The sequence below is a fragment of the Streptomyces sp. P3 genome (assembly GCF_003032475.1).
GTDB lineage: Bacteria > Actinomycetota > Actinomycetes > Streptomycetales > Streptomycetaceae > Streptomyces.
Genome location: NZ_CP028369.1, coordinates 1,831,871 through 1,947,213, shown reverse-complemented (window position 1 = coordinate 1,947,213; position 115,343 = coordinate 1,831,871). Strand labels below are relative to the sequence as shown.

Here is a 115,343-nt window from a genome sequence, read left to right as displayed (position 1 = left end):
CGCCGAACGCCGGGATCGCCCTGGACTTCACGGGCGTCGCGCCCACGCCGGACGAGCTGCGGGCGCTGGTCGGCGACCGCTGGAAGGCGCTGCCCCGGCTCACCCAGACCCTGGTCGCCCCCGGCGGACCCCGGACGGGCCTCGCCTGGTGGACCGGCCGGCATCGCTGGGCACGACGGGACGGCCACGACCTGGGCCGGCAGGTCGACGACGCTGACGGCACCCTGCGGGACGCCGTGCGGCTGTGGTTCCACACGCCGTTCCCCGCCGACCGGCCGCCGTGGAGCCTGCACCTGCTGCCGTTCTCCGCCGAGGGGGAGTTCTCCCTCCTCTTCCGGATGCATCACAGCCTGCTGGACGGCCGTTCGCTGACGACCCTGCTGCGGGCCCTGCTCGACGACGGCGGCCCGCTGGACGGCGCCGCCTCCCTGGCCGTGCCGGGGCCCCGGAGAAGGACGGTCCAGCCGGCCCGGACCGTGGGGGGCCCGCCGGGGCTGCTCACCGCGGGACGCGCGATCCCCCTGCCGCACCGGGGGGCGCGGGAACCGGCCTACACGGTCGTGCGGCTGCGCGCCGACCTGCTGCGGGCCGCGCGCGAGGCCGCGTCCGCCCGCACGGCGACCACCAACGAGGTGTTCCTGGCGGCGGTCTCGGGCGTTCTGCGCTCCTGCCTGTCCGCCGCGGAAACCGCCCCTCCCGTCTCCGGGACGGCCTCCGACGGTGACCGGGGCCGCAGCGGCGACCGGGGCCGGGGCCGGGGGAGGGAGAGGGGGCGGGAGCCGGGGCAGGTCTGGCTGTCGGTCCCGGTCGACGAACGCCCCGACGACTGCGGTGAGTTCCTCGGCAACGCGTTCGCCAACGTCCGCGTGCCGGCGCCGGTGACCCTGTCCGACCCCGCGGCCCGGCTGACCGCGTGCACCGGTCTGCTGACCCCGGTCACCCGGCCCCGGCGCACCTCCGAGAAGCTGGTCGAGGGCACGCTCGCGGCGGTGCCCGGGGCGACCATGGCCCTGGCCGGCGGGAAGATCTTCGCTCCCGCGTACGCACCGGCCGCCTGCTCCTACGTCCACCTGCGCGAACAGGGCCAGACGCTGGCCGGACGACCGTTGCGTCGCCTCACCGTCGTCCCCATGGTGCCGCCGGCCGGCACGGTCACCTTCGCGCTGGGCGGCTGCACCCAGGGTCACACGCTGAGCGTCGCCACCAACTCGGGCAGCCAGGACGCCGAACTGCTGGCGGAGGCCTTCCTCGACGAGCTCACCCTCCTCGCCGAACGAACCCCCTGAACGCCCGCCGGCCCCACACAGCCGGGCCCCGCAGCGAACGAAGCGGGACCTCAAGACTCACGACGCCGACAACGGGACCATATGTTCGGTCCCGCGCAGGCCGGCCACACGGCATCCGCCCTGACTCCGTCATCGCCGGCCGGCGACGTCCCACATCCGTACCCGGCCCTGGTGGTCGGCGGCGCTGCCGACCCGGCCGATGTCTCGCGGGCAGCGTGTCCGCCCAGAACCGCAACCCGCTGCCCTTCCACGACGACAACCAGCCGCTCTTCGACCACGACACCGAATGACCATGGCTCTTCTCTGGAAGTCGGACGATTCGGCCGGGCAGGGTGCCGATGCCCGTATGCCTCGTCCGAGACGGCTCGTCAGGAAGCCACGCCACGACAGGAATGCTGAGTCCGCGTCACGTCCGCCCGGCAGCGTTGAAGCCCCTGACGAGGTCCGTGCGGCGCCCGGGGTACGGACGGTAGCCGTATCGCCTTGTCGGCACACGGAACGAGGATGATCGCGGATCCTCTCCCCTGCCCTCGTGCCGCTCTGCGGGTAGCGGTGGCGTGGCCCGCCGCAGAGGGGGCCGCGGGGAACAGGGGCCTGGTTCCGCTTCCAGGATGCAGCCGGCCGGGGGCTGACCGCGTAGCCATGCCTTTGGTGAGAAAGTGTGCGGTTTCGTTCGAGTGATCGTCAATCACCGACGTTATTCCACAACATCATGTGCCACGGGTCTTGACTCCGGCGTGGAGGCCACCACAGACTCCGCCTGACCGCGCAGTCATACGGCTTCGTATGACCGCGCGGTCATACGAAGCCGTACGACTGCGACTCCACGGCGGAGCGCGGGACCCGACGCCGTGAAGATGGAGAGGTTATGCAAAGAGGAAAAGCAGCGAAGGCGCTGGGAACCTTCGCCGCGGCAGCCGCGATGCTGGTGATCCCCACGGCCGGTGCGCAGGCGTACAACCCGACGGGCGGGGTCATGTACCAGCTCGGGAACGAGCCCTGTCTGAAGGGCCGGGGGAACTGCGCGATCTATGTGAAGTCGGCGCAGCTGGAGAGCGGGCGTCTCGTCGCGTCGTTCGAGAAGGCCACGGTCGTGCCGGAGACGGGAAGCGCCGACGGCGAGACCCTGCCCGTCTACAAGAGCGACGACTACGGAACGTCGTGGCAGCCGCTGTCGGAGGTCGAGGCTCCGGCATACCTCTCCGACGACCCCAAGTACGCGAAGTACACGAGCAACTGGGGAGCGCCGTACCTCTACACGCTTCCGCAGGACGTCGGCGACCTGAAGAAGGGCACACTGCTCCTCGCGAGCGTCGTGACGGGCGACGACCACTACTACCTTGAGCACAAGGCGGCCGACCCGAACTGGACGCCGTCCAACGACGGCGACCGCAGTGACGTGGCGATGGCCCTGTACTCCAGCACCGACGACGGCGTGACATGGGACGTCCTCAACATCATCGCCATGGGCGGCTGGCAGGGCGGCAGCGCGGGCGCGGTCGGCACGAACATCGCCGCCGCGAACACGTACAAGCAGGTGGACCCCCTGTGGGAGCCGTACCTGATGGTCTACAAGGGCCAACTCGTCTGCTACTACTCGGACGAGAACGACTACACCGGCTTCGACCCGGTCACCGGTGCCCCCACGCTGGACGCCGCGAACGACACCGCCCCGGACTCCCACGGGCAGATCCTCGCCCACAAGACCTGGGACGGACGGAGCCCCCAGTGGAGCGACCCCGTCGTGGACGTGGCGGGCCTGACCCAGAGCATGGGCGGCGGCAAGACGGAGATCGGTGGCGGACGGCCGGGCATGACGAACGTCGTCCCGACCGCGGACGGCAAGTGGCTGCTCACCTTCGAGTACTGGGGCGGCGGAACCAACACCAGGTACGTGCTCGCTGACGACCCGCTGAAGTTCTACCTCGGCTCCCCCACGGGCACGGGCGTCACCTCACTGCCGGTCGACGCCGGTTCTCGTCGTCTCGCGACGAACGGCAGCCCGGTCCTCATCAGGCTTCCCGACGGACGCCTCGCCTACAACGCCGCCAGCAGTGGCAACGTCTGGATCAACGAGAGCGGACGCAGCGACGGCGTGTGGAAGGAGTACCAGACGACCTCACGGGCCGGCTACACCCGCAACCTCCAGTACGTCGAGGGCACCGGCCGCGTCTCCATCCTCAACCACCAGGGCACCTCCACGCTCCGCTACGCCGAGGTCGACTTCGGACGTTCCGAGGGGGCCTATTACCAGCTCGTGAACCGCAGGACCGGCCAGGTGATCGGTACCGGGAACAAGACCAACGACGCGAACATCGGCAACGGGGACGTGCCCGACGTCCGCCTGGAGGACGCCGGCTCGGCGGCGAACAAGGACACGCAGTACTGGCACCTGGTCACCAAGGCCGACGGCGCCCTGACGCTGCTGAACAAGTCGGGCGGCCGTGCCGCCGGCATCTGGACGGCGAACGCGACGGTCGGCCAGCGGATCGGCCAGTGGGCCGACGACACGCCCGCCGGACTGTGGAACCTCGTCAAGACAGCGGGCGGGTACTACAAGTTCCAGGCCGCGAAGAACACCAACGTGTACCTGACTGGTGCCTCCGCCGGGGCGCCGCTCACCCTGCAGAACGCGGTCGAGGACGGCTCGCAGGAATGGCGGCTCGTCCAGCAGGCCCCGGTCTCCGCTGACCTGGCGAAGGACAGGCGGTCCCAGCGTCTGCTCGCGGGGACGGTCGGACAGGGCAGCACCGTACGCCTGAACGCCGTCGCGTCGGATCCTGCCGGCACGGCCCTGCACGCGGACAAGACGGGCCACGCCTTCGCGTTCGCGGCCGACGGGAAGGCCACGGACCTCGGTCCGGTCCCCTTCGACGGGGCCCAGAAGGGCAGCGTGACCCTTCCGGAGAGCCTCGCGGCCGGGGAGGTGAAGATCGCCGTGGTCTTCGACGACACGCCGCTGATGTGGGACACGACCAGGATCCGGGCCGCCGCCACCGAGCGATGAGCTGAAGTCTGCTGGGCCAGGGTGAGGCGCCCGCTTGCCGGACCTCGGCCCTGGCCCGGCCGGATCACTTGGCGGACGAGGCTTTGCGTACGGTGATGCGACGCACCGTCCGGCAGCTTTCCTCGGGGAACAGGTCTGAGGGCTCTTCCTCTTCGATCTTGCAATCTTCGACTGCACGAGAGTGCGAAAAGCAGGCTGTTGCCCGGCATGCATCCGACCTGACCGAGCACAACATCCACGACGTCGTCTGATGGGAATGTCGGGTCGTAGGGACTCGTGCCGCGCCTTCCACGGGCTGCCAGGAGCGCAGTAACCGACCAGGAGGACGAGTTGCTGCTGATGGGCGATGACTGAGCCAAAGTCCCCGTAGGCCAACTCCGGGACGTCGCCAGGTGGACGGACGTGAGTGCGCCCTTCTCAAGACCATGATCAGACCCGGCAGGTCGGCAACGCCTGCGATCGACACACCCGGCGGGCGGGGATCAGTTATGAGCGTCGGACGTGGACTGCCACGCCTGCACACCCGCTCGGGACGCCTCCTTGGCCTGGCGCCACTTCATGGCCGCCTGCTGTGCCGGGGGCACGTCCATCTCGCGGATCAGGCGGCGGCCTGCCGCGAAGACGGCGGAGGCCGCGATGGCCATGCCGACGCAGGCCACCACGGCACCGGCCGTCGTGAGCACGGCACCGGTCTTCACAAGCCGAGTGTTGATCTCGATCGTCCGTTGGGACTGGTGGTGATGGTTCATGACTCCACCATCAGACCGACGGATGCACATCGCATCTCGGCCGACGGCTCAGTCGCTGGTGAGGGTCCCGAACACGCCGGGTGCCGAAGACACCGGGTGGTGGTACGTACAGCCGGTCAGGTCCGGCCAGGAGATGATCGTCGTCCGGGACTGCTCCACTGCGGTTCTGCACCTGTGGATACGGGATGTTCCTGACACACCGGCTTGCAGAAGCACACCCCTCCACGGGCATCGCACTCTCCATCCTCGCTGTGGGCGACGGGCGTGCCCGGGTCGAGGGAGGTATGGGCTGACCGACTTGAGCCGGTCTTCCTCGACGCCTGCGTGATCGTCCCCGGAGACATCACGTTGCCGTCACCGCCAGGACGTGATCCCCGATCGTCATGCGCCTCGAGAACTCGGGTGCGTTGAGCGTGCCGCAGACTGGCCCGGCATCAGTGCCGCAGACACCGCGCGGGCCACACGGCATCCGCCCTACGGCGGGTCAGCGGGTCAGCACTTCCAGGTCGCCCAGTAGAACTGGCCCTTCAGTTCGCCGTTGCTCTTGAGGTACACGGGGGTGTCGATGCGGACGCCCGTGCCGCCCCTGCCGGGGTAGTACCAGAAGTAGTGGCCGTTCTTGCGCTTGCCGTAGTGGACCTCCAGCCAGCCCTGGGAGTGGTGGACGTACGGGGCGAACCACCAGGCGCCCCGTTTGCCGGCCGGGATGATCGAGGTGTGGGTCTCCGTCGCGGTGCGGGTGCTGCCCACGGTCCAGGTCTCGGTCTGCGAGGAGCTCGCCTTCACCCCCTCGACGATCTTGTCCTCGAACCCGACGGACACCTCCACGGACGTCGACCGCTCGAAGGAGTACTGGGTGCTCGTGGCGTTGGTGTCGGTGCGGGTGAGGGTCAGGTCGCGGTTGCCGGCGCAGTTGTTGATCACGTTGGAGACCTGGCGCCGCTTGCCGAGGGCGGTCCAGGCGTTCACCTCGTGGTACCGGCACAGGTCGGTCTTGCCGTGGTTGCAGTCCCAGATCACGTCCGGCTTGTCGTCACCCCAGCCGGGGCTGGTGTTGGCGCCGGCGGTCCCCGCGGAGAGGGGGACGAGGAGAAGGGCGAGCGCGGGGGCGAGGACAGACAGTTTTCCGCGGCCGGGCTTCTTGAGCTTCATGGGCGGTTCTCCCGTCGAGCTGTGGGTCTGTGCAGCGACGGGACGATCGTCGAAGCCACGAAGTTGATCGGCGACCCTCTCCGCCACCGCGATCAACGCAGGTCCGGTCAGCCGTTGCACACGTTCCGGTACGGCACACCCGGCAGGTAGGTCTGCCACTGCGCCCGCGACAGGCCGCCCCCTCCTGCCCGCTGGCACACCGTCCCCACCGCTCGCGCCGGGTCGATCGGGTACCGCTGCAGCGGGACGTGCGGGCTGCCCGCGTACACCGTGCCGCCGTCGGAGCCGAAGGCGACGCTGTCGATCTCCTCGCCGGGCGTGGTCACGGGCGAGCCCAGCGGCTGCTGGGTGGCGATGTCCCACAGCTGGAGGCTGCCCGCCTCTCCGCCGACCGCCAGCGTCCTGCCGTCGGGGCTGACGGCGAGGGCGCTGACCGCCTCCGAGGTGTCGCCGAATACGCCGTCGCCGATGTCGTCCGGCAGCGCGGCGAAGACGCTGCGCAGGATGCCGGCGCGCTGCCGCAGCTTCCCGTCCCACAGCGCGACCCGGCCCGTCTGGTCCCCGGCGGCGAACAGCGAGCCGTCCGGGGTGAAGGCGAGGGCGCCGATCTCGTCGCCCTGCACCAGATCGCGCGCCAGGACCTTCCCGGCGGGCAGGGCCGCGACGCGGTTGTCACCGGCGAGGACGCGGCCGTCGGGACTGACGGCCAGGTGGTCGCTGGACAGGGAGGCGAGGACCGCCGTCCTGCGGTGGCGTGCGATGTCCCAGACCTCGTCGGCCGGGGGGCCGACGGCCTCCGTGCGGCCGGCGTAGAGGGTACTGGCGTCGGGGCCGAGGGCGATCGTGAGCAGGGCTTCCGTCGACGTCTTCGTGGCCAGGTCCAGGGTCGTGCGGGTGCGGCCCTCGGTGATGTCCCAGATCGTGAAGGGCTGCCGGGACGTCCAGCTGCCGGGCGCCGAGATGCCGTAGGCGAGTGTCCCGCCGTCGGGGGAGAACGCCAGCAGGGCTGTGGTGTCCTCCGGGGACACCGGGGAGGAGGGGTCGGTGGAGACGGGGAGCTGCGGGGAGGGCAGGGTGCGCAGCGGGCGGCCGTGCAGCGTGTCGCGCAGTTCCACGCGGTAGTGGTCGCCGATGCGACGCGCTGTGGCCAGGGTGCGGCCGTCGGGGCTGAGCAGCACCCGGTCCGCAGGCTGGTCCTGCCAGGCGGAGGTGACCGCGGCCGAGATGTCGAGGGAGTGGACGGTGCCGCCCTCCAGGTAGCGCAGCACGGGGTACTTGTCGTCCAGGGCCAGCCCGCCTTGCAGGTGCTGGTTGTGCAGGGAGTGCCGGAAGACCGGGGCCGCGGTGCCCGGCCGCCATACCCTGACTTCCTGCGCGTCCGCGGTTGCCAGGAGCCTTCCGTCCTTGCTGAGGGCGATGTACGTCACGCCGGTGTCCGCGAGGTCGGCGACCTGCTCGCCCGACCGGACGTCCCAGATCCGCACCCCGGTCGGGGTCTGCGCGGCGAGCCTCCCCCAGCCTTCGGCCGGGGGCTCCCCCCTCTCGCTTCGCTCGCCGTCGCCGAGCACGAGCAGTGACCGCTCCCGGCCGCAGGCGTCGGTGTCGCGTTCCCAGCGCCCGTGCAGGGTGCGTCCGCTGCTCACGTCGCGCACCTGCGGTGGCCCGTCCCCGACGGGGCAGAACGCGACCAGCCGGCCGTCCGTGCTCGGCGCCACCAGCGTCGGGCTCTCCGCCCGGGTGGTGAACCGCACCCGGCCGTCGGCCGCCGAGCGCATCTGCACCTCGGAGTCGTCGTCGCCGCTCGTGACGTAGCTGCTCGAGGAGAACCACACCCAGGACCCCGGCAGACGGCCGCCGCTCCAACGGCCGGCAGCGGTGTCCCACAGCCGCGACCCGTCGCCCGTGTCGACCGCCAGCAGTCGCCCGTCAGGACTCGCCCCGCTCACGGTGCCGCTCCCTTCCGGCAGCCTTCCCGAACCGGTCCGCCGATGCGATGCCACGTCCCAGGTCCGCCACTCGCGTCCCTGGGCGCTGAGCAGCGTACGTCCGGAGTCCACCAGACGGCGCGTGGGTCCGTCGCCCGTCGTCGGGTCACCGAAGGTGTCCTGTTCCGGCTGGGTGAGGGAGTCCAGCAGCGCGCCGCGGGTCTCCGGCAGACGGGCCGTGCGCCAGGCCGCGACGCCCAGCAGTTGCGCGGTGCGTGGGTCGGTCGTCCGCAGACCGTCGGCGACGGCGGCGATGCGGCGGGCCGTGTCCTCGGTGGAGCGGCGCTGGTTGTCCCGCCGCTGGGTCCAGGCGGCCAGGCCCGCGACGAGGGCCACCACGAGGACGGCCGACAGCACACCGGCCGCGGTGCGGGCCCGGCGCGTGGAGCGGGCGGCCGCCCGGCGTTCCGCGTCCCGCGCCGCGAACGCGGCGATCAGGAACTCCCGTTCCGTCGTGGTCATTGCCGGGTCCCGCTCGTGGTCCGGGAAGTGCTCCTCGGCGTGGTCGAGCCGGACGCCCCGGTAGAGGGCGCCGGGGTCGCGGTCGTGCTCCAGCCAGGTGCGGGCGGCCTCGGACAGGGCCCGGTGACGGCGGAGCCGTTCACGGTCTCGTTCGATCCACTCGTGCAGCCGGGGCCAGCAGGTGATCAGCGCTTCGTGGGCGAGGTGGATGCCCTCCTCGTCCGCGGTCAGCAGCCGCGCGCGGGCCAGCCGCTCCACGACCACGGGAACGTCCGCTTCGGCCCACTCGTCGAGCTCGGCGCGGGTGAGGGGGCGGCGGGTGTCGGGGGCGCCGCGGCCCGGCTCGATCATCCGCAGCAGCAGACGGCGGGCGGCGCGCCGCTGGGACAAGGTCAGCTGCGCGTACACGTTCTCGGCGCTCGCCGCGATCGCGCCGCGCACGCCGCCGGCCGCCTCGTACGCGGCCAGCGTCAGCATCCGGCCCTTGCGCCGGCGCCAGGTCTCCAGCAGGGCGTGCGAGAGCATCGGCAGGCCGCCGGGCTGGTCGAGGACCTCCTCGACGATCTTCGCGGTCAGTTCCCGCTCCACCAGGTGCCCGACCGCCTGCGCCGGTCTGACCACCGCCTCGCGCAGCTCGTCGGCGGTCATCGGGCCGACCAGGAGTCCGGCGCCGGACAGGGCGTCCGCCAGGTCGCGGTGCTCGGCGCAGCGGGCGTAGAAGTCGGCCCGTACGGCGATGAGGGCCTTCAGCCGGCGGTCCGGGTCGCGGGCGGCGAGCAGCAGGTCGAGGAAGCGGGCGCGCTCGGCGCGGTCCCGGCAGCGGGTGAAGACCTCCTCGAACTGGTCGACCACCACCCAGCTCTCCGGCTCGCCCTCGGCAGGCGTGAGCAGATGGCCGTATGTCTGCGCGGGCCGGTCCCCGGGGGTGAGCACCCGCAGCACCGCCGGCCGCCCCCGGGTCGCCATCTCGTCCCTGAGCCGTGGGATGAGACCCGCCCTGAGCAGGGACGACTTTCCGCTGCCCGAAGCCCCGAACAACACCGCGAACCTGTGATCGCATACCAGCCCGTTCAGGTCCTCGACCAGCTTGTCCCGGCCGAAGAAGAGCTTCCGGTCATCCGGCTCGAACCGGGCGAGACCCCGGTACGGCGGCGGCGTGTCCTCGTCCTCCTCGCGCGGCGTCCCCGCCGCCTCGGCCTCGGCCTCCGTCCAGCGGGTCTCCCATTCCCCTACGTCCGCCGCGCAGGCGCGCGCGTATCCCCTCACCACCGCGAGGGAAGGCAGCCGCTCGCCTGCCGCCGCCTGTGACAGCGTTGTCGCGGAGAAGCCCGCTCTCTCGGCCATGCTCCGGTACGACGGGTTGCCGGCCGCCTTGCGGAGCTCGCGCAGTTGACCGGCGAGACGTTGTACAGGACCGGCCTCGGGGTCCACAGGTCTTTCGGGTCGACCCACGACGCGTCTCCTTACCTACCGCCGACGGCCTTCATACGGGATTCGCACAAGCCGGAAACAGCGACAACCTACCGTCCTGACAAATACCGAGGAAGACCAGAATGTCGGCATTCAGCTGTGACAAAAGGCATGCTCGCGCCCATCGAGCCGACGTCCGCGTCAGCCTGGCCGAGGCGGCGTCGGGAGCGATGACCATACGAGTCACCCCGCAACGGGAAGGTCGACCGCAGGTGACGAATGGGTGACGTGGCACGGGTCACGGTCGCGCCGAGCGGAATTGATTCCTGTGACAAAAGGGGCGTGCCAATCAATCACCCGGTTGCGAACGTCGGTGACAGCCAGGCCGGTTTCCGGCTTCCGAGTACACGGAGAACAGCGCCATGCACCATGCCGACACCATCGAAGCAAGACCCGGGCAGCGCCCCCGGAGGATCACCGTCACCTCGATCGTCGCCGCCATCGTGCTGTCGGTCTTCGCCACACTGCTGGGTCCGCTGGGTACCCTGCAGACCGCGAGCGCGGCCGACGGCAACCCGACCTTCCGGGTCGGAACCGACGACTCCAGCGACTACACACGCTTCATCGACGCGATACGCGACCGCATCAGCGACGGCAGCAGCTCGGACGTGGTGAAAGCCCACGGCTACCGGGTGTACCACACGCCCACCACGGAGGACCCGAAGTCAACCAACGCGTACTTGCGGGTGGACATCCAGGCGTGGGGGAACGACCACTTCGTCCGCCTGAACCTGCGCCGCTCCAACCTGTACCTGCTCGGCTGGTGGGACAAGCACGACACGTACCACTACATGGGTACCCGCAACGGCCCGGGTGGGAAGCCCCATGAGGCTGAGTCCTCCCGCTGGGACAACGGCAAGTGGCGCAAGTCCAAGAAGCAGCAGCAGACCTCCTTCGGCGAGAACTACGTCGCCCTGGAGCGGATCACCGGGCGCCCCCGCACCAGCGTGGGGATCAGCCGGGGCACGATCAACGCGGCGGTCTGGGATCTGTACAACTCGGCGAGCGCCGGGGAGATGGCGTGGGGTGCCCTGGTGATGACCCAGTTCATCCCCGAGGCGGTCCGCATCCGGCCCCAGCGGGACGGGATCGCTCCCGTGATGGGCCACGCCGGCGGCACCTGGAACGTCACCCCCGCCTGTGTCGAGATCCAGAACAACTGGGGCACATTGAGCAAGCACTTCAACGACCTGAACCGGGAGGACCACAAGCGGCGGGACGGGAAGGCGACCAGGGACTCCCACCCGCTGGTGGGCTGGCTCACCGACGGCGAAAACCACTTGCAGAAGATCATCCTGGAGACCGCGTTCCTGTACGCGACGTACATCCTGAACACGTCCCTGGGCCGCTGACGCCCGACCTGCACGGGAGAACGTTGCCGTCGACGCCCGCCGGAGGACCCGGCGGGCGTCGATCCTGTCAGCGAAGAGCCGCCACGAGCCGCTCCGTGTCAGTGGTCATGGCAAGCATCCTGAATCGTTCGAGTAGCGCAATCACGGTCCTGGACAACATGGCGAGGACAAGGCCCGCAAAGCCGTGGCGCCTTTCGCCCGGCAGCGCGGCGCGAAGTATCCCGAGGCCGTCAAGAAGATCACCAACGGTGAGGACGAACTGCTGGCGCTCTTACCGCGCCGGCAGGTTCACCCGGTGCCTGCCTGCCCGTTGTGGGTGAAGAAAGCCGACGAGGCTGTGCGGGGCGTTGTCGTCGCGGCACAGCTTGTGGATGAGGGAAGCCTCGGCTGCAGCGGCGGCGCTGTGCGGGACTCCTCGTCGCGGACGGTCGGGCGGGCACCCGGCAGGTCAAGCCTGAAACGATGTTCCAGTGACGGCCTCGTCCGTGCCGGGCCCGCTCCGGGTTCGCTCCGGGTTCGGAGGTGGGTCACCAACCCAGCACACCGTGACGGTCGCGGAGGGTTCCGGTCGGTCCGTCCGCGCCGATGGTGGCGAGTTCGACGATGGCGTCGGTTCCCTCGGTCACGGTCTGCGGGCCGCTGTGCCCGTTGAAGTCGGTCGCGGTGTAGCCGGGGTCGGCCGCGTTCACCTTCACGTCCGGCCAGGACTTGGCGTACTGCGTGGTCAGCATGGTCACGGCGGCCTTCGACGCCGTGTAGAGCGGCGCGACGGCCCGGCCCTCGACGCGCCCGGTGTCATGGGTGGCCGCGAACGAGCCCATGCCGCTGGACACATTGACGATGACCGGGCTCGCGGACTTGCGCAGCAGCGGCAGGAACGCGTGCGTCACCCGGACGATCCCCACGACATTGACCTCGAAGACCGCGGACGCGTCGGCGGCGGTGAGCTGGTCGGCGGGCAGGTGCGGCCCGAAGACACCAGCGTTGTTGATCAGGACGTCGATGGCGCCCTCGTGGGCCGCGATGTCGGCGGCGGCCGCGGCCACCGACGCGTCGTCGGTCACGTCGATCTGTACGAAACGGGCACCGAGTGCGTCGGCGGCAGCCCGGCCCCGCTCCGGATCACGAGCACCGAGCAGGACGGTGTGGCCCGCCTCGATCAATCGGCGGGCGGTCTCGTAGCCGAGGGACTTGTTGGCACCGGTGATGAATGTAGTCGTCATGCATTCAGCCTCGGCCCGCGGCGCGAGGACAACCAGTGCCCTGGGCGACGGTAGGACAACCAGTACCAGGCACAGCAGCTGCCCCACGGACACAATGGCCGAGTGGACGAGAACCTGGGGACGGCACTGCACCGCTGGCGCGACCGGCTTTCCCCTGCGGACGTCGGACTGACCTCGCGGCCCGGACGACGCGCGGCGGGGCTGCGACGCGAGGAGCTGGCCGAGCTGGCAGGGCTGTCGGTCGACTATGTGGTGCGGCTGGAGCAGGGGCGCGCCACGAGCCCCTCGGCGCAGGTCGTCGCGAGCCTGACCAGGGCCCTGCAGCTGCAGCCCGCGGAGCGCGATCACGCCTACCGGCTGGCCGGCCTCCTCCCCCCGCAGGAGGGAACGGTCTCCACGCATGTTCCGGCCGGGGTCCAACGGATGGTGGCCCGCCTCGGGGAGTTCCCGGTCGGAGTCTTCAGCGCCGACTGGACGTTGCTGTCCTGGACCCCCGCATGGTCCGTACTGATCGGCGACCCCAGCGCACGCAAACACGACGAGCGCAATCTGGCACGGGCGGTCTTCGCCACAGGGCCCGGCCGGCTCGCTTCCTGGCCCGTGCTCCAGGACGACGACGCCTTGAAAATTGACCTCGTCGCCGACCTGCGCACAGCCCTCGTCGACTACCCCCGCGACCGTGGCCTGACCGGCCTTGTCGAGGAACTGCGTTCCACCAGCGCGGAGTTCGCCGGACTGTGGGACCAGGGCACGGTCGGCCCGCACGTCTCGGCCCGCAAGACCGTCGTACACCCCCAGGTGGGTGAGGTGATCTGCGACTGCGACGTGCTCACCGTCCCGGGCTGCGACATCCGCCTCGTCGTCTACACGGTGGCCGCGGGATCCGCCGACGCGGAGAAGCTGGAGTTCCTGCGGGTCACGGGCGGCGCCCGCGCCGACGGCCCCGCGCCCTCGGGACCCGGCCTGTTCTCCACACCGTGACGATCGGGCAGGCCGGATCTCGTCCAGCCCCGTAGAGGTTCTTCAGCTGGGCCCGCAGGGGGACGCCGGCGGTGTGGGTCAGCCCGCTCGCGCCCCGCTCTCAACGGTTCCGCGGCCACGACCGCCGCATCCACCTCGCCCGATCGCCCGATCGCCCGTCCGCCCCGTCGCCCTCCTCCGGATCCGCCGGACCCGCCCGTCCGGCGGATCCCGAGCTGTCGGGGCCGCCCGACGAGCCCGCGCCCAGCGACTCCGCCTCCCTCGCGGGCGGCCGACGGGGGAGGGCCGGGAGCGGCCCGGCCGACCGGCCGACCCCTCCGGCTCGCCGTCCTCCACGAGCCCGGTGGAGCCCGCTCGTACCAGAACGGCAACAGAGGAGGAGCCCGCCGATAGGTCGGACGAGGGGGTCGAGGTGGTACCCGAGACGGACGCCCCGGCCGCCGAGAGCTCGCCCGCGGGGCTGCCGACGGCCGCTCACCGGACCGGCACCGAGGCCCCTCTCGACCTCTCCGACCGGCGGATTCCCGTGCTCACGCTGGGCGTGGGGCTGGCTCTGGCGGGCCTCGGCATCGGCTTCCTCGTGGCGCGGATGCGACGGACCGGTCCCCCTTGAGTCGGACCTCCGGCGTCCCTCTCAGGACGCTTGTCCACGCGGACTTACTCGGTATACATACTCGGTATGTCCATTCGTCACGGGCTTCTCGCCCTCCTGGAACGCGGTCCGCGCTACGGCTCACAGCTCCGTACGGAGTTCGAGTCCCGCACCGGCTCGACCTGGCCGCTCAACGTCGGTCAGGTCTACACGACGCTCAGCCGGCTCGAACGCGACGGCATGGTCGTGCAGGACGGCGAGGACGAGGCCGGCCACACGCTCTACGCGATCACCGACAGCGGTCGCGTCGAACTGCGCAGCTGGTTCGAGAACCCCGTCGACCGCACCAGCCCGGCCCGTGACGAACTGGCCATCAAGCTGGCCATGGCCGTCGGGGCGCCCGGGGTCGACATCCGTGACGTCATCCAGTACCAGCGCCGGCACACCGTGAAAGCCATGCAGGACTACACCCGGCTGAAGGCGCAGGCCCTCACCGCCGTGGAGAAGAACGGGGCCCGGGAGCGGGACGACATCGCCTGGCTCCTCGTCCTGGAGCAGCTGATCTTCCAGACCGAGGCCGAGGCGCGCTGGCTCGACCACTGCGAGTCCCGGCTGATCCGTCTCTCGTCCACCGCCCCGGCGGCGGGGCCGGAGCCGGTCTCGCCGGGGGCGGTAGCGGGAGCGGCGGGGACGGGGGCGCGGGCGGGGGCCGGGGCAGGGGCAGGGGAGGCCGCACGCCACCGCCCGTGACGTCCGCCCTTCACGACCGACCCTGAGCACCCGAACGACCGGGCCCACAGGGCCGACCGGACCCACAGGGCCGACCCGGTCCACCCGACCCACACGAAGACTCCGAACCACCCGACCAGACCCATACCGTACGCACGGCGCTGCCAAGGACCGTCCGTCCGTCACACCGACGTCCGGCCGTTCGCCCGCGTACGCCCGAGGGGGAACCATGTCCACACAACAGCAGCAGCCCGTGCTGAGTCTGCGGAACCTGACCCGCGTCCACGGCTCCGGCGCCACCGAGGTGCACGCCCTGCGCGGCATCGACCTCGACGTCCAACCCGGTGAACTCGTCGCCGTCATGGGCCCGTCGGGCTCCGGCAAGTCCACCCTGCTCACCATCGCCGGCGGCCTCGACAACCCCACCTCCGGGCAGGTCTTCGTCGAGGGCACCGACATCACCGCCCTCGGCATCAAGGGGCTCGCCGCCCTGCGCCGCCGCAGCATCGGCTACGTCTTCCAGGACTACAACCTCATCCCGGCCCTCACCGCCGCCGAGAACGTGGCCCTGCCCCGCGAACTGGACGGCATATCGGCCCGCAAGGCCCGCACCGAGGCCCTCGCCGCCCTCGCCGAGATGGACCTCGGCCAACTCGCCGACCGGTTCCCCGACGAGATGTCCGGCGGCCAGCAGCAGCGCGTGGCCATCGCCCGCGCCCTCATCGGCGACCGCCGGCTCGTCCTCGCCGACGAGCCCACCGGCGCCCTCGACTCCGAGACCGGCGAGTCCGTGCTGGCCTTGCTGCGCTCCCGCTGCGACGCCGGAGCCGCCGGCATCATGGTCACCCACGAGCCGCGGTTCGCCGCCTGGGCCGACCGGGTCGTCTTCCTGCGGGACGGCGCCGTCGTCGACCAGACCATGCGCAGCGACGCCGACTCGCTCCTGACCGGCCGGGCGGCCCAGCGGTGACGACCTGGTTCCACTCCTGGCGGGCCGCGGTCCGCATCGCCCGCCGTGACGCCTGGCGCTCCAAGGGCCGCAGCTTCCTCGTCCTCGCCATGATCGCGCTGCCGATCCTGGGCGTGAGCGCCCTGGATCTGACCCTGCGCAGCGCCGAACTCACCCCCGCGCAGCGGATGGAGCGCACCCTGGGTGCCGCCGACGCTCGCTTCTCCGACACCCGAACGGCCGGCGTGGCCATCCTGCAGGACCCCGAGGGCGAGAGGCACACCCCGGCCGGGGACTACGACTCGCCGGGCAAGCCCTGGCCCGACGGCCCGACCGATGTCACCAAGACCATCCCGGCCGGTTCGACGGTGCTGACCGACAGCACGGGCAGCGCCAAGCTGACCACCAGGCACGGTCTGCTCCAGACCGAGGTCCGTGAGCTGGCCGCCGTCGATCCCGTCGCCCGGGGCATCATGCGGCTGCAGGAGGGCCGCTTCCCCGAGACGAAGGACGAGATCGCCGCGACCACCCGGTTCCTGGAGAGCAGCGGGCTGTCCGTCGGCTCCACCCTCACCGCCCGCGGCTTCGACCGCACCTATGTGATCAGCGGTTCGTAGGAGTTGCCCAGCGACCTCACGGCACAGCAGGTCAACGCCCTGCCGGGGGCCTTCCTCGCGCCGTACGCCAAGGCGGTCGAGAAGGCCGGACTGTCGAAGCCCGACATCTCCACCGCCTATCTGGTGAAGAAGGCCGGTGGTTTCACGTGGAACACGGTCCAGGCGATCAACGCCAAGGGTGTCCTGGTCACCTCGCGCGTCGTGGTCCTCGACCCGCCCGCCGACTCCGAGGTGCCGCTCTACCAGAAGGAAGGCTGGGCCACCTACGAGAGCAGCGGGGGCGCCGACGCCGCCGCGCTCGCCGCCGTGGGCACGGTCGTCGGCCTGGCGATGCTGGAGATCTGCCTGCTCGCCGGTCCCGCCTTCGCCGTCGGCGCCCGTCGTTCCCGCCGCCAGCTTGGCCTGGTCGGCGCCAACGGCGGTGCCCGCAGCCACATCCGGGCCATCGTGCTGAGCGGCGGCCTGGTCATCGGCGTCGCGGCGGCCCTGGTCGGCATCGTCCTCGCCCTGATCCTGACCTTCGCCCTCCGGCCGTTCCTCGAGGACTACATGGGGCAGCGGTTCGGCGGCTTCACCGTCAGGCCGCTGGAACTGCTCGCCATCGCCGCGCTCGCCGTTCTCACCGGCCTGCTCGCCGCGATCATCCCGGCCGTCACCGCCTCCCGGCAGACCGTTTTGGCCTCCCTCACCGGCCGTCGTGGCGTGCGCCGCAGCAACCGCGTGCTGCCGCTGATCGGCTTCGGCGCTGTCCTGCTCGGCGCGGCCATCGCCCTGTACGGCTCGGTCGTCTCCGACCAGTTCGTGCTGGTCGCGGGCGGCTCGGCCATCGCCGAGCTGGGTGTGGTCGCCATGACGCCCGCCCTGGTCGGCCTGTTCGGCCGGGCCAGCCGCTGGCTGCCGCTCTCGCCGCGCCTCGCCCTGCGGGACGCCGTCCGCAACCGGGGCCGTACGGCACCCGCTGTCGCCGCCGTCCTGGCCGCCGTCGCGGGCACCGTCGCCGTCTCGACGTACGCCGCGAGCCGCGACGCCCAGAGTCTGGCCGAGTACCGGGCCAGCCTGCCGTACGGGGCCGGCGCCGCGCTCGTCACCGAGGAGGGCGGCCGGGACGTCCCCGCGGTCCGCGACGCCGTGCAGCGGACGCTGCCCGTCGACGTCCGCGCCGACGTGTTCCGGATCGCCGTCGGCAAGCCCGGCTGCGCCCCGTACGGCGAGGGCGAGGGCTGTGGCCGCTTCGAGGTCGTCACCCCGCCGGCCAACGAGTGCCCGCTGTGGGTCAGCACCCCCGACGGCTCCGACCCGGCGGAGAAGTACACCAAGGAGCAGCGGCGCGCGCTCGCCAAGGACTGGCGCTGCCTCTCGCGCGACGGCAACGGCGTCTACGTCGAGGGCGGTCTCCTCGTCGCCGACGCCCCGCTCCTGAAGGTCCTCGGCATCGACGACCCGGGCGCGGCCAAGGCCCTCGCCGACGGAAAGCTCGTCAGCTTCCACAAGCCCCAGGTCGACAGGAACGGCGCCGTCGGCATCAAGCTGATCACCGACTCGAAGGCCGCCGACCGCGCCGTCGAGCAGAACAAGCCGGTCCCGGGCGAGCTGAAGTCCTTCCCGGCCTACCAGGTGCCCGGCTCGCCCGACTCCTACGGAGTGCAGAGCGTGCTCAGTCCCGCCGCCGCCAAGGCCGCCGGGCTGACCACTGTCCCCCTCGGCGCCTTCTTCAGCACCGACCGGATGCCGAGCACCGAGCAGCGGCAGAAGCTCGACGCCGAGATCGCCAAGCTCGGCAGCAACGTCGAGTTGACCGTGGAGCAGGGCTGGGTCGACGAGAACGGGCTCGTCCTGATCGCGCTGACCGTCTTCGCCGGCCTGGTCACCATCGGTGCGGCCGGCATCGCCACCGGTCTCGCCCAGGCCGACGCGGAGGCCGATCTCAAGACGCTCGCCGCGGTCGGAGCCCCGCCCCGGGTGCGCCGCATGCTCAGCGGCTTCCAGTGCGGTGTGGTCGCCGCGATGGGTGTGGTCCTCGGCTCGGCGGCCGGTGTCCTGCCCGCGGTCGGGCTGCGGCTCACCGAGGAGCGCGAGCAGATGCGCTTCTACCAGGAGGCTCTCGACAACGGCTGGGGCGGCGCCGGTGACGCCCCGCCGTACGTGCCGATCATCGTCCCCTGGGAGACGCTCGCCGCCCTCCTGGTGGCCGTGCCCCTCGGCGCCGCCCTGCTGGCCGCGCTGGTGACCCGCTCCCGCGGGGCGCTGGCCCGCCGCGCCGCGCACTGAGCCTCCGTTGCCCGACCTTGCAGTGCCCCTGGACGAGGGTGATTCACCCTCGTCCAGGGGCAGGAGGCAGTCCCCGTCCGACGGGATACCGCTCGAAGCCGGCCAGCGCACCGTGATGGGACTGCCACCATGATGCGGCGGCTCTACCCGGGCAGGGGGGTCGAGGAGTGCGAGGGCTCAGTTCTCTCGGACGGCGTGTACCTCCCGGAGGGGACGGTGTATGCGGCCTGGTGGCCGGGTGTGGAGGTCATCGGTGATCGGGGGATCATGATCGACCTTCCCTCACAGCTCCCGGAGCACCTCGTGGCGGCAAGCGCCAGCCGACGGCTCGTCCTGCACAACATGCACAGCGTCGTCGACTGGCTTGCATTCGCCGTGTGGGAAGACGGCCGGCTCGTCCGGTCCCTCAGCCTGTCCCCGGACGACGGCGTCATGGAGAACATCGGCGAACCCTTCCCATTCGAACTGCCCTACTGGGCCGGAGACCGCTCAGCCGACATCATCCCCTGGCAAGACGAAGGCGAAGAGCCCTATCCGCTGCCCTTCCACCCCTTGGAACTGGGAGAAGACGCACTGCGAGCGCTCTGCGGCTTCGTCCAAGAGGGCCGCCCAGAGGCGGACGACGTCGACGCGGACCACATCCGACTCCACGGCTTCTGGGTAAGCGATTCACACGGCTCTGATCCCGCGAAGCAGCAAGCCGAACTGCAAAGCGCTGGCGAAGCCATGGGACCGCCGCGCTTCTACAGCATTGGTCCTGACGGCCTGCTGGCCGAGAACGACGGCGTTTAGCTCGCGACCTCCTCGTCCCGAAGCAACTTGGGTGGGGGCTTTGCCTTGGGCTGGTTTGGCGCTCACCTGCGCTGATGGTCCGCTGACCTCCGTGCGCGGCCGCTGTTGTTCGTCGGCGTTGTCACGCAGTTAGACACGCACCTGGTGGGGTCCTTCACTCCTCCCCGGGTGGATGAGGCGATCGGCGCTCTCGGCGACGTCCACATCCCCGCGCGCGTCGACGGTGATCGGGGTGGCGCGCCCCTTGGTAAGCCTCAACCTCTCCACTCACCCGTCCGCAACCTCCCTGACAGAACAGCTAGCCGGTCGACGCGCAGGGTGGGAACTACTGAGTCGCAGTGCGACGTTGGTGGAGCTCGACATTACGCATGGAACCAGCCTGAGCGTGGGATCTTCACCTCACACGCTCGTTGCGTAGGGAACGTGTTGGGGGGAGCATGGGAGTAGGTTCTCGAATATGGCATTGGTACCAGTTCGCTTCCAGTAGTCCGCAAACAAGGGTTGACGAGAAGGAAACTCGCGAAGAAGATCTGAAAATTCGGCGACGCATTACGCTGGACCTTTCCATCCAGGATGCCTGCGATCGCGAGCGTCTAATTGAGGCAGTGCAATTGGCTGCCGTGGGGGTATTCCTGCCGGCGGGAATGCGTCAAAGGCATGACAGATTGTCGATGGTCGGCGCAGTCATTCTTGCTTTGAGTGGCGGTGTTGTTCTGTTGTGGATGCTCAATGGGGGGGAGATTTCAGGCTTTTCTGTGAATGGAAAGGCGTCGGAGGTCTTAGGCCTGTCGATACTCGCTCAAGTGGAATTGCTCATCACTTTGGTGGCGGCTGGTGGTTTATGGTCCGGTCGGCGCGTTGTCTTTTCAATCCTCCGGCAACGGCTCTATCCGAGTCCAGCCCCAGAGAGCGGCTTCGATCACCAACTGGTGGGCTGGGTAATCGCGATAGGCGTGACCGTCGTTGGTCTGCCCTGGGCTGCCCTGTCAGCCTCTTCTCGCTATGGGCGATGGCCAATCGGATGGCAGATTCTTCTGGGTGGAGGTTTCGTTCTGGGGTTAGCCTCACGCCGCCTAGGAGGCGCGCTGTGGCAAATTCTTGATCGTCATGCCCGGATCGAGTATGAGGAGCCGGTTGATCAGGTAGTTTGGCGCCTGCATTATCTTGCTTGGCTCTTGCGCGTGTACAGGCCCAACTTCCTTAAGCCCAGCGTTCTTAGGCAAGCTCGAGCCCGAATTGATGAAACCGCGCGCATTATTGAACTTAACCCCGTTCCTCTGCGTGTGGCGCATTGGAGGGAGCGGTCTCTTCGGAGGCATATTCGCCATGACCATGCGCGTGTTGCTGCCACTCTTCGTCAGCACAGCAAGAATGTTGCAACGATTCACACTCTTGAGCAGTATGATCGCGTATGCGCCGCGGTGTTGGCTGGTGCAATCTCGGCTGCATATGGCAATTGGGATGAGTTGCTTGAGGGTGCACCTGAGGTTTCGCTCGTATCTCGGACAGTACGCACCTTCCGGAGCGCTGTCCCCTCGTTGGCGCTTGCTGGTGCAGCGCTAGTGATTCCGGTATTGCCGGGAGTGGGTGCTTCCGCTGACGGGATTCGCGTGCTCCTATTGGCTACCGCAGTTCTCTCAGTACTACCTACCGGAGACGCCACCCGCGACATCATCAGAGGAACTCTAGAGAAAGCACTAAACAAAGATTCAGGGAGTGGTGTCGCGAAGCACAGCTGAGTGCTGTACGGGACTCGCGATCGTAGACGAGGAAGGTGCAATCCCGAGCTGCATCCCCGGCTCTGTTGGGGGCGGCCCGCGTACGACTCGGGACCTAGCCAACGGTCAGCTTCGTCGATGGCCAAGGAGAGACCTCCCAGCGCCAGCCGCGCATTGAGTACGACACTGCCGAGGGAGTAAGTGCCCGCTTTCCAACTGCGGTGGTGGGTTCGGGGGCCTCGGATGGAACCGCTCACCTGCGTTCATGAGGCGGCCGGTCGTGGGGGCGGCTACGGGTTACGGTCTCCCGTCTGAACGGCCGTGAACGGCGCTGAATGAGACGGAAACTGAGACGGAGGGGGTCGGGCTCGCTAGCATCGTCGCTGTTGAAGGGGGAGCCATGGCACTGGTCCGCAAGGGATCACGGCGGATCGTCGTCGACGGCACGGCCTACCGCTGGCGGCTGCGAGGCAGGCCGACGTACTTCCAGGGCTTGGCCTGGTCGTCGTGCACGTTCGCGGTCGAACATGCGGACACCCCGGGCAAGACGCTCGTGGTCACCACCGACCAGCCGCATCCGAGCAACTGGTTCGGACGCGAGGCCACGCCGGTGCTGCCGTCCGGCGTTGCCCAGGCCATTCAGCTTGCTCTCCGAGAGGGTTGGACTCCGACGGCTCCGGGCTCCCCGTTCCACCTCGACCAATCCGCCGGCTTCACGCCTTCGTCCTGAACGCCGTGCGTTAGCACGGCTACCCCTTGCAGCGCTGGCAGGCTGTGAGCCCTTGCTCCTTGGCCTGGTCCTCGGACATGGACTCTTGACCCATGTAGGTGTCCTGCTTCCCGTTCAACGACGGGCAGTCGGCGTCAGTGTGGTACTTGGTCCGGTGGTCCCCGATGCGTACGTGAACAGTACTCATGAGGCCTCCTGCGTTGTTTGACGATGTGTAAGCCGGACGCGGTAAGAAACACTCCATCTTGCCTGTGAGGTCCATCCCCGGGTGTTAACCCGTTTGGTCAGGGACGCCTGACCCGGGGTTTCGGGGTTGACAGCTGGTACTCGCCTGTCACTGTCGGTCATCGCCGAGTGACCTCGGGGGACGTCGGACGGCCCAGGGACGGCCCAGGGTTGATCATTACGGTCCGGTCCGATGGCGGATGGCAGCCACCTTTGATGCGGGCCGCCTGAATGTCAGCCGACGACAGTCAGCCACGACGGCGGGCGCGCCAACCGATCAGGCACGCGTATGTCTCGCCGCACCCCCACCGGTCTCAGCCACGCCGCCACGCCGCCGACCAGAGCAAGCCGCGCCGGCGGGAGCGTGGCGGTGAGACCTTGGGTGATGACTTCTTCGTCCCGAAGCAACTCGGGCGGGGGCCGGCCTGGCACTGGTGTGGCCCTCATCTGGCCTGATAGTCCGCAGACGTCCGTGCTCGTCCGTCGTTGTTCGTGGGCGTCGTCACGCAGCTAGACACTCAACTGGGCCAGGGCTGACGGCCCCGCGTGAGTGGTCAACTCGACTTGGTGGGCGAAGACATCCACGCGAGGGCGTCTGCTGTTCGGGTAGCCAGCGATCCGATGCGCCAAGAATCAGTGATGTCGGTCCAGTCGCTGAGGTAGGCGCTGGCCGCGCCGTGTTCTGCTACTTGGTCATAGAAGAGGGTGAACCTGTACACCCTGCCGTCTGCGGAGATGACTTGGCCGTCCTCGTGATCGGGCCCTTCTTGCAAGAGGTCGACGACGACCGTCCGGTTTGGATCGAGTCCCTGGCGATTCAAGAGTTCCCGCAACCGGCTCCATAGGTCGTAGTCGCTGGTCCGCAGCAGATCGGTGTATTGAACGACGATGCTTGACACCATGACCCCCATGATCGTTCCTCCACCTGATGTGGGGAACCAAACCGGCAACGGCGTGGAGGGATGCTGCCAGCGACCGACTGCGGTTCCACCGAAGCATGCGGAGGCAATCGACAGCCGCTTTAGGAGTTCGATCCATGGGCTGTGCGGGTTGCTTGGGTCCGTGCTTGCTGGACGAATCGGAGTCCCTCTGGTGCGCACGTGGTGGGGCAGCCACTGTTCGCGAAAGACGGAGTGGTCGGCGTAAGGGACGGCCAGGTCCAGCGAAGCGGACCGGACGCGGCCGCCCTGCCGGACCCGGGCAGGGACGGCGGAGACACGCTGCCGGAGCTGGCCTCTAGCTCACCTGTATGCGCCGTGCGAGGCTGACGGTGGGGGGATGACGACATGAGGCACATACCTTTCTTCCGCTGGGTTCTGACCGCCGGTTTCATGCTCTTCGCGTGTTCGGCGGGGCTATACGCGATCGAGTCGGATCCGGAGCTGCCCTCGACGCGCCAGATCGACTTGGCGGTGGTCGATGAGAAGGCTGACGGCACCTGCCGGGTCCAGTGGAGCGACCCGTACGAGAAGAAGACGCGGGAGGGGTCGTACCACTGCGATGCCGGCCGGAGCGACAGTCTCAAGGCGCCGAACTACCCGGACAGTCGGGGCTACGGCTGGGCGTCCGGGTTCATGTTCACGGAAGGGCCGAACCGGGGGGACCTGGACGATTTGGAAGCCTCCTCGGAGGAGGACTTCACCACCTCGGACACCCTCCTGCTGCTGGGGGTACTGCTCATCCTGATCGGGCTGGTCGGCGGCAATCTCCGCGCCCTCCCCCGGGTCCTCGGTGTGGAGGCGCGGCTCGTGCGTAGCGCGACCCGGCTGGCCGAGGCTGCCGGGTGGGCAGCCGAGGACTACGCGCGGGCCGTGGATGCGGTGCGGGACGCCGGGCGCCACGGGTCGCTCGACGCGGCACCTGACCTCGAACTGGTCCGCTCCCTTTGGGTTCTGCGGGAGGCCGGGCCGCAGGCACACAAGGCGGCGGCGGACGCCCGGGACCTCGCGAACCGGCTGCGCCCGCTGCTTAGGGAGGCGGCCCCCGCCGCCGGGCTGCGGAACAGACTCCAGGCCGGACCGGCCGCCCGCGCTGACGCCGAGGTGGCGGTCACCGAGCTGCGCCGGCTGGTGGCCGACGCCGAACGGCACGGTCTGTGGGAGCGGTTCGCGCAGGCATCGGTCGACCTGCTCCGGGGGCAGGACGCCGACCGGGCCGCCCTCGCATCCGGGACGGACTTCGAGCGGGACCCGGACGCCTACCGACGGCTCCTGGAGGGCCTCGCGCCTCTCGAGTCGGCGGCCCGGCCGGAGCCTCTCCGCCGCCGCCGTTACTGACCGGCCCACCCGCGTCCCTCGAACCCGCCCCAGGAACGGAAGGAGAACCGACCCGATGACCGATCGCTATCTGTCCGTCGACCAGGTCGCCGAGCTGCTCGGTACGCCGCCCGCTTTCCCCGGCGACTGATCGAGGAGCGGCGGATTCGGTACGTGAAGGTCGGCCGGCATGTCCGTATCCCCGAGAGCGCGGTCGCGGAGTTCATCCGGTCCCGCACGGTGGAGCCGCTGAGGCGTCCCCGCGCAAGGACCACGTCCTTCCCACCTTCGGGGAATCGGACCTCGACGAGATCACCGCGCCCCTCGTCCGTGAATGGCGCGCCGAACGCCTCCGCACGACCAAAGCCAAGACCACGACCGCAAAGGCCTACCGCCTCCTGAAAAGTGTCATGGAGACGGCCGTGGACGACGACCTGATCAAGCGCAACCCCTGCCGGATCAAGGGTGCCGGAAAGGAAAAGGCGGCGGAGCGTCGTATCGCCACCGTCGCCCAGGTCGACGCCCTTGCCGACCACATCGGCCTTCGCTGGCGACTCATGGTCTACCTCGGCGCATACGGTCCGTTGCGCCCCGAGGAGCTGGCCGGTCTCCGGCGCCGGGACATCGACGTCGAGGCACTGAAGATCAAGGTCCGGGTCGCCGAACCGGAACGCACGAACGGTCGCCGCGCCCCCGGTGAGACCAAGTCCGAAGCAGGCACACGTACCGTCCACCTCCCCGAGTTCCTCCGCACGGAGCTCCGCCTCCACATGGAGCTCTACGCGGGCAAGGGGCCCAACGGCCTGGTCTTCCTCGGAGAGAAGGGTGCGGCCTTCCGGCGGAGCACGTTCGGCCGGAAGTGGCGCAAGGCTCGTACAGTCGCCGACGTCCCTGAGGGCTTCCGCTTCTACGACCTTCGTCACACCGGACACACGCTCTCGACTCAGTCGGGTGCGACCCTCAAGGACACGATGGTCCGCGTCGGCCAGTCCTCCGAGAAAGCCGCGCTGATCTACCAGCACTCTGACGACGACCGGCAGCAGGAAGTTGCAGTCGGCCTCGATGCGACGGTCCGTAAGCCACGCCAGGAAGTGCAGGAAGCTGCGGCCGTGCCAGAACCCGCGACAGCCACCCTCGACGATCAACGTTTCTGGCACGAATCTGGCACGCGGTGAGTGATCGCAGCGCACAGCAAAAAGGCCCGGGTCATTGACCTGGGCCTTATTCATGGAGCGGGTGACGAGAATCGAACTCGCGCTCTCAGCTTGGGAAGCTGATGTTCTACCATTAAACTACACCCGCGCGTGATGCCGGTCTGAACCGGTGTCGGAACGCTCCGTCACTCTACCCCATGTCAGGCCCCGGGCGTCGAAGCCCCGGGGCCTGCCTGCGTCGGTGGGGAGGGATCGGTGTGTGGGCGGCCGGAGTTGGGGCGTACGGTGGTCGCGTTGAAGTGGGGTCGGGCGGGGTCGGAGTGCCGCCTGGAGGGTCGTCCCGTTCGTCCCGTAATGTGGCTTTCAGTGTCCGGCGAGCAGCAGCCGGACGCGGCTCTTGGGGAAGGGACTCATGGACTTGATGGAGCGCACCGTCGTCCGTTGTGCCGACGGGCACGTGTTCAGCACCGCTTCGTTCCCGATGCAGCAGGCCGAGCGGCTCGGTCCCGGACGGCTCGTCCGGTGTCCTCGGTGCGCCCGGTTGCGCAGCGCCGTGCCGGTGATGCTCGAGAAGCGGTAGCGGCGGGCGGGAAACGCGAAGCCCTGGCGCGCGGAGTCGTCCGATGGTGGTCGCTCCGCGCGCCTTGCGTATCCTCGGGACGTGCTTCTCTCAGACAAGGACATCCGGGCCGAGATCGACGCCGGGCGGGTACGGATCGATCCCTACGACGAATCCATGGTGCAGCCGTCGAGCATCGACGTGCGACTCGACCGTTACTTCCGGGTGTTCGAGAACCACCGCTACCCGCACATCGACCCGTCCGTGGAGCAGGCCGACCTGACCCGGCTCGTGGAGCCCGAGGGCGACGAGCCGTTCATCCTCCACCCCGGGGAGTTCGTTCTCGCCTCCACGTACGAGGTCGTCAGCCTTCCCGACGATCTCGCCTCGCGGCTCGAGGGCAAGAGTTCGCTCGGGCGGCTCGGGCTGGTCACCCACTCCACCGCCGGGTTCATCGATCCCGGCTTCTCCGGCCATGTGACGCTCGAGTTGTCCAATCTCGCGACCCTGCCGATCAAGCTGTGGCCCGGTATGAAGATCGGGCAGCTGTGCATGTTCCGGCTGAGTTCGCCGGCCGAGTTCCCCTACGGCAGCGACCGCTACGGGTCCAGGTACCAGGGCCAGCGCGGGCCGACGGCGTCCCGGTCGTTCCTGAACTTCCACCGGACCCAGGTGTGAGCGGCGACGCGGAGCCGGCGCGCGAGAACCTCACCTACGAGCAGTTCGGGACGGCCGTCCGGGAGCTCGCGCAGTCCATCGCGGACGACGGCTACGTCCCGGACGTCGTGCTGAGCATCGCCCGCGGCGGTGTCTTCGTCGCCGGCGGACTCGCCTACGCGCTCGACTGCAAGAATCTCCACCTGGTGAACGTCGAGTTCTACACCGGCGTCGGAACCACACTCGACATGCCCGTCATGCTCGCGCCCGTTCCCGACGTCATCGACTTCTCCGACAAGAAGGTCCTCATAACCGACGACGTCGCCGACACGGGGAAGACGCTGAAACTCGTCCGCGACTTCTGCCTGGACGCCGTCGCCGAGGTGCGCAGCGCCGTCGTCTACGAGAAGCCGCAGTCGCTCGTGAAGTGCGAGTACGTGTGGAAGCGAACGGACGACTGGATCAACTTCCCGTGGAGTGTGCTGCCTGTAGTCCGTAAGTCGGGGGAACCTGTCACCCCGTCCAAGGAAGCGCTCTGATCTCATAACGGCGATACGGTGCTGGCCCCCTCCGGCCTTTTCTGCGCGGCGCGTGCCCCCGCCCGGACACCGCCCCCTTCGCAGCCGGCCCTTCCGGACAGCACCACGGCTTTGGCCACAGACGGCCGCGCTCGTGCCACGTAGACCGCCGAGCAGATGCTGACCAATCACCGACTCGCTGCTCCGCGGCGGCGCGACCACGGCGGCGACGCCGGCGGCGGCGCGGCGGGGACGGCGGCGGGGACGGCCGGTTCGGCGCCCCCGGCGCGGGCTGAGGGTGGGGCGTCAGCGCAGTCGGCGGGCCCGCAGCACCAGGTCGTCGGTGTGGTGCGCGCCGGCGCCGCCCTCGGGCGCCGGCCGTGGCCGCTGTTCGTCCACCTCGACCCTCCAGTCGTCGTCGAGCAGAGCGGCGACCATCGAGGGCCAGACGTAGTCGGCCGGGTCGAAGCCGCCGTCGTGCGTCTGCCGGGTGTCCATTCCCGCGTGGTGGACGAGCAGCAGCACGCCACCGGGCGCGACGGCCGCGAGCAGCGCCCGCTCGGCTGCGGCGTCCGGGGTGCGCAGCAGGGCCGGGTACTGCGCGGAGACGAGGTCGAAGGAGGCCGGCGGGAGCGCCGCTCCGGTGAGTTCGGCGTGTACCCAGTGCACGGTGACACCGGCGTCCCGCGCGTGCCCCGCCGCCCGCTCCAGTGCCACGCCCGAGACCTCGAGCGCGGTCACGTCCCAGCCGCCGCGCGCGAGCCAGACGGCGTCCGCGCCCTCGCCGCAGCCGACGTCGAGCACCCGCCCGGGGGTCAGCCCGGCGACCTCGGCCACGAGGGCGCCGTTGGGCCGGCCGCTCCACAAGCGGTGCCGGTCGGCGTAGCGGCCGTCCCACTCCGCTCGCACCGCAGGGTCTCCGACGTATCCGTCGGGTCCGTCTGCGGCGGCCTGGGGGAGGTCGGGTGTGGGCGTCGTTTCTGCGATGTTGTCGGTCACGGGCCCACGGTCACTCATCGCGTCCCGGTCGCGCGACCTCTGTTGCCGTTCCGGCAAATCGGCGTCCGCGGGTGCCGGGAACAGCACCCGGTGCCGTCGACGGCCGTCGAACGGGGTTCGACGGCGCGCGGCGCACGGGTGCCGCCCCTCACTTCGGCGATCACCTCGCCCCTCACCTCGGCGGTCACCTCCGCGGTCACCTCGGCGGTGCGGATCGCCAGGCCGGGCCCTGGAACGGTCAGGCGACGGTGTTGAACCTGGTGCCCTCGCCCGCGTACAGGTCGGTCGTCAGCCGGCTGAACGGGGCTGTGGCCGAGCCGGTCGAGCGGTAGACGTACGTGCCGTTCGGGCCGTGGGCGATCAGGTCGGGGCGGCCGTCGCCGGTGACGTCGCCGGCGCCGACGAGGTGGGGGAAGGCCTTCCAGCCGGCACCGATCCGGACGCGGGAGGTGAATCCGCCCCTGCCGTTGCCCTGGTACATCCACAGGACGCCCGCGGTGTCGCGGGCCACGAGGTCGCCCGTCGGGGTGCCCGCGAGGTCGCCGACGGCGGTGATCCGGTCGTAGATCTGCCAGCCGCCGCCGAGCCGGACGCGGGGGGCGAGGGGGGCGGACGAGCTGCCGGTGCCCTTGTAGAGCCACAGGACGCCGGAGGCGTCGGCGGCGAGGAGGTCGGACCGGCCGTCCCCGGTGAGGTCGCCGCCCCCGGTGATCCTCTTGTACGTCTGCCAGCCGGCACCGACCTTGACGCGCGAGGTGAATCCGCCCCTGCCGTTGCCCTGGTACATCCACAGGACGCCCGCGGTGTCGCGGGCCACGAGGTCGCCCGTCGGGGTGCCCGCGAGGTCGCCCACGGCCACGATCTGGTTGTAGGCCTGCCAACCGCCGCCGACCCGCGTCCGCTTGGCCACGGTCACCCGGCCGTCCGGCGACCAGTCGAAGAGGTCGTCCCGCCACAGCACGCCCGAGGCGTCCCGCGCGAGGACGTCCGTGGAGCCGTTGTCGGTGAAGTCGTGCGGGTTGGATCGGCGCGAGACCTGGATGCTCCCCCGGGCGGTCGCCGGGGCGCCGACGCCGTCGGCCGGAGTGGCGGTGATCTGCCAGGTGTAGGCGCCGTTCGGGGCGCCGGCGCCCTCCAGGACGCCGTTCCAGACGAAGCCGAAGCGGCTGTCGGACACCGGCTGGGACAGGTGCTCGGTGAGCTTCCCGCCGGTGGCCGTGTGGGTGAGAGTGAGGTCCACGGTGGCGTTCGCGCGGGACAGGGTCCACTCCATGGGGACCGTGGCTCCCGGCTTCTCCAGGCTCACCGCCGTGGGCACCTTCGACGCGGTCACCTCGACGGCCTTGAGCCGGCCCGTGTCCGCCACGAGCGTGGCGGTGGGGAGGCCGCCGTCGCCCTCCCGGATGCGGAACAGCCCGTCGGCGTCTGCCGTGGCGCCGCGCACGAGCAGAGTGCCGTCCGGCGCGTGGGCCACGCTGGAGAAGTGCTTCAGCAGGGTGTACGGCGCGGCGGCGGAGTCGGTGATGCTCACGGCGTACAGCGGGCTCGGCGTCCCGTCGGCCGCCTTGCCGGGGACGCCGTAGAGCAGCGTGTCCCGGGTGATGCCGGCGATGACGGCGCCGCTCAGGGAGCTGTCCAGGGCGATTCTCCGGTGGCCGCGCGTCCCGTCCACGACGAGTTCGGTGGCCCCGGCCCGGTACTCGACCCAGGCCTCGTGGTCGGCGGTGCGGGCGCCGGTCGAGGCCTGGGTCCACGGGGCGGTGTTCTCCCGGCTGCCCGACTCGATCACCGCGTCGCCGCCGACGGCCGCGCGGGTCTTCCAGTACTCGGTCCGGAAGGTCGACGAACTGGGGAAGACCCGGTTGCTGCTCAGGACGATCATCACGTCGCCCGTGGAGGCGACGACCTTGAAGTCCATGCCGTAGGGGTTGGACGAGCGTTTCGTCTTCCGGGAGACCCCGTCGACCCGGGAGAGCTGCCACAGCTCCTGGTAGCCCCCGCTGCCGGTCGGAACCTTCACGAAGAGGTTGTCGCCGACCACACCGACGAGCTTCGCGCCGGGCGCGAACTCGGACGCCAGGTCGTAGGACGCGGACCAGGTGGCGCCTTCCCGCATGTCCCGCAGATGGACCGTGCCGCCGCCGTCGCCGGTCACGACGACGTCGGAGGCGCTGTCGTAACCCGTGGCGCCCGTGCCGATCGGCAGCACCGAGCCGTCGGCGTACCTGTGCCACTCCAGAACCCTGTCGCCGGATTCGTCCACCCGGGACGTGAGGTATCCGGTGTCACCGGTGCTGACGATGTCGGCGCCGAGGGGCAGGTTCGCCTCGTCGGCGGTGGTGCCGGCGGTGGCGGTGGCGGACCCGGTCGTCACGACGGGAGCGGCCACGGCCCCGGGCGCGACCAGCATGCCGGTGCCGGCCGTCACCGCGAGAACGGTGGCGACGCAGGCGCCGAGACGACGTCGAGTGGTGTGTACGGAAGCCAAGGAGGTCCTTTGTGACGAGTCGAGTGGTGCGCGCGTGTGCGCGTGCCACTCGATCGGACCTCCGGGACGGGACTGGGGTTGTACGAGTTGCTCCGTCTAGAACGTGCCCAGCTTCACGATCGACAGCAGCGCGATCAGTTGGATCGACGAGGCGCCCAGCGCCTTCGGCCACGGCAGGTCGTGGGAGCGGCTGACCATCATGGTCAGCAGGGCGCCGGCGGCCACCCACGTCACCCAGCCGAGCAGCTGGACGAACGACGCGTCGCCGCCGAAGAACATCGCGACGACCAGACGTGGTGCGTCCGTCAGGGACATGATCAGCATGGAGAGGCCGACGGTGGGCTGCCACGCGCCGTCGCCGCCGAGCTGACGGGCCAGCGTGTGGGTGACCACGCCCAGCACGAACGAGCTCAGCACCATCGCGACGGCCGTCGTCAGGACGATCGGGATGGCGTTGGAGAGCGTCGCGTTTATGGCGTCCGAGCGTGCGCCGTCGAAGCCGAAGACCGCGAGCAGGCCGTAGAGGAACGTGACGACGAGGGCGGGGCCCCACATCGTGTAGTCCCGCATCTGGAGGAAGGTCTGCTGGGGGGCGAGGACGACGCCCTTCAGCAGTGCCTTCCAGTGCAGGCGCGGACCGACCGGGCCGGCCGGCGCCGACCCGGCGTGGTAGGTGCCGCCCTGGTTGTACTGGTCGTACTGCTGGTGGTCGTCGATCGAGAAGGCCTGGGTGTGCCCCGGGTTGTTCGCGGCATACGGGTCGTGCGGGACGCCGCCGTGTCCGCCGGGGCCGCCCGGGGCGCCGTACGGCGCGTCGCCGCCGAAGTACTCCGGCTCGTCGCCGCCTCGGCCGCCGCCGTTCGCCTGTGGCCACTGGCCGCCGCCCGCGCCGCCGTACTGCGGGCGCTGCGGGTACGGCTGCTGGGCCGACGGGTAGCCGTAGGACGGCCCGGAGGAACCCGACGGCCCCGCGGGACCCGACGGTCCTGCGGGCCGCGACGGTCCCTGGGGCGCCTGCTGCCCGTACGGAGGGTGTTGCGGTCGCGTTTGCGGGGCCCGGTTGTCCCGGCCGCCGCGTCCGATCCTGAATCCAGCCACGTCTTCGAACGTACCTGGTCCCGCAGGGTGACGTGCCAACGCCGCCGTTCACGCACGGCTTTGCTGCCGACCTGTGACATCCCCTAAGGGGAGTAACGGGGCTGGATCGGGTGGTTCTTCGGGGAGTGTCACGGGTGTCGTAGGGGTGTGGAGTGCAGGGCGGAGGGGAACGGCGGCGCCCCCGTGTCCGGGTGGGACACGGGGGCGTCGGTACGGCCGTCCGGCTTGCTCACCGGCCGGTCCACGGCCGGTGCGCGGGTCACTTCACCGGCTGGGGCTCCGGCTCGCTCTCGGTCTCCGACTCGCCCGCCGGGGGCTCGTCGTCGACCGGCGTCTTGACCGACTCCAGGAGCAGCTGGGAGACGTCCACGACCTGGATGGACTCCTTGGCCTTGCCCTCGTTCTTCTTGCCGTTGACCGAGTCGGTCAGCATGACGAGGCAGAACGGGCAGGCGGTCGAGACGATGTCGGGGTTGAGGGAGAGGGCCTCGTCGACGCGCTCGTTGTTGATGCGCTTGCCGATCCGCTCCTCCATCCACATCCGCGCGCCGCCGGCGCCGCAGCAGAAGCCGCGCTCCTTGTGGCGGTGCATCTCCTCGTTGCGCAGGCCCGGGACGCTCGCGATGATCTCGCGCGGCGGGGTGTAGATCTTGTTGTGCCGGCCCAGGTAGCAGGGGTCGTGGTAGGTGATGATGCCCTCGACCGGGGTCACCGGGATCAGCTTGCCCTCGTCGACGAGGTGCTGGAGCAGCTGGGTGTGGTGGATGACCTCGTAGTCGCCGCCGAGCTGCGGGTACTCGTTGCCGATGGTGTTGAGGCAGTGCGGGCAGGTGGCGACGATCTTCTTCGCCGACTTCGGCTTCTTCGACTCGGGCGTCACGTTGCCCTCGTCGTCCGTCTCCTCGCCGAACGCCATGTTCAGCGCCATGACGTTCTCCATGCCGAGCTCCTGGAACAGGGGCTCGTTGCCGAGGCGGCGGGCGGAGTCACCGGTGCACTTCTCGTCGCCGCCCATGATCGCGAACTTGACGCCCGCGATGTGCAGCAGCTCGGCGAAGGCCTTCGTCGTCTTCTTGGCGCGGTCCTCGAGGGCTCCCGCGCAGCCGACCCAGTACAGGTACTCGACCTCGGTGAGGTCCTCGATGTCCTTGCCGACGACCGGCACCTCGAAGTCGACTTCCTTGAGCCACTCCAGGCGCTGCTTCTTGGCCAGGCCCCAGGGGTTGCCCTTCTTCTCCAGGTTCTTGAGCATCGTGCCCGCCTCGGACGGGAACGCGGACTCGATCATCACCTGGTAGCGGCGCATGTCGACGATGTGGTCGACGTGCTCGATGTCGACGGGGCACTGCTCGACGCAGGCGCCGCAGGTGGTGCAGGACCACAGGACGTCGGGGTCGATGACGCCGTTCTCCTCGGCGGTGCCGATGAGGGGCCGCTCGGCCTCGGCGAGAGCGGCCGCGGGGACGTCCTTGAGCTGCCCCTCGGAGGCCTTCTCGTCGCCCTCCATGGTCTTGCCGCCGCCGGCCAGCAGGTAGGGGGCCTTGGCGTGCGCGTGGTCGCGCAGCGACATGATGAGGAGCTTGGGGGAGAGCGGCTTGCCGGTGTTCCAGGCGGGGCACTGCGACTGACAGCGGCCGCACTCGGTGCAGGTGGAGAAGTCCAGCAGGCCCTTCCAGGAGAACTGCTCGACCTGGGAGACGCCGAAGACGTCGTCGTCGCCGGGGTCGGTGAAGTCGATCGGCCTGCCGCCGGACGTCATCGGCTGCAGGGCGCCGAGAGCGGTCCCGCCGGTCGCCTCGCGCTTGAACCAGATGTTCGGGAACGCCAGGAAGCGGTGCCAGGCCACGCCCATGTTGGTGTTGAGCGAGACCACGATCATCCAGATGAACGAGGTGCTGATCTTCACCATCGCGGTGAAGTAGATCAGCGTCTGGAGGGTGGGGACGCTCAGCCCCTTGAAGGCCAGCACCAGGGGGTACGAGGCGAAGTACGCGGCCTCGTAGTGGTCCACGTGGTGGATCGCGCCCTCGAGGCCGCGCAGCGTGTAGATGGCGAGGCCGATGGTGAGGATGACGTACTCGACGAAGTACGCCTGGCCCGCCTTGGAGCCCGCGAAGCGGGACTTGCGGCCCGGGCGCGAGGGCAGGTTCAGCAGGCGGATCACGATGAGCACGGCGATGCCGAGGATCGTCATGACGCCGATGAACTCGATGTACAGCTCGAACGGCAGGAACTCGCCGATCCAGGGGAGCGTCCAGTCGGCCTGGAACAGCTGGCCGAAGGCCTGCGCCAGGGTCGGCGGCAGCGTCAGGAAGCCGACGGCGACGAACCAGTGGGCGAAGCCGACGATGCCCCAGCGGTTCATCCGCGTGTGGCCGAGGAACTCCTTCACCAGCGTCACGCTGCGCGCGTAGGGGTTGTCGGTCCGGGCGCCGGCCGGGAGCGGCTGGCCCAGCTTGAAGTACCGGACGAACTGACCGATGGCGCGGGCGAGCAGCGCGACGCCGACCACGGTCAGGACCAGCGACACGATGATCGCGGCGAGTTGCATTCGGGGGCTCCTCGGGCCTGCGAGGGGACTTCGATCTGAGATTACTAAGCGGTAACTTATGCAGTCCGTCTGAGAGTACCCCTTATTCTGCGTCGCACTGTAGCGGGGGGCGGAGTGATCTGAGTCGCTGAGGGTTGCCTCAGAATCAGGACGCAATCCGGCCGTGTTATTCGTGCCAAATTGGTACATTTATGACTAATTTATATCCGTGCTCTACGGGATCGCTGCCGCCACCGCCGCCATGTTCCTCGCCGCCGTCCTCGCCGCGCTGCTGCGCGCACCCGCCCTGCGACTCGGTCTGACCGACCGACGGCAGCGACAGCGACGTGTACCCCTGTCCGGGGGCGCCGCCGTCGTGCTCGCCACCTGTGCCGTCGCGGTCGCCGGCGACCGCACGGGCGTCGCGCCGCTCGGGGACGGCATCGGGGTGCTGCTCGCCGCGGGCGGCGCCGTCGCCGCGCTCGGACTCGTCGCGGACGTGTGCCGGCTCAAGACCCGCTTCCTGGCCGTCGGCACGGCCGTCGCGGCGGCCTTCGTGGTGCCGTACGGAGAGATGTGGGCGGACGCCGGGACGGTCGCCGGGGTGGTCTCCGCGGTGGTGGGCGTCGGCTGGATCACCTTCGTCGCCCTCGCCTTCCGGGCGCTCGACCACGCCGACGGCGTCGCCGGGACGGTCGGCGTGCTCACCGCCTTCGGGGTGGCCGCGTGCGTCGCCGTCGAGGTCATGGACGGACTGGTGGTGCTGCTGAGCGTGCTCGCCGCGGCGCTGACCGGCTTCCTGATGCACAACTGGCCCCCCGCGCGTGTCGCCCTGGGGGCCTGCGGCTCGCTCTTCGCCGGCTTCCTGCTCGCCTCGGCCGCCGTCTTCGCCCGCGCGGGGCACGATCCGGCCGTCGGCACCGGGGTGCTCTTCGCGCTCACCGCGGTCGGCGGGGCGGACGTCCTGCTGGTGGCCGCGTCGCGGCGGCTGGCCGGACGGCCCCTGCTGCGCGGCGCGCCCGACCATCTCGCCCACCGGCTGCGGCGGCTCGGGCTCACCGCCCAGGGGGCGGCCGTCCTGCTCGGCCTCGCGGCCTTCGGCGCGGTGCTCACGGGAGTGCTGGTGCACGCCGGGGTCATCGGCGCGCAGGCGGTGTCATGGGTCGCGGGCGGGGCACTCGTCGTCGTCCTCGGGCTGTTGCGGGTTCCGGTGTACGGGCCGCCACGCGCGCGTGGACGCCGGCCCCGCGGCGTCCGTCGCGCCCGGCGGGCGCAGGAGGCCCGCGCCTCCCGGGAGGCGCGGCGCGCGCCCGTGTATGCGCCCCGGCGTCAATCCGAGGCCCGTGTGGATCACCCGGAATCCGGTGAACGACGGGCCGGGCGCCCCGTGTCGGCGCAGGTCGACGGCTCCTTGCGTGTAAGGAACGGATAAGAGTTGAGTGTGTCCGACTCAGGTCTGTTGACCGCACGGTGAGCTTCGTGCACACTTGAGTCCGTTCCACTCAAGTCAGCTGGAGGAAGATCACCATGGCACGTGCGGTCGGCATCGACCTGGGCACAACCAACTCCGTCGTCAGCGTTCTGGAGGGCGGCGAGCCCACCGTCATCACCAACGCCGAGGGTGCCAGGACCACGCCGTCCGTCGTCGCCTTCGCGAAGAACGGTGAAGTCCTCGTGGGCGAGGTCGCGAAGCGGCAGGCGGTCACGAACGTGGACCGGACCATCCGTTCCGTGAAGCGCCACATGGGCACGGACTGGACCATCGAGCTGGACGGGAAGAACTTCAACCCGCAGCAGATGAGCGCCTTCATCCTGCAGAAGCTCAAGCGCGACGCGGAGGCGTACCTGGGCGAGAAGGTGGCCGACGCGGTCATCACCGTCCCGGCGTACTTCAACGACTCCGAGCGCCAGGCGACGAAGGAAGCCGGCGAGATCGCCGGTCTCAACGTCCTGCGCATCGTCAACGAGCCCACCGCGGCCGCGCTCGCGTACGGCCTCGACAAGGACGACCAGACGATCCTCGTCTTCGACCTCGGCGGCGGCACCTTCGACGTGTCCCTCCTCGAGATCGGTGACGGCGTCGTCGAGGTGAAGGCCACCAACGGCGACAACCACCTCGGCGGCGACGACTGGGACCAGCGTGTCGTCGACTACCTGGTGCAGCAGTTCAAGGCCGGCCACGGCGTGGACCTCGCCAAGGACAAGATGGCGCTGCAGCGTCTGCGCGAGGCCGCCGAGAAGGCGAAGATCGAGCTGTCCTCGTCCACCGAGACCTCGATCAACCTGCCCTACATCACGGCGTCCGCCGAGGGCCCGCTGCACCTGGACGAGAAGCTCACCCGCGCCCAGTTCCAGCAGCTGACGGCCGACCTGCTGGAGCGCTGCAAGACGCCGTTCCACAACGTCATCAAGGACGCCGGCATCAACCTCTCCGAGATCGACCACGTCGTTCTCGTCGGCGGTTCGACCCGGATGCCCGCCGTCGCCGAGCTCGTCAAGGAGCTGACCGGCGGTCAGGACGCCAACAAGGGCGTGAACCCGGACGAGGTCGTCGCCATCGGCGCCGCGCTCCAGGCCGGTGTCCTCAAGGGCGAGGTCAAGGACGTCCTGCTCCTCGACGTCACCCCGCTGTCCCTCGGCATCGAGACCAAGGGCGGCATCATGACCAAGCTGATCGAGCGCAACACCACGATCCCGACGAAGCGTTCGGAGATCTTCACCACGGCCGAGGACAACCAGCCGTCGGTGCAGATCCAGGTCTACCAGGGTGAGCGCGAGATCGCGGCCTACAACAAGAAGCTCGGCATGTTCGAGCTGACCGGTCTGCCGCCGGCGCCCCGCGGCGTCCCGCAGATCGAGGTCGCCTTCGACATCGACGCCAACGGCATCATGCACGTGACCGCGAAGGACCTCGGCACGGGCAAGGAGCAGAAGATGACCGTCACCGGCGGCTCCTCGCTGCCGAAGGACGAGGTCGACCGTATGCGCCAGGAGGCCGAGCAGTACGCGGACGAGGACCACCGCCGCCGCGAGGCCGCCGAGGCCCGCAACCAGGGCGAGCAGCTCGTCTACCAGACGGAGAAGTTCCTCAAGGACAACGAGGACAAGGTCCCCGGCGAGGTCAAGACCGAGGTCGAGGCCGCCGTCGAGGAGCTGAAGGCCGCGCTCAAGGGCGAGGACACCGCCGAGATCCGCACGGCCACCGAGAAGGTCGCCGCGGTCTCGCAGAAGGTCGGCCAGGCCATGTACGCCGACGCCCAGGCCGCGCCCGGCGCCGGCGCCGGCGCCCCGCAGGGTGACGCCCCGAAGGCCGACGACGACGTGGTGGACGCCGAGATCGTGGACGACGAGCGCAAGGACGGTGCCGCGTGACGGAGGAGACCCCGGGCTTCGAGGAGAAGCCCGACGTCCCCTCCGGCGCCACCCCTGAAGACGCCGAGCCGAAGGCCGCCTCCTCGTCCGCTTCGGCGGACGGGGCGGCCCCGGCCGGGGACGCGAGCCAGACCGCCGGTCTGGTGGCCCAGCTGGACCAGGTGCGCACCGCCCTCGGCGAGCGCACCGCCGACCTCCAGCGCCTCCAGGCCGAGTACCAGAACTACCGCCGTCGGGTCGAGCGCGACCGGATCGCGGTCAAGGAGATCGCCGTCGCGAACCTCCTGACCGAGCTCCTGCCCGTGCTCGACGACATCGGCCGCGCGCGGGAGCACGGCGAGTTCGTCGGCGGCTTCAAGTCGGTGGGCGAATCGCTGGAGACCGTCGCGGCGAAGATGGGTCTGCAGCAGTTCGGCAAGGAGGGCGAGCCCTTCGACCCGACGATCCACGAAGCCCTGATGCACAGTTACGCGCCCGACGTCACCGAGACGACGTGCGTGGCGATTCTGCAGCCGGGGTATCGGATCGGCGAGCGCACCATCCGCCCCGCGCGGGTGGCCGTCGCCGAACCGCAGCCCGGCGCGCAGGCGGCGAAGGCCGACGAGGCGGAGGCGGGCGACGACAAGGAGAGCGGTGGCCCGGACGAGGGCTGAGCTTGAGCGGATGAGCGTGCGGAAGGAGGGACGTCGAGGATGAGCACCAAGGACTTCATCGAGAAGGACTTCTACAAGGTCCTCGGCGTCCCCAAGGACGCCACCGAGGCCGAGATCAAGAAGGCGTACCGGAAACTCGCCCGCGAGTACCACCCGGACGCCAACAAGGGCAACGTCAAGGCGGAGGAGCGCTTCAAGGAGATCTCCGAGGCGAACGACGTCCTCGGCGACCCCAAGAAGCGCAAGGAGTACGACGAGGCGCGCGCCCTCTTCGGCAACGGCGGCTTCCGCCCGGGTCCGGGCGCGGGCGGCTCCTTCAACTTCGACCTGGGCGACCTCTTCGGAGGCGGCGCCCAGGGCGGCGGCGCCCAGGGCGGCTTCGGCGGCGGCATCGGGGACGTGTTCGGCGGCCTGTTCAACCGCGGCGGCGCGGGCACGACCCGTACCCAGCCCCGGCGCGGCCAGGACATCGACACCGAGGTCACGCTCACGTTCACGGAGGCGATCGAGGGCGCGACGGTCCCGCTGCGGATGTCCTCGCAGTCCCCGTGCAAGGCGTGTTCGGGAACCGGCGACAAGAACGGCACACCGCGCGTGTGCCCGACCTGCGTCGGCACCGGCCAGGTGGCACGGGGCTCGGGCGGCGGCTTCTCGCTGACCGACCCCTGCCCCGACTGCAAGGGCCGCGGCCTGATCGCCGAGCACCCCTGCCTGGACTGCAAGGGCAGCGGCCGTGCGAAGTCGTCACGGACCATGCAGGTCCGCATCCCCGCGGGAGTGACGGACAACCAGCGCATCCGGCTGCGCGGCAAGGGCGCCCCGGGCGAGCGCGGCGGCCCGTCGGGCGACCTCTACGTCGTCGTCCACGTCGGCGCCCATCCGGTGTTCGGACGCAAGGACGACAACCTGACGGTGACCGTGCCGGTGACCTTCACCGAGGCGGCCCTCGGCGGCGAGGTCAAGGTGCCCACGCTCGGCGGCCCGTCGCTGACCCTGAAACTCCCGCCCGGCACGCCCAACGGCCGTACGATGCGGGCGCGCGGCAAGGGCGCGGTCCGCAAGGACGGCACCCGCGGCGACCTGCTGGTCACCGTCGAGGTGAGTGTCCCGAAGGACCTGTCGGGGAAGGCTCGTGACGCACTGGAGGCGTATCGCGAGGCGACCGCGGGCGAGGACCCGCGGGCGGAGCTGTTCGAGGCCGCGAAGGGAGCTTGAGAGTGATGGACGGCCGTCGTCGTAACCCGTATGAACTGACTCAGGAGACCCCGGTCTACGTCATCTCGGTGGCGGCCCAGCTCTCCGGCCTGCACCCGCAGACGCTGCGTCAGTACGACCGTCTGGGCCTGGTCTCCCCCGACCGCACCGCCGGCCGGGGCCGCCGCTACTCGGCCCGCGACATCGAACTGCTGCGCACCGTCCAGCAGTTGTCGCAGGACGAGGGCATCAACCTGGCCGGCATCAAGCGGATCATCGAGCTGGAGAACCAGGTGGCCGCGCTCCAGGCCAGGGCCGCGGAGCTGGAGGCCGCGCTGGACGGCGCGGCAGCGGCCATGCAGCAGCGGGAGGCGGCGGTGCACGCCTCCTACCGGCGGGACCTGGTGCCGTACCAGGAGGTGCAGCAGACGAGCGCGCTGGTGGTCTGGCGGCCGAAGCGGCAGCATCCGGCACCCGACTGAGACACACCGCGCCGCCCGGGCACGAGCAACGGGGCACGGGGCGGCGCGGGCGCCAGGGCGCGGTGCACGAGGCACGGATCGGGGCCCGGAGGTTCTTCCTCCGGGCCCCGGCCCCGTGCGGCGGCCGGACGCGCGGTGCCCCCGTGCCGGCCGTCGCCGCCGAGGTTCCCGGCGAGCACCTCCCGGAGAGGTCCCCGGGGAAGTCCCCGACGGCCCGCTCTCGACGGACGTCGGCCCGTTGCCGCCGCGCGCTGCCCGCTCCCGGCCCCGTTGCAGGTCCGCGTCGGCCCGGTGGTTCCTTGGCCCGCCCTTCGCCTGATTTGTCCGGTCAGACCTTTTCAGGGCCTCCGCTTCGTCTCCATGTGTCTTCACACGCTGAGCGGAGTGTGACGTTGCTCCTTCGTTAAGTGGTTCTGCTTGACGACGGCGGTCGCCGCCGCGTTGGCTTCTCAGATATCCGGGTCACCAATGCCGCACCCCGGTCCGCAACGCCCCGAACGCACCTGAAGTGAGCACCCGAAATGCGTCGTATCGCCATAGCCGTCATCGCCTCCGCGATGTCCCTCTCACTCGCCGGGTGCGGGATGCTGGGGGCCTCGGAGGAGACCGGCGACGCGACACCGACCCGGAGCAACGCGATCACGGTGGGCGTGCTGATGCCGGAGGAGACGAACACCCGGTACGCCGAGTTCGACTACCCGATCATCAAGAAGAAGGTCGCGGCGCTCACGGCGAACCAGGGCAGGACCGACTACGCCAACGCCGCCTCGGACGAGAAGACCCAGGACCGGCAGATGCAGAAGATGATCGACGACAAGGTCGACATCATCCTGCTGGACGCCGTCGACGCGAAGGCGATCGCGCCCATGGTGAAGAAGGCCAAGGAGGCGAAGATCCCGGTCATCGCCTACGACCGCCTCGCCGAGGGCCCGATCGACGCGTACGTCTCCTTCGACAACGAGCTCGTGGGCGAGGTGCAGGGGCGCAGCCTCGTCGAGGCCATTCCGAACGCCAACGTCTCCGACAAGATCGTCATGGTGAACGGCTCGCCCGCGGACCCGAACGCCGGTCAGTTCAAGGCGGGCGCGCTCAGCGAGATCAGCGGACGGGTCACGATCGCGAAGTCGTACGACACCGACAAGTGGAGCCCCGAGGTCGCCCAGGCCAGCATGACCAAGGCGATCGCCGCGATCGGCAAGTCCGACATCGCCGGCGTCTACTCCGCCAACGACGCCATGGCCGGCGGCATCATCAAGGCCCTGGAGGCGGCGGGCGTCAAGGACACCGACCTGCCCCCGATCACCGGTCAGGACGCCGAACTGCCCGCCGTGCAGCGGATCATCAGCGGTGAGCAGTTCATGAGCGTCTACAAGCCCTACCCGGCCATGGCCGAGGCCGCCGCGGAGGCCGCCGTCGCCAAGGTCCAGGGACGTGACCTCCAGTTCGAGGCCCTCACCCGCGACACCGTCGACAGCCCGACCGACAAGGCGATTCCGGCCAAGCTGGTCACGGTGGTCGCGCTGACCAAGAAGAACATCCAGCAGACGGTCATCGCCGACGGCATCTACAAGGCCTCCGACATCTGCACCGCCAAGTACAAGTCCGCCTGCGAGGCCCTCAACCTGATCTGAGGCATCGGCCGACGCCCGTTCCCCCGTCGGCCGAGGCGGGACCTCAGGAAGACTGACCCCGGAGAGAAGACCACCGGCCCGGCGCCTACCGCGCCGGGCCGGTGTCCGTGGTTCCCCCGTCGTGCCCCCGTCATGCCCCCCTCGGGCTGCCCGGCCGGACTCCCCCGCGGCCCGGCCGGGTCGGTTGCGTCTCCCCGTGTGCGGAACACCCGGGGGGAAGCGGAATCAACGATGCACCGTCACGGCCGTCCTGCACCACCGTCAGCTTGTTGCAACGTGAGGGGAGGAGGCCGGGAGAAAATCGCACAGACGGGTGGTTTTTCCAGCCTCGGGCCGGAGGAGCCGTGTTGCGGACCCGGTCCGGGCCGCGCATAGTTGCGCTCCGGAAGCGGCGTACGGCGGGGGTGGGATGCGCGATGGCCAGGCACGGGGCGCAGGAACATCCACACGGTGCCGACCGACTGTGCGAGGCCGGGGATCGCGTGTATTCCCGGGCCGTACGGCGCGGCCGGGTGGCGCGCACCGACTCCGAGGCGGTTCCCTGCCTCCTGGAGCTGGCCCTCCTGCATCCCGACCCCGACGACATGGACTGGCTGGTGCCGACCTCCCCGCAGGAGGTCATGACCCGTCTGCTGCGCGGAGTCTACGACGAGGTGAGCGCCAGTCAACGGCGGATGGGCTCGGCGGTCGCCGCCTTCGAGTGGTACGCCGGACTGGGCGGTCCCGCGCGCGGCGCGAACGCCGGCGAGGGCGCGGCGATCCGCGTGCTGGACGGCGCCTCGCGCATCCAGGCCGCCCTCGACGCGGCGACCGAGGCGTGCACGACCGAGGTGCTCACCGTGCAGCCCGGCGGCATCCGGCGTGAGCACGAGCTGTCGGAGGGCCTGCACCGCGCGCTGGAGCTGCGTGGCCGCGGCGTGCGCATGCGGGACCTCTACAACCACGTCGCCCGGCACGGCCAGGGCCTGCTCAACTACCTGGAGCTGATGGGCGACACGGTCGAGGCACGCACCCTGGACGAGGTCATCGACCGGCTGATCCTCTTCGACCGGACGGTCGCCTTCGTCCCCGCCAACACCGACCGCACCATGGCCCTGGAGCTGCGCCACCCGGCGCTGATCTCCTACCTGGTGACGGTCTTCGAGCGGCTCTGGCGGCTGGCCGTCCCGCTGACCGCTCCGCTCCCCGACACCCGCATCGAGGGCATCTCGCACCGCGAGCAGTCCATCGCCGCGCTGTTGGCGGAGGGCCACCAGGACGCGGTGATCGCCGAGCGGCTGGGCATCAGCGTCCGCACCTGCCGGGCCCACATCGCCCGTCTCTCGGAGACGCTGGGCGCGGCGAGCCGGACCCAACTGGGCGTGCGTATCGCCCAGGTGGGCCTCGACCGTCCCTCGGGAGAGGGCGAGGAGGCGCCGCGGGCGAGCGGGGCGGACACGGCGCCGCGGAGTGCGAGCGCGCCGCACGGGACGGTGGACACGGCTCCACCGGCCGCTCCACCGGGGACGGCTGCGCCGGGCGGTCCGGCGGGGAGGGACGCCTCCCTCGGCGTCCCCGCGCCGGAATCCGGCCCTTCCGCGGCCCCGGCCCCGTCCTAGCCCCCTGCCGCCACCGGCTCCACCGGGGCGCGGAGCCGTCCGGCACGGGGCCCACCGGCCGGTCCTGGCCCCCTGCCGTCACCGGATCCACCGGGCCTCTGGCCCGGCGAAGCCTCCTGGTACCACCGGCCCGTCGCGGACTCCCTCGTCGGCCGCTGCTCCGGCGGGCCGACGGCCCTCTCGCGGGCCTGCGCGTCGGCCGTGGCGCCGCCGGGCCTGTGGCCCTCTCGGGGGGCCTGCGTGACGGCCGCCTCCCGGCGGGACTGCGGTCCCCTCGCGGGCAGCCTCACGGGCTAGGGCGTGGCTCCGGTTCCGCCGCCGGCTCGGGCGGCTGTGCCCGGCTCCGGCGCTGGTCCCGGTCGAGGATCCCCGACTGCCCGATGAGGTAGCCGAGTTGGGCGCGGCTCTCGCTGCCGAGGGTGGCGGCGAGCTTGGCGATGTGGACGCGCGCGGTGCGGATGTTCATGCCGAGGCGGTCGGCGATGACGGCGTCGGTGAGGCCCTCGACCAGAAGGGCCGCGATGGCCTGCTGCCGGGGTGTCACGCCGCCCCGGGACAGCCGGTGGACCGCCTGCGGGTACATCGGGAGGGCCAGCCGCCAGAGCCGGTCGAAGGTGGTGGTGAAGTAGGTGAGGAGGGCGGGGTGGCGGACTTCCAGGGCCAGCCGGCCGTCCTCGCCGGCGGGGATGAAGGCGACCGCGCCGTCGATGACGATGAGCCGGTCGGTGACCTCGTCGAGGGTGCGGGCCTCCGCGTCCCCCCGGAGCTGCTCGTAGCGGGCCAGCACCAGCGGCTGGTGGCGCTGGGTGTGCTGGTAGAGGGTGCGGATGCGGCAGCCCCGGTCGAGCAGGGCCTGGTCGCGGTCCATCGCGACGGGCTGGGCCCGCTCGCCGCGCGGGCCGCTGTAGTGGACGTGCGGCTGGATGCAGAGCACTTCGCTCGTCGCCTCGGCCATCGCCTCGGTGATGGCCTCGTTGATCCGCTCGGTGCCGCTGAGGATGCGCAGCGAGGCGGGTTCGGAGGACGCGGCGTTCTGTCCCTCCTTGCGCATCAGAGGGGCGAAGAGCGTCGACAGCCGTTCCTCACGGCGTCGTTCCTCGGCGATCCGGGCCCCCGAGGCGCGCAGCAGCCGGTGCAGGGCGACCGCCGGGGCCACGGGCTCGAGTTGGGCCAGGTCGTCCACGGCGGGGTGGAGCAGGCCGTGGGAGAGCAGGCACGGGGCCGCGGTCTCGGCCTCCTCGGCCTTGACGCGTCCGCAGCGCAGGGCCTGCTCGTAGAGCCGCGTGCCGGCGGCGCACAGGTCCTCCACGCCGTGGTCGTGGTGCGGCGGCGCGCTCACTGCGGTGCTCCCTGTGGGCCGTACCGGTGCTCCGGTGTCGTCATGCATGACCTTTGTTCTGCGGACGGACGTCAGGGCTGCTGCTTGAGGATTCCCGACTGGGCGATGAGGAAGCCGAGTTGGGCGCGGCTGCCACTGCCCAGAGCGGTGGCGAGCTTGGCGATGTGTGCCCGGCAGGTGCGTACGTTCATGCCCAGCCGACGGGCGATCGCCTCGTCGACGTGCCCCTCCACGAGGAGCTTGGCGATGGAGTGCTGGATGTCCGTGATGCCGTCGGGCGCGGTCTCGTAGGGGGCGCCGGTGGCCAGCGGGACCGCGCGGCCCCACATGAACTCGAACACCTTGATCAGGTAGCGGACGAGCCCGGGGTGCCGGAGCTCCAGGGCGACCTGGCCGTCGTCCCGGGTCGGGATGAAGGCCACGGTCTCGTCGCAGATGATCAGCCGCTCCACGAGTTCGTCGATGGTGCGGTACTCCACCTTGCCGTCGGTGAACTGCGAGACGTACGCCAGCGTCTCGGGGCTGTAGCGGGCCGTGTGCTGGTAGAGCGTCCGGATGCGGCAGCCGCGTTCGATCAGCGGGCGGTCGCGTTCCAGCCCCTGCACGAGGGTGTGCTCGAGGCGGCGCCGGCTCGGCTGGACGGTGAGCATCTCGGTCTGGCACTGGGAGGTGGCCAGGTCGAGCGCCGCGTTGATCCGGTCGACGCCCTCCAGCACCGTGATGGAATGCGTGGTCGGCGTCGGCTGGGCGCTGAGGGTCATGAACGGCTCGAAAGCGTCGGCGAGTTCCACCGAGAGCCGTCTGCGCTGGGTGATCTCGCGCTCGATCGGGTTGAGCAGCTGGGACAGGGCGATCGACGGGGGCACCGGGCGCAGCCAGTTCGCGTCGTCGGGGTCCGCGTGGAGCAGGGCGAACTCCATCAGACACGGAGCGGGCTCCACGTCCGCACGGGCCACCCGGCCCGTCCGAAGAGCGTTCCCATAGAGACGGCGACCTTCCTCGCACAGCTCAGTGGTCGCATGAGGATGTGTCGGCTTTGCCTCATTTTTCGTCAAATCTCCACCCCCCAGGGTCCTGAACGTGCAGGAACATGATGCATCGATTGTGTGGCCATGACGTGCCCGAATGGGCCATCGTCGTAGTCGACGGGGGAGAGGTGACCTTCAAATGAGGACGAAGCCGACTATGCATAAGAGAATGCTTCGCTCGGCGCTCGCCGCCGCCTTCTCCGCAGCCTTGGCCTTCGGAGCTCTGAGCGGCCTTGCGGGGACGACGGGCGACACGGCGGGCGACAGTACCTGGAGCCCGGCTGCCGGCACCGTCGTGACGGCCGGTGACAGCACCTGGGGCGCTCCGGCGGACAGCACGTGGGTCGCGCCCGCCGACAGCACCTGGACCGCTCCGGCGGACAGTACCTGGACCGCTCCGGCGGACAGCACGTGGTCCGCTCCTGCCGACAGCACCTGGGTCGTCACGGCGTCGGCGCTGGGTGACAGTACGTGGATCACGCCTCGCGACAGCACGTGGGTCGCCGAGTCATGACCACACCACCCGACGACCGCTCCTTCCGCCGCGAGATGGCCACCGCCTACCGCTCCGGCTGGCACTTCATCGACCTGGTCACCGCCATCCCCCACAGTGGTGACTCGTTGATGGTGACGGTGTTCGGCGAGCCGGTGGTGGTGACCCGCGACGAGGACGAGGACGTACGGGCCTACCGGTGCCTGCGCAAGCCCCGGGGTGCGCCGCAGCCCGTGCGGTGCGCCATCCGGTACGGAATGATCTTTGTGAACCTGGACCAGCGTGACCACAGGCTGGTGGAGCCCGAGGCTCTGCCCCTGAAGACCATCTCAGCCACCCCCCGCAGTGCCTGACGCGATTCCCCCGTCGTAACAGATCGCTCAGGTGCTTCCCCCCCGCAGCGGCGTCACCGTGACCTGAACACGGTGACGCCGCTGCAGTTTCCGGGGATATTTCCGGTATGGGCCCGCTTGAGCCTTGGCCGGAAATCGACGGGACGAGTTTCGGTCACCCGGTCACTCCAGCCTCATCCGCCCGGCCGCCACCCGGCCACCCGGCCGTCCGGGTCGGCCGCGTCCCGTCGTCCGGATCGGCGGCGGTCCGTCGTCCGGGCGTCGTCCGCTCCGTCCGGGTCAGCCGCGCCCCATCGCCCGGGTCAGTTCGATCTCGATGACCACCCGCGAGGGGTTCGGCCTGGGCTCGCGTCCGTAGCGCTGCGCGTACCGGCGCTCCGCCTCCGCGACCCGCTCCCGGTCCGTGCGGACGAAGGCCAGACCCTCCAGCGTGGCCCAGCGCCGGCCCTCCATCTGGCACACCGCGACCCGCGCCCCGGCCGGCTCCGCCGCCAGGACGTTGCGCACCTTCCTGCTCGCCCCGTCGGCGATCACCCGGGCGAGGCGGTGCTCGGGGTCGTAGGTGACGCCCACCGGCACCACGTGCGGAGTGCCGTCCGGCCGCGACGTGGTCAGCGTGCACAGGTGTCGTTCGCGCCAGAAGGCGAGGTACGGCGCGTCGGGTGCGGCGGGGTCCTGGGGGGGTGCGGCCATGCTCCGGAACCTACTGCCTCCCGGTTCCGCGCCGCACACCAGGGGAACACCGGAGGACACGGATAGGCCTTGAGTGGAATAGACTCAACTTTGTGTACGCTGACTGAGTCAGTACCGGGAGAGCGCTGACGCAAGGAGGAGACAGCGAACGTGGACGCCGAGCTGACCAACCGGAGCCGGGACGCGATCAACGCGGCCAGCAGCAGGGCCGTGTCCGAAGGACACGCCGACCTCACCCCCGCCCACCTGCTGCTCGCGCTGCTGCAGGGCCAGGACAACGAGAACATCACCGACCTGCTCGCCGCGGCCGACGCCGACCAGGCCGCCGTACGCGCGGGCGCCGAGAAGGTGCTCGGCTCGCTGCCCAGCGTGGCCGGGTCCACCGTCGCGCCCCCGCAACCCAACCGCGACATGCTGGCCGTCGTCGCCGACGCGCAGAGCCGCGCCCGCGACCTGGGGGACGACTACCTGTCCACCGAGCACCTGCTCCTCGGCATCGCCGCCAAGGGCGGCCCGGCCGCCGAGGTGCTCACCCGGCAGGGCGCCACCGCGAACAAGCTGCAGGAGGCCTTTCGCAAGGCCCGCGGCGGTCGCCGGGTGACCAGCGCCGACCCCGAGGGCCAGTACAAGGCCCTGGAGAAGTTCGGCACGGACTTCACCGCCGCCGCCCGCGAGGGCAAGCTCGACCCGGTCATCGGCCGGGACACCGAGATCCGCCGTGTCGTGCAGGTGCTGTCCCGCCGCACAAAGAACAACCCCGTCCTCATCGGCGAGCCCGGCGTCGGCAAGACCGCCGTCGTCGAGGGCCTCGCCCAGCGGATCGTCAAGGGAGACGTGCCCGAGTCCCTCAAGGACAAGCGGCTCGTCGCGCTGGACCTCGGCGCCATGGTCGCCGGGGCGAAGTACCGCGGCGAGTTCGAGGAACGGCTCAAGACCGTCCTCGCCGAGATCAAGAACTCCGACGGCCAGATCATCACCTTCATCGACGAGCTGCACACGGTCGTCGGCGCGGGCGCCGGCGGCGACTCCGCGATGGACGCCGGCAACATGCTCAAGCCGATGCTGGCCCGCGGCGAGCTGCGCATGGTCGGCGCCACGACGCTCGACGAGTACCGCGAGCGGATCGAGAAGGACCCGGCACTGGAGCGCCGCTTCCAGCAGGTGCTGGTGGCCGAGCCGACCGTCGAGGACACCATCGCCATCCTGCGCGGACTAAAGGGCCGCTACGAGGCCCACCACAAGGTGCAGATCGCGGACGCGGCACTGGTCGCCGCCGCCACCCTGTCCGACCGGTACATCACCTCCCGCTTCCTCCCCGACAAGGCCATCGACCTCGTCGACGAGGCCGCCTCCCGCCTCCGCATGGAGATCGACTCCTCCCCGGTCGAGATCGACGAGCTCCAGCGCTCCGTCGACCGGCTGAAGATGGAGGAGCTGGCCCTCAGCAAGGAGACCGACGCCGCCTCCCGCGAGCGCCTGGAGAAGCTGCGCCGCGACCTCGCCGACCGCGAGGAGGAACTGCGCGGACTCACCGCCCGCTGGGAGAAGGAGAAGCAGTCCCTCAACCGGGTCGGCGAGCTGAAGGAGAAGCTCGACGACCTGCGCGGCCAGGCCGAGCGCGCCCAGCGCGACGGCGACTTCGACACCGCCAGCAAGCTGCTGTACGGGGAGATCCCGACCCTGGAGCGCGACCTGGAGGCCGCGTCCGAGGCCGAGGAGGAGGCCGCCAAGGACACCATGGTCAAGGAGGAGGTCGGCTCGGACGACATCGCCGACGTCGTCGCCTCCTGGACGGGCATCCCGGCCGGCCGCCTCCTGGAGGGCGAGACGCAGAAACTGCTCCGCATGGAGGACGAGCTCGGCAAGCGGCTCATCGGCCAGTCGGAGGCGGTCCAGGCGGTCTCCGACGCCGTACGGCGTTCCCGCGCCGGCATCGCCGACCCCGACCGCCCCACCGGCTCCTTCCTCTTCCTCGGCCCGACCGGCGTCGGCAAGACCGAACTGGCCAAGGCCCTCGCCGACTTCCTCTTCGACGACGAGCGGGCCATGATCCGCATCGACATGTCGGAGTACGGCGAGAAGCACAGCGTCGCCCGCCTCGTCGGCGCGCCGCCCGGCTACGTCGGCTACGAGGAGGGTGGCCAGCTCACCGAGGCGGTGCGCAGGCGCCCGTACAGCGTGGTCCTGCTGGACGAGGTGGAGAAGGCGCACCCGGAGGTCTTCGACGTCCTGCTCCAGGTCCTCGACGACGGCCGGCTGACCGACGGCCAGGGCCGCACCGTCGACTTCCGCAACACCATCCTGGTGCTGACGTCCAACCTGGGCAGCCAGTACCTCGTCGACCCGGTGTCCACCGAGGCGGAGAAGAAGGAACAGGTCCTGGAGGTGGTGAGGGCCTCCTTCAAGCCGGAGTTCCTCAACCGGCTCGACGACCTGGTCGTCTTCTCGGCCCTGAACAAGACCGAGCTCGGCAGGATCGCCCGCCTGCAGATCGACCGCCTCGCCAAGCGGCTCGCCGAGCGCCGCCTCACCCTGGAGGTCACCGACGCGGCCCTCGCCTGGCTCGCCGACGAGGGCAACGACCCGGCGTACGGCGCCCGCCCCCTGCGCCGCCTGGTCCAGACGGCCATCGGCGACCGGCTGGCCAAGGAGATCCTGGCGGGCGAGGTCAAGGACGGCGACACCGTCCGCGTCGACACCTTCGGCGAGGCCGAGGGCCTGATCGTCGGCCCCACGACGGCCAAGACGCTGTAACGCCCCGCGGCTGCCCCGGTTCCCGCCACCGCTCAGGTCACGTCGTGAACGCCGAGTACCGCACCCGTGCGGTCTCGGCGTTCTCGTACGTCACGTTCACGTTGACGTAGTACGCGTCCACCCCGGGGCGCCCGGTGACGTCGAGCTGGAAGCAGTAGTCCACGCCGGCCCCGCAGGCCTCGGTACCCGGGCCCCCCGGCCCGGGCGCCTCGGGGTAGGCGTCCGTCAGCCAGGCGCGCACGCTCCCGCGCGGCATGCGGAAGTCGGCCTGGTAGTCGGTGTCCAGCCAGGACTGCACCGTGCACTTCGCATCCCGGACGTCGGCCGGCAGCCCGGCCCCGCCGAAGGCCAGCGCCTCGGCGCAGGGCACGTCCTTCAGACGGGTCCCGTCCGCCTCCGCGTCGTCGGTCAGCACCCAGATGCCGACCAGCACCAGCAGACCGGCCACCAGCAGCACCGGAAGGGCCAGGATCGCCGCCACCAGACCCCACCGGGTCCGGCCCGCCGACCCCGGCCGCCCGCCCGCCCCGGGCCGCTCGCCCGCGTGGTTTCGCCGGTTCTTCGCCACACGATCCCCCTCCGTCCGTCACCGCCCCTTGGGTGCATCAGGCCGGATCATGTCAGCTCAGGGCTGACAGCCCCGGCGGGGCTTGCCACGCCCCTCCCCGCATGGGGGAGGATGGCAGGATCCGTACGAAGGGAAAATCACGGTGAGCATCGACCCGTCCTCGATTCCGAACTTCGGGGGCCAGCCAGAGCCGGAGCCCCAGGGTGGACCGGCGGGCCCCGTCGTCCCGGATCAGGACCTCGTGAAGCAGCTCCTCGACCAGATGGAGCTGAAGTACGTCGTCGACGACGAGGGTGACCTCGCGGCGCCGTGGGAGGAGTTCCGTACGTACTTCATGTTCCGCGGCGAGGGTGACCAGGCGGTCTACTCGGTGCGGACGTTCTTCGACCGGGCCCACAAGATCGAAGACAAGGCGCAGCTGCTCGAGTCGATCGACGACTGGAACCGCCGCACCCTGTGGCCGAAGGTCTACACCCACACCCACGACGACGGCACCGTCCGCCTCATCGGTGAGGCGCAGCTGCTGATCGGCGCCGGGGTCAACATCGAGCTGTTCGTCTCCTCGACGGTGAGCTGGGTGCGCGCGGCCATCGAGTTCGACAAGTGGCTCGTGGAGCAGCTGGGCCTGGAGTCGGCCGTCGACGAGGCCGACGAGAAGCCCGAAGACGGCGCCGAAGGTGCCGAGGGCACCGAGTAGCACCGGCGACCTGCCTGTACGACGACGGGCGTCCGTCCACACCCTGTGGACGGACGCCCGTCGTCGTGGAACGGCGGCCGGGTGCGCACGGTTCACGGTCCCCCCGACGAGCGGCCGCCGGCCTACGCGCGGACCAGCGGTCTCAGCCTCACCTCCCCCGCGTAACGGGGCGCGTGCCCGCATCCGATAGGAAGGCCCTCGGACGTCGGTCACTTGGCCAGGAAGGCCAGGAGGGCCTCGGTGACTTCCCGGGCGTGGGTCCACAGCAGGCCGTGGGGCGCGCCGTCGATGACGACGTAGTCGGCCTGCGGGAGCGCCTGGTGGAAGAGGGCGCCGGTGGCCTCGATGGGCAGGATGCGGTCGGCGGTGCCGTGCAGGATCAGCGCGGGGACGTCGATCTTGGGCAGGTCGGCGCGGAAATCGGTGGACCAGGTCGCCACGCAGGCCAGGGAGGCGTACGCGGAGGCTCCCGCGGCGACGTTCCAGCTGTTGCGGACGGCTTCCTCGCTGATGCGGGTGCCGAGGTTGTCGTCGAGGTTGTAGAAGTTCTCGTAGAACGCGGTGAAGTAGGCGTAGCGATCGGCGGTGACGGCCTCTTCGATGTCTTTGAAGACGGTGCCGTCGACACCGCCGGGGTTGTCGTCGGTCCTGAGGAGGAAGGGTTCGAGGGAGGCGAGGAAGGCCGCCTTGGCTATCCGGCCGGAACCGTAGGTGCCCAGGTAGCGGCCGACCTCGCCGGTTCCCATGGAGAAGCCGACCAGGACGACGTCGTCGAGGTCGAGGGTTTCCAGGACCGTGTTCAGGTCGGCGGCGAAGGTGTCGTAGTCGTAGCCGGTGGTGGGCCGACTGGAGCGGCCGAAACCGCGCCGGTCGTACGTGATCACGCGATAGCCGGCCGACAGCAGAGCGGCGGACTGCTTCTCCCAGGAGTGGCCGTCGAGCGGGTAGCCGTGGATCAGCACGACCGGCTGTCCGGTTCCGTGGTCCTCGTAGTACAACTCGATGCCGGTCGAGTTCTCCTGGCCGACGGTGATGAACGCCATGGTGTTACTGCCTTTCCATGAGAAATGCGGTGGGTGGTGAAGTGCTCGGGTCGCGAGGCGCGGTGGGTGGCGACGTGCCCGGGTGGGTTCGTTGGTGAAGTGCCCGGCCGGTCATGGCTTCGGAGTTCTCCGAGGCCGTGACGGAGGCGGTCCTGTCGCTCAGCGGACCGTGTCGGCCGCGCGCTCCACGATGCGGGCGACGGCGTCGGGGCGGGACACCGGCACCGCGTGCGACGCGGCGATGACCGTGGTGCGGGCCCCGGCACGGGCCGACATGTAACGCTGGGCGGCCACCGGGATGTTGAGGTCCTGCGTGGTCACCAGGGACCAGGAGGGGATCGTCTTCCAGGCGGCCTTCGTCGACTTCTCCTCCAGCGCGGCGGCGGCGATCGGACGCTGTCCTGCCGCCATGAGCCCGGCCTTGCCCGCCGGCACGTCCGCGGCGAACTGGCCGCGGAACTTCTCCGGCTTGATGTACACGTCCGCGCCCTGACCGCCGTCGGGCAGGGTGTAGTCGACGGACTCGACCGCCTGGCCGAGGGTGCTGCCGGGGAACTTGTTCGTCAGCCCGAGCGAGCTCTCGCCCGTGTCGGGCAGGAACGCGGCGATGTAGACCAGCGCCTTCACCTTGCCCTCCAGGCCCGCGGCGGCCTGGCTGATGACGGTACCGCCGTAGGAATGGCCGACCAGGACCACGGGCCCGTCGATGTGGCCGACGACGCTGCGCAGGTAGGCGGCATCGGTCGCCGGACCGCGCAGCGGGTTGGCGGCGGACACCACGGGGTAGCCCGCCCGCTGCAGCCGCGTGACGACACCGTCCCAGCTCGCGGCGTCGGCGAACGCCCCGTGCTCCAGCACGATCGTCGGTCGTTCCGGGCGGAGGGGCGCCGCACCGGCTACGCCGGGCAGGGTGACGGCGGCCACGGACATCCCTACGGCCGCCATGACACCGAGCAGGGCGGATCTGCGGCTGAGAAGGGTGGTGCGCATGCGTGAACGTCCTTTTTTCCTTGGCCGTCGGTCCTGACCGGACCCGGCGAAACGGGACGGTGCGTTCGAGGGACGAAGCACCGAGTTCCTCTGGTCGACAACTGAGTTGGTGTGTTCGGTCCGCGCCGAGTGGCCGGGCGGACCGGAGAGGGGTGGGCGACGCGTCGCAGCGGCGAGAAGGGCGGCTGTCCGGCCACGGCCCCACCTGGGCCCGGGGCACCACCGACCCCGGTCGCCGGGGCGGGATGTCCTGCGTCCTGTCCTACGACGGCAGGACCGGCTCGGTTCACCCCGAGAACGGCGCTGTTCGTTCGCGGGCGTCGCACGACGGTGCGGGGCGGCGATGTACGACCGCCTCCCGATGTGATCGAGAGGCAGCCTCCCGATGTGATCGAGCCGCTGGTCGCGGGCAGGACGCGGTTCTCGGCGTCCTTCAGGGCGGACCGGGCGGTCTTCAGCCCGTGCTCGGTCCGTGCTCAGCTGGTGGAGTCCAGGACTTCGTAGACCTGCCTCATGTAGCCGTGGGTGCGCTCCGAGCCGAGGATGCCGTCGCCCAGCCGGTTCATCGTGTACGAGAACGTGACGCGCCGGTCGAGGTCCATCATGACGATCGATCCGCCCCGGCCGACCCAGAAGCAGATCCTCCCGGTGGGCATGTGCGGCATCGTCCTCGCGTCGGCGAGTGCGAAGCCGATGCCCCAGCGCACGGGAACACCCAGGAACAGGTCGACTCCGTCGGCCTGCACGGCGAGGACCTTGTCCACCGTGTCCGCGGAGAGGAGCCGGCGGCCGTTCACCTGGCCGCGTCGTGAGATCACGGAGAGGGCACGGGCCATACCGCGTGCGTTGCCGTGTCCGTTGACGGCTCCGAGTTCGGCGCGGCGCCACTGGGGGGTGTCGACGTGCTCGTCCCGGGCGGGGCTGCCGAGCAGCGTCCTGGCGAAGATCCCCTCGGGATCCAGGCCGGCGGGCATCCCGGAGAGCTGCGACGGGGCCACCAGTTCGGCGATGCGCGGCCAGTCGGCCTGCCGCGCACCGATCTGGACGTCGGCCTGTGACGGCCCGGCGATCTCGGTGTCCACGAACTCGGTCAGGGTCCGGCCGCTGACCCGCCGGACAAGCTCCCCTATCAGCTGCCCCTGCGTCTGCACGTGGTAGCCCGAGGCACTGCCCGGCTCCCACCAGGGCGCCTGGGCGGCCAGTCGGGCGCTCGCGGTCGGCCAGTCGTACAGGTCGTCCACGGTGAAGGGCTGCTGCCAGCCTGAGAGCCCCGAGGTGTGGGCCAGGACATGCCGCACCTCGATGTCCTGCTTGCCCTGGGCGGCGAATTCGGGCCAGTAGTGCGCGACCGGGCGGTGAAGATCGAGTGCGCCCCGGTCGACGAGGACGAGGGCCGCCAGACTGCTGAGGGTCTTGGTGGTCGACCACAGGCTGACCAACGTGTCCTGGTGCCACGGAACGGTCCGCGCCAGGTCGGTGTGCCCACCCCACAGATCGACTTCCATGACTCCGTCGACGTCGACGGCGATCGACGCCCCCAGCTCCTCGCCGGACTCCAGGTGCGCTGCCAGCGCCGCTCGGACCGGTTCGAACCGTGCGGTGCTCGTTCCTTCGACGGTGACCATGACTTTTCCCCACTCGTGACGACGGCCGTTCGGTCACACAACGGCAGCGACCTCACGCCGGTTCACACCGCTTCGCGGATCGACGGGCCGCCGTCCGGCGCAGGCTGCTCGCGGCTCAGCAGCGCGAGGCAGCCGTCGGCCGCCGCTTCGCTCCACGGCAGGCCGAAATGACGGCAACGGGTGCGCGGCCCCTACCGGCGGAGGCGCCGGCCTCGGTGCGTGCCATGAAGCCGCATGAAGCCGCATAAAGCCGCACGGTGCCGCCTGCGACGCCATCGGGCGAAAGGGCTCCTGCTAATGTCCTGTCCGGTATGCGGGCAGCGGACGACGGGGTCCTCGCCGCTCCGGACACCCGCACCGGCCACCCCCCCATCTCGGCGGACATCTCACGGCGACGAAGGTCGCGCGGATGCCGGGTGGGCCGACGTCCGGTTTCCGTCACCGCGGGAGCGGTCGCGCACATGTCCGCGGGCCATGGCCATGGGTGTGCCCCCGATGGTGGCACCGTCGAGCGGGATTCCGGGTGGATGCGATGACAGCTGTGGGACAGGGGCTCGACTTCGGGCTGTTGGGTCCGCTGGTGGTACGGCGGGCGGGCGCGCTGCTCCATCCGGGCCGGCGCAGACAGCGGCTGCTGCTGATCCGCCTGCTGCTCGCCGACGGCCGGGCGGTCCCGCCCCAGACGCTGTGCGAGGAACTGTGGCCGCAGCAGCCGGGACGGACCCCGGGCGCAGCGATGAACTCCCTGCACGCCCACGTCAGCAAGCTGCGCGCGGTCCTGGAACCCCGGCACCTGCGTCGGCACGGCACCTTCGAACTGCTGGTCACCGAGCCTCTGGGCTACGCCCTGCGGGTGCCGCCCGAGAGCCGTGACACCGTACGCTTCGAGCGGTCCCTTGCCCGGGCGCGCCTGTTCATGGACCAGGGCCGGCCCGAACGCGTTGTCGAAGAGGCCCGGAAAGCCCTGGAGTTGTGGCGTGGTACCGCGCTCGCCGACGCGGCGCACCACCTGTTCGCCACCCATGAGACAGCCCGCCTGGAAGAACTGCGGCAGACCGCACGCGAGATCCGCGCCACCGCACTGCTCATGCATGGACGGATAGCCGAAGCCCTGCAAGCGGCACAGGAGTTGACGACGGCACAGCCCCTGCGGGAAACCGGCTGGGCCCTGCTGCTGCGCGCCCTGTACCTCGCGGGCCGGCACCCCGAAGCGCTTCAGCGCTACACCGAACTGCGCCGGCACCTCGCCGACGAACTCGGCCTCGAACCCGGCCCGCCCCTGCGCGCCCTGCACCAGGGCATCCTCCACCACGACCTGCCGCCCCTTCACTCAACCGGTGAGCTGAACGGATTCGGCTCGGCATCCGTCCCCGGCGGGGGCACCGAGCAGGGCCGCGATCCGAGCGGGCCGGCCAGGTCGGGGGAGTCGGACGAGGGCGAGGCAGTTGCGCCCGCCGACCCGCCCGCCGACCCGCCCGCCGGCGACGGGGCCGACGCGGACGACCGGTCCGACGCACGCCACGCGCCGGCCGCGGAGGAGGAAACCACGCCGCCGCCCCTGGCGCGTCCGGCTCAACTGCCCGGCAGCCTGCCGGTGTTCGCGGGACGGGCCGCCGAGGGTGCGTGGCTGTCGGCCGTGAGCGGTGCACCGGACCGGCCCGGACCGACGGCTGCCTCCGTCGTCGTCATCAGCGGTACTCCCGGTGTCGGCAAGACCACCTTCGCCGTCCACCACGCTCACCGCATCGCCTCGTCCTTCCCCGACGGACAGCTTTTCGTCAACCTGTGCGGATTCCATCCCCACGCACCGGCCGTGGACCCCGGCACCGTTCTGCACGGCTTTCTCACCGCCCTCGGTGTTCCCGCGCAGCGCATACCGGAAGACACACCGGACCGCAGCACGCTCTTCCGCAGCCTCCTCGCCGACCGGCGCATCCTCCTGGTCCTGGACAACGCCCGTGACGAGCGGCAAGTACGCCCCCTGCTCCCGGCGGGAGCGGGCTGCCTCACCCTGATCACGAGCCGGAACCAGCTTCCCGGCCTGATCGCCACCGACGGCGCCAAACCCCTCACGCTTGCGCTGCCCTCACAGACCGAGGCCCACCAAGCCCTCGAACGACGTCTGGGGAGCGAAAGGCTGGCCGCCGAGCCCACCGCCACGACCGAGATCATCCGCCTGTGCGGACGACTCCCCCTGGCCATGGCCGTGGTCGCCGCCCGCGCCGAACTCGACCCGTCCTTCCCCCTTGAAGCCATGGTCGACGACCTGCGGCACACCCACGGAGACCTCGACGCGTTCACCGGCTTCGACAGCAGCACCGACGTGCGCACCGTCTTCTCCTGGTCCTACCGGTCCCTGGACGAGCACGCCGCCCGGCTCTTCCGCCTCCTGGCCCTGCACCCCGGCCCCCACATCACGGCACCCGCCGCCGCCGGCCTCGTCGGCCTTCCGCTCGCCCGGACCCGCCGCGTACTCGCCGCCCTGACCAGTTCCTGCCTCGTGGAACAACCACTGCCCGGCCGCTACAGCCTGCACGACCTCCTCCGCACCTACGCCGGCGAACTCACCCAGATCCACGACACCGCCCAGGAACGCCACCACGCCACCCTGCGGGTACTGGACCACTACATGTTCACCGCCTACGAGGCCAACCAACTCCTCAAGCAGGACACGACGGCCGAACTCGACTTCGGGGCGCCCGGCCCGGACGTCGCCCCGGAGAAGTTCACCGGCGTCAAGCAGGCAACCCGGTGGTTCACCGCCGAGCACCGGGTGCTGACCGCCCTGCTCCACTCCGCCGTCAGCCAGCAGCTCGACCACCACACCACCGGACTGGCCTGGTCGCTCAAGGAACATCTCCAACGCCAGGAGTTCTGGCCCGAAGCCATCACCGCGCTGACCCCCGCCCTCGAAGTGGCCCGGCGCCAGGGCGACCGGCTCGAAGAAGGCCGTTGCCTGCGCCATCTCGGCAGCATCCACGGCTATCTCGGCCACCAGGAAGAAGCCCTGCAGCACCTGCGACGCGCCACTACGATCTTCGAGCAGCTCGACGCGACCGGCGAACAGGCGCGAGCCCACTACGTCATGGCGTGCGCGCTGTTCCTGTTCGGCCGGATCCAGGAGGCCGTGACGTTCTCCGAGCGGGGACTCGAGCTGTCCCGCAGGACCGGTGAGGAGTTGTGGCTGGCCGAGTGCCTGCTCGAACTCGCCTGGTTCCACTCCAACCTGGGGCAGCTGGAGAAGAGCCTGCAGTACAGCGAGGAGGGCATCGCCTTGTTCCAGCGCCTGGACGCCCCGTGGCAGCTGGCCCAGGGTTGGGACATCGTGGGCCACACCCTCCGTGCGCTCGGCCGTTACGAGGAATCGGTGGCCACCTACCAGCGGGCGACCCGGGCGTTCGAGGAACTGGGCGACCACAGGAACGCCATCGGCACACTGATGCGACTCGGGGACACCCGGCTTGCCCGGGGCGACCGCGAAGGCGCACGGGCGGACTGGGTCAAGGCCCTCGAGAACGCCGACGAGCGAGCCATGCGGCACAGCGCCCAGCAGGTCCGCGACCGGCTCACCGCCCTGGACATGGATGCGGACCCCGTGCCCGCCGTGCCGGAGAGGGCGGTCGGAAGCCATCGCCTCCCGGTTCCGCACAGCGGTGCTCCCACGCACTAGGTGTATTGCCCTGAGAGGTTCGGAACGCGGCCGGCGGGTGGCCGGCCCTTCAGCACGACAAGAAGACGACAAGGTTCGGGGAAGGGTCCCCCACGAGTGTTGAGCCACTCGACCGCGCATGCGGGAGAGCAGGCCACAGAACACTTGAACAGGAACGGGCACCACCCATGAACGGGATCATGGAAGCAGGGACCACCACCCTCGCTCCGCCTCGGTCGCACACCCGGCACGTCACCTCGGACGCCGACCGCGATGCCTTCGTGCGAGACGTCTACGACCGGTACGGGCCCCTGCTCGTCCGGTACGCCACGCGGCTGCTCGACGGCGACTGGCACATGGCGCAGGACATCCTCCAGGAGACAGCGGCCCGCGCATGGAAGCACGGCGGGTTCCTGGGCACCCGCGGCGACCACATCCGGCCATGGCTGTTCACCGTGGCGAGGAACCTCGTCATCGACCGTCATCGGGCCCGGCGGAACCGGCCGCTGGAGCTCATGCCGGTCGAGGACCTGGACGCATCCTGGGACAGCACGGAATCCACGATCACCACCCATGCGGTACTGCAGGCCCTGCGGGAACTGAACGAGCAGCAGCGAACCGTCATCCGTCTCATGTACTACCTGGAGTGCAGCGTCGCCCAGGCGGCCGAGCACCTCGGCGTCCCGCCCGGCACCGTGAAGAGCCGTGCCTTCTACGCCGTGCGGGCACTGCGCAGGGCGCTGGAGAAGCAGGGTGTTCTCGCGGGGTAGCACGCGCGGCGACGAAACCGTCCGTACCGTCCGTTTCGTACCGGGAGCCAGTCGCACTTCCCGCGCCGCGTCCCGGGAGCCCGCCGCGCACGGAGGGCTGGCGTGACGCGGCCACCCCGGATCATTCGGACGCGCTCGGTTCGTCGAGTCCGCGGATCGCCGCGGCGGTCTCGACTCCGTCGGCGTGCAGCACCTGGCGCATGCGGGAGGCGTCGACGTAGGCGGCGTCGAGAGGGTGGGTGAACAGACGTGAGAGTGCGGTGGCGTACTTGGCCATGGAGCTCCTGCCCGGGATGAAGATCGACAGTTCGTCCCGGGCCTCGAAGGTCTGCACCTCGACATCGCGCGGCAAAGACGCCAGCACTCCCTCGTCCGCCGTGACGGGAAGTCTCACCAGCCAGTGCGGCCCCTCACCGGCAAGGGTCCGGCTCTTCTGCTCCGGGGTTTCCACGGCCAAGGTCCGCCACGGCGTCCCCGACACCACGGCTCCAGAGGACTCCACCGCCTCGACCACGGCCTCAACGGTCGCAGCCACAGCGGCGTCGGCCGCGTCCCAGTCAAACCGTTCGCCCCCGGCCGACGGGCTCGGCACCGGCTTGGACACCACGGTCATCCGGTCCACCCGGCGCAGGCTCACCTCGGGAGGCGAGGTGAAGAACTCCCGCGCCTCGTCGATCGCCTCGTCCTGGGCCTGCCGCTGTCGCCGCACCTCCCGCGTGTGCTGCCGCAGCAGGTCGAGGGCCGCCTCCGGCTCGTCGAGAGCACGACCCACCAGCTTCACGCTCATCCCGGTGCCGCGCAGGACAGTGATCAGCATGGCCTGCTCGACCTGCGCGAACGTGTACGAGCGATAGCCGGTCCGCTCATCGACGTCCGCCGGAACGAGCAGACCCTCGGAGTGGTAGTACCGCAGCGTCTGCGGCGGCAGATCGCACATTTCGCTGAAATCGCCGATCGACAACATGACTTCATCTTCAGCGTTATGGCGACTGCAAGGTCAAGTGCCGAAGGCCGTGCGGCACGGCACGCGGCCCGAGGCGCAGGGCCTCGGCCACGGCGTATTGGGAGGGCCCGGAGGCGACCTACGTCAGGTACTGCTTCGCCGAGCGCACGGCCGTGACGAGCGCCGGAACGGCCGTCACTCAGCCCGCTCCGCGTTCACGCACCCATTTGTTTCCCGTGTTTCCCAGCCTGCGACGTCGGCCCAGGCGGGTGGCCCTGACCTCACGGGTCATGAACTTGCATTCATGCAAGTTTCATGAAAGAAAGTTTCATGCAGGAAGGTGTGTCGAACGTTCGAGGTGACTCTGGCATGGACGGATTCGTGGGGCGGCGTAGGGAGCTTCACCTCCTTGACGAGCTACTGACGGACGTGAGGAGCGGTGGGCGAGGCGGGCGGCCCGGCCGCGCCGTACTGATCCGGGGCCGACGGCGCGTTGGCAAATCCCGCCTTGTGGAGGAGTTTCTGGAGCGGGCCGCGCTCCCGCACGTCTTTTTCACCGCCGTCGGAGGGTCGAAGTCCGAGGATCTGGCAGGCTTCACTGCCGAGCTCGCCGCTTCTCCACTTGCCGACGCCGACCGGATCTCGGACTTCGCCGTCCCACAGAGTTGGGACGCAGCTCTGAGTCTGCTCGCCGGTGTCCTGCCCAGAGACGCATCCAGCGTGGTCGTGCTCGACGAGATGCCTTACCTCGTGCGCGAGGATCCCAGTTTCGAGGGCTCGCTGCAGAAAGCGTTCGATCGAACACTGTCCAAGCTCCCTGTTCTGCTCGTCCTCATTGGCTCTGATCTCGCCACGATGGAAGAGCTGAACACCTACGGTCGTCCGTTCTATCAGCGCGGCACCGAGATGGTGGTTCCTCCGCTCAATCCCGCTGAGGTCGCCACCATGCTGGAGCTGGAGCCCGCCGACGCCTTCGACGCCTACCTGGTTTCCGGCGGGCTGCCGCTCATCCTCGAGGAATGGCCGCGCGGCGGCACGTTGTGGGAGTACCTCGAACACGCCCTGCTCCGTCCGACCTCTGCCCTGCTCGTCAGCGGCGAGCGCACCCTGGCCGCGGAATTTCCCACCGAGGCACAAGCCCGTACCGTCCTGAGCGCCATCGGACACGGAGAACGCACTTTCACCCTCATCGGCCGGGCAGCCGGCGACCTCAATCCAGGCTCCGCGAAACGATCCCTCGACGTTCTCACCGCTCGCCGCATGGTCGCAGCAGACCTGCCCCTGTCCACCAGGCCCAGTCGCGAGACCCGCTATCGGATCGACGACCCTTATCTACGCTTCTGGCTTTCCTTCATCGGCCCTGGCATTCCCGTGATCGAACGAGGTCGCGGCGACCGTGTCCTCCAGTCCGTCCGCGCCAGTTGGACGTCGTGGCGTGGCCGGGCCGTCGAACCCGTGATCCGTGAAGCCCTGTGGCGCCTGACCGACGAGCGGTTGCCCGAGGGTACCCATGTGATCGGTGGCTACTGGACCCGCACGAACGATCCGGAAATCGACCTGGTCGGTGCGGACCGTTCCCCCATCGCCAAGAAGATCACCTTTGTCGGCTCGGTCAAATGGCTGGAGAATACGGGTTTCGACAACCGTGACCTCGCCCGGCTCATCACGCATCGCGGCCAGTTGCCCGGTGCCGACGACTCCACTCCGCTGCTTGCCGTCGCCCGCAGCGGGTGCACCGCCCAAGGTGTTCTCAGCCTGACACCCGAGGACCTCATCGGCGCCTGGACGTGACGGTCGATCAGGAGTGGGCGGTGCTGCCTGCTCACCGGTCACCCGGGCGACTCCTCGTTCACCCACTCATTCGTATGCGGCGCACAGGGCTCATCTGGGAGTCCGCCGTCGCCGGTCGGGGCGCCGACCGGATCCGCGCCTCGTCGCCGCGCGACCGAACGAACCGTGCGGCCGGGGACGGAATCGGTGGATCGCGGGGGCACCCCGAGCATCATGTTTCGAGGAGAGCGGTCAGGACGACGGCGGGATCGGCGTCAGGCGGTCCGGCCGGCCACCAGGTGCCCTGATCCTTGGTGTACGGGTACCACAGTCCGTCCCGGCCCAGGCGCAGTTGGGCGTCGCGGCCCTCGACGGTCCAGCGGTTGCGCCAGGAGCGGAGCCGGGGCGGTCTGCCGTCGGCCCAGTCCGCTCGCAGCGCCTCGCGGTCACGCTCCAGGCGGGAGGCGGGTGGGGTCCAAGAGCTGTTCAGTACGTCCAGGGACGCGGCGCCGCCGTGCCGCCACGCGCGGGTGGCGGCGGCGAGTTCGCGGGGAGTGCGGCCGCAGTTCGCGGCGATCCGGGCGAAGACTTCCGGGGTGGGGTGAGTGGCGGCGAGGCGGACGGCGTCCTGCCATTCGGTGAGTGGGACGGGCGGAGCCGTGTCGGCATGCCGCGTACCGAGGGCTCCGGCGAGCAGATGGTGGGCACGCACAGCGGCGTCGACGGCGAGCAGTTCGAGTGCGGCCGGGTCCACGCCGGGCTCCGGGACGGCCGAGTCCACCAGCGCGGGGCCGCGTCCGGCCCGGTCGGGCAGCGGGGGCGGGGAGGGCAGGGGCGGCAGTTCGGCGCGTGAGGCGAAGGCGAGCGCTGCGGGATCGCCGGTCGGGGCCGGGGACCCGTACGGATCCGCGCCTGTCGTCGTCGCAGACACCGCGGCTTCGGCGGAGGCGCGGGTGGTGTTGCGGCGGCCGAGCTCGTCCATCAGCTCCTGCTCGCCGCGACCCCGCAGGAGCAGCAGCACGAAGGGGGCGCGGTCCAGGAGCCGGGCGACCTGGTAGCAGAGGGCCGCGGCGTGTTTACAGGGGTAGCCCCAGTCGGGGCAGCTGCACTCGGGGTCGAGGTCCCGTGGGCCGGGCAGCAGCGGGACACCGGCGGCTGCCGCGTCGTCGGCGAGCCCGGCGGGCATCTCGCCGTCCAGCAGTGCGGCGATGTTGGCGGCCCGCTCGGCGATCATGTCGAGCAGCCGGTCCCACTGCTGGTCCGTCAGCTGCTCCACCTGGACCGTGGAACGGTACGGGGTGCGGCGGCTGCCCTGTACCGGGGCGGCGGCCGAGCCGGGGGCGACGGTGACCGGTCCGACCGCGCCGCCGCGCGCGTAGGTCCGGCCGCGCGAGAGGCGGCCGGAGTCCAGGGAGGACTCCTCCAAGGACCGCAGCCACGCGCGGCCCCACCAGGACTCGGCGAAGGGCGCGCGGCTGCCCTTGGCCGGCGGGAGTGCCTCGAAGGTACGCGCGGCCGACTCGCCCGGCCGGCCGCGCCCGGTCATCGTTCCGTCCTTCGCAGCGTGACCAGTTCGGCCAGTTCGCTGTCGCTCAGTTCGCTGAAGGCCGCCTCGCCCGAGCCGAGTACCGAGTCGGCCAGCTCCCGCTTCCGGCGGAGCATCTCGGCGACCCGGTCCTCCACGGTGCCCTCGGCGAGCAGCTTGTGCACCTGGACCGGCTGGGTCTGTCCGATCCGGTAGGCGCGGTCGGTGGCCTGGTCCTCCACGGCCGGGTTCCACCAGCGGTCGTAGTGGATGACGTGTCCGGCCCGGGTCAGGTTCAGGCCGGTCCCGGCGGCTTTGAGGGACAGCAGGAACACCTTCCTCTCGCCGCTCTGGAAGGCGTCGACCATCTCCTCGCGGCGTTTGACCGTGGTGCCTCCGTGCAGGAACAGGGTGTCCACGCCGCGATCGGCCAGGTGGCGCTCGATCAGCGTGCCCATGGCCACGTATTGGGTGAAGACCAGGGCCGACCCGTCCTCGGCCAGGACGGTGTCCAGGAGTTCGTCCAGGAGCTCCAGTTTCCCCGAGCGGCCGGGGAGCTTGGCTCCCGCGGGTTCCTTCAGGAACTGCGCGGGGTGGTTGCAGACCTGCTTCAGGCCGGTGAGCAGCTTCATTACCAGGCCGCGCCGTGCGATGCCCTGCCTCTCCTCGATCTCGGCCATGAGCTCGCGTACCAGCGCCTCGTACAGCGACACCTGCTCCTTCGTCAGGGGCACCGGCTGGTCGGTCTCGGTCTTGGGCGGCAGTTCGGGCGCGATGCCGGGGTCGGACTTGCGCCGGCGCAGCAGGAAGGGGCGGACCAGAGCGGCCAGCCGTCGTGCGGCCTGCTCGTCGCGGTCGCCCTCGACGGCCGTGGCGTAGCGGTCACGGAAGGAGGTGAGTGTGCCGAGCAGGCCGGGGGTGGTCCAGTCGAGCAGTGACCACAGCTCGGACAGGTTGTTCTCGACCGGGGTGCCGGTCAGCGCGATCCGTCCCCGCGAGGGGATCCGGCGCAGGGCCTGGGCGGTGAGCGCGTGCGGGTTCTTGACGTGCTGGGCCTCATCGGCGACGAGCAGGCCCCAGGGCTGCCCGGTGAGGCGTTCGGTGTCGCGGCGCATGGTCCCGTAGGTGGTCAGGACGAAGCCGCCGTCCGCTCCGTCGTCGAGGCCGGCCAGGTCACGGCCGGGGCCGTGGAAGCGGCGCACCGGGGTGGCCGGTGCGAAGCGCCGGATCTCGCGCTCCCAGTTGCCGAGCAGTGAGGCGGGGCAGACCACCAGGGTGGAGCCGGCGGTGCTCTTCCGTTCCTGGCGGCGCAGGTGGAGAGCGATCAGGGTGACGGTCTTGCCCAGGCCCATGTCGTCGGCGAGGCAGCCGCCCAGGCCGAGCGAGGTCATCCGGTGCAGCCAGTTCAGACCGCGCAGCTGGTAGTCGCGCAGGGTCGCGGCCAGGGCTTTCGGCGGCCCGTGGGGCTCCCGCGCGGCGCGGGCCTCGGGGTCGGCGATCCGGGAGCGCAGCTCCTCCAGTACGCCGCCGGCGGTGACCGCCACCTGTTCGCCGTCCACCTCCACGCTGCCGGTGAGCGCGGCACCCAGGGCGTCGATCGGGGTGAGCGAGGCCGTCCTGGACTGCGCCGCCCGGCGCAGCCGACGGACCAACTCCTGGTCCACGACCACCCACTGGTCGCGCAGCCGCACGATCGGCCGGTGCGACTGGACCAGCCGTTCCAGCTCCTCCTCGGTGAGTTCCCGGTCCCCGAGGGCGACCCGCCAGCGGAAGTCCAACAGGCCGCCGGAGGACAGGAAGGACTCGGCCGCAGACTGCGTCCCCTGACGGCGTACGGGTTCCAGGACTCCGGAGGCGGTCAGCTCGCGCACCAGCTCCCTGGGCCAGTGCACCGCGACCCCGGCGGCGGCAAGGCTTTCCGCCGCGTCACCCAGCAGCGCCTGGGCCTCCTCGTCGGACAGCTCCAGACCTGCCGGGGCGGCGGAGTCCAGCAGCCGTCCGGCCGGGGGCCAGGCGCGGGCGGCCCGGCGCAGCGTCAGCAGCGTGTCCACCTTGGCCCGTGGGCCGAACAGTTCGGGGGCGGTGGCCCTGCCGGACCACAGGTCCGCGGCGTCGGCGAGCACCGTGGGATCGGCCAGGCTGCGCAGCTGGACCACGGCCCGGAAGGATTCCGCACGGCCCAGTTCCAGCCGCAGCGACACCGCCAGCCCCGCGTCGCGGCCGGCGGCGACCTCCGCCGCCCACCTCCGCTGCTCGGGTACGGACTGCGGGGCGCGCGCCGCGAACGCCGGTCCGCCGGTCACCTGGCGGGCGGCGGGAGGGCGGGCGAGGGAATCGGCCACGGCGTCCAGGAAGGCCCGCAGCAGCGGCTCGGCCGCCGGGAGCGTGAGCGGGGAAGATCCGGGAACCGCGACCGCGCGAGCCTCCGGCGGCATGGCGGCGGCAAGGGTGGCCAAGAGCTCGTGGTCCTCGGTGTCCAGCGGGCCGACCCGCCAGGCGTCGAATCCTTCCGGCGACACCCCGGGCAGTGTCCGGCCCCGGGCGAGCAGACGCAGCCCCAGCAGGGCCGCTGTGCCCCAGAACGCGGTACCGGCCGACGCTCGCCCGCTGCCGTCCGCGCCGAGTGCCCGGCAGCGGGTCAGCAGCGGCAGCGCCTGCTCCACGGAGAGCGACACGGCGGCCACCCGCGCCCGGCGCACGGACGAACCGTGCGGGCGGACCACGGTGAGTTCCTCGGGCTCCACCCCGAGGTCCGGTGGCTTGCTCCCGGGCGTCCAGAACGCCATCCGCCCCGTCCGGGGCGGGTCCGCGGGAAGGAACACCGCCTCGCCCCCGGCGAGCTCCGGCAACCGGGCAAACATCCGTTCCCGGTCCCAGGTCGCCGACTCGGGCTCCGCCGACGGATCAACCTTCGCCCTCACGCCCACTCCTGGCCAGGCTCCCTGCAACTGTTCGGGAGGGCGCGGGTAGTAGCCCATGCGCCCTCGGCAGGTCAAGGCTATCCACGCAGACGGACAGCGACCGCCAGAAACGCTTCGCCCGTTCGGCGCAGTGCGGAAAGATGTCACGGGCACCCGCCGGGAAACCGGCGCGGTCCTCCGCGATCGCAGCCCGTTACCGGTGCCGCAATCCGCCTCCGCCTCGAGGAACTTACCGCCGTGACCGCCGAGCCCGTGCCGACGTACCAGTTGAAGATCGTCCTGCGAGACACCAGCCCGCCGATCTGGCGTCGGGTCACCCTGCCCGCCGACACCTCGCTCGGTTGCCTGCACGACATCGTCCAGACGTGCTTCGGCTGGGACGACTCGCACCTGCACTCCTTCACCGAACCTGCCTCGGGCTGCCAGTTCGTCGACTTCGACGCACCGTTGGACCGCGATCCTTTCCGCGACGCCGACGAGGAGTCCGTGACCGTGGCGGAGGTGCTGCCCGACGAAGGCGGCCGACTGGAGTACACCTACGACTTCGGCGACGACTGGCAGCACCGGATCACGCTGGAGAAGATCCTCCCCGCGTCCACCCCCGACCGACGCGTCGGCTGTACCGGCGGTCGCCGCGCCATGCCCCGCGCCGAGGACATCGGCGGAGCCTGGGGGCTGCAAGCCGTACTCGACGCCGTCGCGGACCGTGGCGCACCGGCCCCCGAGCCGTGGGCCGACCTGGTGGAGACTTTGCGCGAGGAAGGCTTCGACCCCGCCCGCTTCGACCGCGACGCCCTGGACCGAGAACTGGCCGGCCTCGCCCCGCGGCGGCCCACGGCCTCCCCGGCACCAGGCCCGGCCGCAGCCGCCCCCGGCGGGCGGCGCTGTTCCTGCGGCGAGGTCCACATCGACGAGGACGACGGCTTGGACATGGGGTCCGTCCCGGTGCGGCCCGTCTCCCTCGCACCGCGCGCGGAACTCGCCGCGGCCGCCCGGAAGGTGCCGCTGATCGCCTCCGCGCTCCGCCTGGCCCACTGGTGCCAGGGCGGACGAGCCGTCACATCCCGGGACGTGCTCAAGCCCGCACTGGGCCGCCAGGCCGTCCAGGAACTCGAACTGTGGACCCAGGACGACGAACTGAGCGCCCTCCGACCCGAGGAGCGCGACAAGCGGCTGGCCCGCCTGCGCAGCTCCGGAGACCTGCCCTGCCTGGACGACCCCTGGAGGCTCGCCGTGTACGCGGACCTGGTGGAGATCGGCAGGGGCGTCGCCCACCCCGGTGCCGGCCTGCCCGCTGCCGCGGACGACGAGGGAGTACTGGAACTCTGGTGCGATGCGCTCGGAGACGACCTCGACGATCTGAACGACCTCGGGAACCTCGGCCTGTCCCCGGTGCTGCTCGGCGCGGTGGACATAGAGGACGAGGACGGCCTCGGCCCGGCTGGACACCGTGCTGCTCGTCGGCGCTCTCCGCGAGGGGCTCCCGAAGCAGGAGGCACGGCTGGTAGAACTGTTCCTCCTGCAGATCCTCGACCAGGCGGCCGTTGCCCTCGTCGAGTATCAGGCGGCGGAGGTCGAGACCGGCCCGGAGACGAGTCGGCAGCGGGATCACGTCATCCTCGGTATCCTCGGCACCGACGCGAGCGCTGAGGACGGCGACGGCACTCGGCCGGCCGGGACACGGCTCCGGCTCACTCCGCTGGGACGCCACGGACTGCGCGAGTACCTGCTCGCCGAGGGATTCCACGCTCCTCTCATCGGCGAACTGGCCGACGCAGACGCCCCGACCTTGCTCGACGCCCTGCTCGACTACGACCAGGAGTCCGCCCGCTCCGAGATCACCGGATGGATCAGTCATCGTGGCCAGGGCTCAGCCGCAGTCCAGCTCATCGACGCCTGCGCCGGTCTGGAAGCCGATGCCGCCCTCCGTCGCCTTGCCGCCGCGCCGGTGCTCGCGGAACTCGATGAACCGCGAGCGCTCGCGGTCCTGCGCAAAGCCGCGGCCTCCCAGGTCCCCGGCTGCGCCGAGACTGCGGCGATCACGCTGGCCGACCGTGGTGAGACCCCCGGAGGACACGGCCCGGAACTCCAGCTGTGGAAGCTCGTGGACCATCTGTGGGGCCCGCTCGGCGTGGCGGACGAGGCACTCGCCATGTTCCTGGAACAGGAGGGGGACTCGGTGCTGCCGCTGCTGGAACAGGCCGCCGACGACCTGTGGCGCTGCCGCCACCCCGCCACCGGGGCCGTGCTGGAGGCGGCAGGGCGGCTTGTGAGGGCTCGGGACAAGGCGCTGGCCAAGCGACTGCGCAGGTCCGCGACCAAAGTCGGATCCCAGCGCCGACGATGAGGTGCCGACGTGCGTCATCGTCGGCACGACACCGGGGCCGACAGAGGCGGAGCTCGATCCCGGCGAGTCCGGTCAGCTCTCGTAGTGGTAGCGGCACTGTGCGATCAGGACGCCGTCCTCGGTGGCCTTGTAGATCAGCCGGTGCTCGTCGTTGATACGGCGCGACCAGTAGCCCTGGAATCCGTGTTTGAGCGGTTCCGGTTTGCCGATCCCCTCGTTGCCGTTCCGGGCGATGTCCGCGATGAGCGTGTTGATGCGCTTCAGGATCTTCCGGTCCTGATGCTGCCACCACAGATAGTCCTCCCAGGCACGGGAGGAGAAGGTGATCTTCAACTTGCGGCCCTTATTCGTCGGTCGCCAGCTCGCGTACGGTGCCGCCGCCGCTTTCCAACTCGTCGATGGACGCGAGCAGGCGCCGCGCGTTGGCCGGGCTCCGCAGCAGGTACGCCGTCTCTTTCAGGGACTCGTAGTCCTCAAGGGAGACTATGACGACCGGCTCATGTCCGGCCCGGGTGATGACGACCTCTTCGCGGTCGTCGGTGACGGAGTTGAGCACCTCGGCGTACCGCGCGCGCGACTCGGAATAGGTCATGGTCTTCACGATCAACCCTCCTTGACGTACAAGAAACTGTACGTCGAGGCCTGTGGTGTGGCAAGCGGCATACTGACGGCCGTCACCGGGCGGTTCCGGGGGCACGAGAGTTCGGTGGCGAGACGGCAGGCAAAGAGGGATGCGATGGCCGTCCCGTAGAGCGGCGGTCAGTGTGCGAACGCCTTGCGGAGCCGTTCCGCCGCGTCCGTCAACACCTCAGTGCGTTTGCAGAAGGCGAAGCGGACGAAGGGGGCGCCAGCCGCGCGGTGGTCGTAGAAGACCGCGTTGGGGATGGCGACGACGCCCGCGCGCTCCGGCATGGCGCGGCAGAAGGCGAAGCCGTCGGACTCGCCGAGTGGACGAATGTCGGTGGTGATGAAGTACGTCCCGGTCGGCCGGAAGACCCGGAAGCCCGCGTCGGCGAGCCCCGCGCTCAGCAGGTCCAGCTTGGCCCGCAGGTCGTCACGGAAAGCCGTGAAGTAGGCGTCGGGCAGGCGCAGGGCCTCGGCCACGGCGTATTGGAAGGGCCCGGAGGCGACGTACGTCAGGTACTGCTTGGCCGAGCGGACGGCCGCGACCAGTCCGGGCGCCGCCGTGACCCAGCCGACGCCGCGTTCACACACCTATTCGTTTGTCGCGGTGTCGTCCGGATCAGGTTCACAGCCGTACCGCCGGGCTCGGTGCCAGGGCGCTGTCCGCCGTATCCTGACCGCACACGGGAAGGAGCACCGTTCATGAGTGTCGACGCGATCGTGCACACCGAATTCCCCAAGGGTTACACGGTCCTGTTCGGGGCCGACGGAAAGGTGATCATGACCCCGCAGAGCGAGGAGCACTCGAGCACCATCAGGTCGATGCAGATCGACTCGGCCGCCGCCCTCGGCCGTCATGCGAAGGTCACCTCCGACGTCTACATCGACTTCCCCGCCGACGAGAACTCCGCTCCCGACCTGGCCATCCTGCGCGAGGACGCGCGCAAGGAGGGCAAGCGCTACAGCTTCGAAGACGTCCTGTTGATCTCGGAAGTCGTCTCGACCTCCTCGGCGCGCAAGGACTACGACGACTGCACCGCGAAGTACGGCCGCTACGGCATCCCCGTCTACCTCGTCGTGGATCCCTACGCCCGCGAAGTCGTCCTGCACACTGAGCCCACCACGAGCGGCTACAGCACGGCGCACACCCGTGCGTACGGCACAGGCAAGCTCCCCATTCCCCTGGCCGACGGCCGCACCTTCACCCTCGACCTCGACGAGCTCCCGCGCCCGGAGCCCGAGGCGGACGCCCGCTGACGAAGGTCTCCCGGTACGGCCCGGCCCGTGCCGTCGGCGCCGCTGTCGTCGGAGATGGTCGTTCCTGGCCAGGGCAGCCGGCTGGGCTTGCCCTGGTTCGGCGATAGCGGGACACGGCAAGGGCCGTGTGGCCGGTACATGTGCTGGTACGTCTGTGGCTGTTCAGGCGGCCAGCGTCTTGAGTCGGGAGGCCGCCTCCTCCAGCACGCCTGTCTGCTTGCAGAACGCGAAGCGGACAAAGGGTGCGCCCTGCTCGCGGTGGTCGTAGAAGACCGTGTTGGGGATCGCGACCACCCCGCAGCGCTCCGGCAGCGCACGGCAGAAGGTGAAACCGTCGCTCTCGCCAAGGGGCCGGATGTCGGTGGTGATGAAGTACGTGCCGGCCGGGCGGAAGACCTTGAAGCCCGCCCGCTCCAGGCCACCCGCGAGCAGGTCCCGTTTGGCCAGCATGTCCGCGCGGAAGCCCGCGAAGTACGAGTCGGGCAGGCGCAGGGCCTCGGCCACGGCGTATTGGAAGGGCCCGGAGGCGACGTACGTCAGGTACTGCTTGGCCGAGCGGACGGCCGCGACCAGTCCGGGCGCCGCCGTCACCCAGCCGACCTTCCAGCCGGTGAAGGAGAACGTCTTGCCGGCCGAGCCGATGGTGACCGTGCGCTCCCGCATCCCGGGCAGTGTGGCCGGCGGCACGTGTGCGGCTTCGTCGTAGACCAGGTGCTCGTACACCTCGTCCGTCACGACGAGCAGGTCCCGTTCCACCGCCAGCTCGGCGATCGCGGTCAGCTCCTCGCGGGTGAGCACGGTGCCGGTCGGGTTGTGCGGGGTGTTGATCAGCAGCAGCCGGGTGCGGTGGGTGACGGCGTCGCGCAGCTCGTCCAGGTCGAGGCGGAAGCGCTGGTGCTCGGCGTCGGGGCGCAGCGTCACCGGCACGCGCGTGGCGCCGGCCATCGCGATGCAGGCCGCGTAGGAGTCGTAGTACGGCTCCAGGGCGATCACCTCGTCGCCGGGCTCGAGCAGGGCGAGCAGGGTCGCGGCGATGGCCTCCGTGGCGCCCGCGGTGACCAGGACCTCCGTGTCCGGGTCGAAGGAGAGGCCGTATCGGCGGAGCTGGTGGTCGGCGATCGCCGTGCGCAGCTCGGACACGCCCGGGCCCGGCGGGTACTGGTTGCCGCGCCCGTCCCGCAGCGCCCGCACGGCCGCTTCCCGGACCTCCTCGGGGCCGTCGGTGTCGGGGAAGCCCTGGCCCAGGTTGATCGAACCGGTCGTCGCCGCGAGGGCGGACATCTCGGCGAAGATCGTCGTCCCGAACTCGGCGAGACGGCGGTTCAGGAAGGGGCGCGCGGGAGAGGTCATGCTCGTCATCCTGCGCCGAAGCTCTGGAGTTCCTCAACTCCGCTTTGGCGGCAGGCCGGGGCGGGCATCCCCCGTTCACGCGGCGCTCGGACGCCGCGCGAGGCGCCCACGGGGGGCCGCTTCGGGGGACAGGGAAGGAGGGTGACGCCATGTTCTTCGGCATCGTCCTGGCGGTGATCGTCATCGGGTTCGTGGTGGCCGTGGCGGCCAACGCGAGCAATCGCAGCTCCGTGCGGTCCCATCGCGGCGGCAGGTCGCGCGGCGGCGACTCCTCCAGCAGCTCGGGCAGTTGGTGGGCGGGCGGCGCGGCGGGCGGGAGCGGCGCCTCCTGCAGTTCGGGGAGTTCCGGCGGGCACCATGGCGGCCATCACGGCGGGCACTCGTGCGGCGGCTCGTCCTCGTCCTGCGGCGGAAGCTCGTCCTGTGGCGGCGGATCGTCCTGCGGAGGGGGCGGCGGCGGATGCGGCGGAGGCAGCTGACACGGGGCAGCTGAGCTCCCGCGGGGGGAGCCGCATCCGGACCGCGGGGCCCGGCCTACCACGGGCTCCGCGGTCACACCATGTGCCCGGGGCGGGCGCGAATGGCATGTGCCCGGCCCGCCTGGGCGTACGCCCAGGTTGAACAGTTGAGCTGTGGAGCCCCCCGAGGGATGGAAACCCCACGAAGTTGGGTAAAAACGCTGTGGCGGCCCCACACTTCATGATTCCCTCTAGAGCACCGACGCAGCCCCTCACACCCTTCGGGCGTCCCGAGCGGACGACCTCCCCAGACCGGGCTGACCGGGGCGGTTCCCGGTGTCGACCGGGGTGCGCCGGACCTTTCCTCCTTTTCTTTGCGTCTCCGCGGAGCCGACCCATGCTCACGACCCTGAACACCTCCTACACCGACACGCGCGCGGCCGATCTCGCCTGGGCCCTGGGGCGCGAACCACTGCCTGCCCTCGCCACCCTCGACCTCGAACTGGACGGTGCCAAGCTTCAGTTGAGACTGCTCGGCGCCTCGCACCAGGTGCTGCTGGAGGAGGAGCAGGCCAGTTGTTCGGAGACGGTGGCCTGCATCCCCGGCAGCAGCACCCCGCTCCCGCTGGGCGTCGCCAAGCGGGTCGGCGGCTGGGAGTACGAGTTCGCGGCGCGCGTCGAGGAGCTCTCACCGGATCAGTTCGCGGGCCGCGCCCAGGAGCTCCTGGCCCTCGTCTCCGAGCATCCGTACGGCCTGGTCGGAGTCTTCCCCGGCAGCCCGCACGCCTTCACCGCACTGCTAGCCCAGCGCCACGAGGGTCATGTCCACTGGCGTACCTGGCACGCGTACCCGCAGGACGGTCAACTGGTGGCGACGAGAACGCGGGTGGGCGTGCGCGTGCCGGTGTGCGCCGAGATCCCGTCCGGCGGGTGAGGCGCGAACCGGCTGGCGAGCACCGGCGAGGGCCGGTGAGGAGCGGTGACGAGCCGCGGGGGGAGGGCGAGGGCCGGGCCCCGGGCGCGCCGCGCGGGGCGACGCCCTGTGGGGCCGGGGATGGCCGCCTGACGCCGGACGGGCCTGACGCCGGACGGGCCTGACGGGTGGGGGAGCCGCCGGGGGCCCGCCTTGCGATGACTCAAACGTGTGACCGCCCGGACGTCCCGGTTTCACACGTGTGGGTGACGAAGGGTACCCGTGCCGTGACGTAACGTCGCAGTCGTGATCGAACCGTACGCACCGGCCCCGCCCGGCACTCCGCCGCCATGGCGGAGTCCCGCGCGGCTCTCCGTCCGGCCGGACACCGGGCGGCTGATGGTCCTCACGTGCGTATTCGTCTGCGCGGCCTGCGGTCTCGTCTACGAACTCGAACTGGTCGCGCTGGCGTCCTGCTTGATGGGCGACTCCGTCACCCAGGCCTCCGTGGTGCTGTCGGTCATGGTCTTCGCGATGGGCCTCGGCTCCCTCGTCGCGAAACGGCTGCGCCGGTTCGCCGCGGCCGGTTTCGGCGTCCTGGAGGCGACCCTCGCCCTGGTCGGCGGGTGCAGTGCCATGGCGCTGTACGCGGTGTTCGCCTGGACGGGCGACTGGGGCGGCCTGTGGGCCGACGGCTCCCGCGTCCTCCTCGTGGCGTTCTCCCTCGCCATCGGCCTGCTCATCGGGGCCGAGGCGCCGCTCCTCATGGAGCTGATCCAGCGCATCCGGCGGCAGGACGCGGGCGGTGCGGTGGCGGACCTGTTCGCCGCGGACTATGTGGGCGCGCTGGTCGGCGGCCTAGCCTTCCCGTTCCTGCTCCTGCCGTTCCTCGGCCAGCTGACGAGTTCCCTGCTGGTGGGCGCGGTCAACGTGGTCGCCGGGGCCGCCCTGGTGCTGGGGCTGTTCCGGCGCGACCTGACGTGCCGGGCCCGCTGTCTCCTGCTCGTCGCCAACATCGCCGTCCTCGGCGTCCTCGCCTTCGCCGCCGTCCTCGTCGACGACTTCGAACGGGCGGCGAGGCAGGCGGTGTACGGGGCCGACGTGCGGGTGGTGGTGCAGACGGGCGCCCAGGAGATCGTGCTGACCGGCGGCGTCGACGGCCGCCCCCTCGACCTCTATCTGGACGGCCGCCGCCGCTTCGCGGGCCGGGACGAGCGCAGGTACCACGAGGCGCTCGTCCGGCCGGCGATGAGCGGCCCGCACGCGCACGTGCTGATCCTCGGCGGCGGCGACGGCCTGGCCGCCCGCGAGGCCCTCGGCCGACCGGGCGTGCGCCGTGTCGACGTCGTCGCGCCCGACCCCGGCCTGGTCCGGCTGGCCCGCACCGACCCTGCCCTGTCGAGCCTCAACGGCCACGCCTTCGGCGACCCGCGCGTCCGGGTGGCCGCCGGGGACGCCTTCCAATGGCTGCGCGGGGCCCCTTTGGCGACGTACGACGTGGTCGTCGTGGATCTGCCCGATCCCGGCAGCACCGCGAGCACCAGGCTCTACTCCCAGGAGTTCTACGGTCTCGCCCGCCGCGTCCTGGCCCCCGGCGGCCGCCTCGTCGTGCACGCCGGGCCGGTCGCGAGCCGGCCCCGGGCGTTCTGGACGGTCGAGGCGACACTGCGCGCGGCCGGTCTGCACACCGCCCCCTACCGGGTGGACGGTCGCGGCACCGGCCGTACCGGCGGCCCCGACCGCGTCGCCGGCGACGCCTTCCGGGCCGCCCGCGACTGGGGCTTCGTCCTGGCCGCCGCCGAAGCCCGCCCGCCGCTGCGCCTCGACCCGCGCGAGCACCCCCCGCGCACGCTGACCCAGGCGGCCCTGATCGCGGACGCCCGGGCGGCCGAGGCGGACCGGGTGGCCGGAGTGCCGGCTTCGACGCTGGTGCATCCGCGTTACTGACGTGACGGTGGCGGGGTCGGGATACTGACGGGGCGCCGGTGCGGTCGGGCTGCCGATGTGACGGCGGTGCGGCTGCGGTTGCCGACGGGTCTCTGAGGAGCCGAAGGGGGAACGCACCGCACCCGTGCGGGAAGGAGCACCGCACCCGTGCGGGAAGGAGCACCGCACCCGTGCCGGAAGGAGCACCGCACCCGTGCCGGAAGGAGCAACGCGCCCGTGCGGGAAGGAGCAACGCGCCCGTGCGGGAAGGGACGCGTCCGGTGTCGGAGGGGACGCGTCCTTTGTCGGAGGGCGAACCGGCCGGTCTCCGGACGGGCGCGGCGCGCGGACGCGGCTCGTGCGGGGCCTACCACCTGCCCGGTTCCGGGGGAGGGCGAATCCGGTTTCGCCGGGTGCTTTCCGGCCCCGCGTGGGTAGGCTCGGGACCTATGGAGCAAGAGGTGTTCGTTCCGGTTCCGGCCGAGCGACTGAGGGCGGCCCTCGCCGATCCCGCGCAGGTGGCCCGTGCGGTTCCCGGGCTCCAGCAGGACGCGGGCACCGAGCCCGTCGCGGGCCGGCTGAAGGTGCGGATCGGCAGCCACACCATCACCTACCGGGGGGCGGCACGCGTCTCGCCCCGCGAAAACGGCGGCTACGCGGTGGAGGGCGGCGGCACGGAGGTTCGCGGCAGCGGGACGGTCAAGCTGAGCCTCGCCCTGTATCTGCGAGAGGCCGACGCGGGCACCACGCTCCGCTTCGAGGGGACGGCCTCGGCGGACGGCCGGGTCGCGGAACTGCCCGCCGAGGCGGTCGAATCGGCGGTGGCCCGGCTGCTCAACCGTTTCGCGGGGAACCTCGGAGCGTCGGCCGCACCCGACGAGCAGCCAGGAGCCGGGACGAGTGAGGGCACCACCGACCCGGCAGTCACCGGCCGCCACGCCGACCACCGCGACGCCGACCACCGCGACGGTGTCCACGACGGCCGGAACGCAGACGCCTCCGACGCAGACGCCTCCGACGCAGACGCCTCCGACGCCTCCGACGCCTCCGATGTCGACACCTCCGACGTCCCGGACGGCGCCGGCCTGGACGCCGCTGAGCAAGAAGCCGCTGCGCAGGACGCTGCTGCGCGGGAGGCCGGTGCGCCCGACGACGTCAACGATCCAAACGCCGCTGACGACGTCGACGAACCCGTGGTCCCCGCGGCCGCCTTCGAGACGGCGGCGCCACCCTCCGAGCTCGACGACCTCACGGGTCCCGCCCAGCCGCCCGCCGAGGCCGCGCACGCGCGCCGCACGATGATCGGCCGCAGCGCCGAGGAGGTCGACCACGCTCCGCCGCGCGGGCGCTACGCGCCGGTCCCCGCCCCGCAGACCGTCATGCCGAACAGCGCGCTGCGGTGGGCGGCCCCGGCGGCCGCACTGGTCGTGGCGTCCGCGATCGTGGTCGGCAGGGCGCTGCGCCGACGCGGTTAGCGCCGGTCAGGGGCCGGTCCGGCCCGTCCGCGGGCCCTGCTTCCCAGGTGGCGATGACCGCCCCAGTAGGGTCGTCCCGTGAGTGACGAAGAGATCACGCTGACCGCGGGCGACGCGGAGGCGACCGTGCAGCCGGGCAACGGCGGCCGGGTCGGGGGGCTGCGCGTCGGCGGCCTCGAACTGCTGCGCCAGGGCGAGCGGTTCGGCTGCTTCCCGATGGTCCCCTGGTGCGGGAGGATCCGCGACGGGTACTTCCACAACGGCGCGACCGTCCACCGGATGCCGCTCAACGCCGCGCCGAACGCCATCCACGGCACCGCCCGCGACGGCGCCTGGAAAGTCGCCCGGCGCACGGCCGACGAGGTCGTGCTGACGTACGAGCTGGTGGCGCCCTGGCCCTACCCCGGCCTGGTCACCCAGGTGGTCGCGCTGGCCGAGGACGCGCTGACGATCCGGATGGCCGTGGAGACGTACGACTCCTCCTTCCCGGCGCAGATCGGCTGGCATCCCTGGTTCAACCGCAACCTGGGCGGCCGGGACGCCCAGGACGTGCGTGTCGCCTTCGCCCCGGCCTGGCAGGAGCAGCGCGGCGACGACCATCTGCCGACCGGCGAGCGCGTCGAGCCGAAGCCGGGCCCCTGGGACGACTGCTTCGGCATGCCCGGCGGCGTCGACGTCACCCTCACCTGGCCGGGGCAGCTGGAGCTGAAGGTGACCAGTCCCGAGAAGTGGGTCGTCGTCTACGACGAGCAGGAGGCGGCGGTGTGCGTGGAGCCGCAGACCGGGCCGCCGAACGGACTGAACACCCTCCCGCGCCTGGTCACACCGCTGGAGCCGCTCGAGGCCGCGACGACCTGGTCCTGGTCGCGGCTCTAAGCTGAGGGGCATGACGGACGTCAACGGAACAACGCCGACCGGCGCACGCGGCGCGCTGCTGCAGCTGATCAAGGACAAGGCCGTGGTGCACGGCAAGGTCACCCTGTCGTCGGGGCTGGAGGCGGACTACTACGTCGACCTCCGCCGCGTCACCCTCGACGGGGAGGCCGCCCCGCTGGTCGGACAGGTGTTGCTCGACCTCACCGCCGACCTCGAGTTCGACGCGGTGGGCGGTCTGACCATGGGCGCCGACCCGGTGGCCGGCGCGATGCTGCACGCGGCCGCCGCCCGCGGCCGCAGGCTGGACGCCTTCGTCGTGCGCAAGGCGGCGAAGGCGCACGGGCTCCAGCGGCGCGTCGAGGGTCCGGAGATCAGGGGCCGCCGGGTGCTGGTCGTCGAGGACACCTCCACCACCGGCGGCTCGCCGCTGGCCGCGGTGGAGGCGGTGCGCGAGGCGGGCGCCGAGGTGGTGGCGGTGGCGACCATCGTGGACCGGGCGACCGGGGCGGACGAGAAGATCCGCGCGGGTGCGGGCGTGCCGTACCTGTTCGCCTTCTCGAAGGACGAGCTCGGCCTGGACTGACCCGCCCAGGGTTCTCGCCCGACCTGCCCGCGGGCTCTCGCCTCGCCCCCGGGGCGGTGCCCGACCCGCTCTGTGGACAGGGCCTGGACCATTCGTGCAGGTCTGGGAAGATGGGGCCGACGACGACGTCGAACCCCAAGGTCTAGGTCAGGGCCGCAGTACGCAGATCGCCGACCGCACAATCAAGGAGCGGACAGATGCCCATCGCAACCCCCGAGGTCTACAACGAGATGCTCGACCGGGCGAAGGCAGGCAAGTTCGCCTACCCGGCCATCAACGTCACCTCGACGCAGACCCTGCACGCGGCGCTGCGCGGCTTCGCCGAGGCGGAGAGCGACGGCATCATCCAGATCTCCACGGGTGGCGCCGAGTTCCTGGGCGGCCAGTACAGCAAGGAGATGGTCACGGGTTCCGTGGCCCTCGCCGAGTTCGCGCACATCGTCGCCGAGAAGTACCCGGTCACCGTGGCGCTGCACACGGACCACTGCCCGAAGGACAAGCTCGACGGGTACGTGCGCCCGCTGCTCGCGGTCTCCGAGGAGCGCGTGAAGGCGGGCCGCAACCCGCTGTTCCAGTCCCACATGTGGGACGGCTCCGCCGAGACCCTCGCCGACAACCTGGCCATCGCGCAGGAACTGCTCGCCCGCGCCGCCGCCGCGAAGATCATCCTCGAGGTGGAGATCACCCCGACCGGCGGCGAGGAGGACGGCGTCTCGCACGAGATCAACGACTCCCTGTACACGACGGTCGACGACGCCGTGCGCACCGTCGAGGCGCTCGGCCTGGGCGAGAAGGGCCGCTACCTGCTGGCCGCGTCCTTCGGCAACGTCCACGGCGTGTACAAGCCGGGCAACGTCGTGCTCCGTCCCGACCTGCTCAAGGAACTGAACGAGGGCGTCGCCGCGAAGTACGGCAAGCCGGCCGGCTCCCAGCCGTTCGACTTCGTCTTCCACGGCGGCTCCGGCTCCACCGCCGAGGAGATCGCGACCGCGCTGGACAACGGCGTCGTGAAGATGAACCTGGACACGGACACGCAGTACGCCTTCACGCGTCCGGTCGCCGACCACATGTTCAAGAACTACGACGGCGTCCTGAAGGTCGACGGCGAGGTCGGCTCCAAGACGACGTACGACCCGCGCACCTGGGGCAAGCTGGCCGAGGCGGGCATGGCCGCGCGCGTCGTCGAGGCCACGCAGCACCTGCGCTCCGCGGGCCAGAAGATCAAGTAACCCCGCGCGGCCCCCTGGGGGGACCGCGAGGACCCGTGTCGCACCGGGCCCGGCGTTCGTCAGCATCCTGTCTGACGCGCCGGGCTCGCTGTATACCTGGGGGTATGCCCGACGTCCGGCTGGCCTCCCCCCGCGGCAGATGGATCCTGCTCACCACCGTGCTCGGCTCCGGCATGGCCCTGCTGGACTCGACCGTCGTCAACGTGGCGCTGCCGCGCATCGGCCGTGACCTGGACGCCGACCTCGCCGCCCTGCAGTGGACCGTCAACGCGTACATGGTGACGCTGGCCGGGCTGATCCTGCTCGGCGGCTCCCTCGGCGACCGATACGGACGGCGCAGGGTGTTCGTGGTGGGGGTGGTGTGGTTCGCCGCCGCCTCGCTGCTGTGCGGGCTGGCCCCGAACGCGGGTGTGCTGGTGGCCGCGCGGGCGCTGCAGGGCGTCGGCGGCGCCCTGCTCACCCCGGGCTCCCTCGCGCTCATCCAGGCTTCCTTCCACCCCGACGACCGCGGCCGGGCGGTGGGGCTGTGGTCCGGGTTCGGGGGTGTCGGCGCGGCCGTCGGGCCGTTCCTGGGCGGCTGGCTGGTGGACGGTCCGGGCTGGCGGTGGGTGTTCCTGCTGAACCTGCCGCTGGCCGCGGTGTGCGTGCCGGTGGCGCTGCGGCACGTTCCCGAGTCGCGGGACCGGCTCACGCACGGCCGGTTCGACGTCCTAGGCGCGGTGCTCGGGGCGCTCGCCCTCGCGCTGGTGACGTACGCGCTGATCGAGGCCCCGGGCGGTTCGCCGGCCGTCGTGGCGGCGGGCGTCGCCGGGGTGGCGGCCGGAGTGGCCTTCGTCGTCGTGGAGCGACGGCGGCCGGACCCCATGATGCCGACGGACGTCTTCGCGTCCCGCCAGTTCACCGCCGTCAACCTGGTCACGCTGTGCGTGTACGCGGCCTTCGGCGGCTTCTTCTTCCTCTCCGCGGTCCAGCTGCAGACGGTGGTGGGTTGGTCGGCCCTCGGCGCCGGCACGGCACTGCTGCCGACGACCGTGCTGATGCTGCTGCTGTCCGCGCGCTCCGGCGAGCTGGCCGAGCGGATCGGGCCGCGCCTGCCGCTCACCGTGGGGCCGCTGCTGTGTGCGGCCGGGATGCTGCTGATGCTGCGGGTCGGGCCGGACGCCTCCTACGTCGCGGACGTGCTGCCCGCGGTGCTCGTCCTGGGCGTGGGCATGGTGACGCTGGTCGCCCCGCTTACCGCGACCGTCCTGGCCTCGGTGGACGTCGGCAGGGCCGGTCTGGCCAGCGGCGTCAACAACGCGGCGGCGCGGGCCGCGGGCCTGGTCGCCGTCGCCGCGCTGCCCCTGCTGACGGGCATGGGACCGGAGACGTACCGTTCGGCGGACGCCTTCGACGAGGCGTTCGGGCAGGCCATGGTGATCTGCGCGGCGGTGCTGGCGGCGGGCTCGCTGACGGCGTTCCTCACCGTGCGGCGGCCGCCGCCGGACTGCCGCAGGCCGGAGTGCAGGAGGCACGGCAGCGTCCTGGCCCCGCCGCTGGAGGGGCAACGGGCGCGTAAGCGACTCGGTTAGAGGGCGACGGTCCGGCGCAGGCGCACCGGGGGTCATCGGTCCGGCGCGGCAAGGGGCACCGGCGCGGCGGACGGGCGTCTGGCGCGGGGCGGGGAGTGGAGGAGACTGGAGCCATGTCGATTCACGAGAACCTCCTCGGGGGCCCGCCCCCGACCCACCTGCCCGACGACCCCGAGCCGCGCGAGCTCCTCGCGAACGGGACGGCGCCCGCCGACGTCGCCGCGAAGTACCCGACGTCCTCGCTGGCCTGGGCCCGGCTCGCCGACGACGCGTTCGAGCGGGGCAGTGTGGTGGAGTCGTACGCGTACGCCCGTACGGGGTACCACCGCGGCCTCGACAGTCTGCGCCGCAGTGGATGGAAGGGGCACGGACCGGTGCCCTGGGAGCACGAGCCGAACCGCGGCTTCCTGCGGGCTCTGCACGCCCTCGCCCGCGCCGCCCAGGCGATCGGCGAGCAGGAGGAGTACGAGCGCTGCTCGCAGTTCCTCAAGGACTCCTCCGCGACGGCCGCCCAGACCCTGGGCTAGACCTGGGCTGGACCTGGGCTGGACCGGTCTGGACCCGGAGACAGCCGTTCACCTGCGCGTTCGTCCGTGGGTTCGGGCGTGGCCCGTCCGGTGTGACCGGACGGGCCTTGCGTTTTCCGGATGCCATTGCGCACTATGTGGCCGTGGGGACCGGGGCCCCCGTGTCGGTAACGGCAGGGGCGGACCGCTACCCGGAGTACAACAGGAGACAGCGATGTCCCAGCAGGCTCAGCCCCATGAGGCTTCGGAGCCCGAGACCCCGCATCTCGACTTCGCCGGCACGACGCCGTACGAGGACTACGTCAAGGCGGACGTGCTCACCCACCTCCAGCACACCCTCTCCGACGATCCCGGAGAGATGGTCTTCCTGGTCACGACCCAGGTGATGGAGCTGTGGTTCACGGTCATCGTCCACGAGTGGGAGACCGCGGCGCAGGCGCTCCGCGAGGACCGGGTGCCGGTGGCGGTCGACGCGCTGAAGCGTTCGGTCCGTGAGCTGGAGGCGCTCAACGCCTCCTGGCGGCCGCTCGCCCAGCTGACCCCCGCCCAGTTCAACTCGTACCGCTCGGCGCTCGGCGAGGGTTCCGGCTTCCAGTCCGCGATGTACCGCCGCATGGAGTTCCTGCTCGGCGACAAGTCCGCGTCCATGCTGGTCCCGCACCGCGCCGCGCCGCGCGTGCACGCCGAGCTGGAGAAGGCGCTGCACGAGCCGAGCCTGTACGACGAGGTGCTGCGGCTGCTGGCCCGGCGCGGCCACGCGATCCCGTCCTCCGTCCTGGAGCGCGACGTCTCCCGGCGCTACGAGCCCTCGGCGGAGGTCGAGGCGGTGTGGACGGCCGTGTACGCGGGCGACGAGTCCGACGAGGTCGCCCGTCTGGGCGAGGCGCTGACGGACGTCGCCGAGCTGGTGTGGCGCTGGCGCAACGACCACCTCGTCGCCACCCGTCGCGCGATGGGCGCCAAGGCGGGCACCGGCGGTTCGGCCGGGGTGGCCTGGCTGGAGAAGCGCGCGCAGAAGAACGTCTTCCCCGAGCTGTGGACGGCGAGGTCCCATGTCTGACCTCGCCCGCACCGCACAGCAGCTCGACGCGGGCGACGAACTGGCCGTCAAGCGCGCCCAGTTCGTGCTCGACGACGGCGTCTACCTGGACGGCAACTCGCTGGGCGCGCTCCCGCGGTCCGTCCCCGGCCGCGTCGAGGACGTCGTGCGCCGCCAGTGGGGCGCGCTGAGGATACGTTCCTGGGACGAGAGCGGCTGGTGGACGGCGCCCGAGCGGATCGGCGACCGGATCGCCCCGCTGGTGGGGGCGGCGGCCGGGCAGGTCGTGGTCGGCGACTCGACGAGCGTCAACGTCCTCAAGGCGCTGGTGGGCGCGGTGCGCCTGGTGGACGACGCCCGCGACGAGATCCTCGTCGACGCCGCCACCTTCCCCACCGACGGCTACATCGCCGCGTCGGCGGCCCGGCTGACCGGCCGCACGCTGCGGCCGGTGCACCCGGCAGAGGTCCCCGGGGCGCTGTCCGGGCGCACGGCCGCCGTGCTGCTCAACCACGTCGACTACCGCACGGGCCGGCTGCACGACCTGCCCTCGCTCACCGCCGCCGTGCGTGCGGCGGGCGCGGTCTCGGTGTGGGACCTGTGCCACAGCGCGGGCGCCCTGCCGGTCGGCCTCGACGAGCACGGTGTGGATCTCGCGGTCGGCTGCACCTACAAGTACCTGAACGGCGGCCCCGGTTCGCCGGCCTACCTGTACGTCCGGCACGGTCTCCAGGACCGTTTCGACTCCCCGCTGCCCGGCTGGAACTCGCACGCCGAGCCCTTCGGGATGCGGGAGGCGTACGAGCCGGCCGCGGGCGCTGCGCGCGGGCGCGTCGGCACCCCCGACATCCTGTCGATGCTCGCGCTGGAGGCGGCCCTCGAGGTGTGGGACGGCGTGTCGATCGCGGCGGTGCGCGCCAAGTCGCTGGCGCTGACGGACTTCTTCCTGGAGTGCGTCGCCGCCTACGTCCCCGACGGGCGGGTCGAGTCGCTGACTCCGGTGCGTCACGAGGAGCGCGGCAGCCAGGTGGCGCTGCGCTGCGAGGACGCCGGCGACGTCATGAAGCGGCTGATCGAGCGCGGGGTCGTCGGCGACTTCCGCAGCCCCGACGTGCTCCGGTTCGGCTTCACCCCGCTGTACGTCGGGTTCGCGGACGTGGAGCGGGCGGCGCGGACGCTGGCGCGGGAACTGGGCTGACCTGTCGGAGGGGCGGCGCTGCCCTGTCGGAGGGGCGGCGAACCCGACGGAGGGACAGCGCTGACCTGGCGGAGTGACCCGGTCGGCTGAACCGGCCGGGGCCCCGGGGCGTACCTAGGGGTGCGCCCCGGGGGGTTTCCCGGCGGGCGGGCCTGCCGGGGTGACGGAACAGCAGAACCGTTTACCTCTCACCGTGCGTGACATCCGCGTGTCCGCGCACGTCACGGGCCTGATACCGTCCCGGCCAACGGCCGAATTCTCTCCTGGTCCGCCAAATCTTCTTCGCCGCTGAGAGGTTGGAGCATGCCGGACGACGTTGTCGCAGCCCGGGCCGCCGCCGAGGAGGCGTCGGCCTTCGCGCATCCGCCCGTCGAGCCCGACGTCACCGCGGCGTACGGCGACCACCCCGACCAGGTGATCGACTTCTACGTCCCGCGTGCGGAGGCCGGGCCGGGCGGCCCGGTCCCGCTCGTCGTCGTGCTGCACGGCGGGGCCTGGCGGGCGCCCTACGACCGGCGGCACATCACGCCGTTCGCGGGCTATCTGGCCCGGCGCGGATTCGCGGTGGCCAACGTCGAGTACCGGCGCGGGGGAGGGAGTTCGGACCCGGGACCGGCTCCGGTCGCCGGACGCTGGCCCGACACCTTCGACGACGTCGCCGCCGCCCTCGACGCGCTCGGCGGCCTTGCCCGGACGGCCGTGCCGCAGGCCGACGCGCGCCGTACGGTGCTGACCGGCCACTCGGCCGGCGGCCATCTCGCGCTGTGGGCGGCGGCCCGGCATCTGCTGCCGGCCGACGCGCCCTGGCGCACCGGCGACCCCACCTCGCTGCGGGGCGTCGTCGCCCTGGCCCCGATCGCCGACTTCGCGGTCGCCGGGAAGCTGGACGTGTGCGGCGGAGCGGCCCGCCAACTCCTCGGCGGCGACGACCACTTCGAGGAACGGCGGCCGTACGCCGACCCCGCCCTGCTGCTGCCCACGGGCGTCGCGACCACGCTGGTGCAGGGCCGTGCCGACGAGGTCGTCCCGCAGGCGGTCGCCGAGGCCTACGCGGAGGCGGCGGCGAAGGCGGGCGAGGTGGTGGGCCTGACCCTGCTCGAGGACGTGGGCCACTTCCCGCTGATCGACCCGGCGGCGGACGCGTGCGCGGTGGTGGCGGAGGAGATCGCCCAACTGGCCTGGTGAGCACGTCGGTTCCGTGTCGTACGGCGGTGCGTGCCCCGTCGGCGTCGGGCCGTCCGGGCAGGGAGGCCACCGCGACCTCCTCGGGCCCGTGGCGGCGGGTTCCCGGGCCCGTAGTCCTTGAGGGGGATCCGCCGGAACCCTTCTCACTGGTGACGACCGCGCCCTGTCGATGCGCCTACCGTTTTCCTCGTGACCGAGACGACGCAGACGCACAGCACGCCCCCCGGCGACCCGGACGACTCCTCCGAGGCCTACCAGCCGCGCAGCCCGGAGTTCCGGGCGGCGATGGACGCCCTGCGCGGCCTGCGGCGGGACCTGTTCGACGCCGCCTTCGCCTACCGCCCGCTGCCCCGCAAGGAGGAGGTCGGCCGGCTCGCCCGCAACTGGAAGGGCCGCAAGCGCGAGTACGCGGCCTGGTCGCGGCACACGGTGGTCGCGGCGGGCGGCGCGCTGTCCGCCATGATCGCCTTCACGGACGGCGGCGGCGGACTGCTGGGGTTCCTGACCGGCCTGCTCGTCCTGGCGCCGGTGCTGATGACGCTGGTACGGCCGGTCGGCGCGTTCTGGCTGTCGCTGGCCTCGACCTCGGCGGTCGCCATGCTCGGCACGACGTACGGGAACTGGCCGTGGCTGCCCGGCAGCTACCTCTCCCACCTGCTGGTCCTCACGGTCGTGGCGATACGCACCCGGCCGCGCACGGCGGCCTGGATGTGGCTGCTCACGGCGTTCTACGGCTTCTTCGCCGAGAGCCTCTTCGGCTGGGGCCACTACGACACGAACATCGCGTCCATGCTGGTGTTCTCCGCGATCCTGCTGCTCGCCGTCACCGTGTGGCACATCCGGCAGCAGGCCCGGCAGGAGGTCACGGCCCAGCAGACGGTGACCGCGCACGAGCGGTCCCGGCGCACCCTCCTGGAGGAACGCACCACGATCGCCCGTGAGCTGCACGACGTGGTCGCCCACCACATGTCGGTGGTCGCCATCCAGGCGGAGGCGGCCCCCTACCGGGTGGAGAACCCGCCGCCGGAGCTGGAGAAGGCCTTCGCGACCATCCGGGTGAACGCGGTGGCGGCGCTCACCGAGCTGCGCCGGGTGCTGGGCGTGGTCCGCGCCGAGGACTACGACGTCCCGGACGCCCCGCAGCCCACGCTCGCCGAGCTGGACGCGCTCCTCGCCAACGTGCGCGAAGCCGGCCTGGAGGTGGAGAAGGCGGTCACGGGGGCGGTGCGCGAGCTGCCGCAGGGGGTGGAGCTGTCGGCGTACCGGATCGTCCAGGAGGCGCTGAGCAACACCCTCCGCCACGCGCCCGGCGCGAGCGCCCGGGTGGAGGTCGGGTACGTTCTGGGCGGGCTCGGCCTGCGGATCGTCAACGGCGCTCCGCCGAACCCGACCCTGATCAAGCCCTCACCCGGCGCCGGCCACGGCATCACGGGCATGCGGGAGCGGGTCACGATGCTGAACGGCGAGATGACGGCCGAGGCGACGCACGACGGAGGGTACGAGGTGACGGTGTTCCTGCCGGTGCCGGCGTCCACGGTGTCCGCCGCCGCGCCTTCTTCGGACAAGGACGGGGCATGACGATCCGGGTTCTGATCGCCGACGACCAGATGATGGTCCGCGAGGGCTTCTCGGTCCTGCTGAACGCGATGCCGGACATCGAGGTGGTGGGCGAGGCGGTGAACGGCCGGGAGGCGGTGCACCGGGTCCGCGAGCTGGCGCCCGACGTGGTCCTGATGGACATCCGCATGCCGGAGCTGAACGGCATCGAGGCGACGCGGGAGATCGTCGCGGCGGGCGGCACGTCGAAGGTCCTGGTCCTGACCACCTTCGACCTCGACGAGTACGTCTACCAGGCGCTGCGCGCGGGAGCCTCCGGCTTCCTCCTGAAGGACGCCTCGGCCCGCCAGCTGGCGGACGGGGTGCGGGTGGTGGCGGCCGGCGAGGCGCTTCTCGCCCCGTCCGTCACCCGGCGTCTGATCACGGAGTTCTCCAAGCTCTCGGACACCCCCGGGTCGGTCCGCGCGGCCGTCCATGCGTCCTACGGCGACCTGACCGAACGGGAGACGGAGGTGCTGGTCCTCATCGCCCAGGGCCTGTCGAACTCGGAGATCGCCGAGCGGCTGGTGGTGGCGGAGTCGACCATCAAGACGCACGTGAGCAGGATCCTGGTGAAGCTGGGCCTGCGGGACCGCACCCAGGCGGCGGTGTTCGCGTACGAGGCGAGGCTGGTGACGCCGGGCTAGCCGCCGCCGGCGGGCCGGGCGGTGCCCGCCGCGGCCCCGGCGGCCCGCTGTGCCCCCGGCGGCCCGCTGTGCCCCCGGCGGCCCGCTGTGCCCCCGGCGGCCCGCTGTGCCCCCGGCGGCCCGCTGCGGCCCCGGCGCCCGCCGCGCCGGGGCCGCGCCCGCCCGTTCACCGCCCTGCGTCCCCTTCGCCCCTCGGCTCGCCGACCACCGTCGATCATCTCCCGGCGGGAGCGCGCGGCCAGGACCCCCTGGTCAGGACGCCGGTCCGCGGGCTAGCGTCCGTCCATGGCAGCAGCTGACGACCTCTCGTTCGACCCCTGGGACCCCGCGTTCGTGGCGGACCCGTACCCGGCCTACGCCGAGCTGCGGGAGCGCGGGCGGGTGATCTACTACGAGCCGACCGGGCAGTGGCTCGTGCCGGGGCACGCGGACGTGTCGGCCCTGCTGCGGGAGCGGCGGCTGGGGCGCACGTACCAGCACCGGTTCACGCACGAGGAGTTCGGGCGGACCGCGCCGCCCGCCGAGCAGGAGCCGTTCCACACGCTGAACGACCACGGGATGCTCGACCTGGAACCGCCGGATCACACCCGGATCCGGCGGCTGGTGTCGAAGGCGTTCACCCCGCGCACCGTGGAGCGGCTCAAGCCGTACGTGCAAAGGCTGGCCGGCGAGCTGGTGGACGGGCTCGTGCGGGCGGGCGGCGGCGATCTGCTGAGCGACGTCGCCGAGCCGCTGCCGGTGGCCGTGATCGCGGAGATGCTGGGGATCCCGGAGGCGGACCGCGGGCCGCTGCGGCCCTGGTCGGCGGACATCTGCGGGATGTACGAGCTGAACCCTTCGCAGGAGACCGCGGCGAAGGCCGTGCGGGCCTCCGTCGAGTTCACCGCCTATCTGCGCGAGCTGATCGCGGAGCGGCGCAAGGAGCCGGGGGACGATCTCGTCTCCGGGCTGATCGCGGCGCACGACGAGGGCGACCGGCTCACCGAGCAGGAGATGATCTCGACGGCGGTGCTGCTGCTGAACGCCGGTCACGAGGCGACCGTCAACGCCACCGTCAACGGGTGGTGGGCGCTGTTCCGCAACCCGGAGCAGCTGGCCGTGCTGCGCGCCGACCATTCGCTGGTGCCGTCCGCCGTCGAGGAGCTGATGCGGTACGACACCCCGCTGCAGCTGTTCGAGCGGTGGGTGCTGGACGACATCGAGATCGACGGGGTCACCGTGCCGCGGGGGGCCGAGATCGCGATGCTCTTCGGGTCGGCGAACCACGATCCCGCGGTGTTCGCCGAGCCCGAACGGCTGGACCTCACCCGGGCGGACAACCCGCACATCTCCTTCAGCGCGGGCATCCACTACTGCATCGGCGCGCCGCTGGCCCGCATCGAGCTCGCCGCGTCGATGACGGCCCTGCTGGAACGGGCCCCGACGCTGGCTCCGGCCGCGGAACCGCGTCGCAAGCCGAACTTCGTCATCCGGGGTCTGGAGGGCCTAGCGGTCACCCTGTGACCCGCCACGGACCGGCGCGCGCCCGCGACGCCGTTCGCGCCGTTCGCGCCGGTCCTGCCGGTCCTGCAGCAGGCCGGCGACCGCCGCGTGGGCGAGGACCGGCAGGGCGGCTCCCGCGAGGAACACCAGCGGAAGCTCGGTGAACAGCACGCCGAGATCCATGCCCTGCTGTTCGAAGCCGTTGCCCAGGTGGATGCGCGTGCGGTCCGAGGAGAGCCACAGGGAGACGGCCGTCAGCGCGCTCGCCACCGAGATCACGCACCCGCCGCACCCCACCGCCCTTCGCCCCATGCACAGGGGGACGTCCCGGGCCCCCGTCCGGTTCGCCGCCGGCCACGGCTTCTGCCACCGCCACCGCCGGCCCCGGCCCACCGCCATAGCCCCAGCCCCGGTGGCCGTCCCCGCCACGGCCGGGGCACCGGCACCCCCGCCACCGCGACGGTCACGGCCCCCGCTCCGGCCCACCGCCTTCACCACGGCCCCGGTCACCGCGAGCGTGGCGGACGGTCACGTCGTCATGTCGCGCCGCCGCACTCCCGCCAGGCCGACGGCGGACAGGACGAGCGCCGACAGCAGCAGGACCAGCACCGGCCCCCATGCCATCTCGCCGCCGGGCAGCTTCGGCAGGTGGGCGAAGGGGGAGACGTCCAGAACCGCCGACGGTGCGTCGAGGGCGGGGCCGATCCAGCCGAGGAGGAGGATCGCGGCGGCCACGCCCCAGCCGGCCGGGGCCAGCCGCGGAGCCCAGCCGTACAGGACGAGGGTCAGGGCGCCGACCGTCCACACCGCGGGGAGCTGCACCAGACAGGCGCCCAGGACCGGGAGGGTCTGCCTGCCGTAGCCGGCGGCGAAGCCGAGGCCGGCCAGCAGCATGATGAGGGCAGCGCCGCCGAAGGCGATCGCCAGGTGCCCGGACGCCCAGCGCAGCCGTCCCACCGCGTTCGCCAGCACGGGTTCCGCGCGGCCCGACGTCTCCTCGCCGTGCAGCCGGAGCACGGACGCGACGACGAAGAGGGACGCGATCAGCCCGAGCATGCCGATCATCGAGGCGAGGAACGCGTCCGTCAGCCCGGACTGCCCGCCCATCCGCTCGATGATCTCGCGGGCCCTGTCGTTGTCGCCGACCAGGTCGGCGGCGCCCTCGGTCAGGCCGCCGTAGACGACGCCGGCGAGGAGGAAACCGATGCTCCAGCCCAGCACCCCGCCCCGCTGCAGCCGCCAGGCCAGGGCGAAGGCGCTGCCGAGCCGTCCGGTGGGGGGTCCGGGGAGGGTCGGCAGGAAGCTCATGCCGACGTCGCGGCGGCCGGCCAGGCCGTAGGCCAGCGCGCCCTGTGCGAGGATCGCCGCCGCGAAGAGCCCCAGCACCCACCATCGTTCGTCCGCGAACGGCCGCAGGTTCTCCAGCCAGCCGAGCGGCGAGAGCCAGGTCAACGGTGACGAACCGTCGGTCCTGGCCGAGTCGCCCGCCGCCCGCAGGACGAAGGCGGCGCCGAGGACCGCCGCCGTCAGCCCGCGGGCCAGCCGTGCGCTCTGCGTGAGCTGGGCGACGACCGCCGCCGTCGTCGCGAACAGCATGCCCGCTGCGGCCAGACCGAGGCCGAACGCGGCGGCGCCCGCCGCCCCTTGACCCGCGAGGCCCGCCGTGACCAGCAGACCGAGGGCGGCGTCGGCGACGGCCGCCGCGAGCAGGGCCGCCGTCAGGGAGGCGCGCCGCCCGACCATGCCGGAGGCGATCAGCTCCTGACGGCCGCTCTCCTCCTCGTCACGGGTGTGCCGCACCACGACCAGCAGGCTCGTCACCGCGGCCAGGGCGGCTGCGAACACGCCGACCCGCCAGGCCGTCAGCGCGCCGAGCGAGTCGTCGAACACGGGGCCGATCAGGGCACGGAAGGAGGAGTTGGCGTCCATCTGCCGCAGCAGGTCGGCCCGGGCGGCCGGAGTGTCGTACAGGCCCTCGAGGCTGGCGGGCATGGACAGCACCATGAGGGTGTTCACGGCGACCCAGACCGGGATCAGCAGCCGGTCGCGGCGGAGCGCGAAGCGCAGCAGCGTTGCGGTGCCGGTGAGTTGGGAGAACCGGGGTGCGGCGAGGACGGTGGTCACTGCGCCGCCTCCTGGTAGTGCCGCAGGAACAGTTCCTCCAGTGTCGGCGGCGTCGACGTCAGCGACCGCACGCCCGACGCGCTCAACGACCGCAGCACGGCGTCCAGTCGGTCGGTGTCGACCTGGAGGCGGACCCGTCCGCCCCGCACCTCCAGGCCGTGCACGCCCGGCAGGTGCGCCAACCCGTCGGGGGCGCCGGCCAGTTCGGCGGTCACGCTGGTGCGGGTCAGATGGCGCAGGTCGGCCAGGGAGCCGGTCTCCACCGTGCGGCCCTTGCGGATGATGCTGACGCGGTCGCACAGTTCCTCGACCTCGCTGAGGATGTGGGAGGACAGCAGGATCGTCCGGCCCCGGTCGCGTTCCTCGCGCACACAGTGCTGGAAGACCTCCTCCATCAGGGGGTCGAGGCCGGACGTCGGTTCGTCCAGGATGAGGAGGTCGACGTCCGAGGCGAACGCGGCGACCAGGGCGACCTTCTGACGGTTGCCCTTCGAGTAGGTGCGGCCCTTCTTGGTGGGGTCCAGCTCGAAGCGGTCGATCAGCTCGGCGCGGCGGGCGGTGTCGAGGCCGCCGCCGCGCAGCCGTCCGTACAGGTCGATGACCTCGCCGCCGGAGAGGTTGCGCCACAGGGTGACGTCGCCGGGCACGTAGGCGATGCGCCGGTGCGCCTCGACCGCGTCCTTCCACGGGTCGCGGCCGAGGATCCGCGCGGCGCCCGAGTCGGCGCGCAGCAGGCCCAGCAGGACGCGGATGGCGGTGGACTTGCCGGCGCCGTTGGGGCCGAGGAAGCCGTGCACCTCCCCGGCCTCGACCTCCAGGTCGAGCCCGTCGAGCGCGTGGGTGCGGCCGAAGGACTTGTGCAGTCCGGACACCGTGATGGCCTTCGTCATGGCGCCGAACGTACGCTTCTTTCAGAAATTTGTGAAGTTAAGGAAATGTGTGAACCGTCGATAGGGTGGGGCCATGACCGAAACTGATGCGGACGGGCGGGACGAGGAGGCCGTGTCGCGGTTCGTCGAGTCCTTCGCCGCCCAACTCGTCGAGGCCGGTATGCAGCGCATGCCCGCCCGGGTCTTCGCCGCGCTCCTCTCCTCCGACGAGGGCGCGATGACCTCCGCCGAACTCGCCGGACAGCTCAGGATCAGCCCCGCCGCCGTCTCCGGCGCGGTGCGCTACCTGGCCCAGCAGCACATGGTCTCCCGCGAGCGCGAGCCCGGTTCCCGGCGCGAGCGCTACCGCGTGCACAGCGACCAGTGGTACGAGGCGCTGACCAACCGCGAGGCCGTGCTGAAGCGGTGGGAGGGGGCGCTGCGCGAGGGCGTCGAGAGCCTCGGCGGCGACACCGCCGCGGGACGCCGGATGTCCGAGACCCTCGCCTTCTTCGAGTTCGTCGACACCGAGATCGCCGCCATGATGGAACGCTGGCGACAGCACCGCGCACAGCTCTTCGGAGACGGCTGATGCCGTGACCCGGGCAGGTCCACCGGCCCGGCAGGCCTTTCCGGTCACGGCACCGGTGCCGTGTCCCGGACGCCCTGTTCCGGCCCGGGACGCGCGTTCTTCCGGGGTCCGCCGCTCACCGCACCGGCAGCATCAGCGCCAGCGCTCCCTCCCGCACGGTCCACGTCCGCCGGCGTACCGGGCCGGCGACCGCGGCGTCCGTCCGGTAGCGGAAGTCGGCCCCCGAGACGGTCACCGTCCGGCCGTACGCCCGCAGCGGCGCCGCCTCCGCGCCCACCGACGAGGGACGCACCACCACCTCGGCCGAGCCCGAGGCCCCGGGCGTCACCGACACCGCCTCCACCGGCTGGTCCAGGTCGACCAGGGTCGTCCCGTCCACCTCGACCCGCAGCCGGGCCGGGCCGGGCGGGAGCGGGGCGGCGACCGGCCGGGAGGGCCGGGAGGGCCTGACGGGGACGAGCGTGCGGACCAGCGACTGCAGCCAGGGCCGCCCCGCGGGGTCCGCCGGCAGGACGCCGCCGGCGGCCGGCGGCGCGGGGATCCGCAGCGTCCCCAGCACCACCCCGTCGCTGTCGTCGACCAGCAGGTCCAGCCGCCGCTCGGCCCCGTCCAGGACGGCCCGCGCCGCCGCGACCGGGCCCGTGGGCACGCCCAGGGCGTGCGCGACGGCCACGGAGCCGCCCACCGGCACCACCGACAGCACGCAGTCGGCCAGGGCCCGCTGCCGGTGCAGCAGGGCCACCGCCCGGGCCAGCGCACGGTCGTCGCCGATGACCACCGGCCGCCGCGATCCCCGCCGGGCCAGCGCCCGGGCGAATTCCTCCGGGTCCTCCGGCAGACACACCTTCGTGCTGGACGCACCCGCGCTGAGCACGTCTTTCGCGATCCGCACGGACTCCCCGTCCGCGCGCCGGGAGACCGGATCGATGATCACCAGCAGCTGATCGGACGTCGCGAAAGTCGCCACCTCGGTCCTGCCTCGCTTCCTCGGGTAGCATCTTTGTGCAAGAGCCCCTTGCGCTATTGCGCCAGGGGCTTCGTCTATTCCGGGGCATCCGGGTCCGACAACGGGCGACCAACGACGGTCGCGGCGCTCGCGGTGAACGTGGTGGAACGATCCACCACGTACGCCTCCGACCTTGGACATGCCCCACCCGGAAGGGGTGTACGCGCGTGCCCGCACTTGTGCTGCTCGGTGCTCAGTGGGGTGACGAAGGCAAGGGAAAGGCCACCGACCTGCTCGGTGGCTCGGTGGATTACGTGGTGCGTTACCAGGGTGGCAACAACGCCGGCCACACGGTCGTCGTGGGCGACCAGAAGTACGCACTCCACCTGCTCCCTTCCGGAATCCTGTCTCCCGGCTGTACGCCGGTCATCGGTAACGGTGTCGTCGTCGACCCGTCGGTCCTGCTCTCCGAGCTGAGCGGTCTGAACGAGCGCGGCGTCGACACGTCGAAGCTGCTGATCAGCGGCAACGCGCACATCATCACTCCGTACAACGTGACTGTCGACAAGGTGACCGAACGCTTCCTCGGAAAGCGCAAGATCGGCACCACCGGGCGCGGGATCGGTCCGACTTATGCCGACAAGATCAACCGGGTCGGCATCCGGGTCCAGGACCTGTACGACGAGTCCATCCTGATGCAGAAGGTGGAGGCGGCGCTCGACGCCAAGAACCAGCTGCTCACCAAGCTGTACAACCGTCGTGCGATCGCCGTCGACCAGGTCGTCGAGGAACTGCTCGGCTACGCGGAGAAGCTCGCTCCGTACGTCACCGACACGGTCCTCGTCCTCAACCAGGCGCTGGAGAACGACAAGGTCGTCCTCTTCGAGGGCGGTCAGGGCACGCTCCTCGACATCGACCACGGCACGTACCCCTTCGTCACCTCGTCCAACCCGACCGCGGGCGGCGCCTGCACCGGCGCCGGCGTGGGCCCGACGAAGATCAGCCGGGTCATCGGCATCCTGAAGGCCTACACGACCCGCGTCGGCGCGGGCCCCTTCCCGACCGAGCTGCTCGACGAGGACGGCGAGGCGCTGCGCCGTATCGGCGGCGAGCGGGGTGTGACCACCGGCCGCGACCGCCGCTGCGGCTGGTTCGACGCGGTCATCGCCCGCTACGCGACCCGCGTGAACGGCCTGACGGACTTCTTCCTGACCAAGCTCGACGTCCTGACCGGCTGGGAGCAGATCCCGGTGTGCGTGGCGTACGAGATCGACGGCAGGCGCGTCGAGGAACTGCCGTACTCGCAGAGCGACTTCCACCACGCGAAGCCGATCTACGAGACGCTCCCCGGCTGGTCCGAGGACATCACCAAGGCGAAGTCGTTCTCCGACCTGCCGAAGAACGCCCAGGCGTACGTGAAGGCGCTGGAGGAGATGTCCGGCGCCCCGATCTCCGCTATCGGCGTCGGCCCGGGCCGGGACGAGACGATCGAGATCAACTCGTTCCTGTAGCAGCGGCGAACAGCACCGCCGGCGGCGGCGAAGAGCACCGTCGGCGGTAGTCGGCCCGGGCCGGTCAGGACATCCTCGACCGGCCCGTGGTCTGTCCGCGGTGCCGCCCGGGACCGGTCCGCCGCACCGGCGGTGACCGAGGCCGGGCGTCCGTCCGTCGGTGGCGGGTGGACGTCTCGGCTCACGTCCTCCTCGTCGCTCTCCCCGGGGACAGGCAGGGAGAAATGCCCCATACGGGACTACTCTGAGGGTGACATCCGTGTGTGCCGATCAGAGGAAGGTGACTGCGATGCGCGTGATGCTCAAGGCGTCCATGGACACGGAGAAGGCGAACGAGGCCATCCGGAGCGGGACCCTGGCCAAGCTCATCGAGGAGTCGATGGAGCAGATCAAGCCCGAGGCGGCCTACTTCACCACCGACCACGGCAAGCGCACCGCCTACGTGTTCTTCGACATGCAGGACAGCGCCCAGATGCCCGTGCTCAGCGAGCCGTTCTTCCTCAACCTCGGGGCCGAGATCGCCTACACACCGGTGATGAACATGGAGGACGTGCAGAGGGGACTGTCCCAGCTCGGCCGCTGACGGACCGCGGCCGGCTCAGCTGAAGACGATCATCGACCCCTGCGCCAGACTCCGCGTCGCCGCCGCGTGCAGCCCGAGCCAGACGTGCCGCTCACGTGCGAAGGGGCTGGGATCGTACGGCGCCGGGACAGCCGGCTCCTCCAACTCCGTGGGGCCGGCGGGCGGCTGGGGGGCCGCCGGAGGGTTGGCCGGATCGATGCCGATGGACGGGGCCACGAACTCCAGTTCCCGCAGCAGCGACTGGGCGGAGCCCAGGGGGCCGCCGCCCGCGAGGAGTTCGTCGTTCGACAGCGGCTGCGGGAAGTCCACGGGGACGTACGCGCCCGCGTGGTCGTAGTGCCAGACCAGGTGGGACTGCTGGGCCGTCCCCTGGAACATCTCCAGCAGCTGCTCGTAGTCGCCGCCCAGCTCGTCCACCGGAGTCACCGGCAGCTGGCACACCTGGAGCAGGTAGGCGCGGCGCAGGAAGTGCAGGGCGTCGTAGTCGAAGCCCGCGACCGGGGCGACCTCCCCGGACAGTCCCGGCATGTACTGGTACACCGGCACCGGCGGGAGTCCCGCCTCCGCCAGCACCTTGTTGTACTGGGCGAGTTCGTCCGCGAAGGGGTTGTCGGGGGTGTGGCACAACACGTCGACGAGCGGCACCAGCCACAGGTCACAGGCCAAAGAGAGCTCCTCACTCAGTACGTTGACCGGTCAGGGAAGACTAGTCGGTGCGGCACGCGTCAGCTCCCCTCGTGCAGATCCCATACCCACACTCCGGCCACCCGCCTCCCGGGCCGGCCGACCAGTTCGTCCACGGTCTCACGCAGCCGGTCCGCGTGGCGCCGAGGGACCAGCACCAGTACGCCCGCCCGCCAGTACGCGAAGTCCTCGCGGGCCTCGGCGCGGGCCTGGGCGTCGATCACCGGCACCACGCCGGTCTGGCGCACGTCGCGCAGCAGACTCGCCGTGAAGCGCAGCGGGACGCCGTAGACGCCGGTACGGTCGCCGTCCCCGTAAGGGCCGTTGAAGTAGCCGCCGGGCATCCGGAAGCCGAGGCCGGACGCCGTCTGCCAGTGCAGGGCCTCGGCGTCCTCCGGTTCGGCGAGCGGCACCGGGACCAGCGTCTCGCCGGGCCGGACGTAGGCCTTCCAGACGCCGTCCGCGAAGAAGGCGGGCGTCTCGGCGCGCGGCTCGGACCTCAGCGGCGCCGGGACGAGGGGGAGCAGGGCGACGCAGACGGCCAGCAGCCCGGCGTACTGGGTGCCGAGCCGGCGGGCGTGGGCCAGCCGGTCGACGGCCAGGGCGAGCAGCATGCCGAGCGCCGGGGCGCAGACCAGCGCGACCCGGCTCTCGATGACCGACTCGAAGAGCGGGAGGCCGGCCAGCGGGGCCCAGGGGCCGGGCACGGTGACGCCGGTGAGGGGCACGGCGACCCGGGCGCCGAGGGACAGCACCGCCGCGGCCAGCGCCGTGCAGGCCAGCGCCTTGACCGCGGGCCGCCGCCACAGCAGCGCGGCGATCGCGAACGCGAGCAGGACCAGCGGCCAGCCGTAGAAGGCGTTCTGCTCGGTGGGGTTCAGGGAGAGCGCGTCGGCGCGGTCGGCGTCGCCCGCGATCAGCGAGCGCTCGGCGAACGAGACCAGCGACCGCACGGAGTTGGTGACTCCGGGCGCGGAGCCGTGGTCGACGCTCGTGTAGCTCTGCGGCCCGGAGAACTGCCAGGCCAGCGGATAGAGGACGAGCGGCAGACAGACGGCTGCGGCGATCGCGAGGCCGTTCAGCAGCGGGCGGGCCGCCGTGCGCGCCACTTCGGGGCGCACGGCGCCGTAGGCCACGGCGAACAGGAACATGCCCAGGGCGGCGAGCAGCAACGACTCCTGGCCCAGGAAGAACTGGTAGGCCGTCAGCAGGCCGAGGGCGACCGCGTCGCGGGTGGTCCGCCGTCCGGCCGTCAGCCGCAGGGCGCGCTCGATGATCGGCGGGATCATGAAGAGCACGACGAAGTTCGGGTGGGCGTTGGCGTGGCTGACCATCGGCGGGGCGAACGCGGCCAGCGCGGCTCCGGTGAAGGCGGCCGCCCGCTGCGCCACGAGCCGCCGCACGATCAGCCGGTACCAGGCGACGGCGGTGGCGGTCAGACCGAGCGTCATCACCAGGCTGAGCGTGACGGCGGGCCCGAACAGCAGGGTCACGGGTGTGAGCGGCACCGACAGGCCCGGCATCGCCGTGTTGGCCATCAGGTTCACGCCGCCGGGGAAGCCCTGGAGGTCGGTGAACAGGGGGTTGCGCAGGTGGGCGACGTTGTCGGCGGTCACCGCGAAGAACCACTCCCACTGGTTCTGGTCCTGCAGGGAGTCGGTGAGATAGCGCTGCGCCGGGTCGAAGAAGCGTCCGGAGAAGAGTGTGACCGCCAGCGCGAGGAAGAGGACGGCCGCCAGGACGTCGGCGGGTCTCGGTACGGGGAGTCGCAGCCGGACCAGGTCGCGCAGGAAGCGGAGGTAGTCCGCCGGGCGGACCTTCGAGCCGGGCTGGTGGGACCAGTGCACGGGCACCTCGGCGACCGGCCAGTCCGCCCGCCGGAAGTGGCGCAGCACCTCCACGTCGATGGCCCAGCCGTCGAGGCGGGAGGCGGCGAAGGCGGTGCGCGCCTTGTCGCCGTCGAAGAGCTTGAACCCGCACTGGGTGTCGTGCGTCCCGGGCAGCGTCGTCCGGCGTATCAGCAGGTTGCCGGCCGCGCCGAGGAGTTCGCGCATCCGGTGCTGGCGGCTGCCGAGGGTGGCGCCGGGGACGGCCCGCGAGCCGATCGCCGCCGCGTGCCCGTCGGCGAGGGCCTTCTCCAGGCGGGCCAGCTCCTCGACGGGGGTGGCGAGGTCGGCGTCCGTGACCAGCACCCGGCGGCCCCGGCTGGCGGCGACGCCCAGGCGCAGGGCGTGGCCCTTGCCCCGGCGGCCGGTGCCGGAGCCGGTGACGAGCCGGACGCGCGGGTCGCGGCGGACGGTGACGAGTTCGCGGGTGGCGTCGGTGGAGCCGTCGTCGGCGACCACGATCTCCCAGCTGCCGCAGGGGCTCCCGGGGGCGTCCAGGTGGCGGCCGACCGCGTCCAGGGTGGGGCCGAGCCGTCGCTCCTCGTTGTAGGCGGGGACGACGACGGACAGCTCGACGGCCGGGGCGGCGGACGGCGCGGTGGGGGCGTGCGCGGCAGGGGCGTCCGCCCGGCTCATCCCGCGGCCAGCCGCTCGATCAGGGTGATGGACTCGGTGTTGTACGCGGCGAGCATCCTGCGGGCGGCGGCGGTGTCTCGGCGGTACAGGGCGTCGACGAGTTCGGTGTGGCCGGACCACAGGAAGCCGCGCAGATCGCTCAGCCGGCGCAGGTGCTGCACCGTGCACACCCAGGACTGCACGCGCAGCCGGTGCAGGAAGTCGGCGAGGTAGGGGTTGCCGAAGAAGGCGCTCAGCTCGCGCCAGAAGCGCAGGTCGTAGCCGATGAGGACGGTGAGGTCGCCCGCGGCGGCGGCGCGCTGCGCCTCCTCGCCGCGGCGGCGCACCCCGGCGATGGCGGCCGCGGTCCGCGGCTCGTCGAAGTCGCGCTGGTCCTGGCGGCCGCCGTCGAGGGCGATGAACATGCCCTCGATGATCAGGTTGCGCGCCTCGATCATGCCGCGGTAGTCCTCGACGGAGAACTCGTGGACCCGGAAGCCCCGGTGCTGGTCGGCGTCGAGGAGACCTTGTGCCGAGAGGTCGACGAGGGCCTCGCGGACGGGGGTGGCGGAGACGCCGTACTGCTCGGCGATCTCCTTCACCGTGAACTCCTGCCCGGGCTGGAGCCGTCCCGACAGCACCTCGTCGCGAAGCGCGTCGGCGATCTGCTGGCGCAGGGTGCTGCGCGTCACTGCGCCGTTGCCGGTGCTGCCGGGCATGGTCGAGGCGTCTCCTCGTCGGGGGCGGAAGAATGGCGTGCTCTTCGCTATGTACGAGCACGCCAGCTTACGCGTTCGATGAAATCGAGCCCCCTTCGAGGGAATCCCGACGGAATCCCGCCCGGGTCCCGCCGGAGAGCGTCGGGAAACCGGCGGGATTCGGGGAAGCGGCCCCGGGGGCGGGTCGCCGGCCGGGCCTACTCGGTGAACTCGTCGGCCGCCGAGAGCGCCGTGTCGAGGGCCGCGAGGCCTTCCTTGACCTCCGACTCGCAGACGTTGAGCGGCGGCACGAAATGCGTGCGGTTCATGTTCACGAACGGCCACACGCCGGCCTTCCTGGCCGCCGCGCCGAACGCCGCCATGGCCGCGTTGGCCTCGCCGGCCGCGTTGTACGGCACCAGCGGTTCGCGGGTCTCGCGGTTCTTCACCAGTTCGACCGCCCAGAACATGCCGACCCCGCGCACCTCGCCGACGCTCGGGTGCCGCTCGGCCAGTGCCCGCAGCCCCGGCTCGACGAGGGAGGCGCCGAGGCGCTTCGCGTTCTCGACGACGCCCTCCTCCGCCATGACCTCGATCGTCGCGACGGCGGCCGCGCAGGCCAGCGGATGCCCCGAGTACGTCAGGCCGCCCGGGTAGGGCCGCTTGCCGAAGGTCTCCGCCACGGCGCCGGAGATGGCCACTCCGCCGAGCGGCACGTATCCGGAGTTCACGCCCTTGGCGAAGGTCATCAGGTCGGGCACGACGCCGGACAGGTCGGCCGCGAACCACTCCCCGGTGCGTCCGAACCCGGCCATGACCTCGTCGAGGACGAAGACGATCCCGTGCCGGTCGCAGATCTCGCGGACGCCCGCGAGGTAGCCGGGCGGCGGGACCATGATCCCGGCGGTGCCCGGGATCGTCTCGAGGATGATCGCGGCGATGGTCGCCGGCCCCTCGAAGGCGATCGTCGTCTCGAGGTGTTCGAGGGCGCGCGCGGTCTCCTGCTCCTCGGTCTCGGCGTAGAAGCGGGAGCGGTAGAGGAAGGGCGCCCAGAAGTGCACGACGCCGGCCGTGGCGGTGTCGGAGGCCCAGCGGCGCGGGTCGCCGGTGAGGTTCACGGCCTGCTGGGTGCCGCCGTGGTAGGAGCGGTAGGCGGAGAGCACCTTGGCGCGGCCGGTGTGCAGCCGGGCCATGCGCACGGCGTGCTCGACGGCGTCGGCCCCGCCGTTGGTGAAGAAGATCTTGTCCAGGTCGCCGGGGGTGCGCTCGGCGATCAGCCGGGCCGCCTCGGAGCGGGCCTCGATCGCGAAGGCGGGGGCGAAGGTGGTCAGGCGTGCGGCCTGCTCCTGTATCGCGGCGACGACCTTCGGGTGCTGGTAGCCGATGTTCGTGTAGACGAGCCCGCTGGTGAGGTCGAGGTACCGGTTGCCGTCGTAGTCCCAGAAGTACGACCCCTCGGCGCCGGCCACGGCGAGCGGGTCGATGAGCTCCTGGGCGGACCAGGAGTGGAAGACGTGCGCGCGGTCGGCGGCCTTGACGGCGGCGCCGGCCCGGGGGTCGGTCTGAGGGGTCATGTCAGTGAGCGTAAATGTCCGCGATGCGGAAGCGGTATCGGCGTCCTGTTCGGTGGGCGGGGCGATTCCGCGACAGGTTGTCGGGCGTGGGGGAGGGGGACGGCGAAGCGCGGGCCGCGGTCGCCCGCGTCGAACCCGGGCACGCGGCCTGCGCCGGCCGGCGGGCCGGCGAAGGCGTACGGAGGGGCGAGCTCGCCGAGGCCGTACACGTCCTGGAACGCCTGTCCCAGGTGCGGGACGCACTGGAGCAGCCCGTTACGCAACCGTAGACATCGCGCCGCACAACTCCCCGAACGGCCGGATTATTCTCGGCTGGATTGCACATGTCTCGATCACACATGTGCGGGAAAGGCGGCGCCGCGATGGAGAAGCTGGGCCAGGGGGACCCGCAGCGCATCGGCGGTTACCGGCTGCTCGCGCGGCTGGGTGCGGGCGGCATGGGGCAGGTGTACCTCGCCCGCTCGGACCGCGGGCGGACGGTCGCCGTGAAGCTGGTGCGGCCGGAACTGGCGGCGCGCGAGGAGTTCCGGGCGCGGTTCCGGCAGGAGGTGCGCAACGCGCAGCGGGTCGGCGGATTCTGGACCGCGCCCGTCCTCGACGCCGACACCGAGGCCGCCGTTCCCTGGGTCGCCACCGGCTATGTCGCCGGGCCGAGCCTCCAGCAGGTCGTGAGCCACGACCACGGCCCGCTGCCCGAACGGTCGGTGCGCATCCTCGCCGCCGGGCTCGCGCACGCGCTCACCAACATCCACGCGGCCGGCATCGTCCACCGCGACCTCAAGCCGTCCAACGTGATGGTGACCATCGAGGGGCCGCGCGTCATCGACTTCGGCGTCGCGCGGGCGCTGGAGAGCGTGACCGGCGACAGCCGGCTGACCCAGACCGGCGCGGTGATCGGCTCGCCCGGCTTCATGGCCCCCGAACAGCTGCGGGGCGCCCCGGTCACGCCCGCCAGCGACGTCTTCTGCCTCGGCTCGGTCATCACCTACGCCGCCACCGGCGCCCTGCCGTTCGGCTCCGCCGACAGCGGTGTGCCGGCCCTGATGTTCCGCATCGCGGAGAACGAGCCCGACCTCGCGGGCGTCCCCGAGGGCATCGCCGACCTGGTCCGCGGCTGTCTGCGCAAGGACCCGGGGGCCCGTCCCTCCCTCGAGAGGGTCCTGGAGCTCACCGGCGTCGACGACACCGTCTCCGACGGCCGCTCCCGCGACCCGTGGCTGCCCGGCGCCCTGGTGGCCCAGCTCGGCCGGCACGCCGTACGGCTGCTGGAGGTGGAGGACCCGGAGGGCGCGGACACCTCGGCGGACACCGCCCGGTGGAGCCCCACCGCTCCGTCCGAGGCCGCGCCCCAGCACTCCGGGCCGCGCGGCGACGCGCTCGCGCCGGACCACCGGCCCACGCTGGTCGCGGGTCCCGGCGGCGTGCCGCAGCAGACGCACCCGTCCCAAGCGGGCCCCGCCCCGGCCCACCCGGCGTACGGCTTCCCGCCCCGGCATCCGCAGCAGGCGCCCTCCGCCCCCGGTTACGGCCACCATCCGACGCCGGGCGTGCCGGCCCCCTACAACCCGTACGCGGCGGACGGCGGCGGCCCCGGCGGTGCTCCGCCGTACGCCGCTTACGGGCCGGACGAACCCGTCGGCCCGCAGGACCCGCCGGGCCGCAGCCGCCGGGCGACGGTCCTGCTCGTCCTGGTCGCCCTGGTGGTCGCGGTCGCCGCAGGCGGCTCGGTGTACGCGTTCATGAACGGCGACGACGACAGCGCCGCGGGCCCGTCGCCCAGCACCTCGGCCTCCCGCACCGCGGGTTCCTCGCCGGAGGCCGACCCGTCGTCGTCCCCCTCCACGTCCGCCTCCCCGTCCCCGTCGCGGAGCGGGGAGGTCCCGGCGGCCTACCTCGGCGACTGGACCGCCACGATCAGGAACGACACCGGCACCAACAAGCGCCGGCTGACCATCTCGCAGGGCGAGGTGGGGGACACGGTGCTCGTCCTCGCCGCCGACGGCGACTCCTACCACTGCGAGTTCAGCGCCACCCTCGCCGGGCGTCCCGGCGAGGACGGCCCGCTGCGGATCGGCCCGTCCAAGGTCACCGCAGGCCGGCCCCTCTCCTCCTGCACCCCCGGCGCCGCCTCGGAGGTCACCCTCCTCCCCGACGGCAGCCTGCAGCGCGTCAACACCGGCACCGGGGAGAAGCTGACGTACACCCGCGGCTGAGAGAAGACGCGCGGCCGGGCATGAGCGCGCGGCCGGGATTGAGGCGCGCTGCCCGGCTCGAGGCGCGTGGCCGGGAGCGACGCCGCCCCGACGGTCGCCATGGGCGGACGGGCCCTCGAGAGCGCCGCCGGTGTCAGCGGGGCTCCGGCGGCCGTTGGCGGGGCATGTTCGGCCGGGCGTTCGCTCCCGGCGGCGAGGGGAACCTGCCCGGGCCGCCGCCCGCGTCCACCCGTCCGCCCATGGCGACCGCCGTCTGGATGCCCAGGGGCGCGGGACCGGTGCGGAACTCCACCATCCAGTCGGCCGTCTCCGCTCGCACCAGGTCGGCGACGTCCTCGGAGAACCGGCGCAGCACCGCCAGACACCGCTCGGCCGCCTCGCTCGCCGTGCCCTCGGCCGGGCCCAGCACCTCCCGGACGCTCTCCGAGGCCCATTCGAACTGCAGCACCTGCAGCCTGCGCTGCACGGCCTGCGCGGTGGCGACGTCCCGCATCCAGCCCGAGGTCACCCCGAAGAACCGGTCCACCGCCAGGCACGCCACCGCCAGCAGCAGCGCCAGATACCCCCAGGGCGCCACGCCGTCCGTCACCCGGGTCAGGTCCAGCAGCGGCAGCGCGGCCCCGCACACCGCCCCGGCGGCCGCGCCCGTACGCAGGGCCCGCGCGCCCCGCCGCTTCCACACCCGGTCGGCGAGGTACCAGGCGGCCGTCTCCAGCGCTCCCCGCTCCACCCACCGGTACAGCTCGTCCAGCCGCTCGGCGGGCTCGCCCCAGTCCCCCAGGGGGAACGCCCGTCCGGTCAGGTCGCCCGGCCGCAGCCCGGCCGCGCCGCCCTCGCCCCGCCCGTCCTGAGGCGGTCCTTCGGGCTGCATCTCCGGCTGCTGAGCCACCCGCACTCCCTCCCGATCCCGACTGATCCGGCCGATCCCGACCGATCCGGCCGATCCGGCCGCTCACGTTGCGTGACGCCCGCGACGTGCCTGATGCCCGGCACTGATGCGCCGGACCTTTCCTACCTCCCAATGGGTGGCGAAGAGGAAGGTTTCGTCTCTTTGACGCCTGGAAGTGGGCCTTGATCAGGTATAGGACTCCCGCACAACTCACTCGAAAGAGTGCTGGGGCGACACCCGCACAGACCACGTAGGCTCGTGCCGAGCGGCAAAAAACCGTTCGAGGACGCGCCCGACAGTCGTAGAACACAGGAGTTGATCGTGATTCCCGGTGGTGGCCAGCCCAACATGCAGCAGCTGCTCCAGCAGGCCCAGAAGATGCAGCAGGACCTGGCCCGCGCCCAGGAGGAGCTGGCGAACACGGAGGTCGACGGGCAGGCGGGCGGCGGACTGGTGAAGGCCACGGTGACCGGCTCCGGCGAGCTGCGCGGGCTGAAGATCGACCCGAAGGCGGTCGACCCGGAGGACACCGAGACCCTCGCCGACCTGATCGTCGCGGCCGTCCAGGCGGCCAACGACAACGCGCAGACCCTGCAGCAGCAGAAGCTCGGCCCGCTGGCCCAGGGCCTGGGCGGCGGCAGCGGCATTCCGGGTCTGCCTTTCTAGGGCCGGTCCGCCTTACGCGGACCGGCCTCGGCCGACTACCGTACGTACCGCAAGGAACCCCAGGAAGGACGGCAGTCCGTTGTACGAAGGCGTGGTCCAGGACCTCATCGACGAGCTCGGGCGGCTGCCCGGCGTCGGTCCCAAGAGCGCGCAGCGGATCGCCTTCCACATCCTGCAGGCGGAGCCGACGGACGTACGGCGCCTCGCGCACGCCCTCCTGGAGGTCAAGGCGAAGGTCCGCTTCTGCGCGACCTGCGGCAACGTGGCGCAGGAGGAGCTGTGCGGCATCTGCCGCGACCCGCGCCGCGATCCGACCTGCATCTGCGTCGTGGAGGAGCCGAAGGACGTCGTCGCGATCGAGCGCACGCGCGAGTTCCGCGGCAAATACCACGTCCTGGGCGGCGCGATCAGCCCGATCGAGGGGGTCGGCCCCGACGACCTGCGGATAAGGGAACTCCTCGGGCGGCTGGCGGACGGCACGGTCACGGAGCTGATCCTGGCCACCGACCCGAACCTGGAGGGCGAGGCCACCGCCACGTACCTCGCCCGCATGATCAAGCCCATGGGCCTGAAGGTCACCCGCCTGGCCAGCGGCCTCCCGGTGGGTGGCGACCTGGAATACGCGGACGAGGTCACCCTCGGCCGCGCCTTCGAGGGGAGACGACTCCTAGATGTCTGACGCCACGCTGCACGCGACCGGCCCGAACCCGGACGACTTCGCGGTCCAGATCGCGGACCAGGTGGAGAGTTTCCTGGTAGCGGTCACCGAGGTGGCCAAGGGCGACGAACCGGGCTCGGCGGTCCCCTTCCTCCTCCTGGAGGTCTCCCAGCTCCTGCTGGCCGGCGGCCGTCTCGGCGCCCACGAGGACATCGTCCCCGACGAGCGCTACGAGCCCGACCCGGGCTTCGAACCGGACGCCGACGAGCTCCGCGAGAACCTGGCCCGCCTGCTGGACCCGGTCGACGTCTACTCCGAGGTCTTCGACCCCTACGAGCCCCGCAAGGCGCCCGTGCCGGCCCGGATCTCCGACGACCTCGCGGACGTGATCGCCGACCTGCGCCACGGCATGGTCCACTACCGCGCGGGCCGCATCACCGAGGCCCTGTGGTGGTGGCAGTTCTCCTACTTCTCCAACTGGGGCTCCACGGCGTCGGCGACGCTGCGCGCCCTGCACTCGGTCCTCGCCCACATCCGCCTGGACCAGCCCCTGGAAGAGCTGGACGGCCTCGACACCGACCAGTCCCCGCTGGGCGACGAGACCCTGGAGTTCGAGGCGGGCCGGGTGATGGCCGAGGAGATCGGCGGACAGCTCGGCGTACGGCCCCGCACCTAGAAGTTGAATGAAGATCTTGCTCCGGTCGCCCGGCTCGCCCCGGATCGCCGGTAGATGTCGATCGTCACGAACCGGTGCGAGCCGGGCGTGATTTCAAGATCTTCAGGGCACTTCCAGTGCCGTGAGCCGCTGCGGCCCGGGTACGCCCAGGGCTCCGGGGACGGGCCGGTCAGAGGGACACGGCCGTCCCCGTGACGCCGATCCCCGTGTCCCGCCCGTCGGGCACGGACACCGTGAGGGTGCTCGGGCGGCCCATGTCGACGCCCTGGTGGATCGTCAGGGTCTGTGGCGGTGAGACGAGCCCGAGCTCCCGCAGATACCCGCCGAGGGCGGCGGCCGCCGCGCCGGTGGCCGGGTCCTCGACGATCCCGCCGGGCGGGAACGGGTTGCGGGCGTGGAAGACGGTGGGGGACTCCCGCCACACCAGGTCGACGGTGGTCCACTCCCGGCGGGCCATGAGGGCGGACAGGGCGGGCATGTCGTAGTCGAGGTCGGCCAGCCGGCCGCGGTCGGCCGCGGCGACGACCGGATGCCGGGCCCCGGCGTAGGCCACGCGGGGCGGCAGGGCCGGGTCGAGCTCGTCGGCGGACCAGCGCAGTGCCGCCAGCAGTGCCGTCAGATCGTCGTCGGCCAGGGGCTCCGTGTGCGGGGCGACGCTCACCAGGGTCGCCACCGTGCTGCCGTCGTCGGCCACGGCGGTGGTGACGGGGACCGTCCCGACACCCGTGTGCAGGACCAGCGAACCCGGCCCGTGCCGCTCGGCGTGGGCGACCGCCGTGGCGATCGTCGCGTGGCCGCAGAACGGCACTTCGGCGAGTGGGCTGAAGTACCGGACGAACAGGCCGCCTTCGTCGCACGGCACGGCGAACGCCGTTTCCGAGTAGCCGACTTCGGCCGCCGTCGCCAGCATGGTCTTCTCGTCGATGCCGGTGGCGTCGAGCACCACGCCGGCGGGGTTGCCGCCGGCCGGGTCGGCGCTGAACGCCACATACCGCAGAACCTTCATGCGGCGACCGTAGCGCAGCCCGCCGCGGGCCGTCCGGCCGCCGGCGGCCGAGAATTGGGAGGGTCTTAAACCTCCCCTGTACGGCGGCTGCACCGGCCCTAACCGGCCGGACGCGAATCTTGAGTCATCCAACAGCACCAAGCCGCACAGGAGTTGCGATGACCCGCAAGACCCGCATACGCGCCGCCCTCGTCACCGCCACTGCCGTCGTCACCGCGGCCACGGTGTCGGTCGGAGTCAGTTCGGCCGGCTCCGAGAAGCCCTCGAAGCCCAGCAAGAAGCAGATCGCCGCCCTGTTCGACGGCTGGAACGCCGCGCTGCAGACCCGTGACCCGAAGACCGTGGCCGACCGCTACGCCAAGGACGCGGTCCTGCTGCCCACCCTCTCCAACAAGGTCCGCACCGACCGCGCCGGCATCGTCGACTACATGGAGCACTTCCTCCACAACAAGCCGGTCGGCAAGAAGATCGAGACGCACATCAACGTCCTCGACGGCAACTCCGCCCTCGACAGCGGCGTGTACCAGTTCACGCTCACCGACCCGGCCACCGGCAAGAAGAACGTCGTCCAGGCCCGTTACACCTACGAGTACGAGAAGCGCGGCGGCAAGTGGCTGATCGTCAACCACCACTCGTCGGCGATGCCCGAGAGCTGACCGCCCCGGTTCACCCCGCCCGCGGGGCGGCACGGAGCGTGAAGCACACACGCAGACCGCCCCCGGGGGCGTCCTCGAGGCGCACCGTCCCGCCGTCGTCCGTCACCAGTTGTCTGACGACGGCGAGGCCCAGCCCGGACCCGGAGCGCCCGGTGAGGCCCTGACCGCGCCAGAAGCGGTCGAAGGCACGGGACTTCTCCGCGTCCGACATGCCCGGACCCTCGTCCGCCACGGACATGACCACCTCGCCCGCCGCGGACTCCAGCCGGACGGTGATCCGCCCGCCGTCCGGCGACACCTCCAGGGCGTTCGAGAGCACGTTGTCCAGCACCTGTTCCAGATGACCGGGGCTGGCCAGCACAGACGGCCGGCCGTCGACACCACTCCCCCTGAGCGCGATGGTCACTCCGCGCTCGTCGGCGGCCGGTCTCCACACCGTCAGCCGTTCGGCCACGATGTCCTTCAGCGGCAGCGGCTCCGCCGCCGTCACCTTGGCCTCGGCGCGGGCCAGCACCAGCAGGCCGTTCACCAGCCGGCTCATGCGGACCACCTCCGCCGTGGCCTGCTCCACGTCCTCGCGGACGAACTCGTCGTCCACCCCGTCCGCGATGTTGTCCAGCGACAGCCGCAGCGCGGTGAGCGGGGTCCGCAGCTGGTGCGAGGCGTCCGCGACGAAGATGCGCTGCGAGGCGACCAGGGTGTCCAGGCGTTCCGCGCCCTGGTTGAGGGTGCGCGCCAGCGTCTGCGTCTCCGGCGGGCCCGTGACCGGAGAGCGCGCGGTGAGGTCGCCGTCGCTGAACCTGCTCGCCATCGAGTTGAGCGCGCGCAGCGGCGCGGTGATCCGGCGGGCGGCGTACGCGCCGATCGCGGCCGCCGCTCCGAGCACGAGGACGGCGAGCCCCGCGCGAAAGCCCCAGATGCTCCACAGCCGCCGGGTCATGTCCGAGGTGGAGTAGACGATCCGCACGGCCGCCTCGCCCTGGGCGGGCACGGTGACCGTCAGCTGGTCGCCCCAGATGAAGTCCGAGCCCCAGTCCGTGGTCGGCTTGTTCTCCCGCACGGCCCTGGTCAGTGCGGGGCCCGCGGCGGGCCCGGGCAGGTCCGGGGCGCAGCTGCGGGTGGGGGTCACCTGGACGTGGCCGGGGGTCCCCTCGCCGTACGCCTCGGCCACCTCGGTCAGCGCCTTGCACGAGATGCGGTCGCCGTTGCCCAGCAGCAGCGCCATGGTGTTGGCCTCGCGCATGACGGAGAGCTCGGTGTCGTCGCGCAGCTGCTTGGTGAGCGTGAAGGCGACCGGCACCGTGAACAGCAGGATGGCGACCGCGACCAGCAGGATGTAGCTGCGGATGAGCTGGCGGTTCATGCGGACTCGGCGTCCTCGACGATCTCCAGCCGGAAGCCGACCCCGCGCACCGCCGCGATGGCGACGACGCCGGCGAGCTTCCGCCGCAGGGCCGCCACGTGCACGTCCAGCGTCTTCGTCGGGCCGAACCAGTTCGCGTCCCAGACCGCTTCCATGATCTGTTCCCGCGACATCAGCGCGCCCGGCTCCTCGGTGAGGAAGGCGAGCAGGTCGTACTCCTTCGGCGCGAGCGCGATCTCCGCGCCGTCCACGTGGACGCGGGCCGCCTTGCGGTCGATGGTGAGGCGTGCCCCATAGCGGTCGGCCGGGGCGCCGGCGGCCGTGCGCGGCTGCACGCGCCGCATCACCGCGCGTATCCGGGCGATGACCTCGCGCACCCCGAACGGCTTGGACACGTAGTCGTCAGCGCCCAGCTCGAGGCCGACCACCCGGTCCGTCTCGTCGCTGCGGGCGCTGATCACGATGATCGGCACGCCGCCGCGCTCGCGCAGCGCCTTGCAGACGTCGAGGCCGTCGGTGTCGGGCAGCCCCAGGTCCAGCAGGACCACGTCGTAGGGGCCGGGGTGGGCGAGGGCGGCGGCGCCGGTGCTCACCCAGTCGACCGCGAAGCCGTACCGCTTCAGCCCGCGTCGGAGCGATTCGGCGACCGGCTCGTCGTCTTCCACCAGAAGTACGTGCACGCTCGCACATTAGTCCTTGAAACTTAATTCACAGCTATCACCGGCGCGAGAGTGGGCAGGGACCACCAGAGCGCGTCGGCATCTCACCATGCGGTACCCCGGAGGTGGATTTCGGGCGCTCGTTAGACTGAGCCGACCGCAGTACAAGGGCGTATGTGCGGAAAGAGACAAACTGAGCGAGGAGCGCACGTGGGCCTTGTCGTGCAGAAGTACGGAGGCTCCTCCGTAGCCGATGCCGAGGGCATCAAGCGCGTCGCCAAGCGGATCGTGGAAGCGAAGAAGAACGGCCACCAGGTGGTCGTCGTCGTTTCCGCGATGGGCGACACGACGGACGAGCTGATCGATCTCGCCGAGCAGGTGTCACCGATGCCCAGCGGCCGGGAATTCGACATGCTGCTGACCGCCGGAGAGCGGATCTCCATGGCCCTGCTGGCCATGGCGATCAAGAACCTGGGCCACAGCGCCCAGTCGTTCACCGGCAGCCAGGCAGGCGTCATCACCGACTCGGTCCACAACAAAGCCCGGATCATCGACGTCACGCCGGGCCGCATCCGGACCGCGCTGGACGAGGGCAACATCGCCATCGTCGCCGGGTTCCAGGGCGTCAGCCAGGACAAGAAGGACATCACCACGCTCGGGCGCGGCGGGTCCGACACGACGGCCGTCGCCCTCGCCGCCGCGCTCGACGCCGAGGTCTGCGAGATCTACACCGACGTGGACGGCGTGTTCACCGCCGACCCGCGCGTGGTGAAGAAGGCCCGCAAGATCGACTGGATCGCCTTCGAGGACATGCTGGAGCTCGCGGCCTCCGGCTCCAAGGTGCTGCTCCACCGCTGTGTGGAGTACGCCCGCCGCTACAACATCCCGATCCACGTCCGCTCGTCCTTCAGCGGGCACGAGGGCACGTGGGTCAGCAGTGCACCGATCGAGCAAGGGGACAAGCCGGTGGAGCAGGCCATCATCTCCGGTGTCGCGCACGACACCTCCGAGGCCAAGGTCACGGTCGTCGGCGTGCCGGACAAGCCGGGCGAGGCCGCCGCGATCTTCCGCACGATCTCCGACGCCGAGATCAACATCGACATGATCGTGCAGAACGTGTCCGCGGCCTCCACCGGCCTGACGGACATCTCCTTCACGCTGCCCAAGGCCGAGGGCCGCAAGGCCATCGACGCCCTGGAGAAGAACAAGTCCGGCATCGGCTTCGACTCGCTGCGCTACGACGACCAGATCGGCAAGATCTCCCTGGTCGGCGCGGGGATGAAGACGAACCCGGGCGTCACGGCCGACTTCTTCACGGCCCTGTCCGACGCGGGCGTCAACATCGAGCTCATCTCGACCTCCGAGATCCGCATCTCGGTCGTGACCCGCGCCGACGACGTCAACGAGGCCGTGCGCGCCGTGCACAGCGCCTTCGGGCTCGACTCCGACAGCGACGAGGCCGTCGTCTACGGGGGCACCGGGCGTTGATCTCGGCAACGCGCCGACCGACGCTCGCGGTCGTGGGGGCGACCGGGGCGGTCGGCACGGTCATGCTGCGGATCCTGTCCCAGCGGGCCGACGTCTGGGGTGAGATCAGACTCGTCGCCTCGGCGCGCTCGGCCGGCCGCAAGCTGGCCGTGCGCGGCGAGGAGGTCGAGGTGCTGGCCCTGTCGGAGGAGGTCTTCGACGGGGTCGACGTCGCGATGTTCGACGTGCCCGACGAGGTCGCGGCGCGGTGGGCGCCGGTCGCCGCCGCCCGGGGCGTGGTCGTGGTGGACAACTCCGGCGCCTTCCGGATGGACCCGGACGTGCCGCTGGTGGTGCCCGAGGTCAACGCGCACGCGGTGCGGGGCCGGCCACGCGGGATCGTCGCCAACCCCAACTGCACCACCCTGTCGATGATCGTCGCCCTCGGCGCGCTGCACGCCGAGTACGGGCTGCGTGAGCTGGTGGTGTCCTCGTACCAGGCGGTCAGCGGGGCCGGCCGGGCCGGGGTGGAGACGCTGCGGCAGCAGATCACGATGGTCGCCGGCACCGAGCTGGGCACCCACCCGGGCGACGTGCGGCGGGCCGTCGGCGACAGCACCGGGCCGTTCCCCGAGCCGGTGGCGCTGAACGTCGTCCCGTGGGCGGGGTCGCTGCGCGCGGACGGCTGGTCCTCCGAGGAGATGAAGGTGCGGGACGAGACCCGCAAGATCCTCGGCCTGCCCAGGCTGCCGGTGGCCGTGACCTGCGTCCGCGTCCCGGTCGTCACCGGGCACTCGGTCACCGTCCACGCCCGCTTCCAGGACGAGGTCACCGTCGACGGCGCCCGCGAGATCATCGCGACGGCCCCCGGCGTCGTCCTCTTCGACAACCCGGCGGCGGGCGAGTTCCCCACCCCCGCCGACGTGGTCGGCACCGACCCCACCTGGGTGGGCCGGGTGCGTCGGGCCCTCGACGACCCGACGGCGCTGGAGCTGTTCGTGTGCGGCGACAACCTGCGCAAGGGAGCCGCGCTGAACACCGCCCAGATCGCGGAGCTGCTCGCGGCCGAGCTGTCCTGAGGCGGCGGAGCCGGCCCGAGGCGCGGGTGCCGGCCGGGGCCGCGCGCAATTGTAGGATCTTTCAAGCAATGTGAGCCGGTCGACGGTCCGGACCACTTGTATCGGGCACCTCGCGCATCCGAAGATTTTCTCCCCGCTCTCCGCAACCGTGCGCAGGGCGGGGAGCGTCTTTGCCGGCACCCTCAGGGGTGCGCAGACGTGTGAACGATCACAGCGTCCCGGTCGCGGTGGGGCGTACGGGGCGGGGTGGTCCGGGCGTGGGGACGCCCGTTCCTATGGGACACAGGGGAAGAGCGGGACACATGAGACGGGTACGCGTGACCGTGGCCGACGCGAACGTGACGCCGGACGCGTACAACCCCTCAGGGGGGATGTGCGTCCAACTGGCGTGGCAGAGGTACTCGAAATCCCCATGGCGCCCCGCGGCGCGGCCCTGCGGCCGCCGCTCGGCGTCCTCCGCCCGCGTGCGTCCGGCACGGCCGGCGGCATGCCGGTGATCGCGCCCGTGCCCGCAGCGCGGCCCACCCGCGTCCCCGGTCAGCGCGACGGCGTGGAAGAGGTCGAGGGAGCGAAGGCCGTCGGCACCACCGTCGACCACCTCACCGAGACCTACCGGGCCCACTACCGCTCGCTGCTCGGTCTCGCCGCACTCCTCCTCGACGACACCGCCTCCTGCGAGGACGTCGTCCAGGAGGCCTTCATCCGGGTCCACTCCGCACGCAAGCGCGTCCGCGAACCCGAGAAGACCCTCGCCTACCTCCGCCAGACGGTCGTCAACCTCTCCCGCTCCGCGCTGCGCCGCCGCATCCTCGGCCTGAAGCTGCTGTCCAAGCCGATGCCGGACATGGCCAGCGCGGAGGAGGGCGCCTACGACCAGCTGGAGCGCGACTCGCTCATCAAGGCGATGAAGGGCCTGCAGCGCCGTCAGCGCGAGGTCCTGGTGCTGCGCTACTTCGCGGACATGACGGAGGCGCAGGTCGCCGAGACCCTCGGCATCTCGCTGGGCTCGGTCAAGGCGTACGGCTCACGCGGCATCGCCGCGCTGCGCATAGCCATGGAGGAGCCGGCGTGAGCGGGGAAGCCGAAGAGCGTGGCTCCCACGGGAGCCACGACGGCCACCAACCCGACGAGACCACAGCGCGGCGGCAGCCGACGGCACCGCCGCGCACACCCGAGCCGAAGCCATCGCACGCTGGGAACTCAACCGTGAACCACCACCTCGACGACCAGGGCCCCGAAGGGCTCGACTCGGACGAGCTGGCACTGCGCCGGATGCTCCACGACGTCGTCCAGGAGATGGAGCCGCGCGACGGCGCCCTGGACCACCTGCGGCGAGCCGTCCCCGTCCGCCGGGCCCGTAAGCGGCAGGCGGCCGTCGGCATGGCGGCCGCCGCCCTCTTCCTCGGCACCGCAGTCCCCGCCGTGCTCCACGTCTCGAACGCGGTCGGCTCCGATGCCAACCCTTCCATCGCCGGCCAGGCCTCACAGGCGCAGGGGGGCGCGGATCAGGGCAAGAACCCCGACGGCGGCTCCTCGGGCAAGGTCGGCGACTCCTCCGGCGGCGCCGGTGAACAGGACAAGGGCGGCACCACCGACTCCGGCCAGGGCAAGGCGTCCGCGGGCGGCACCGCCTCCAGCGGCGCCGGGCCCACCTTCTCGGCCCCGGTGACCGCGCCCCCCTGCACGCCGGACCAGCTCGACGGCGGCGCACCCACCGTCGCCGTCCCCGACGCGGCGGGCATCGTGTACGGCGCCTTCCGGGTGCAGAACTCCTCCGCCGCCGGCTGCAGCGTCCGCGGCGCCGTCGCCCTGTCGTTCGACGTCCAGGGCGCGGCCGACGCGGCCAGGATCACCGTGGTGGAGCACGCTTCCGGGGACGCGGCGGCCGGCCTGCCCGACCCCTCCCTGTACGTTCCGCAGCTCACCCTCGCGCCCGGCTCCGCCTACGAGGTGAAGTTCGCCTGGGCGCCCTCCGAGACCTGCCCCACCACGGGCGGCTCCGGCGGTGACGGCGGAGGCTCGGCGTCCCCCTCGCCGACCCCCTCCGAACCGGCAGGCACCACCGGCGAGACGACCTCCGGCACCGCGGCCCAGCTGTTCCCCGAGGACGGCACGGCCGGCACGGCCGAAGGCAGCGTCGTCGTGTCCTACACGACCGGCGCCGGTGCGCCCACGCTCAAGGCGACGGTGCCGAACGCCTGCGTCGGGACGATCTACCGGACGGGTGTGCTCGCCTCGTCCTGAACCGCCGGCCCGGCGAGCCCCTCGGGGACGATCCCGAGGGCCGCGTCCCGGGCGAACTCCACCTCGCGGCGCAGCAGCCGGAACCACATGAACACCACGAACCCGGCGAAGACGAACCACTCGCCGGTGTAGCCCAGGTTCTGGAACGCCTTCAGGTCGAGCCCGCTGTTCGGGGCCGCGCTCACCGGCACCGTCGTCATCGGCGCGTCGGCCCGGTCCAGGGTGATCCAGGCGTCGTAGAGGTCGTAGGGCACCAGGTTGACCAGGGACGCGGAGCTGATCGCGGCGGTCTGTCCGGTCGGCAGACCGCCCCGGGCGCTCACCCCGTTGTCGCCGGGCTGCTCGGAGGCCTGCAGCGCGCCGGTGACGATGACCTCGCCGGAGGGCGCGGCGGGGGCCTTCGCGGCGTCGGCGGCGCCGGGCAGCCAGCCGCGCACCACGGGCAGCGCCTTTCCGGCGTCGGTGCGCAGCAGGGTCAGCACGTAGAAGCCGTCACGGCCGTCCAGCTCCCGGCCCGGCACGAGCAGCTGGTCGCCGTAGCGTCCGCGGGCGGTGACCTGCCTGCCGGAGGTCTCCTGGTCCACGGGGAGCAGCTCGGCCAGCGGACGGGCCGCCTCGGTGCGGGCCGCGGCGGCCTGCGCCTTCGCCTCGCGATGGCCGTCCACCCGCGACTCGAACCGGCTCAGCTGCCACGACCCCATGAACAGGCAGAAGGGGATGGCCAGCAGCACGAAGACGTTGATCCCCCACCAGCGGGGCGTCAGCA

The 115,343-nt window shown here is 71.4% G+C and carries 94 protein-coding genes, 1 tRNA gene and 5 pseudogenes (2 of these 100 running past the window's edge); 61 read left to right on the top strand and 39 right to left on the bottom strand.

Annotated elements, in window-relative coordinates:
* A protein-coding gene (locus C6376_RS08635; protein WP_159083185.1) for a wax ester/triacylglycerol synthase domain-containing protein crosses the window boundary here: on the top strand, nucleotides 1-1,286 show its 3' portion. The gene continues 58 nt to the left of window position 1, outside the view; only the last 1,286 of its 1,344 coding nucleotides appear in the window; the start codon falls outside the window, past its left edge; its stop codon occupies nucleotides 1,284-1,286.
* Nucleotides 1,287-2,154: 868 nt separating this feature from the next.
* Nucleotides 2,155-3,957: pseudogene (locus C6376_RS08630) on the top strand (RICIN domain-containing protein); the annotation flags it as partial.
* An 818-nt stretch (nucleotides 3,958-4,775) separates the two neighbouring features.
* Here C6376_RS08630 and C6376_RS08625 read toward each other — a convergent pair.
* The 3 genes from C6376_RS08625 to C6376_RS08615 all read right to left on the bottom strand — a co-directional run bounded on the left by C6376_RS08625 (nucleotide 4,776) and on the right by C6376_RS08615 (nucleotide 10,093).
* On the bottom strand, nucleotides 4,776-5,042 hold the full coding sequence (locus C6376_RS08625) for a hypothetical protein (protein WP_107442874.1): 267 nt from the start codon (nucleotides 5,040-5,042) through the stop codon (nucleotides 4,776-4,778).
* A gap of 492 nt (nucleotides 5,043-5,534) precedes the next feature.
* Nucleotides 5,535-6,194: a hypothetical protein gene (locus C6376_RS08620; protein ID WP_107442873.1), complete on the bottom strand. Its 660-nt coding sequence runs from the start codon at nucleotides 6,192-6,194 to the stop codon at nucleotides 5,535-5,537.
* Nucleotides 6,195-6,301: 107 nt separating this feature from the next.
* On the bottom strand, nucleotides 6,302-10,093 hold the full coding sequence (locus tag C6376_RS08615; protein WP_107442872.1) for a hypothetical protein: 3,792 nt from the start codon (nucleotides 10,091-10,093) through the stop codon (nucleotides 6,302-6,304).
* 380 nt (nucleotides 10,094-10,473) lie between these two features.
* On the opposite strand from C6376_RS08615, the gene C6376_RS08610 reads away from it, so the two are divergent.
* Entirely contained in the window at nucleotides 10,474-11,463 is a 990-nt protein-coding gene (locus C6376_RS08610; protein WP_107442871.1) for a ribosome-inactivating family protein, read from the top strand.
* Nucleotides 11,464-11,990: 527 nt separating this feature from the next.
* Here the strand turns inward: C6376_RS08610 and C6376_RS08605 are convergent.
* Entirely contained in the window at nucleotides 11,991-12,686 is a 696-nt protein-coding gene (locus tag C6376_RS08605) for an SDR family NAD(P)-dependent oxidoreductase (RefSeq protein ID WP_107442870.1), read from the bottom strand.
* A 102-nt stretch (nucleotides 12,687-12,788) separates the two neighbouring features.
* Here C6376_RS08605 and C6376_RS08600 point away from each other — a divergent pair, with 102 nt between their 5' ends.
* The 8 genes and pseudogenes from C6376_RS08600 (at nucleotide 12,789) to C6376_RS08570 (ending at nucleotide 22,062) form a co-directional block, all read left to right on the top strand.
* Complete coding sequence (locus C6376_RS08600) at nucleotides 12,789-13,667, top strand: helix-turn-helix transcriptional regulator (protein ID WP_107442869.1); 879 nt, start codon at nucleotides 12,789-12,791, stop codon at nucleotides 13,665-13,667.
* A gap of 412 nt (nucleotides 13,668-14,079) precedes the next feature.
* Nucleotides 14,080-14,280, top strand: a complete 201-nt coding sequence (locus C6376_RS08595) for a hypothetical protein (protein ID WP_107442868.1) — start codon at nucleotides 14,080-14,082, stop codon at nucleotides 14,278-14,280.
* 66 nt (nucleotides 14,281-14,346) lie between these two features.
* Nucleotides 14,347-15,009 carry a PadR family transcriptional regulator gene (locus C6376_RS08590; RefSeq protein WP_107442867.1) on the top strand — a complete coding sequence of 221 codons (663 nt, stop codon included), beginning with the start codon at nucleotides 14,347-14,349 and terminating at the stop codon, nucleotides 15,007-15,009.
* Nucleotides 15,010-15,217: 208 nt separating this feature from the next.
* Complete coding sequence (locus tag C6376_RS08585; RefSeq protein ID WP_107442866.1) at nucleotides 15,218-15,958, top strand: ABC transporter ATP-binding protein; 741 nt, start codon at nucleotides 15,218-15,220, stop codon at nucleotides 15,956-15,958.
* Nucleotides 15,955-18,822: pseudogene (locus C6376_RS08580) on the top strand (FtsX-like permease family protein). Before C6376_RS08585 ends, C6376_RS08580 begins: the two are co-directional and overlap by 4 nt.
* A 129-nt stretch (nucleotides 18,823-18,951) precedes the next feature.
* Complete coding sequence (locus tag C6376_RS08575) at nucleotides 18,952-19,614, top strand: hypothetical protein (RefSeq protein ID WP_254075880.1); 663 nt, start codon at nucleotides 18,952-18,954, stop codon at nucleotides 19,612-19,614.
* A gap of 437 nt (nucleotides 19,615-20,051) precedes the next feature.
* Nucleotides 20,052-21,353 carry a hypothetical protein gene (locus C6376_RS43755; RefSeq protein WP_159083184.1) on the top strand — a complete coding sequence of 434 codons (1,302 nt, stop codon included), beginning with the start codon at nucleotides 20,052-20,054 and terminating at the stop codon, nucleotides 21,351-21,353.
* A gap of 379 nt (nucleotides 21,354-21,732) precedes the next feature.
* Nucleotides 21,733-22,062, top strand: coding sequence for a hypothetical protein (locus tag C6376_RS08570; protein WP_107442865.1), 330 nt, complete (start codon nucleotides 21,733-21,735; stop codon nucleotides 22,060-22,062).
* 19 nt (nucleotides 22,063-22,081) lie between these two features.
* On the opposite strand, the gene C6376_RS44380 is transcribed toward C6376_RS08570, so the two are convergent.
* Together C6376_RS44380 and C6376_RS08565 are read right to left on the bottom strand one after the other, a co-directional pair.
* On the bottom strand, nucleotides 22,082-22,249 hold the full coding sequence (locus C6376_RS44380; protein ID WP_173985602.1) for a hypothetical protein: 168 nt from the start codon (nucleotides 22,247-22,249) through the stop codon (nucleotides 22,082-22,084).
* Between the two features lie 592 nt (nucleotides 22,250-22,841).
* Nucleotides 22,842-23,198 carry a hypothetical protein gene (locus C6376_RS08565; protein WP_107442864.1) on the bottom strand — a complete coding sequence of 119 codons (357 nt, stop codon included), beginning with the start codon at nucleotides 23,196-23,198 and terminating at the stop codon, nucleotides 22,842-22,844.
* A gap of 375 nt (nucleotides 23,199-23,573) precedes the next feature.
* Here C6376_RS08565 and C6376_RS08560 point away from each other — a divergent pair, with 375 nt between their 5' ends.
* The 3 genes and pseudogenes from C6376_RS08560 to C6376_RS08550 form a co-directional block, all read left to right on the top strand.
* Entirely contained in the window at nucleotides 23,574-24,563 is a 990-nt protein-coding gene (locus C6376_RS08560; RefSeq protein ID WP_216825581.1) for a hypothetical protein, read from the top strand.
* A gap of 55 nt (nucleotides 24,564-24,618) precedes the next feature.
* Nucleotides 24,619-24,812: pseudogene (locus C6376_RS08555) on the top strand (excisionase family DNA-binding protein); the annotation flags it as partial.
* A pseudogene (locus C6376_RS08550) lies at nucleotides 24,812-25,721 on the top strand (tyrosine-type recombinase/integrase); the annotation flags it as partial. The pseudogenes C6376_RS08555 and C6376_RS08550, both read left to right, overlap by 1 nt.
* 49 nt (nucleotides 25,722-25,770) lie before the next feature.
* Here the strand turns inward: C6376_RS08550 and C6376_RS08545 are convergent.
* Nucleotides 25,771-25,844, bottom strand: a tRNA-Gly gene (locus tag C6376_RS08545).
* A gap of 264 nt (nucleotides 25,845-26,108) precedes the next feature.
* Between C6376_RS08545 and C6376_RS43750 the strand changes: the two genes are divergently transcribed.
* The 3 genes from C6376_RS43750 to C6376_RS08535 all read left to right on the top strand — a co-directional run bounded on the left by C6376_RS43750 (nucleotide 26,109) and on the right by C6376_RS08535 (nucleotide 27,451).
* Nucleotides 26,109-26,276 carry a hypothetical protein gene (locus tag C6376_RS43750; protein ID WP_159083183.1) on the top strand — a complete coding sequence of 56 codons (168 nt, stop codon included), beginning with the start codon at nucleotides 26,109-26,111 and terminating at the stop codon, nucleotides 26,274-26,276.
* A gap of 81 nt (nucleotides 26,277-26,357) precedes the next feature.
* Nucleotides 26,358-26,933 carry a dCTP deaminase gene (gene dcd / locus C6376_RS08540; protein WP_057577958.1) on the top strand — a complete coding sequence of 192 codons (576 nt, stop codon included), beginning with the start codon at nucleotides 26,358-26,360 and terminating at the stop codon, nucleotides 26,931-26,933.
* Nucleotides 26,930-27,451, top strand: coding sequence for a phosphoribosyltransferase (locus C6376_RS08535; RefSeq protein ID WP_107442863.1), 522 nt, complete (start codon nucleotides 26,930-26,932; stop codon nucleotides 27,449-27,451). The genes dcd and C6376_RS08535 overlap by 4 nt, the downstream gene beginning before the upstream one ends.
* A gap of 285 nt (nucleotides 27,452-27,736) precedes the next feature.
* Here C6376_RS08535 and C6376_RS08530 read toward each other — a convergent pair whose 3' ends face one another.
* From C6376_RS08530 to C6376_RS08515, 4 genes are all read right to left on the bottom strand, one after another.
* Nucleotides 27,737-28,429 (bottom strand): bifunctional 2-polyprenyl-6-hydroxyphenol methylase/3-demethylubiquinol 3-O-methyltransferase UbiG, encoded by a 693-nt coding sequence (locus tag C6376_RS08530; RefSeq protein WP_254075879.1) that lies wholly within the window; start codon nucleotides 28,427-28,429, stop codon nucleotides 27,737-27,739.
* A gap of 238 nt (nucleotides 28,430-28,667) precedes the next feature.
* Nucleotides 28,668-30,917 (bottom strand): VCBS repeat-containing protein, encoded by a 2,250-nt coding sequence (locus C6376_RS08525; protein ID WP_107442862.1) that lies wholly within the window; start codon nucleotides 30,915-30,917, stop codon nucleotides 28,668-28,670.
* 96 nt (nucleotides 30,918-31,013) lie between these two features.
* Nucleotides 31,014-32,015: a Yip1 family protein gene (locus tag C6376_RS08520; protein ID WP_107442861.1), complete on the bottom strand. Its 1,002-nt coding sequence runs from the start codon at nucleotides 32,013-32,015 to the stop codon at nucleotides 31,014-31,016.
* 259 nt (nucleotides 32,016-32,274) lie between these two features.
* The gene (locus tag C6376_RS08515) at nucleotides 32,275-34,566 is read right to left on the bottom strand and encodes a (Fe-S)-binding protein (protein ID WP_107442860.1); all 2,292 of its coding nucleotides are present in this window, start codon (nucleotides 34,564-34,566) and stop codon (nucleotides 32,275-32,277) included.
* A gap of 208 nt (nucleotides 34,567-34,774) precedes the next feature.
* Between C6376_RS08515 and C6376_RS08510 the strand changes: the two genes are divergently transcribed.
* From C6376_RS08510 to C6376_RS08480, 7 genes are all read left to right on the top strand, one after another.
* Complete coding sequence (locus tag C6376_RS08510) at nucleotides 34,775-35,977, top strand: MraY family glycosyltransferase (RefSeq protein WP_107442859.1); 1,203 nt, start codon at nucleotides 34,775-34,777, stop codon at nucleotides 35,975-35,977.
* Nucleotides 35,978-36,072: 95 nt separating this feature from the next.
* Entirely contained in the window at nucleotides 36,073-37,917 is a 1,845-nt protein-coding gene (gene dnaK, locus C6376_RS08505; protein WP_107442858.1) for a molecular chaperone DnaK, read from the top strand.
* Nucleotides 37,914-38,570 (top strand): nucleotide exchange factor GrpE, encoded by a 657-nt coding sequence (gene grpE / locus C6376_RS08500; RefSeq protein WP_107442857.1) that lies wholly within the window; start codon nucleotides 37,914-37,916, stop codon nucleotides 38,568-38,570. The genes dnaK and grpE overlap by 4 nt, the downstream gene beginning before the upstream one ends.
* A gap of 39 nt (nucleotides 38,571-38,609) precedes the next feature.
* Nucleotides 38,610-39,785, top strand: coding sequence for a molecular chaperone DnaJ (gene dnaJ / locus C6376_RS08495; RefSeq protein WP_107442856.1), 1,176 nt, complete (start codon nucleotides 38,610-38,612; stop codon nucleotides 39,783-39,785).
* Nucleotides 39,786-39,790: 5 nt separating this feature from the next.
* Entirely contained in the window at nucleotides 39,791-40,246 is a 456-nt protein-coding gene (locus tag C6376_RS08490) for a helix-turn-helix transcriptional regulator (protein WP_107448849.1), read from the top strand.
* Between the two features lie 521 nt (nucleotides 40,247-40,767).
* Nucleotides 40,768-41,877 carry a sugar ABC transporter substrate-binding protein gene (locus tag C6376_RS08485; RefSeq protein WP_107442855.1) on the top strand — a complete coding sequence of 370 codons (1,110 nt, stop codon included), beginning with the start codon at nucleotides 40,768-40,770 and terminating at the stop codon, nucleotides 41,875-41,877.
* Between the two features lie 416 nt (nucleotides 41,878-42,293).
* Complete coding sequence (locus tag C6376_RS08480; RefSeq protein ID WP_254075878.1) at nucleotides 42,294-43,475, top strand: LuxR family transcriptional regulator; 1,182 nt, start codon at nucleotides 42,294-42,296, stop codon at nucleotides 43,473-43,475.
* 286 nt (nucleotides 43,476-43,761) lie between these two features.
* Here the strand turns inward: C6376_RS08480 and C6376_RS08475 are convergent, their stop codons facing one another.
* The 3 genes from C6376_RS08475 to C6376_RS43745 form a co-directional block, all read right to left on the bottom strand.
* On the bottom strand, nucleotides 43,762-44,814 hold the full coding sequence (locus C6376_RS08475) for a helix-turn-helix transcriptional regulator (protein WP_107442854.1): 1,053 nt from the start codon (nucleotides 44,812-44,814) through the stop codon (nucleotides 43,762-43,764).
* Between the two features lie 71 nt (nucleotides 44,815-44,885).
* Nucleotides 44,886-45,734, bottom strand: coding sequence for a hypothetical protein (locus C6376_RS08470; RefSeq protein ID WP_057577941.1), 849 nt, complete (start codon nucleotides 45,732-45,734; stop codon nucleotides 44,886-44,888).
* Between the two features lie 243 nt (nucleotides 45,735-45,977).
* The gene (locus tag C6376_RS43745; protein WP_159083182.1) at nucleotides 45,978-46,322 is read right to left on the bottom strand and encodes a hypothetical protein; all 345 of its coding nucleotides are present in this window, start codon (nucleotides 46,320-46,322) and stop codon (nucleotides 45,978-45,980) included.
* A 30-nt stretch (nucleotides 46,323-46,352) separates the two neighbouring features.
* Between C6376_RS43745 and C6376_RS08460 the strand changes: the two genes are divergently transcribed.
* Complete coding sequence (locus tag C6376_RS08460; RefSeq protein WP_057577939.1) at nucleotides 46,353-46,688, top strand: hypothetical protein; 336 nt, start codon at nucleotides 46,353-46,355, stop codon at nucleotides 46,686-46,688.
* A 279-nt stretch (nucleotides 46,689-46,967) separates the two neighbouring features.
* Here C6376_RS08460 and C6376_RS08455 read toward each other — a convergent pair whose 3' ends face one another.
* Nucleotides 46,968-47,381, bottom strand: a complete 414-nt coding sequence (locus tag C6376_RS08455) for a pyridoxamine 5'-phosphate oxidase family protein (protein WP_107442852.1) — start codon at nucleotides 47,379-47,381, stop codon at nucleotides 46,968-46,970.
* Nucleotides 47,382-47,531: 150 nt separating this feature from the next.
* On the opposite strand from C6376_RS08455, the gene clpB reads away from it, so the two are divergent.
* Nucleotides 47,532-50,135, top strand: coding sequence for an ATP-dependent chaperone ClpB (gene clpB / locus C6376_RS08450; protein ID WP_107442851.1), 2,604 nt, complete (start codon nucleotides 47,532-47,534; stop codon nucleotides 50,133-50,135).
* A gap of 37 nt (nucleotides 50,136-50,172) precedes the next feature.
* On the opposite strand, the gene C6376_RS08445 is transcribed toward clpB, so the two are convergent.
* On the bottom strand, nucleotides 50,173-50,703 hold the full coding sequence (locus C6376_RS08445) for a hypothetical protein (protein ID WP_254075877.1): 531 nt from the start codon (nucleotides 50,701-50,703) through the stop codon (nucleotides 50,173-50,175).
* Nucleotides 50,704-50,845: 142 nt separating this feature from the next.
* Between C6376_RS08445 and C6376_RS08440 the strand changes: the two genes are divergently transcribed.
* Nucleotides 50,846-51,400: a YbjN domain-containing protein gene (locus C6376_RS08440; protein WP_107442850.1), complete on the top strand. Its 555-nt coding sequence runs from the start codon at nucleotides 50,846-50,848 to the stop codon at nucleotides 51,398-51,400.
* 209 nt (nucleotides 51,401-51,609) lie between these two features.
* Here the strand turns inward: C6376_RS08440 and C6376_RS08435 are convergent, their stop codons facing one another.
* From C6376_RS08435 to C6376_RS08425, 3 genes are all read right to left on the bottom strand, one after another.
* Nucleotides 51,610-52,443, bottom strand: a complete 834-nt coding sequence (locus C6376_RS08435) for an alpha/beta fold hydrolase (protein WP_107442849.1) — start codon at nucleotides 52,441-52,443, stop codon at nucleotides 51,610-51,612.
* A 159-nt stretch (nucleotides 52,444-52,602) separates the two neighbouring features.
* Nucleotides 52,603-53,433, bottom strand: coding sequence for an alpha/beta fold hydrolase (locus C6376_RS08430; protein ID WP_107442848.1), 831 nt, complete (start codon nucleotides 53,431-53,433; stop codon nucleotides 52,603-52,605).
* A gap of 476 nt (nucleotides 53,434-53,909) precedes the next feature.
* Complete coding sequence (locus tag C6376_RS08425) at nucleotides 53,910-55,058, bottom strand: serine hydrolase (RefSeq protein ID WP_107442847.1); 1,149 nt, start codon at nucleotides 55,056-55,058, stop codon at nucleotides 53,910-53,912.
* A 532-nt stretch (nucleotides 55,059-55,590) separates the two neighbouring features.
* On the opposite strand from C6376_RS08425, the gene C6376_RS08420 reads away from it, so the two are divergent.
* Both C6376_RS08420 and C6376_RS08415 read left to right on the top strand, forming a co-directional pair.
* Nucleotides 55,591-58,728 (top strand): BTAD domain-containing putative transcriptional regulator, encoded by a 3,138-nt coding sequence (locus C6376_RS08420; RefSeq protein ID WP_254075876.1) that lies wholly within the window; start codon nucleotides 55,591-55,593, stop codon nucleotides 58,726-58,728.
* A gap of 179 nt (nucleotides 58,729-58,907) precedes the next feature.
* Nucleotides 58,908-59,477 (top strand): sigma-70 family RNA polymerase sigma factor, encoded by a 570-nt coding sequence (locus C6376_RS08415; RefSeq protein WP_254075875.1) that lies wholly within the window; start codon nucleotides 58,908-58,910, stop codon nucleotides 59,475-59,477.
* Nucleotides 59,478-59,598: 121 nt separating this feature from the next.
* On the opposite strand, the gene C6376_RS08410 is transcribed toward C6376_RS08415, so the two are convergent.
* Entirely contained in the window at nucleotides 59,599-60,441 is an 843-nt protein-coding gene (locus C6376_RS08410) for a MerR family transcriptional regulator (protein ID WP_107442844.1), read from the bottom strand.
* A 348-nt stretch (nucleotides 60,442-60,789) separates the two neighbouring features.
* Between C6376_RS08410 and C6376_RS08405 the strand changes: the two genes are divergently transcribed.
* Nucleotides 60,790-62,211, top strand: coding sequence for a DUF234 domain-containing protein (locus tag C6376_RS08405; protein WP_107442843.1), 1,422 nt, complete (start codon nucleotides 60,790-60,792; stop codon nucleotides 62,209-62,211).
* A 211-nt stretch (nucleotides 62,212-62,422) separates the two neighbouring features.
* Here C6376_RS08405 and C6376_RS08400 read toward each other — a convergent pair whose 3' ends face one another.
* Complete coding sequence (locus C6376_RS08400) at nucleotides 62,423-63,736, bottom strand: SWIM zinc finger family protein (protein ID WP_107442842.1); 1,314 nt, start codon at nucleotides 63,734-63,736, stop codon at nucleotides 62,423-62,425.
* The gene (locus C6376_RS08395; protein WP_107448847.1) at nucleotides 63,733-66,576 is read right to left on the bottom strand and encodes a DEAD/DEAH box helicase; all 2,844 of its coding nucleotides are present in this window, start codon (nucleotides 66,574-66,576) and stop codon (nucleotides 63,733-63,735) included. Before C6376_RS08395 ends, C6376_RS08400 begins: the two co-directional genes overlap by 4 nt.
* 297 nt (nucleotides 66,577-66,873) lie before the next feature.
* Here C6376_RS08395 and C6376_RS08390 point away from each other — a divergent pair, with 297 nt between their 5' ends.
* Complete coding sequence (locus tag C6376_RS08390; RefSeq protein WP_159083181.1) at nucleotides 66,874-68,286, top strand: plasmid pRiA4b ORF-3 family protein; 1,413 nt, start codon at nucleotides 66,874-66,876, stop codon at nucleotides 68,284-68,286.
* Nucleotides 68,287-68,425: 139 nt separating this feature from the next.
* Nucleotides 68,426-68,983 (top strand): hypothetical protein, encoded by a 558-nt coding sequence (locus C6376_RS43740; RefSeq protein ID WP_159083180.1) that lies wholly within the window; start codon nucleotides 68,426-68,428, stop codon nucleotides 68,981-68,983.
* A 72-nt stretch (nucleotides 68,984-69,055) separates the two neighbouring features.
* Here C6376_RS43740 and C6376_RS08385 read toward each other — a convergent pair whose 3' ends face one another.
* The 3 genes and pseudogenes from C6376_RS08385 to C6376_RS08375 form a co-directional block, all read right to left on the bottom strand.
* Nucleotides 69,056-69,316 carry a Txe/YoeB family addiction module toxin gene (locus C6376_RS08385; protein WP_107442841.1) on the bottom strand — a complete coding sequence of 87 codons (261 nt, stop codon included), beginning with the start codon at nucleotides 69,314-69,316 and terminating at the stop codon, nucleotides 69,056-69,058.
* 10 nt (nucleotides 69,317-69,326) lie between these two features.
* The gene (locus tag C6376_RS08380; protein ID WP_103544659.1) at nucleotides 69,327-69,584 is read right to left on the bottom strand and encodes a type II toxin-antitoxin system Phd/YefM family antitoxin; all 258 of its coding nucleotides are present in this window, start codon (nucleotides 69,582-69,584) and stop codon (nucleotides 69,327-69,329) included.
* Nucleotides 69,585-69,742: 158 nt separating this feature from the next.
* Nucleotides 69,743-70,183, bottom strand: a pseudogene (locus C6376_RS08375) (aminotransferase class I/II-fold pyridoxal phosphate-dependent enzyme); the annotation flags it as partial.
* A 126-nt stretch (nucleotides 70,184-70,309) separates the two neighbouring features.
* On the opposite strand from C6376_RS08375, the gene C6376_RS08370 reads away from it, so the two are divergent.
* Nucleotides 70,310-70,864, top strand: a complete 555-nt coding sequence (locus C6376_RS08370) for a Uma2 family endonuclease (protein WP_107442840.1) — start codon at nucleotides 70,310-70,312, stop codon at nucleotides 70,862-70,864.
* A 162-nt stretch (nucleotides 70,865-71,026) separates the two neighbouring features.
* On the opposite strand, the gene C6376_RS08365 is transcribed toward C6376_RS08370, so the two are convergent.
* Nucleotides 71,027-72,223, bottom strand: a complete 1,197-nt coding sequence (locus tag C6376_RS08365) for a pyridoxal phosphate-dependent aminotransferase (protein ID WP_107442839.1) — start codon at nucleotides 72,221-72,223, stop codon at nucleotides 71,027-71,029.
* A 140-nt stretch (nucleotides 72,224-72,363) separates the two neighbouring features.
* On the opposite strand from C6376_RS08365, the gene C6376_RS08360 reads away from it, so the two are divergent.
* From C6376_RS08360 to C6376_RS08290, 15 genes are all read left to right on the top strand, one after another.
* Nucleotides 72,364-72,693, top strand: coding sequence for a hypothetical protein (locus C6376_RS08360; protein WP_107442838.1), 330 nt, complete (start codon nucleotides 72,364-72,366; stop codon nucleotides 72,691-72,693).
* Nucleotides 72,694-73,069: 376 nt separating this feature from the next.
* Nucleotides 73,070-73,606: a DUF2617 family protein gene (locus tag C6376_RS08355; protein WP_107442837.1), complete on the top strand. Its 537-nt coding sequence runs from the start codon at nucleotides 73,070-73,072 to the stop codon at nucleotides 73,604-73,606.
* A gap of 285 nt (nucleotides 73,607-73,891) precedes the next feature.
* Nucleotides 73,892-75,532 carry a polyamine aminopropyltransferase gene (locus C6376_RS08350; RefSeq protein ID WP_107442836.1) on the top strand — a complete coding sequence of 547 codons (1,641 nt, stop codon included), beginning with the start codon at nucleotides 73,892-73,894 and terminating at the stop codon, nucleotides 75,530-75,532.
* Nucleotides 75,533-75,960: 428 nt separating this feature from the next.
* On the top strand, nucleotides 75,961-76,986 hold the full coding sequence (locus tag C6376_RS08345) for an SRPBCC domain-containing protein (RefSeq protein ID WP_107442835.1): 1,026 nt from the start codon (nucleotides 75,961-75,963) through the stop codon (nucleotides 76,984-76,986).
* A 78-nt stretch (nucleotides 76,987-77,064) separates the two neighbouring features.
* The gene (locus C6376_RS08340) at nucleotides 77,065-77,862 is read left to right on the top strand and encodes an aldose epimerase (RefSeq protein WP_107442834.1); all 798 of its coding nucleotides are present in this window, start codon (nucleotides 77,065-77,067) and stop codon (nucleotides 77,860-77,862) included.
* Between the two features lie 10 nt (nucleotides 77,863-77,872).
* Nucleotides 77,873-78,445, top strand: a complete 573-nt coding sequence (pyrE, locus tag C6376_RS08335; RefSeq protein WP_107442833.1) for an orotate phosphoribosyltransferase — start codon at nucleotides 77,873-77,875, stop codon at nucleotides 78,443-78,445.
* A 197-nt stretch (nucleotides 78,446-78,642) separates the two neighbouring features.
* Entirely contained in the window at nucleotides 78,643-79,674 is a 1,032-nt protein-coding gene (fbaA, locus tag C6376_RS08330) for a class II fructose-bisphosphate aldolase (protein ID WP_107442832.1), read from the top strand.
* A 104-nt stretch (nucleotides 79,675-79,778) separates the two neighbouring features.
* Nucleotides 79,779-81,245, top strand: coding sequence for an MFS transporter (locus C6376_RS08325; RefSeq protein WP_107442831.1), 1,467 nt, complete (start codon nucleotides 79,779-79,781; stop codon nucleotides 81,243-81,245).
* Between the two features lie 113 nt (nucleotides 81,246-81,358).
* Complete coding sequence (locus C6376_RS08320) at nucleotides 81,359-81,772, top strand: DUF3151 domain-containing protein (protein ID WP_107442830.1); 414 nt, start codon at nucleotides 81,359-81,361, stop codon at nucleotides 81,770-81,772.
* Between the two features lie 214 nt (nucleotides 81,773-81,986).
* Nucleotides 81,987-82,832 carry a tryptophan 2,3-dioxygenase family protein gene (locus tag C6376_RS08315; RefSeq protein ID WP_107442829.1) on the top strand — a complete coding sequence of 282 codons (846 nt, stop codon included), beginning with the start codon at nucleotides 81,987-81,989 and terminating at the stop codon, nucleotides 82,830-82,832.
* A complete protein-coding gene (gene kynU / locus C6376_RS08310) occupies nucleotides 82,825-84,009 on the top strand; it encodes a kynureninase (protein WP_107442828.1) in 1,185 nt (394 codons plus the stop codon). Before C6376_RS08315 ends, kynU begins: the two co-directional genes overlap by 8 nt.
* A gap of 303 nt (nucleotides 84,010-84,312) precedes the next feature.
* A complete protein-coding gene (locus C6376_RS08305; protein WP_107442827.1) occupies nucleotides 84,313-85,194 on the top strand; it encodes an alpha/beta hydrolase in 882 nt (293 codons plus the stop codon).
* Nucleotides 85,195-85,383: 189 nt separating this feature from the next.
* Nucleotides 85,384-86,772 carry a sensor histidine kinase gene (locus C6376_RS08300; protein WP_107442826.1) on the top strand — a complete coding sequence of 463 codons (1,389 nt, stop codon included), beginning with the start codon at nucleotides 85,384-85,386 and terminating at the stop codon, nucleotides 86,770-86,772.
* The gene (locus tag C6376_RS08295) at nucleotides 86,769-87,437 is read left to right on the top strand and encodes a response regulator transcription factor (RefSeq protein WP_107442825.1); all 669 of its coding nucleotides are present in this window, start codon (nucleotides 86,769-86,771) and stop codon (nucleotides 87,435-87,437) included. Before C6376_RS08300 ends, C6376_RS08295 begins: the two co-directional genes overlap by 4 nt.
* A 285-nt stretch (nucleotides 87,438-87,722) precedes the next feature.
* A complete protein-coding gene (locus C6376_RS08290; RefSeq protein ID WP_107442824.1) occupies nucleotides 87,723-88,940 on the top strand; it encodes a cytochrome P450 in 1,218 nt (405 codons plus the stop codon).
* On the opposite strand, the gene C6376_RS44690 is transcribed toward C6376_RS08290, so the two are convergent.
* From C6376_RS44690 to C6376_RS08275, 3 genes are all read right to left on the bottom strand, one after another.
* Nucleotides 88,923-89,198: a hypothetical protein gene (locus C6376_RS44690; protein ID WP_216825580.1), complete on the bottom strand. Its 276-nt coding sequence runs from the start codon at nucleotides 89,196-89,198 to the stop codon at nucleotides 88,923-88,925. The genes C6376_RS08290 and C6376_RS44690 overlap by 18 nt on opposite strands.
* 249 nt (nucleotides 89,199-89,447) lie before the next feature.
* Nucleotides 89,448-91,043, bottom strand: a complete 1,596-nt coding sequence (locus tag C6376_RS08280; protein ID WP_107442823.1) for an ABC transporter permease — start codon at nucleotides 91,041-91,043, stop codon at nucleotides 89,448-89,450.
* On the bottom strand, nucleotides 91,040-91,933 hold the full coding sequence (locus tag C6376_RS08275) for an ABC transporter ATP-binding protein (protein WP_107442822.1): 894 nt from the start codon (nucleotides 91,931-91,933) through the stop codon (nucleotides 91,040-91,042). The genes C6376_RS08280 and C6376_RS08275 overlap by 4 nt, the downstream gene beginning before the upstream one ends.
* Nucleotides 91,934-92,006: 73 nt before the next feature.
* Between C6376_RS08275 and C6376_RS08270 the strand changes: the two genes are divergently transcribed.
* On the top strand, nucleotides 92,007-92,504 hold the full coding sequence (locus tag C6376_RS08270) for a GbsR/MarR family transcriptional regulator (protein ID WP_107442821.1): 498 nt from the start codon (nucleotides 92,007-92,009) through the stop codon (nucleotides 92,502-92,504).
* A 115-nt stretch (nucleotides 92,505-92,619) separates the two neighbouring features.
* Here C6376_RS08270 and C6376_RS08265 read toward each other — a convergent pair whose 3' ends face one another.
* Nucleotides 92,620-93,471, bottom strand: a complete 852-nt coding sequence (locus tag C6376_RS08265; RefSeq protein ID WP_254075874.1) for a diacylglycerol kinase family protein — start codon at nucleotides 93,469-93,471, stop codon at nucleotides 92,620-92,622.
* A gap of 206 nt (nucleotides 93,472-93,677) precedes the next feature.
* On the opposite strand from C6376_RS08265, the gene C6376_RS08260 reads away from it, so the two are divergent.
* Entirely contained in the window at nucleotides 93,678-94,961 is a 1,284-nt protein-coding gene (locus C6376_RS08260) for an adenylosuccinate synthase (protein ID WP_107442820.1), read from the top strand.
* A gap of 289 nt (nucleotides 94,962-95,250) precedes the next feature.
* Nucleotides 95,251-95,544: a hypothetical protein gene (locus tag C6376_RS08255; protein WP_107442819.1), complete on the top strand. Its 294-nt coding sequence runs from the start codon at nucleotides 95,251-95,253 to the stop codon at nucleotides 95,542-95,544.
* Nucleotides 95,545-95,559: 15 nt separating this feature from the next.
* On the opposite strand, the gene C6376_RS08250 is transcribed toward C6376_RS08255, so the two are convergent.
* From C6376_RS08250 to C6376_RS08235, 4 genes are all read right to left on the bottom strand, one after another.
* A complete protein-coding gene (locus C6376_RS08250) occupies nucleotides 95,560-96,210 on the bottom strand; it encodes a hypothetical protein (protein WP_107442818.1) in 651 nt (216 codons plus the stop codon).
* Between the two features lie 59 nt (nucleotides 96,211-96,269).
* Complete coding sequence (locus tag C6376_RS08245) at nucleotides 96,270-98,750, bottom strand: dolichyl-phosphate beta-glucosyltransferase (protein ID WP_107442817.1); 2,481 nt, start codon at nucleotides 98,748-98,750, stop codon at nucleotides 96,270-96,272.
* Nucleotides 98,747-99,448, bottom strand: coding sequence for a GntR family transcriptional regulator (locus C6376_RS08240; RefSeq protein WP_107442816.1), 702 nt, complete (start codon nucleotides 99,446-99,448; stop codon nucleotides 98,747-98,749). Before C6376_RS08240 ends, C6376_RS08245 begins: the two co-directional genes overlap by 4 nt.
* A gap of 197 nt (nucleotides 99,449-99,645) precedes the next feature.
* Nucleotides 99,646-101,001, bottom strand: a complete 1,356-nt coding sequence (locus C6376_RS08235; protein WP_107442815.1) for an aspartate aminotransferase family protein — start codon at nucleotides 100,999-101,001, stop codon at nucleotides 99,646-99,648.
* Between the two features lie 86 nt (nucleotides 101,002-101,087).
* Between C6376_RS08235 and C6376_RS08230 the strand changes: the two genes are divergently transcribed.
* Together C6376_RS08230 and C6376_RS08225 are read left to right on the top strand one after the other, a co-directional pair.
* Nucleotides 101,088-101,270, top strand: a complete 183-nt coding sequence (locus C6376_RS08230; RefSeq protein WP_107442814.1) for a hypothetical protein — start codon at nucleotides 101,088-101,090, stop codon at nucleotides 101,268-101,270.
* A 93-nt stretch (nucleotides 101,271-101,363) separates the two neighbouring features.
* Nucleotides 101,364-103,214, top strand: a complete 1,851-nt coding sequence (locus C6376_RS08225; protein WP_107442813.1) for a serine/threonine-protein kinase — start codon at nucleotides 101,364-101,366, stop codon at nucleotides 103,212-103,214.
* A 133-nt stretch (nucleotides 103,215-103,347) separates the two neighbouring features.
* On the opposite strand, the gene C6376_RS08220 is transcribed toward C6376_RS08225, so the two are convergent.
* Nucleotides 103,348-104,085 carry an SLATT domain-containing protein gene (locus tag C6376_RS08220; protein WP_107448844.1) on the bottom strand — a complete coding sequence of 246 codons (738 nt, stop codon included), beginning with the start codon at nucleotides 104,083-104,085 and terminating at the stop codon, nucleotides 103,348-103,350.
* Nucleotides 104,086-104,424: 339 nt separating this feature from the next.
* On the opposite strand from C6376_RS08220, the gene C6376_RS08215 reads away from it, so the two are divergent.
* The 3 genes from C6376_RS08215 to C6376_RS08205 all read left to right on the top strand — a co-directional run bounded on the left by C6376_RS08215 (nucleotide 104,425) and on the right by C6376_RS08205 (nucleotide 106,103).
* Nucleotides 104,425-104,769 carry a YbaB/EbfC family nucleoid-associated protein gene (locus tag C6376_RS08215; RefSeq protein WP_107442812.1) on the top strand — a complete coding sequence of 115 codons (345 nt, stop codon included), beginning with the start codon at nucleotides 104,425-104,427 and terminating at the stop codon, nucleotides 104,767-104,769.
* A gap of 79 nt (nucleotides 104,770-104,848) precedes the next feature.
* A complete protein-coding gene (recR, locus tag C6376_RS08210) occupies nucleotides 104,849-105,448 on the top strand; it encodes a recombination mediator RecR (RefSeq protein WP_107442811.1) in 600 nt (199 codons plus the stop codon).
* On the top strand, nucleotides 105,441-106,103 hold the full coding sequence (locus tag C6376_RS08205; RefSeq protein ID WP_107442810.1) for a DUF5063 domain-containing protein: 663 nt from the start codon (nucleotides 105,441-105,443) through the stop codon (nucleotides 106,101-106,103). The genes recR and C6376_RS08205 overlap by 8 nt, the downstream gene beginning before the upstream one ends.
* A gap of 169 nt (nucleotides 106,104-106,272) precedes the next feature.
* Here C6376_RS08205 and C6376_RS08200 read toward each other — a convergent pair whose 3' ends face one another.
* Nucleotides 106,273-107,109: a PhzF family phenazine biosynthesis protein gene (locus C6376_RS08200; RefSeq protein WP_107442809.1), complete on the bottom strand. Its 837-nt coding sequence runs from the start codon at nucleotides 107,107-107,109 to the stop codon at nucleotides 106,273-106,275.
* 158 nt (nucleotides 107,110-107,267) lie between these two features.
* On the opposite strand from C6376_RS08200, the gene C6376_RS08195 reads away from it, so the two are divergent.
* Nucleotides 107,268-107,765 (top strand): SgcJ/EcaC family oxidoreductase, encoded by a 498-nt coding sequence (locus C6376_RS08195; protein ID WP_107442808.1) that lies wholly within the window; start codon nucleotides 107,268-107,270, stop codon nucleotides 107,763-107,765.
* Between the two features lie 10 nt (nucleotides 107,766-107,775).
* On the opposite strand, the gene C6376_RS08190 is transcribed toward C6376_RS08195, so the two are convergent.
* Complete coding sequence (locus C6376_RS08190) at nucleotides 107,776-109,128, bottom strand: HAMP domain-containing sensor histidine kinase (protein ID WP_107442807.1); 1,353 nt, start codon at nucleotides 109,126-109,128, stop codon at nucleotides 107,776-107,778.
* The gene (locus C6376_RS08185) at nucleotides 109,125-109,808 is read right to left on the bottom strand and encodes a response regulator transcription factor (protein ID WP_107442806.1); all 684 of its coding nucleotides are present in this window, start codon (nucleotides 109,806-109,808) and stop codon (nucleotides 109,125-109,127) included. The genes C6376_RS08190 and C6376_RS08185 overlap by 4 nt, the downstream gene beginning before the upstream one ends.
* A 189-nt stretch (nucleotides 109,809-109,997) precedes the next feature.
* Here C6376_RS08185 and C6376_RS08180 point away from each other — a divergent pair, with 189 nt between their 5' ends.
* From C6376_RS08180 to C6376_RS08165, 4 genes are all read left to right on the top strand, one after another.
* Nucleotides 109,998-111,275 (top strand): aspartate kinase, encoded by a 1,278-nt coding sequence (locus tag C6376_RS08180; protein ID WP_107442805.1) that lies wholly within the window; start codon nucleotides 109,998-110,000, stop codon nucleotides 111,273-111,275.
* Nucleotides 111,275-112,333 carry an aspartate-semialdehyde dehydrogenase gene (locus C6376_RS08175; RefSeq protein WP_173985870.1) on the top strand — a complete coding sequence of 353 codons (1,059 nt, stop codon included), beginning with the start codon at nucleotides 111,275-111,277 and terminating at the stop codon, nucleotides 112,331-112,333. The genes C6376_RS08180 and C6376_RS08175 overlap by 1 nt, the downstream gene beginning before the upstream one ends.
* Before the next feature lie 412 nt (nucleotides 112,334-112,745).
* A complete protein-coding gene (locus C6376_RS08170) occupies nucleotides 112,746-113,405 on the top strand; it encodes a SigE family RNA polymerase sigma factor (protein WP_107442803.1) in 660 nt (219 codons plus the stop codon).
* 134 nt (nucleotides 113,406-113,539) lie between these two features.
* The gene (locus C6376_RS08165; protein ID WP_107442802.1) at nucleotides 113,540-114,577 is read left to right on the top strand and encodes a hypothetical protein; all 1,038 of its coding nucleotides are present in this window, start codon (nucleotides 113,540-113,542) and stop codon (nucleotides 114,575-114,577) included.
* Here C6376_RS08165 and C6376_RS08160 read toward each other — a convergent pair.
* Nucleotides 114,547-115,343: the 3' portion of an SURF1 family protein gene (locus tag C6376_RS08160; protein WP_173985600.1), read on the bottom strand. 13 nt of this gene lie beyond the right edge of the window; 797 of the gene's 810 nt are visible here — the last part of the coding sequence; its start codon lies off the right edge, out of view; its stop codon occupies nucleotides 114,547-114,549. The genes C6376_RS08165 and C6376_RS08160 overlap by 31 nt on opposite strands.

Coding starts and splice junctions, on each gene's coding strand:
- C6376_RS08625 (WP_107442874.1), bottom strand. CDS start 5,042: ATGAACCATCACCACCAGTCCCAACGGACGATCGAGATCAACACTCGG.
- C6376_RS08620 (WP_107442873.1), bottom strand. CDS start 6,194: ATGAAGCTCAAGAAGCCCGGCCGCGGAAAACTGTCTGTCCTCGCCCCC.
- C6376_RS08610 (WP_107442871.1), top strand. CDS start 10,474: ATGCACCATGCCGACACCATCGAAGCAAGACCCGGGCAGCGCCCCCGG.
- C6376_RS08605 (WP_107442870.1), bottom strand. CDS start 12,686: ATGACGACTACATTCATCACCGGTGCCAACAAGTCCCTCGGCTACGAG.
- C6376_RS08590 (WP_107442867.1), top strand. CDS start 14,347: ATGTCCATTCGTCACGGGCTTCTCGCCCTCCTGGAACGCGGTCCGCGC.
- C6376_RS08585 (WP_107442866.1), top strand. CDS start 15,218: ATGTCCACACAACAGCAGCAGCCCGTGCTGAGTCTGCGGAACCTGACC.
- C6376_RS08575 (WP_254075880.1), top strand. CDS start 18,952: ATGATGCGGCGGCTCTACCCGGGCAGGGGGGTCGAGGAGTGCGAGGGC.
- C6376_RS43755 (WP_159083184.1), top strand. CDS start 20,052: ATGGGAGTAGGTTCTCGAATATGGCATTGGTACCAGTTCGCTTCCAGT.
- C6376_RS08570 (WP_107442865.1), top strand. CDS start 21,733: ATGGCACTGGTCCGCAAGGGATCACGGCGGATCGTCGTCGACGGCACG.
- C6376_RS44380 (WP_173985602.1), bottom strand. CDS start 22,249: ATGAGTACTGTTCACGTACGCATCGGGGACCACCGGACCAAGTACCAC.
- C6376_RS08565 (WP_107442864.1), bottom strand. CDS start 23,198: ATGGGGGTCATGGTGTCAAGCATCGTCGTTCAATACACCGATCTGCTG.
- C6376_RS08560 (WP_216825581.1), top strand. CDS start 23,574: ATGAGGCACATACCTTTCTTCCGCTGGGTTCTGACCGCCGGTTTCATG.
- C6376_RS43750 (WP_159083183.1), top strand. CDS start 26,109: ATGGACTTGATGGAGCGCACCGTCGTCCGTTGTGCCGACGGGCACGTG.
- C6376_RS08515 (WP_107442860.1), bottom strand. CDS start 34,566: ATGCAACTCGCCGCGATCATCGTGTCGCTGGTCCTGACCGTGGTCGGC.
- dnaK (WP_107442858.1), top strand. CDS start 36,073: ATGGCACGTGCGGTCGGCATCGACCTGGGCACAACCAACTCCGTCGTC.
- dnaJ (WP_107442856.1), top strand. CDS start 38,610: ATGAGCACCAAGGACTTCATCGAGAAGGACTTCTACAAGGTCCTCGGC.
- C6376_RS08490 (WP_107448849.1), top strand. CDS start 39,791: ATGGACGGCCGTCGTCGTAACCCGTATGAACTGACTCAGGAGACCCCG.
- C6376_RS08485 (WP_107442855.1), top strand. CDS start 40,768: ATGCGTCGTATCGCCATAGCCGTCATCGCCTCCGCGATGTCCCTCTCA.
- C6376_RS08480 (WP_254075878.1), top strand. CDS start 42,294: ATGGCCAGGCACGGGGCGCAGGAACATCCACACGGTGCCGACCGACTG.
- C6376_RS08470 (WP_057577941.1), bottom strand. CDS start 45,734: ATGGAGTTCGCCCTGCTCCACGCGGACCCCGACGACGCGAACTGGCTG.
- C6376_RS08460 (WP_057577939.1), top strand. CDS start 46,353: ATGACCACACCACCCGACGACCGCTCCTTCCGCCGCGAGATGGCCACC.
- C6376_RS08455 (WP_107442852.1), bottom strand. CDS start 47,381: ATGGCCGCACCCCCCCAGGACCCCGCCGCACCCGACGCGCCGTACCTC.
- C6376_RS08435 (WP_107442849.1), bottom strand. CDS start 52,443: ATGGCGTTCATCACCGTCGGCCAGGAGAACTCGACCGGCATCGAGTTG.
- C6376_RS08430 (WP_107442848.1), bottom strand. CDS start 53,433: ATGCGCACCACCCTTCTCAGCCGCAGATCCGCCCTGCTCGGTGTCATG.
- C6376_RS08425 (WP_107442847.1), bottom strand. CDS start 55,058: ATGGTCACCGTCGAAGGAACGAGCACCGCACGGTTCGAACCGGTCCGA.
- C6376_RS08420 (WP_254075876.1), top strand. CDS start 55,591: ATGACAGCTGTGGGACAGGGGCTCGACTTCGGGCTGTTGGGTCCGCTG.
- C6376_RS08415 (WP_254075875.1), top strand. CDS start 58,908: ATGGAAGCAGGGACCACCACCCTCGCTCCGCCTCGGTCGCACACCCGG.
- C6376_RS08410 (WP_107442844.1), bottom strand. CDS start 60,441: ATGTTGTCGATCGGCGATTTCAGCGAAATGTGCGATCTGCCGCCGCAG.
- C6376_RS08405 (WP_107442843.1), top strand. CDS start 60,790: ATGGACGGATTCGTGGGGCGGCGTAGGGAGCTTCACCTCCTTGACGAG.
- C6376_RS08400 (WP_107442842.1), bottom strand. CDS start 63,736: ATGACCGGGCGCGGCCGGCCGGGCGAGTCGGCCGCGCGTACCTTCGAG.
- C6376_RS08395 (WP_107448847.1), bottom strand. CDS start 66,576: ATGTTTGCCCGGTTGCCGGAGCTCGCCGGGGGCGAGGCGGTGTTCCTT.
- C6376_RS08370 (WP_107442840.1), top strand. CDS start 70,310: ATGAGTGTCGACGCGATCGTGCACACCGAATTCCCCAAGGGTTACACG.
- C6376_RS08365 (WP_107442839.1), bottom strand. CDS start 72,223: ATGACGAGCATGACCTCTCCCGCGCGCCCCTTCCTGAACCGCCGTCTC.
- C6376_RS08360 (WP_107442838.1), top strand. CDS start 72,364: ATGTTCTTCGGCATCGTCCTGGCGGTGATCGTCATCGGGTTCGTGGTG.
- C6376_RS08355 (WP_107442837.1), top strand. CDS start 73,070: ATGCTCACGACCCTGAACACCTCCTACACCGACACGCGCGCGGCCGAT.
- C6376_RS08345 (WP_107442835.1), top strand. CDS start 75,961: ATGGAGCAAGAGGTGTTCGTTCCGGTTCCGGCCGAGCGACTGAGGGCG.
- pyrE (WP_107442833.1), top strand. CDS start 77,873: ATGACGGACGTCAACGGAACAACGCCGACCGGCGCACGCGGCGCGCTG.
- fbaA (WP_107442832.1), top strand. CDS start 78,643: ATGCCCATCGCAACCCCCGAGGTCTACAACGAGATGCTCGACCGGGCG.
- C6376_RS08325 (WP_107442831.1), top strand. CDS start 79,779: ATGCCCGACGTCCGGCTGGCCTCCCCCCGCGGCAGATGGATCCTGCTC.
- C6376_RS08320 (WP_107442830.1), top strand. CDS start 81,359: ATGTCGATTCACGAGAACCTCCTCGGGGGCCCGCCCCCGACCCACCTG.
- C6376_RS08315 (WP_107442829.1), top strand. CDS start 81,987: ATGTCCCAGCAGGCTCAGCCCCATGAGGCTTCGGAGCCCGAGACCCCG.
- kynU (WP_107442828.1), top strand. CDS start 82,825: ATGTCTGACCTCGCCCGCACCGCACAGCAGCTCGACGCGGGCGACGAA.
- C6376_RS08305 (WP_107442827.1), top strand. CDS start 84,313: ATGCCGGACGACGTTGTCGCAGCCCGGGCCGCCGCCGAGGAGGCGTCG.
- C6376_RS08295 (WP_107442825.1), top strand. CDS start 86,769: ATGACGATCCGGGTTCTGATCGCCGACGACCAGATGATGGTCCGCGAG.
- C6376_RS08290 (WP_107442824.1), top strand. CDS start 87,723: ATGGCAGCAGCTGACGACCTCTCGTTCGACCCCTGGGACCCCGCGTTC.
- C6376_RS08275 (WP_107442822.1), bottom strand. CDS start 91,933: ATGACGAAGGCCATCACGGTGTCCGGACTGCACAAGTCCTTCGGCCGC.
- C6376_RS08270 (WP_107442821.1), top strand. CDS start 92,007: ATGACCGAAACTGATGCGGACGGGCGGGACGAGGAGGCCGTGTCGCGG.
- C6376_RS08255 (WP_107442819.1), top strand. CDS start 95,251: ATGCGCGTGATGCTCAAGGCGTCCATGGACACGGAGAAGGCGAACGAG.
- C6376_RS08245 (WP_107442817.1), bottom strand. CDS start 98,750: ATGAGCCGGGCGGACGCCCCTGCCGCGCACGCCCCCACCGCGCCGTCC.
- C6376_RS08240 (WP_107442816.1), bottom strand. CDS start 99,448: ATGCCCGGCAGCACCGGCAACGGCGCAGTGACGCGCAGCACCCTGCGC.
- C6376_RS08235 (WP_107442815.1), bottom strand. CDS start 101,001: ATGACCCCTCAGACCGACCCCCGGGCCGGCGCCGCCGTCAAGGCCGCC.
- C6376_RS08225 (WP_107442813.1), top strand. CDS start 101,364: ATGGAGAAGCTGGGCCAGGGGGACCCGCAGCGCATCGGCGGTTACCGG.
- C6376_RS08220 (WP_107448844.1), bottom strand. CDS start 104,085: ATGCAGCCCGAAGGACCGCCTCAGGACGGGCGGGGCGAGGGCGGCGCG.
- C6376_RS08205 (WP_107442810.1), top strand. CDS start 105,441: ATGTCTGACGCCACGCTGCACGCGACCGGCCCGAACCCGGACGACTTC.
- C6376_RS08200 (WP_107442809.1), bottom strand. CDS start 107,109: ATGAAGGTTCTGCGGTATGTGGCGTTCAGCGCCGACCCGGCCGGCGGC.
- C6376_RS08195 (WP_107442808.1), top strand. CDS start 107,268: ATGACCCGCAAGACCCGCATACGCGCCGCCCTCGTCACCGCCACTGCC.
- C6376_RS08190 (WP_107442807.1), bottom strand. CDS start 109,128: ATGAACCGCCAGCTCATCCGCAGCTACATCCTGCTGGTCGCGGTCGCC.
- C6376_RS08170 (WP_107442803.1), top strand. CDS start 112,746: ATGGCGCCCCGCGGCGCGGCCCTGCGGCCGCCGCTCGGCGTCCTCCGC.